We start from the raw sequence: 115,343 nt of genomic DNA, 5'->3' as shown, positions 1-115,343 counted from the left end.
GGAGGTGCTGACCAAGGCGTCCGACGACGCCCGGGCCACCACCAGGTCCGCGAGCGAGGAGGCGGAGCGGATCCGCGGCGAGGCCGAGGCCGAGGCCGACCGGCTGCGCGGCGAGGCCGCCGAGCAGGCCGACCAGCTCAAGGGCGCGGCGAAGGACGACACCAAGGAGTACCGCGCCAAGACCGTCGAGCTTCAGGAAGAGGCCCGCAGGCTGCGCGGCGAGGCCGAGACGCTGCGTTCCGAGGCGGTCGCCGAGGGCGAGCGGATCCGGGGCGAGGCGCGGCGCGAGGCCGTCCAGAAGATCGAGGAGGCGGCGAGCTCCGCCGAGGAGCTGCTCGGCAAGGCCAGGGCGGACGCCGACGAGCTGCGCTCGGGCGCCACCGCCGAGAGCGAGCGCGTACGTACGGAGGCCATCGAGCGCGCCACGACGCTGCGCCGGCAGGCCGAGGACGCGCTGGAGCGCGCCCGCGGCGAGGCCGAGACGCTGCGGGTCGAGGGCGAGGACCTGGCCCAGACGATGCGGGAGGCCTCCGAGCAGGCCGCCGCCGAGATGCGCGAGGAGACCGAGCGCGGGGTCGAGGCCCGCAAGGCCGAGGCGGCCGACGAGCTGGTCCGGCTGCACACGGAGGCGGAGCAGCGGCTGGCCGCCGCCGAGGAGGCGCTCGGCGAGGCCCGTACGGAGAGCGAGCGGCTGCGCCGGGAGGCCGCCGAGGAGGCCGAGCGGGTACGTACGGAGGCCGCCGAGCGGGCCCGTACGCTCCAGGCGGGGGCCGAGGAGGAGGCGCAGCGGCTGCGTGACGAGGCGGCTGCCGATGCCTCGCAGTCGCGCGCGGAGGCGGAGAACTCCGCGGTCCGGATGCGGTCGGAGGCCGCCGCTGAGGCGGAGCGGCTCAAGACGGAGGCGCAGGAGAGCGCCGACCGCACCAGGTCCGAGGCTGCTGCCGCCGCCGAGCGGGTCGGTACGGAGGCCGCGGAGGCGCTGGCCGCCGCGCAGGAGGAGGCCGTACGCCGGCGCCGCGAGGCCGAGGAGACGCTGACCGGCGCCCGCGCCGAGGCGGACCAGGAGCGCGAGCGGGCCCGCGAGCAGAGCGAGGAGCTGCTGGCGTCGGCCCGTAAACGGGTCGAGGACGCGGGGACCGAGGCTCAGCGGCTGGTCTCCGAGGCGGACTACCGGGCCACGGAGCTGGTGGCGGCTGCCGAGCAGACCGCCCAGCAGGTACGGGAGTCGGTCGCCGGGCTGCACGACCAGGCCGAGCAGGAGATCACCGCGCAGCGCGCCGCCGCCGAGATGTCGGCGGACCGGGTGCGGGGCGAGGCGCAGGAGGAGTCCGACCGGGTACGGGCGGACGCGTTCGCCGAGCGGGAGCGTGCCGCCGAGGACGCGAACCGGCTGCTGGTGCGCGCCCAGGAGGAGTCGGACGCGGCGCAGGCGCTGGCCGAACGGACCGTCAACGACGCGATCCAGGAGGCGGAGCGGCTGCGCTCCGACACCGCGGAGTACGCGCAGCGGGTACGGACGGAGGCGTCGGACTCGCTGGCCGCGGCCGAGCAGGACGCGTCCAGGGCCCGTGCGGAGGCCCGTACGGACGCGAACCGGATCCGGGGCGAGGCGGCGGCCCAGGCCGACCGGCTCATCTCGGAGGCCACGGGCGAGGCCGAGCGGATGCGTGCGGAGGCCGCCGAGACGGTGGGCGCCGCGCAGCAGGCCGCGGAGCGGCTGCGGTCCGAGGCCGCGCGGTTCAAGGCGGAGACCGAGGCGGCGGCGGAACGGCAGCGCAACGAGGCCCAGGAGGAGACGGACTGGCTGCTCGACGAGGCGCGCAAGGACGCGGCCAAGCGCCGTTCCGACGCGGCCGAGCAGGCCGACCAGCTCATCAACAAGGCCCAGGAGGAGGCGCTCAACGTCGCCACCGAGGCCGAGACGCAGTCCGACCGGATGGTGGCGGCGGCCCGCAAGGAGGCCGGCCGGATCACCGCGGACGCGACGGTGGAGGGCAACTCCCTGGTGGAGAAGGCCCGTACGGACGCGGACGAGCTGCTGCTGGGCGCCCGCAGGGACGCGACGGCCATACGGGAGCGGACCGAGGAACTGCGGGTCCGCACCGAGAACGAGATCGAGCAGCTCCACGACCGCGCGCGGCGCGAGACGTCCGAGCAGATCAGGACCACCGGCGACCGCGTCGACAATCTGCTCAAGGCGGCCATGGAGCAGCGTGCCGATGCCGAGACGAAGTCCAAGGAGCTGATCGCCGACGCCAATTCGGAGGCGAGCAAGGTCCGTATCGCGGCGGTGCGCAAGGCCGAGGGGCTGCTCAAGGAAGCCGAACTGAAGAAGGCCGATCTCACTCGGCAGGGCGAGAAGTTGCGCGCCGATGCCGATCTTGAGGCGAAACGGATGGTCGAGGACGGCAAGCGCGAACTCGACATCCTGGTGCGCAGACGGGAGGACATCCAGGCCGAGATTTCCCGTGTCCAGGACGTACTGGAGGCGTTGGAGTCGTTCGAATCGCCGTCAGCAGCCGGGAAGGACAACCCAGTCAAGGCGGGCGCCACGGCTGGAATCACCCGTTCGAGTGGCAAGTCTTCCGACAACTAGCCACTCAAAAGGCTGGACATTCTCCAGATCAAACCGACATCCGCTCGATGACACGCCGCTTAGGCCCCTAGGATTCCCCCTATCACCTCACCGGTCTCATTCGACAGGAACCCCATGAGCGACACTTCCTCCCCATTCGGCTTCGAGCTCGTGCGGCGTGGTTACGACCGCGGTCAGGTGGACGACCGCATTACCAAACTCGTCGCCGACCGTGACAGCGCACTGGCACGCATCACCGCTCTCGAAAAGCGCATCGAGGAACTCCACCTCGAAACGCAGAACGCTCAGGCCCAGGTCAGCGACGCGGAGCCGTCGTACGCCGGGCTCGGCGCCCGCGTCGAGAAGATCCTCCGCCTCGCCGAGGAGGAGGCGAAGGACCTGCGCGAGGAGGCCCGTCGCGCCGCCGAACAGCACCGCGAACTGGCCGAGTCGGCGGCTCAGCAGGTGCGCAACGACGCCGAGGCGTTCGCCACCGACCGCAAGGCGAAGGCCGAGGACGAGGGCGTCCGTATCGTCGACAAGGCGAAGGGCGACGCCGCTACGCTCCGCTCGGAGGCGCAGAAGGACGCGCAGTCGAAGCGCGAGGAGGCGGACGCGCTCTTCGAGGAGACCCGTGCCAAGGCCGCCCAGGCCGCCGCGGACTTCGAGACGAACCTCGCCAAGCGGCGTGAGCAGTCGGAGCGGGACCTGGCGTCGCGTCAGGCCAAGGCCGAGAAGCGCCTCGCCGAGATCGAGCACCGCGCCGAGCAGCTCCGCCTGGAGGCGGAGAAGCTGCGTACGGACGCGGAGCGCAGGGCCCGGCAGACCGTCGAGACGGCGCAGCGTCAGTCCGAGGACATCGTCGCCGACGCGAACGCCAAGGCCGACCGTATCCGCAGCGAATCGGAGCGCGAGCTGGCGGCGCTCACGAACCGCCGCGACTCGATCAACGCGCAGCTCACCAATGTCCGCGAGATGCTGGCGACGCTGACGGGGGCCGCCGTGGCCGCCGCCGGCAGCCCGGTCGACGACGAGCCGATCTCCCGCGGTGTCCCGGCTCAGCAGTCCCGCTGAAGCTGAACCGAAGGCTCCGCTCGTTACCGGCGCCCGCGGTCCGGACCACCCGGAATACTACGCTCCGGCATCGGATCGTACGATTGGGTAACGATCACAAAAGCCCCTCGCCACTCCAGTGGCGGGGGGCTTTGCGCGCCTTTAGGTTGGGCCGCATGATCGAGGTTGAGGGGCTCACCAAACGCTTCGGCCAGAAGGTCGCCGTCGACCACCTCACCTTTCAGGTGAGACCGGGAGTGGTGACGGGTTTTCTGGGACCCAACGGCGCGGGCAAGTCGACCACGATGCGGATGATGCTCGATCTGGACCATCCGACCAGCGGCACGGTCAGGATCGACGGGAAGCACTACCGCGAGCTTCCCGAGCCGCTCACGCACATGGGCGCGCTGCTGGAGGCCAAGGCCATGCACGGCGGGCGCAGCGCCTACAACAATCTCCTCTGTCTGGCGCAGAGCAACCGTATTCCGGCGAGCCGGGTGTCCGAGGTGCTCGATGTGGTCGGGCTCTCCTCCGTGGCGAAACGGAAGCCGAAGGGCTTCTCGATGGGGATGGGGCAGCGGCTCGGTATCGCGACGGCGCTGCTCGGTGATCCACGGATCCTGATGTTCGACGAGCCGGTGAACGGTCTGGATCCCGAGGGAATCCACTGGATCCGCAATCTGATGAAATCGCTTGCCCGGGAAGGCCGGACGATCTTCGTCTCCAGCCATCTGATGAGTGAAATGGCCCTGACCGCCGATCACTTGATCGTCATTGGGCGCGGCAGACTGCTGGCGAACACTTCGATGGCGGACTTCATCCACGAGAATTCCCGCAGTTTCACCCGGCTCCGTTCGCCCGACCGCGAGCGGCTCAAGGACGCGCTGTCCGAGGCCGGTTTCACCTCGGCCGAGGCGGCGGACGGCTCGCTGGAGATCGACGGGGTGGAGACCGCCGAGCTGGGCGAACTGGCGGCCCGGCACGGCATCGTGCTGCACGAGCTGAGCGCCCAGCGCGCCTCGCTCGAAGAGGCGTTCATGCAGATGACGGCGGAGACGGTCGAGTACCACGCGCAGTCGGCGCCCGGCTGGGAGTCGTCGCCGGCCTGGGGCGCGAACCGCCCGGGCGGCCGGGACGACCAGGGCAAGGGGGCCTGACCATGGCATCGGTACCCGCGGTCCTGCGGTCCGAGTGGACCAAGATCCGTACGGTCTCCTCCACGACCTGGACGCTGATCAGCGCCCTCGTCGTGACCGTGGCCCTCGGCGCGGCGCTCTCCGCGGTGGTGAACGCGCAGTTCGGCGATCTGGGGCCGGCGGAACGGGAGACCTTCGACCCCACGTACACCAGCTTCTCCGGGATGGTCCTCGGCCAGCTGGCCATGGTGGTCTTCGGGGTGCTGGTGGTCGGCTCCGAGTACAGCTCGGGCATGATCCGCACCTCGCTCGCCGCCGTACCGCAGCGCGGCACGTTCTTCTTCGGCAAGGTCCTGGTGGCCGGGGTGCTGGCGCTGGTGACCGGGCTCGTGACCGGGTTCCTGGCGTTCTTCCTCGGCCAGGCGCTGCTGGGCGGCCACCGTACGGGCATCGGCGAGCCGAACGTGCTGCGCGCGGTGATCGGCAGCGGGCTCTACATGGCGCTGATCGCGCTCTTCTCGATGGGGGTGGCGGCGATGCTGCGCAGCTCGATGCTGTCGCTTGGCATCCTGATGCCGTTCTTCTTCCTCGTCTCGCAGATCCTGGCGGCCGTCCCCGGCGCCAGATCCGTGGCCCGCTACTTCCCCGACCAGGCCGGCCGGCAGATCATGCAGGTGGTCCCGAACGCCCTGAACTCCACGCCGGCCCCGTACGGGCCGTGGCAGGGCCTGGGCATCATGGTGCTCTGGGTCGCGGCTGCGCTGCTGGGCGGCTACGCGGTGCTGCGCAAGCGGGACGCCTGAGCGCGCGCGCCCGTAACTCTTCGCCGGAACCGTCAACGCCCGGATATCCTCCTTACTCTTACGGGGGCTTTCGGCCGCGGCGGCCACTGCCCCGACGACTGATCTGTCGATGGGGCTTGGCGAATGATCGAGGCGATCGGCCTGACGAAGCGCTACGGCGCCAAGACGGCCGTGCACAACCTTTCCTTCCAGGTACGGCCCGGCCATGTCACCGGGTTCCTCGGCCCCAACGGCTCCGGCAAGTCGACCACCATGCGCATGATCGTCGGGCTCGACCGGCCCACGTCGGGACAGGTGCACGTCGGCGGGCACCCCTTCCGGCAGCTGCCGAACGCGCCGCGCCAGGTCGGCGCGCTCCTCGACGCCAAGGCCGTGCACGGCGGCCGGAGCGCGCGCAACCACCTCCTGTCGCTGGCCCAGCTCTCCGGCATCCCGGCCACCCGCGTCGACGAGGTGCTCGGGGTCGTCGGTCTCCAGGACGTCGCCAGGAAGCGGTCGAGCGGCTTCTCCCTCGGGATGGGACAGCGGCTCGGCATCGCGGCAGCACTGCTCGGCGACCCGCAGGTGCTGCTCTTCGACGAGCCCGTCAACGGTCTCGACCCCGAGGGCATCCTCTGGGTGCGCAATCTGATGCGGCAGCTGGCGAGCGAGGGCAGGACGGTCTTCGTCTCCTCCCATCTGATGAGCGAGATGGCGCTGACCGCCGACCATCTGATCGTGATCGGCCGCGGCCGGCTCCTGGCCGACATGAGCGTCAAGGACTTCATCTCCGCGAACTCGGCGGACTTCGCCCGGGTCCGTACCCCGGGGAGCGAGCCCGAGCAGCGCGAGAAGCTGACATCGGCGCTGGTCGAGGCCGGTGGTCAGGTGCTGTCGGAGCCGGACGGCGCGCTGCGGGTCACGGGGCTGCCGCTGCCCAGGATCAGTGATCTGGCGCACGCCGCGGACGTACGGCTCTGGGAGCTGTCCCCCCACCAGGCGTCGCTGGAGGAGGCCTACATGCGGATGACACAGAGCGCTGTGGACTACCGTTCCACCGCCGATGAACTGTCCGGATTTCAGCCCCCGCACCAGGGTTACGGGCCCGGACCGTACGGGTACGTCTCGCCCGTCGTCCCCGAGGTGCCGACGCAGGGCTGGTACGCGCCGCCGCCGCCCGGCCAGAACCCGCCCGCGGCACCCGCCGTGCCGCCCGCCGCACCGCCCGCCGCACCGACGAAGAGCGACACCGACGAGGACGCCCGATGACGACCCCGTACCAGCAGATTCCCGCACAGCATCCGCAGCAGCCGCACCCTCAGCCGGCCCCGCAGGCTCCGCACGGCGGATACGTCTCGCCGATCCCGGCCCGGCGGGCCCATCTCGGCGACGCCCTGACCTCCGAGTGGACCAAGATCCGTTCCCTGCGCTCCACGATGTGGACGCTCGGCGTCATGGTCGCGCTGATGCTCGGCATCGGGCTGCTGGCCGCCTGGCTGGTCTCCCTCACCTCGTACGACAGCAGTGCCGAGAACACGCTGATGCACGGCTTCTACGGGATGCTGCTCGGCTCGATGTGCGTGATCACGCTCGGGGCCCTGACCATCACCTCCGAGTTCGGCACGGGCATGATCCGCTCCACCCTGACCGCGTGCCCGAGCCGGGGCCGGGTGCTGGCGGCGAAGTCGCTGGTCTTCTTCGGGCTGGTCTTCTCGGTGTCGACGGTGACCACCCTGGTCGTGGGCGCGCTCCAGGTCGCCATCCTGGACGGCCGCGCCCCGAGCTACGAGGAGTGGTTCCGGGCGACCGTGGGCGTGAGCTTCTATCTGGCGACGCTGGGGCTGCTCTCCCTGGCCGTCGGCGCGCTGGTGCGGCACTCGGCGGGCGCGGTCACCACGATGCTCGGTGTGGTGCTGCTGCCGCTGATCCTGGCGATCTTCATGTTCTCGGAGTCGCTGATGTCCATCCGCGAGTTCCTGCTCGACTACAACATCCCGGTCCAGATGGCCGTGTTCTACGGGATGGCCGGATCCGAGATCGGCACCTCCGCGCCGGACGCCTGGCAGCCGCTGTGGATCCTGCTGGGCGTGACGGCGGTCGCGATGGCGGGCGCGTACGCCTCGCTCCACCGGAGGGACGTCTAGGGCGGCTCAGTACTTCGGCGCGTTACGGGACCGCTGCACCCGCGAGGTGCGGCGGTCCTTCGCGTTCCAGCACGCCTGGTGCCAGTGGCGCCGGTCGTCCACGCCCCCGTACTCGGGCCACGCCACCACATGCGGGAGCGCCGACGGGATCTCCTGATCGCACCCCGGGCAGCGGTACCGCTTGCCCGCGGCACTTGCCCCGGCCACGTGGCGGACTGACCAATTCTCGCCCTGCCATGTTTCGGACCGCTGGAACCCGCCGTACCGCTCCCCCGCCTCACCGGCGCGCTCGGTCGGATTCTCGCCGCCTCGGGGGCGGTTACGACGCGGGGACACAGGACACCTCACGGGGCCGACAGCACAGGTTCTCCCCCAGCCTACGGCCCGCGCAACGGGGTACACGTCCCGCGCGGCCCGGGCCCACCCCGCCCGCGGACCGTACTTAGCGGACAATCGCAAGATTTTTCCACCGGGCCGTGCCTTTGGCACGTGTCAGCCGTTGTTGCCGGTAGGGGGAGTCGCGTCGGCCGCGAGGAGGCAGAAGGCGATGCGTGTTGGAGCTTTTGTACTGTCCGCCCAGTTCCCGGGCCAGGGACCGGGAGAAGCGCTGCACAGGGCGGTGCGCACCACCGAACTGGCCGAGGAATCCGGGCTCGACGCGGTCTGGCTCGCCGAGCACCACTTCGTGCCGTACGGCGTCTGCCCGTCGGCCGTGACCATGGCCGGAGTGCTGCTCGGGCGGACCCGGCACATCCGGGTGGGTACGGCGGTCAGCGTGTTGCCGAACGTACATCCGGTGGCGCTCGGCGAGCAGGCCGCGCTGCTGCACATCCTGTCCGGCGGCCGGTTCACACTCGGCGTGGGCCGGGGCGGCCCCTGGGTCGACCTGGAGGTGTTCGGGACCGGCCTGAGCGCCTACGAGCGGGACTTTCCCGAGTCCCTCGGCCTCCTGCTGCGCTGGCTGCGCGAGCCGCGCGTCTCGGCCGACGGGGACCGGTTCGCCTTCCGCGAGGTCCCGGTCGTACCGTGCCCGGACGAACTGCCCGGCGCCGGCGGCCCCGAGACGATCATGGCGTGCACCTCGCCGCGCAGCGTGAAGCTCGCCGCCGAGAGCGGCCTGCCCATGCTGCTCGGCATGCACTGCGGCGACGAGGAGAAGGCGGAGATGGTCGCCCTGTGGCGTACCCACGCACGCGAAGCGGGCCGCCCGGCCGCGGAGATCGCGCACGCCGCGCATGTCTCCGCCGGGGTGGCACAGATCGCCGACCACCGGGCCGAGGCCGTCGAGACCCTCGTCAAGGCGATGCCGGGCTGGCTGCGGCAGGGCCTCGGCGCGCATGTGACGGTCGACGGCAGGCAACGGCCCATGCGGGACCCCGTCGCCTACACCGAACTGCTCTGCGGCCTGCACCCGGTGGGCCCGGCCCGGCTCGCCGCTGACCGCCTCGCGGCCACCGCCGAACGTACCGGCATCACACGGTTCGCCCTGCTCGTCGAAGGATCGGGCGATCTCGCCGCGACCGAGGAGAACGTACGGCGCCTGGGCACCGACGTCCTGCCGCTCCTCACCTGACCTGTTCCCGACGGCTGCCGCTCCAGCACCATGACACCGTCACAGCGCGGAGCGGCAGCAAGAGGCGTCAGCAGTCCCGGAGTTCGGGTGACTGATTGAGCAGCTGGGCCCTCACCGAGGTGAAGCGGGCCAGCCGCTCGTCCACCGCGGGGTCCAGCGGAAACACCGCGACACGGTGGCAGTTCTGGAATGCGAGCCGCACTCCGAAATGTCGCTGAAGAGCGCCACGAATGGCATCACTGGCGAGCGCGCGCAGCAGCTGACCGCGAGCCTGCTCGTCCGGCGGGGGCGTCTGGTTGTCGGCGAACGGGGTGCCGTCCACCTTCTGCTGTACCACCAGAGAACTGATCATCTCCCATGCGTAGGGCAGGGAGGTCCGGACGCAGTCGACGAATTCCGCTTCGTCGACCTCGCCTCGCTCGGCCTGTTCCAACAGCGCCGGTGAGACGTCGAGCGACATGGGTTCTCCTCTCGCGACCCCGGGACCCGGGGCCTTACGGGCAGGGAAGGAGGCGACGACGACGCAGCGTGCACGACCGGCGACCTCCTGCTTCCACGTTAGGCGCGCCGCCCGGACCGCACCAGGAGAATGGGACCACAACCGGCCAATAACGAACGGGGCTTCCGGGGCGAATCGCGCGGGGCACGGGCGGTCGGATAGCGTTGCCGACCATGCGTCTCGTCATCGCCCGCTGCTCCGTCGACTACGCGGGCCGGCTCACCGCCCACCTGCCCTCTTCGCCCCGTCTCATCCTGGTCAAAGCCGACGGCAGTGTGTCCATCCACGCCGACGACCGGGCGTACAAACCGCTCAACTGGATGTCGCCACCCTGCACGCTCAAGGAAGGTGTGGACGACGACGCCGGTGTATGGACCGTCGTCAACAAAGCGGGCGAGAAATTGATCATCACCATGGAGGAGGTCCTCCACGACTCCTCCCACGAACTGGGCGTCGACCCCGGCCTCATCAAGGACGGCGTGGAAGCGCACCTCCAGGAGCTGCTCGCCGACCGCATCGAGACACTCGGCGAGGGCTACACCCTGATCCGCCGCGAGTACCCCACGGCGATCGGCCCCGTCGACATCCTCTGCCGCGACGCGGACGGGGCGACCGTGGCGGTCGAGATCAAGCGCCGCGGCGAGATCGACGGCGTCGAGCAGCTGACCCGCTACCTCGAACTCCTCAACCGCGACCCGCACCTGGCCCCGGTCCGGGGCGTCTTCGCGGCCCAGGAGATCAAGCCGCAGGCACGGGTGCTGGCTACGGACCGGGGCATTGGGTGCGTGGTGCTGGACTACAACGGCCTGAGGGGCATCGAGGACGACAAGCTCCGCCTCTTTTAGTTGTCTTGGGCTGGGCCCGGTGTCTACCTGCGGTTGCTGGCCAGGGGCGGTGGTCTGTCTTGGGCGGGGCCCGGTACGCGCCTGCGGGTGACGGCCGGGGGCCGGGGGCCGTCTTGGGCTCGGCCCGGTTCGTACGTGCGGGTTGTCGCCGGGGTCCCCTCCGGGGGCACGCGCCCGGACTGCACGATTTACGCCGCGTGGCGGGCCGGGCCGTATGCGCGGGTCTCGCTCAGCGGCACAAATCGCGCTTTACGTCCGGACACATACCCCCTGCGGTGCCCCCTTCACCGCCCGCACAGACCCACCCGCCCCGGCCGGTCCGGGTCGTTTGTGCGCGGGCTGTCCACCGGCGGGAGGGGGCCGGGGTCGCAGGAGGTGACGTCCCCGGATGTAGAGCGTGATTTGTGCCGCTGAACGGTCCGCAGTCGACCGACGAAGCCGCACGCGGCGTAAATCATGCATCCGGGGATGCGCCTCCGGAGTGCCCCGGCCCCCGGCACAGGGCGAACCGGCCGCACCCGCAACCGCCCAGACCCACGACCCCTCGCCGGGAGGCGACCCCGCAAGCCATGGCTACGCCACCCCCTCCGGCTCCGGCTCCGAGGACATCGGCGCGCTCAGCGTGTTCTCCGGGGTCGACGGCGGAGGTTCCGTGTCCGTGTCGGTGGGGCTGCTGGTCGGCTCCTCCGACGGCGGGGTCGACGCGGGCGGCTCCGGGGTCGTGGGGGTGCTCGGCGACGTCGCCGAGTGGGTGGGGGTGGGCGTCGTCGAGGGCTCGGGGGGCTGTTCCGGCTCGGACGAGCCGTCGGACGGGTCCGTACCGTCGTCGGAGGGGCTGTCCGAGGGCGTCGCGGACTCGGACGGGCCCTCGCTGCTCGTCGACGCCGTGACGTCCGGGACGTTCTGATCGATCAGCGGAGTGCCGGGGTCGTCGTCCGTGGTGCCGACGGGCTGGTCGTCGGTGCCGGGGTCGTCGGTGCTGTCCGGGTCGGCGGACTGTTCCGTACGGAGCTTGTCCACGGGGGCCTTCTCGTTGCCCGAGGTCGCGCCGATCGTGACGACCGTACCGAGTACGGCCGCGAGCACCGCGCCCGCGCCCGCCGCGACCAGGTTGCGCCGCGCGCCGCCGAAGACCGGGCGGCGGCCGGACTGCTGGGGGCCCTGCCGGCTCACAAGCGTCACGTTCTCGCCGGAGCCGGGACCGCCGGGACCGCCGGGACCGCCGAGGCCACCCGGACCACCGAGTCCGCCGGGACCGCCCGGACCACCGGCCCCACCCGCCGGAAGCGCCCGCATCGGCGCGCGTACCGCCGTCGGCGTGGCATCGCCCGGAGGCAGGGACAGCGGCAGGGACGGCGGCACGGACAAGGGCGCGGGCGCCGCCGAGCGGGCCGGCCCCTCGTGCCGTACGAGCGACGCCGAGACGCCCCGCGGACCGCCCTCGCGGTCCGTGACCAGGGCGAGCGCCCGGCGGCCCGCGACCGTACCGACCTTGTCGGCGACCGCGCCGCGCAGGGCGACGGACGCCTCCAGCTCAGCGCGGGCGAGGGGAAGGTTGCCCACGCAGAGCGCGAGGACGCCCAACTCGTGGTGGAAATAGGCTTCTTCGGCGACCTCGCCGGCGAGCCGCGCGGCCTCGGAGCCGGTCCGCAGGACGCGTTCCAGCGCGCCCCAGTGCAGCCCGGCGAGGAACGCGGGCGCGGCACTGCGGGCGAGCAGGACGGCGGCGCTGGGGTGGCCGATCTCGCCGTCGGACGAGCCGGACAGGCCGGACGTACGGGAGGAGCCGGCCGCGCCGGACACGCCGGACGCGCCCGCGGACCCCGCCGCGTCGCCCGTGACCAGCGGCCCCATCGCCGCGAGGATCGCGTCGGCCTCGGCGACGGCCCGCTCGGGGGTGACCGAGGGGTGCCCCGCCCACCAGGCGTAGTGCTGGGCGGCCGTGTGCGCGTGGCCGACCGCGTCGTCCGCGTACCCGCGCGCCGCGAGCTGCGCGACGACGCCGGGGGCGAGCCGGTAGCGGGGGCCGACGGGGGTGAGCAGTCCGCAGTTCATGAGTTCGCCGAGGGCCGCGTCGGCGTGGGTGTCGCCGACGAGGGCCGGCAGATGGGCCTGGTGCGGCACCTCGCCGCCGAGCGCGACGGCGAAGCGCAGGGTGGCGCGGGCGGCGTCGCTGAGCCGGGAGGCGAGGAGCGCGGCGGGCGCGGCGCCCTCGCCGAGGGTGGGCAGCGGGGTGTCGTATCCGTCGGCGGCGTCGCCGGCGCCGGCCACGACCGGCAGCGCGTCGCGCGCCGCGTCGCCGGACGCGCGTGCGAAGGGCTCGAACTCGTCGGAGAGATCGGCGCCGCCGCGCAGCAGATCGCGCTGGCGCAGCAGCGCGCCCGCCTGGACGAAGCGGAGCGGCAGGCCCTCGGACTCGAACCAGAGGTCGCCCGCCCAGTTCGCCTCCTCGTCGGTGAGGGCGCGTTCCACGATGCGTTCGAGGAGTTCCAGCGAGGAGCCGCGGCCGAGTCCGCCGAGCGGGACCTCGTCGAGGCGGGCACCCGCCGAGGGCTGCTCGGTCTCCGGGGCGGCGGCGAGCAGGTAGGCGCATTCGGGGGTGGCCGCGAGAAGTTCGTCCAGCGCCTCGCCGCCGAGTTCGAGGTCGTCGAGGACGACGACGGCGCCGATGGTGCGGACGGCTTCGCGCAGTTCCGTACGGTCGGGCCGGTGGAGCGGGGCCCGGTGGACGGCGGCGTACAGCTCGTACAGCAGCTCGGTGGTGGTGCGGCGGTGGCCGGAGAGGCGGACGACGCCGTCGGGCGCGAGGTCCGCGCAGTCGGCGGCGACGGCTTCGAGCAGCGCGGTACGGCCGGAGCCCGGCTGGCCGGTCAGGCGTACGGACCGGCCGCGGCCCAGCAGTTCCGCCAGCCGCTCGCGCTCCTCCCGCCGCTCCAACAGCGGGAGCGGCGGTGCGGCGGGCCCCGGCGGTACGGGCGGGCGGCCCGCGCGCTGGAGGTCGGCGCGTTCCTCGGCGGTGTAACGCCCGGGCGCGGCGGGCCGGCTGCCTGGCGGGCAGCGCTCGATCTCGCTGCCGTCAACGGGGTTGACGGTCAGCAGGAGGTCTCCGGAGATCAGCTGAACGGTGCGGACGGGGGGCGGGGTGACGCCGCCGCCCTTGATGTGCGCCACGGCTGACGCGTGTTCACCGCCGGATGCGGAGTGATCGGCGCGGCCGGAGCCGTCGGTGGGACCGGGGCGGCCCGCGTCGTCGACGCCCGTGCCGCGCACGTCGTCGCGTGCGTACTCGTCCGGTCCCCGGTGTATCGGGTCCATGGTGAAAGCCCCCCAGATCGTGGCGTGCGGTGCCCCCGGCCTCACACGCCCATCTGTCGCTTCTGGTCCGGTGCCTGCTCTACGGGTCGGTCAATTCGCAGACGGGCGAACCCTAGACCTCGGGTCAGTATCCACGAACAGCCGGGGTGGTCAGCAGTCCAAGACATCACGGTCTTATGAGGATTGTGTGGTGTGCCCGGCTCGGCCCCTTGGGTCCCGGACCGGTTCCTTCGCTCCAGGTCAGACCCGAGGAAGCGATTCAGCGGCGATGCCGCCCTCGATGGCGAGAATGCGATGGAGCCGGGTGGCCACCAGCAGACGCTGCATCTGCGGGGGGACACCCCTCAGCACAAGCCTGCGTCCGCACCGCCCCGCGCGCCGGTGGGCTCCCATGATGACACCGAGTCCGGTGGCGTCCCAGGAGTCCAGCTCGGTCAGGTCGAGCACCAGATCGCCGGCGCCGTCGTCGACGGCCGAGTGCAGGACCGTACGGGCGTCCGCCGCGCTGCGGACGTCGAGGCGGCCCCCGACGACCAGCTCGGCGTGGTCGCCCCTGATGTGCATATGCGCTCCCCGAGAGTGCTTTTCCGTGCTCGGTGCCTGAATCTGTGTTTTCCGTACCTTCAACAACTGACGGCCTGGCGGCCGGAGAAGTTGCCGTTCGTGAGCGAACCGATACCGAATTCACCCCACGGGGTGATGGGATTCGGCCGATCCGGCGCACAGGCGGCCGGTTCAGTGCGTGTAGAAGCCCTGCCCGCTCTTGCGCCCGATGTCACCCGCGTCCACCATCCGGCGCATCAGCTCGGGCGGGGCGAACTTCTCGTCCTGGGACTCGGTGTAGATGTTGTCGCTCGCGTGCAGCAGGATGTCGACCCCGGTCAGGTCGGCGGTGGCGAGCGGGCCCATGGCGTGGCCGAAGCCCAGCTTGCAGGCGATGTCGATGTCCTCGGCGGACGCCACGCCCGACTCGTAGAGCTTGGCTGCCTCGACGACGAGCGCGGAGATCAGCCGGGTGGTGACGAAGCCCGCGACATCGCGGTTGACGACGATGCAGGTCTTGCCGATGGACTCGGCGAACTCCCGTGCGGTGGCGAGCGTTTCGTCGCTGGTCTTGTAGCCGCGCACCAGCTCGCAGAGCCGCATCATCGGCACGGGCGAGAAGAAGTGCGTACCGACGACGCGCTCCGGGCGGCCGGTCACCGCCGCGATCTTGGTGATCGGGATGGCGGAGGTGTTGGAGGCGAGGACTGCGTCGTCCCGTACGAGCTTGTCGAGCGCGCGGAAGATCTCGTGCTTGACGTCGAGCTTCTCGAAGACCGCCTCGACCACGACATCGGCGTCGGCGACGGCGTCGAGATCCGTGGTCGTGGTGATCCGGGAGAGCGCCGTGTCGGCGTCGGCCTCCTCCAGCTTCCCCTTGGCGACGAACCTGCCGTACGAGGCCCGGATGCCGTCCACTCCCCTGGCCAGCGCCGCGTCGGTGACATCCCGCAGCACGACGTCCCAGCCCGCCTGGGCCGCGACCTGCGCGATTCCGGATCCCATGAGTCCGGCTCCGACAACGGCGAGCTTCCTGGCCACGGCGTACCCCACGATTCTCGAATGGCTTCTGTTCAGCCTTGACGTCACTTTTACAACTTCCCGCTCTGCCGGAGGTTAGCGGTCACGGACGGCCGTGTAACGGCGAAGAGATGCGCGTCACGTCTCACATGACGGACATCACACCGGCGGGACCGGCCGGCCGCCGCGCCCTCCTCCGGCCGGGCCCATCCGGCGCCGCGCGCCGCGTACTTGAGCGCGGGGCCACCGGCGGCTCATTAGGCTGGCCGCATGGTCAATCTGACGCGTATCTACACCCGCACCGGCGACAAGGGCACCACCGCGCTCGGCGACATGAGCCGTACCGCCAAGACCGACCTCCGGATCTCCGCGTACGCCGACGCCAACGAGGCCAACGCCGTCATCGGTACGGCGATCGCCCTCGGGCAGCTCGCGCCCGAGGTCGTCAAGGTCCTGGTCCGGGTGCAGAACGACCTCTTCGATGTGGGCGCGGACCTGTCCAACCCGGTCGTGGAGGACCCGAAGTATCCGCCGCTGCGGGTCGAGCAGTCGTACATCGACAAGCTGGAGGCGGACTGCGACCACTTCCTGGAGTCCCTGGAGAAGCTCCGCAGCTTCATCCTCCCCGGCGGTACGCCGGGCGCGGCCCTGCTGCACCAGGCGTGCACGGTGGTGCGACGGGCCGAGCGCTCGACCTGGGCGGCGTTCGATGTGCACGGGGAGTCGATGAACGCCCTGACGGCGACGTATCTGAACCGTCTCTCCGACCTGCTGTTCATCCTGGCCCGGGTGGCGAACAAGGAGGTCGGGGACGTGCTGTGGGTGCCGGGCGGGGACCGCTGAGGGCGCACCCCCGGACGTGTGACAACGTGCTCCGGGAGGAACTTCAGCACCTTTATCCGGACGGGGCCGCCGTATGCCGACCATCGAGGAGACCGCCGACGCCCGGCGCGTGACGCGCTGGCGCGGCGGGCTGTTCGCCCTGTTCGGGGTCGTCGGGGTGTCGATGGCGTCCTGGGTGACCCGTACGCCCGCCATCCGCGACGAGATCGGCGCGTCCACCGCAGGGATGGGCGTCGTCATCTTCGGGCTGTCCGTGGGCGCGATGGCCGGTGTCCTCGCCTCCGGCTATCTCGTCGCCCGTCACGGCGGCCGTCCCGTCGCCGCCGTGGGCGTCTCCCTGGTCGTCCTGAGTACGGTGGTCCTGGGCGCCGGCGCGGCGGCCGGCAGCGCGGCCGGGGTCTTCTGCGCCCTGATGCTCTTCGGCTCCGGCAGCGGGCTGATGGAGATCGCCGTCAATGTCGAGGGCGCGGCGGTGGAACAGGCCCTGGGCCGCCCGGTACTGCCCGCCCTGCACGGCTGTTTCAGCGCGGGTACGGTCGTCGGCGCGGGGCTCGGCATCCTGCTGACGGCCGTCGACTTCCCCGTCGTATGGCATCTGTGGGCCGTGGGGGCGCTCTGCGCGCCCGTCGCGCTGTGGGCGGTGCTCCAGATGCCCGCGCACACCGGCCGGGAGACCGCCGGATCCGCCGACGCGCCGCGGCTGACACCGGCCGAGCGGCTGGCGGTCTGGCGCGAGCCGCGGGTGCGGATGCTGGGCGTGATCGTGCTGGGCATGGCCCTGGTCGAGGGCGCGGCCAACGACTGGCTGCCGCTGATCATGGTGGACGGTTACGGGCTGGGCTCCGCCTACGGCTCGCTGGTCTACACGCTCTTCGCGGTGGCCATGACGGCCGGCCGGTTCTGCGGCGAGTACGTCCTCGACCGCTTCGGCCGCACCACCGTGGTCCGTACGAGCGCGGTCTTCGCCGCCGCCGGGATCCTCGTCGTCGTCCTCTCCCCGCATCCGGCGCCGGCCGCAGTCGCCGTCGTGCTGTGGGGGCTCGGTGCCTCGCTGGGCTTCCCCGTCACCCTCTCGGCGGCCGGGGACACCCCGCACGGGGCCGCCGCCCGGGTCAGCGCCGTGGCCACCACCGGCTATCTCGCCTTCCTCGCGGGCCCGCCCGCGCTCGGTCTCCTGGGCGAGCATGTGGGCCTGCGCAACGCGATGCTCGCGGTCGCGGTCGCGGCGGTCGTCGCGGGCACACTGTCCCGGGCGGCGGCCCGGCCGGCCGTCGAGAGCTGAACGCCTGACGCTCAGCGCTTCGTCATCAGCGGCGGGGCGGACTCCGGCTCCCCCGCCGGGTCCTTCGGCGGCTTGTGCGGCCACAGCAGAAACGTCAGCGCGATCACCCCGTGGATCCCGGCCGCCCGTACCGCGAGGGCCTGCCAGTCCGCCAGCGGCCCGGTCCGGCTCGCGTCGCCCACGTACGCGATCGCCAGCTGGAGCAGGACCAGCGCGACGGAGGCGGCCACGACGGTACGGAGCCACAGCCCGCCCTCGTAACGCGCCCGCGCCATGCCGTAGCGCGGCGGCCGGACCGGGGGCGGGCCGCCCGCGAAGCGGTGGGCGGCCCAGCCGTCGATCCGCTTGACCGTGTAGTGGCCGTAGCCGACGGTGAAGCCGATGTAGAGCGCGGCCAGCCCGTGCTTCCAGTCCGGCTCCGCGCCGTTCCTCAGGTCGATGACCGTGACGGTCAGCAGGACGACCTCCAGCAGCGGTTCCAGCAGCAGGACCGCCCCGCCCAGGCGCGGCAGCCGCGCCAGGTAGCGCAGCGCCAGTCCGCCGGCCAGCAGCACCCAGAATCCGACCTCACAGATGATGATCAGTGTGACGATCACGGCTCCACTCCCTCTCTCTCCGCTCCAGCCTCCCGTCCCCGGGGCCGCACCACGTCGTCGGCGGTGACGAGACGCGACTGCATCCTTCGATGCAGTCCCGCGGTCCGGCTCCCCCGCTGTGGTGAGGCCCGGCCGCGACCGGCGGTGTTGGATGGCGGGGTGTACCTCTCCTCTCTCCGGCCGCACCGCGACGATGTGCTGATCGCCGCCGCCGGGCTGGTCGGCGGGCTCGCCCTGTGGGCCGTCGGACTGCACTTCCAGGGCGTACGGCTGCTGCCGGGACCCTGGGTGCTGCTGCCGCTGACCGTCATGGCCGGTCTCGAACTGCTGCGCAGGACCGCGCCCCGGACCGCTCTGGCGATCGGCACGGCCGCGCTGGTCTGCGATCAGCTCACGACGGGCAGCGTCGCGACCGTCCTGATGTACACCGACCTGGTCTACGCGGCGGTGCTGTACGGGCCCCCGGCCGCCGCCCGCCGTATCCCCCGGGCCGCGGCGGCGGTCACGGTGGTGGCCGCGCTCGGCTTCACCGCCTGGTTCCAGCGGGCCGACGCGCTGCTGATCGGCCTGGCCATCGGTCTGGTCGCCTATACGCCCGCCGCCACGGGGGCGCTGGTCCGCAACCACCGCGACGCCGCCGAGGCCGCCCGGCTGCGGGCCGGGCAGATCGCACTCCTCGCGGAGATGGACCGTACGCAGGCGGTCACCGCCGAGCGCGCGCGGATGGCCCGCGAGCTGCACGACATGGTCGCCAACCACCTCTCGGCGATCGCGATCCACTCCACCGCCGCGCTCTCCCTCGACGACGAGCGCACCAGCCGGGAGGCGCTCGGCGTCATCCGGGAGAACAGCGTCGACGGGCTGGCGGAGATGCGCCGGCTGATCGGCATCCTGCGCAGCCGCGACGGCGAAGGCGGTGACGGCGGCGAGGCGCGGGTCCCGGCCGCCGCCCCGGCCCTGAGCGCGCTGGACACCCTGCTGGAGCAGGCCCGTACGAACGGCGCGTCCAGCGGGCTCGTCTTCACCCTGGACGACGGGCGCGACCCCGGGACCGTACTCCCCGCGCCGGTGGAGCCGGCCGCGTACCGCATCGTCCAGGAGTCGCTGACCAACGCGCTCAAGCATGCGGCGCCCGGTACCGTCGCCGTCGAACTGGCTTCGGTGGAGGGCGCGCTGACGGTACGGATCAGCAGCCCGTACGAGAAGCGCCCAGGCCCGCGCGCCCCCGGCTCGGCCGCCGGGCTGATCGGGATGCGCGAGCGGGTGGCGCTGCTGGACGGAGTGTTCGAGGCCGGGCCCGACGCGGCGGGCCGGAGCTGGGTGGTGCGGGCGGAGCTGCCCGTCACGGAAGGAGGCGGTACGGCATGACGATCCGGGTGCTGGTCGCGGAGGACCAGTCGGCGGTACGGGCGGGGCTGGTGCTGATCCTGCGCAGCGCCCCGGACATCGAGGTCGCCGGGGAGGCGTCCGACGGGGTGGAGGCGGTGGCGCTGGCCCGCGAACTCCGCCCCGATCTGGTGCTGATGGATGTGCAGATGCCCCGGCTCGACGGGGTGTCGGCGACCCGGCAGGTGGTCGCCGAGGGGCTGGCGGACGTGCTGGTGCTGACGACGTTCGATCTGGACGAGTACGTCTTCGGGGCGCTGCGCGCGGGCGCCGCCGGGTTCCTCCTCAAGAACGCGGAGGCCGCCGAACTGCTGGCGGCCGTACGGACGGTGGCGCGCGGCGAGGGGCTGATCGCCCCGGCCGTGACCCGCCGGCTGATCGCCGAGTTCGCCGCGCACCCGCCCATGGGCGCGGCGGCGGGGACGGCCGGCCCCGGGGCCCTGGCCACGCTGACGCGGCGGGAGCGCGAGGTGCTGTCCTGCCTGGGCGAGGGGCTGTCGAACGCGCGGATCGCGGTCCGTCTCGACATGGCGGAGGCGACCGTGAAGACCCATGTGAGCAGGCTGTTGGGGAAGTTGGAGCTGCACAACCGCGTACAGGCGGCGGTCCTCGCGCGCGAGTGGGGCATCTGAGCCCCACCCGGCTCGTCTGGTCTGGACCTATTGACGGGTGGTCCAGACCTTTCTACTCTCACCGCACAGTCTGCGGTAGGAGCCACCGCACGATGAGCCCACCCAACTCATCCGAGGAGCACACGTGAACACCCAGCCGACCCCCCACATACGACGCCTCCGGCGCAGAACCGTCGCGGGACTGACCGCGCTTCTGCTGCCGCTCGGCGCGCTTGTCGGTCTCGCCACCCCCACCCAAGCCGCCCCCACCCAAGCCACCACCCAATCCACCGCCGGCCGAACCACCTCCGCCCTGGCCGCCGCCCCGACCGCCACCTACACCAAGGTCTCCGACTGGGGCACGGGCTTCGAGGGCAAGTGGACGGTGACCAACTCCGGTTCCACCAGCCTCTCCTCCTGGACCGTGGAGTGGGACTTCCCCTCCGGTACGGCCGTCACCTCCGGCTGGGACGCCGACATCACCGGCGCGGCCAACCACTGGACCGCCAGGAACAAGTCCTGGAACGGCACCCTCGCCCCCGGCGCCTCGATCAGCTTCGGCTTCAACGGCACCGGCGCCGGCGCCCCCTCCGGCTGCAAGCTCAACGGCGCCGCGTGCGACGGCTCGGGCACCCCGGACCCCGGCACCCCCGACCCGGGCACTCCCGACCCCGGCACCCCGGACCCGGGCGACCCCGGTACGTCCGGCAAGGTCAAGCTCGGCTACTTCACCGAGTGGGGCGTCTACGGCCGTAACTACCACGTCAACAACCTGGTGACCTCGGGCTCCGCCGCCAAGATCACCCACATCAACTACTCGTTCGGCAATGTCGTCGGCGGCAAGTGCGTCATGGGCGACAGCTACGCGGCGATCGACAAGGCCTACACCGCCGACCAGTCCGTGGACGGCGTCGCCGACAACTGGGAGCAGCCGCTGCGCGGCAACTTCAACCAGCTGCGCAAGCTCAAGGCGAAGTACCCGCACCTGAAGATCCTCTGGTCGTTCGGCGGCTGGACCTGGTCCGGCGGCTTCACCGAGGCCATGCAGAACCCGACGGCCTTCGCCCAGTCCTGTTACGACCTGGTGAAGGACCCCCGGTGGGCCGATGTCTTCGACGGCATCGACCTGGACTGGGAGTACCCGAACGACTGCGGGCTGTCCTGCGACTCCAGCGGACCCGCCGTCTTCAAGACGATGAGCCAGGCCATGCGCGCCAAGTTCGGTACGGGCAGCCTCGTCACGGCGGCGGTCACGGCCGACGCCTCGACCGGCGGCAAGATCGACAAGGTCGACTACGCGGGCGCCGCCCCGTATCTCGACTGGCTCAACGTCATGACGTACGACTTCTTCGGCGCCTTCAGCGCCCAGGGCCCCACCGCCCCGCACTCCCCGCTCACCTCGTACACCGGCATCCCCAAGGCAGGCTTCAACTCCGCCGACGCGATCGCCCGGTTCAAGGCGCAGGGTGTGCCGGCCTCGAAGCTGCTCCTCGGGATCGGCTTCTACGGGCGCGGCTGGACGGGCGTGACCCAGGCGACGCCCGGCGGCACCGCCACCGGCGCGGCTCCGGGTACGTACGAGGCGGGCATCGAGGACTACAAGGTGCTGAAGAACACCTGCCCGGCGACCGGCACGATCGCGGGCACCGCGTACGCCAAGTGCGGCTCCAACTGGTGGAGTTACGACACCCCGGCCACGATCACCTCGAAGATGGCGTGGGCCAACCAGCAGAGCCTGGGCGGCGCGTTCTTCTGGGAGTTCTCCGGTGACACCACCAACGGCGAGCTGGTGACGGCGCTCAGCAGCGGACTCGGATAACCGTCCGGGAGTACGAGCGAGGGGGCGGCGCCCATGGGCACCGCCCCCTCGGCCACGTCACCGCAGCCGCGTCACACCGTCCGCGTCACGCGACGTTGACGCGCTGTCCGGGCGGCGCCGCCTCCAGCCAGGCCAGGAAGCCGGTGAGCGCGTCGTCGCTCATCGCCAGCTCCAGCCGGACGCCCCGGTGGGTACAGCCGAGGATCACGGCGTCGGAGAGGAGCGCCAGCTCCTCCTCGCCCTCGGGGGCCCGCCTGGCCAGCACCTCGATCGCGGAGCGCTCCAGGGTACGGCGCGGACGCGGGGCGTACGAGAAGACCCGGAACCAGTTGATCCGGTCGCTGTTGTAGCGGGCGACCCCGTACACCCAGCCCTTGCCCGACAGATCGGGCTCCTCGGACACCTCCCACCGCAGACTGCAGTCGAACGTGCCGCCGGAGCGCTGGATCAGCCGCCGGCGCAGCCCGAAGACGAAGAGCCCCAACGCAACCAGGACGACGACCAGTCCGCAGACAAGCAGAGCGAGGATCATCAACACCGACCTCCTCGCTCATCCAGTACCGGAACCACAGAAACCGCACCCGCATCGCCTCAGCCGCGACCCGGTCCGGAGGGGTCCGGAGCGAGCCGCGGCTGAGGGTAAATCCGTGGTGACCGCCCCTATCGGGCCGCCACCGCACGCAGACGGACGTCGGCACGACGCTCGGCGGCGGCGTCCTGACCCGACTTCGCGCGCTCCAGCGCCCGCTCCGCACGCTGGGGGTCGATCTCGTCAGCCAGCTCGGCGAACTCCGCCAGCAGCGAGAGCTTGTTGTCGGCGAACGAGAGGAAACCGCCGTGCACAGCGGCGACGACCGTTCCCCCGTCACTCGTCCGGATGGTCACCGGGCCCGACTCCAGCACACCGAGCAGCGGCTGGTGACCGGGCATGACGCCGATGTCACCGGACGTGATGCGCGCGACGACCAGGGTGGCCTCGCCGGACCAGACGCTGCGGTCCGCGGCGACCAGCTCGACATGCAGCTCAGCAGCCATGGGTGGGGCTCCTCGGGTCACCACCCGGTCGTATCGCCGGGTGTTGGCTTCAATTCTATGGGGTGGTCGGTGGTGCGTGCGCCGGAGGGGGGCGGGAGCGGTCCCGCCCCCCTCTTGGCGGCACTCAGGAGACGCCCAGCTCCTTGGCGCTGGCCTTGAGGTCGTCAAGGCCACCGCACATGAAGAACGCCTGCTCGGGGAAGTGGTCGTAGTCCCCGTCGATGATCGCGTTGAACGCGGCGATCGACTCGTCGAGCGGTACGTCCGAACCGTCCAGGCCGGTGAACTGCTTGGCGGCGTGGGTGTTCTGCGAGAGGAAACGCTCGACGCGACGGGCACGGTGGACAACGAGCTTGTCCTCCTCGCCCAGCTCGTCGATACCGAGGATCGCGATGATGTCCTGGAGGTCCTTGTACTTCTGCAGGGTCCCCTTGACGCGGCTGGCCGCGTTGTAGTGGTCCTGCGAGATGTAGCGCGGGTCCAGGATGCGGGACGTCGAGTCCAGCGGGTCCACCGCGGGGTAGATGCCCTTCTCCGAGATCGGACGCGACAGCACGGTCGTCGCGTCGAGGTGCGCGAAGGTCGTGGCCGGGGCCGGGTCGGTCAGGTCGTCCGCGGGGACGTAGATCGCCTGCATCGAGGTGATCGAGTGACCGCGGGTCGAGGTGATGCGCTCCTGGAGCACACCCATCTCGTCCGCCAGGGTCGGCTGGTAACCCACCGCGGACGGCATACGGCCGAGCAGCGTGGAGACCTCGGAGCCGGCCTGGGTGAAGCGGAAGATGTTGTCGATGAAGAGCAGCACGTCCTGCTTCTGCACATCGCGGAAGTACTCCGCCATGGTCAGGGCGGACAGGGCGACCCGCAGACGGGTGCCCGGCGGCTCGTCCATCTGGCCGAAGACCAGCGCGGTCTTGTCCAGAACGCCCGAGTCGGTCATCTCGTCGATGAGGTCGTTGCCCTCACGGGTGCGCTCACCGACACCGGCGAACACGGAAACACCGTCGTGCAGCTTGGCCACACGCATGATCATTTCCTGGATGAGGACCGTCTTGCCGACGCCCGCACCACCGAACAGACCGATCTTGCCGCCCTTGACGTACGGGGTCAGCAGGTCGACGACCTTCAGGCCGGTCTCGAACATCTCGGTCTTCGACTCGAGCTGGTCGAAGGCCGGGGCCTTGCGGTGGATCGGCCAGCGCTCGGTGATCTGCGCCTCGGCCTCCGGCTCGTTCAGGATCTGACCGAGGGTGTTGAACACCTTGCCCTTGGTCACATCGCCGACCGGTACGGTGATGCCCGCGCCCGTGTTGGTCACCGGGGACTGGCGGACCAGACCGTCGGTGGGCTGCATCGAGATCGCGCGCACGACACCCTCGCCCAGGTGCTGGGCGACTTCGAGGGTCAGCGTCTTGCGCTTGCCGTTCTCGGCCGGGTCGGCCACCTCGACGTGCAGTGCGTTGTAGATCTCCGGCATCGCGTCGACGGGGAATTCCACGTCGACGACCGGGCCGATGACACGGGACACGCGCCCCGTGGCTGCGGCCACAGCGTTCTCGGTAGTCGTCGTCATTTACCTGTCACTCCCCGCGGTCGCGTCGGCCAGAGCGCTCGCGCCACCGACGATCTCGCTGATTTCCTGGGTGATTTCGGCCTGGCGGGCCGCGTTGGCAAGCCGGGAGAGGGTCTTGATGAGCTCCCCGGCGTTGTCGGTCGCCGACTTCATCGCGCGGCGGGTGGCGGCGTGCTTGGAAGCGGCGGCCTGGAGCAGCGCGTTGTAGATACGGCTCTCGATGTAGCGCGGCAGCAGGGCGTCGAGGACGTCCTCCGCCGATGGCTCGAAGTCGAACAGCGGACGGACCTCGCCGCCGCGCTTGAAGACCTCGGCCGACTCCTCCGCGCTGCTCGGTGCGAGCGTGAGCGGCAGCAGCCGCCGCTCGACCGGAGTCTGCGTCATCATCGAAACGAATTCCGTGAAGACGATGTGGACCTCGTCCACCCCGCCCTCCGCCGTGTCCGTGGTGATCGCCTCGATGAGCGGGGCGGCCACCACCTTCGCGTCGGCGTAGGTCGGGTTGTCCGTGAAGCCGGTCCAGGAGTCCGCGACCGGGCGGTCGCGGAAGCCGTAGTAGGCCAGGCCCTTGCGACCCACGATGTAGGTCACGACGTCCTTGCGCTCACGGCTGAGCTGACTGGTGAGGTGCTCGGCCGCCTTGATGGCGTTCGAGGAGTAGCCCCCGGCCAGACCGCGGTCGCTCGTGATGAGCAGGACCGCGGCCCGGGTCGGGTTCTCGACCTCGGTGGTCAGGGCGTGCTTGGTGGTGGAACCGACCGCCACCGAGGTCACCGCGTGGGTGAGCTCGGTCGCGTACGGCTCGGACGCCGCCACCTGGCGCTGCGCCTTGACGATGCGCGAGGCGGCGATCATCTCCATCGCCTTGGTGATCTTCTTGGTCGCGGTGACGGATTTGATGCGACGCTTGTAGACCCGGAGCTGGGCTCCCATGAGTCAGGTCCCTTCCGTCGTCACTTGGAGACGTTAACGGCCGGCGCGTCGTCTCCGAGGAGCTTGCCGTCCGAGGTCTCGAACTGCCGCTTGAAGCCGGCGACGGCGTCCGCGATCGACTGGAGCGTGTCGTCGGACATCTTGGCGCCCTCGGCGATGCTGGTCAGCAGCTCCTTGCGCTCGCGGCGCAGGTGCTCCAGCAGCTCGCTCTCGAAGCGGCGGATGTCCTCGACCGGTACGTCGTCCATCTTGCCGGTGGTGCCGGCCCAGACGGAGACGACCTGCTCCTCCACCGGGTACGGGGCGTACTGCGGCTGCTTCAGCAGCTCGACGATGCGCTTGCCGCGCTCCAGGGAGGCCTTGGAGGTGGCGTCCAGGTCGGAACCGAAGGACGCGAACGCCTCCAGCTCGCGGTACTGGGCGAGGTCCACGCGCAGTCGGCCGGAGACCTGGCGCATCGCCTTGTGCTGGGCGGAGCCGCCGACTCGGGAGACCGAGATACCGACGTTCAGCGCGGGCCGCTGGCCGGCGTTGAACAGGTCGGACTCCAGGAAGCACTGGCCGTCGGTGATGGAGATGACGTTGGTCGGGATGAACGCCGACACGTCGTTGGCCTTCGTCTCGACGATCGGCAGACCCGTCATCGAACCGGCGCCCATCTCGTCGGAGAGCTTGGCGCAGCGCTCCAGCAGACGCGAGTGCAGGTAGAAGACGTCGCCCGGGTAGGCCTCACGGCCCGGCGGACGGCGCAGCAGCAGGGACACGGCGCGGTAGGCGTCGGCCTGCTTCGAGAGGTCGTCGAAGATGATCAGGACGTGCTTGCCCTGGTACATCCAGTGCTGGCCGATGGCCGAACCGGTGTACGGCGCCAGGTACTTGAAGCCGGCCGGGTCGGACGCGGGGGCCGCGACGATCGTCGTGTACTCCAGCGCGCCGGCGTCCTCCAGCGCACCGCGTACGGACGCGATGGTGGAGCCCTTCTGGCCGATGGCGACGTAGATGCAGCGGACCTGCTTGTTCACGTCGCCCGAGCGCCAGTTGTCGCGCTGGTTGATGATCGTGTCGACGGCCAGCGCGGTCTTGCCGGTCTGCCGGTCGCCGATGATCAGCTGACGCTGACCGCGGCCGATCGGCACCATCGCGTCGACGGCCTTGTAGCCGGTCTGCATCGGCTCGTGGACCGACTTGCGGACCATGACGCCGGGGGCCTGCAGCTCAAGGGCGCGGCGGTCCTCGGTCGCGATCTCGCCGAGACCGTCGATCGGGTTGCCGAGCGGGTCGACGACGCGACCCAGGTAGCCCTCGCCGACAGCCACGGAGAGGACCTCGCCGGTACGGGTGACCGGCTGCCCCTCCTCGATACCGCTGAACTCGCCGAGGACGATCGCACCGATCTCGCGCTCCTCGAGGTTGAGGGCGAGACCAAGGGTGCCGTCCTCGAACTTCAGCAGCTCGTTCGCCATGGCCGAGGGCAGGCCCTCGATCTTGGCGATACCGTCTCCGGCCACGCTGACCGTACCGACCTCCTCGCGCGAGGCCGCGTCCGGCTTGTACGACTGGACAAAGTTCTCCAGCGCATCCCGGATCTCCTCCGGCCGGATCGTGAGCTCCGCCATCTGGGTTCCCTGCTCTCCTTGTTGGGCCCGAAGTTTCTTTGGGGGTCTGCGTTTCCGCTCTGGGGGCGACCCCCAGGAAATCTTCTGCAGTCTCTGCACGGCCCAACCGGGCCGCTGGTCTTGCTGTCTTCGTTTGTGCCGGTGATCAAGCGGTAAGCCGGTGATCGCTGTGCCGGTGATCAGCCGGCGAGCCGCCGCTCGGCCTCTTCGAGCCGGTCCGAGACCGTCCCGTTGATGACCTCGTCGCCGACCCGCACCGTCACTCCGCCGAGGACCGCGGGGTCCACGTCCAGGTTCAGATGCATCGGGTGGCCGTACAGCTTGGCCAGGGCCGCGCCGAGGCGCTGCTTCTGTCCGTCCGTGAGCGGCACCGCCGAGGTGACGACGGCGACCAGGCGTTCCCGGCGGGCCGCGGCGAGCCGGGAGAGGGTCTGGAGACCCGCTTCCAGGCTACGTCCCCGGGGCCGGGTCACCAGACGTACCACCAGTCGCTCGGTGACCGGGTTGGCCCGGCCGCCCAGCAGGCTGTGCAGCAGCGTGGTCTTGGCGGCGACGGTCGCCGACCGGTCGGTCAGCGCGGCGCGCAGCGCCTGGTCGGACTCGACGATCCGGCCGAACCGGAACAGCTCGTCCTCCACATCGTCCAGTCCACCGGCCCGCTGCGCGGCGGTCAGCTCGGCGGAGGAGGCCAGCTCCTCCACCGCGTCGACCAGGTCACGCGGACCCGACCAGCGGCTGCGGACCATGCCGGCGATCAGATCGGCGGTCACGCCGCCCACCTGCCCGCCGAGCAGCTGACCGGCCAGCTCGGCCTTGGCCTCGCCGGACCGCGCCGGGTCGGTCAGGACCCGGCGCAGCGAGACCTCGCGGTCGAGCAGCACGGTGACCGCGCTCAGCTCTTCCGAGAGCTCCGCCACGTCGACCGAGGTGGAGTCGGTGAGCGCGTCGAGGCGCTCGCGCGCTGCGGTCAGCGCCGTACGGCTCGCTCCCTGCGTCATCACCGGGCGGCCTCGGCCTTCGCGGCACCGTTCTCGAGCTCGTCGAGGAAGCGGTCGATGGTGCGGCTCTGCCGGGCGCTGTCCTCAAGGGACTCGCCGACCAGCTTGCCGGCCAGGTCGGTGGCGAGCTTGCCCACGTCCTGACGGAGCGCGCTGGACGCGGCCTTGCGGTCGGCCTCGATCTGGGCGTGGCCGGCAGCGATGATCTCTTCGCGCTGCCGCTGGCCTTCCGCCTTCATCTCCTGGATGATCGCGGTGCCCTGCTCGGTCGCCTCCTGGCGGAGACGGGCGGCCTCGTGCCGGGCCTCGGCGAGCTGGGCCTTGTACTGCTCAAGGACGCTCTGCGCCTCGATCTGAGCCGCTTCGGCCTTCTCGATACCGCCTTCGATCGCCTCGTGACGCTCTTCCAGGGCCTTGTTGATGGCCGGGAGGAGCTTCTTGGCGAAGACGAAGTAGATAATGCCGAAACAGATCAGACCGATGACGACCTCGGGCCAGACCGGGAGCAGCGGGTTCTGCGGCTCCGAGGATGCCAGGTTCATCATGGTGGACCTTTCGTCGAAAACGGCTGTCGGGACCGTCAGAGGATGAACGGAACGACGAAGCCGATCAGGGCGAGGGCCTCGACGACCGCGAAGCCGAGGAGCATGTTCTGACGGATCAGGCCGGCCGCCTCGGGCTGACGGGCGATCGCCTGGACACCGTTACCGAAGATGATGCCGACGCCGATGCCGGGGCCGATCGCGGCGAGGCCGTAACCGATGGTGCCGATGTTGCCGTCAACGGCCGCGATGGTCTCGAGAGCAGACATTGCGTGGTTCCTTCTCTTGGTGGGCCGGTGGGTGGTTGGTCCACCGGACGTATGGGGGTTCCGCTGGGTGGCGTCCCGAGGGGCTCAGTGAGCCTCTTCGAGCGCCTGGGAGAGGTAGGTGGCGGCCAGCACGGTGAACACGTACGCCTGGAGCGCCTGGATGAACATCTCGAACACGGTGATGACCAGGGCCATCACGAAGGAGACGGAGGCGTAGGCGGTACCGAGCCAGGTGCCGAGCATGTACCAGGTGGCGATCGTGAAGATCAGGATCAGCGCGTGACCGGCGAACATGTTCGCGAACAGTCGCACGGCCAGCGTGAACGGCCGCAGGAAGATGTTCGAGATGAACTCGATCGGGGTCAGGATGAGGTAGATCGGCTTGGGCAGCCCGGAGGGGACGCAGAGGTTCTTAATGCCGCCGACGAAGCCGTTGACCTTGAAGGTCACCGTCATGTACGTGACCCAGACGACCAGCGCGAGCGCCGCCGGGAAGGCGATCACCGAGCTGACGGGGAACTGGGCGAGCGGGATCAGGGCCCAGAGGTTCAGCATCCAGACGAAGAAGAACAGCGAGACCAGCAGCGGGATGAAGGGCTCGGCCTTCTTGCCGATGACCTCACGGCCGATGCCGCGCCGGACGAAGTCGTACAGCACCTCGGCGACCATCTGCGTCTTGCCGGGCACGACCTTCGGCTTGGCGAACGCCAGCCAGAAGAAACCCATGATCAGGATCGAACCGATGACGGCCAGCAGCATCGGCTTGTTGATTTCCACCGGGCCGACTTTGGCGATCGGTTCGAAGATGAACGACCACACGCTCGGTCCCTCGAAACCACACCCCTTGAAGAGGTGGCAGTCGGTCTCGAAGGCGAGCACCTGCGTCGGGTCAGCACTCACCGGGGGCTCCTTCAGCATGGCGCATAGGTACGGCAACCTCGTTGTGTCGGCGCGACGAGCAGCCGCGATTCGGCACTGGACTGGTGAAACGGATGTGGGGACGGCGGTCGGGCGTGGAGCCTCGCGTGAGAACAGGCGTCAGCTCGGATGCCCGCGTCCGCAATGCCGCAGTTGGCACCGGACGATAGCAGGATCCCGAACAAGCCCTTATCCCGGCCCTACCACTCACGTCGACGAGCCTGTCTTCTCGGCAGGGCCGGCGGTCGAGGATTCGGGTTCGACATACAGGGTCTTGGCTGTCATCTGCGCGCGGGCCTGTGCCGCGATCCATACCAAGGCCGCCGCGACCAGCGTGAACGCGAAAGCCTTGGGGTTGAACAGCGTGGTGTCCTTGATGGCGGCCATGAAGACGAAGAGCAGCAGGAGCTGCGTCGTGTAGAGCAGCAGCCCCATCGACTGGAACAGGTGTGGCATTGACTTGGCCACCCGTTCGAGCACCACGAGACCGATCCCCATGAACACGATCACCACCACGGCGCCGACCACGGCTCCCAGGGCTCCCTTGCCGCCCACGGCCACAGCACTCACCACCGCGGCGACAGCACCGACGGTGGCGGTGGGCACGACGGTGTGAAGGAGGGTCCGGGCGTCATTGGACGGCATGGCGGCAGCTCCGCTGAACTGGGTCGGGGACGGTGTCGTCATGGACGAGCGTAGGCCCGGTCCGGGAGAAGGTTTCCCGTACCAACGAACCGTCGCGCTGCGGCCCTTCGGCTCTGTTGCCGGGTCTCGTGAACAGTATCACAAACTATTTGATGAGTTCTTTACCATGACGTGTGCCACCCGTCACACGTGAGAGTTAACGCGCGCGTGTGTGCGGGCGGCGGGGCGCCTTGTCTGTTATTGGGTGCCGAAGAGAAGAATAGCCGCTCGGTCAGTGCCGCGAACCAGCCTTGGGACGATCTTGGGAACGCGAATGGGCGCTCAGAGCGGTCGCCCCGTTGACGCCGGCCGGTACGGGCTCGGGCTCCGGCGCCCCGGCGGCGTCCGCCCCGCCCTCCGGGACCTCGTCCCGCGCGGTGTCCGTCCCGGCCGTACGTTCCCCCTGCCGCCAACTCTTGCGGCGGTAGCGCGGCGGTACGAAGGCCTGCGCCCAGAGCGGCGCCCGCGGCGTGAAGCGCGGCAGCAGCAGCAACACCAGGCCCACCGCGCTCAGTCCGACGACCAGCAGCAGGATCCACATCGACGCTGAGTGCACCGAGTAGGCGACCACGCCGAACGCGATCAGCGCCGACCAGAAGTACATGATCAGTACTGACCGGCTGTGCGAGTGCCCGATGTCCAGCAGCCGGTGGTGCAGATGCCCCCGGTCGGCGGCGAACGGCGACTTCCCGTTCCAGGTACGGCGCACGACCGCGAGCACCAGGTCCGCGAACGGGATCGCGATGATCGTCAGCGGCAGCAGCAACGGGATGAAGACCGGCAGCGCCGCGTGCGTGGCCTGACGGGTGGTGACCTCGAAGATCTTCAGGGCGTCCGGGTCGACCTGTCCGGTGACCGAGATCGCGCCCGCCGCCAGGACGAGCCCGATCAGCATCGATCCCGAGTCGCCCATGAAGATCCGCGCCGGGTGCATGTTGTGCGGCAGGAAACCGACGCACATGCCGATCAGAATGGCGGAGAAGAGCGTGGCGGGGGCGGCGGCCTCGATCCCGTAGCCGTACCAGATCCGGTACGCGTACAGGAAGAACGCGGCGGAGGCGATGCAGACCATGCCGGCCGCCAGGCCGTCCAGACCGTCCACGAAGTTCACCGCGTTGATCGTGATCACGACCAGCGCCACCGTGAGCAGGGTGCCCTGCCAGGACGTCAGCGAGACCATGCCGACGCCCGGCACCGGGATCCACAGGATCGTCAGACCCTGCATCACCATCACGCCCGCGGCGATCATCTGCGCGCCGAGCTTGATCAGCGCGTCCAGTTCGAACTTGTCGTCCAGGACGCCGATCAGCCAGATCACCGCCGCCCCGGAGAGCAGCGCCCGGGGTTCGTTCGACCGCTCGAAGACCCCGTTGAGGTTCTGGAGGTTGTCCGCCACGAGCAGTCCGGCGCACAGGCCGAAGAACATGGCGATGCCGCCGAGCCTCGGCGTCGGTTCGCGGTGTACGTCGCGGGCGCGGATCTCCGGCATCGCTCCGGTCGCGATGGCGAACTTCCGCACCGGGCCGGTCAGCAGATAGGTCACCGCGGCCGTCACGCAGAGCGTCAGCAGGTAATCACGCACGGGCTGCCCCAGAGGAATCGCTGGCCATCTCAGCCCCACACACTAGCCCGCGCGGAGACGTCTGACGGAAACGGAGTCGGCATATGAGCAAGGACACCGGGGTAGACCGGATGGTTGCGCTCCACCCCGCTCACCGGCCTTTCCTCAGGAAAGCGTCGCATACGGCGGAAACCGCCCCACCAGTTCCCGTACCTCTTCCCGTACGCCTTCCCGTACGTCGGCGCGGGCCGTACGCGCCCCGTCAGCGCCGTCCCGTACCACCGAGGCCACCAGATGCCCGATCCACTCCATCTCCGCCTCACGCATGCCCTGCGTGGTCACGGCGGCGGTGCCCAGCCGGATGCCGCGCTCCTCGCCGTACGGCAGCACGCAGGTGTCCAGCACCACGCCCGCGGCGGCCAGCCGGCCGCGGGCGGTCGCGCCGTCCGCGCCCAGCGCCGCCGTATCGGCCGTGATCAGATGCGTGTCCGTACCCTCCGTGGTGACATGGACACCCTCCGAGGCCAACGCCCGCGCCAGCGCACGGGCGTTGGAGACGACCTGGTGGGCGTAGACCGCGAAGCCGGGCGCCGCCGCCTCACCGAAGGCGACGCCCTTCGCGGCGATGGTGTGCATCTGGGCGCCGCCCTGCGTGAACGGGAACACCGCCCGGTCGATCCGCTCCGCGTACCGCTCACCGCACAGGATCATCCCGCCGCGCGGCCCCCGCAGCACCTTGTGCGTCGTCGCGCACACGACATCGGCGTACGGCACCGGCGTGGGCGCCGCTCCCCCGGCGACCAGCCCGATCGGATGGGCCGCGTCGGCGATCAGATAGGCACCCGCGTCGTCGGCGATGTCCCGGAACGCCGCGTAGTCGATATGGCGCGGATACGAGATCGACCCGCAGACGATCGCCTTGGGCCGGTACGTCGCCGCCAGCTCCTCGACCCGCGCGTAGTCGATCAGCCCGGTCTCCGGATCGACCCCGTACCCGACGAAGTCGAACCACCGCCCGGAGAAGTTGACGGGCGCGCCGTGCGTGAGATGCCCGCCGTACCTCAGCCCCATCGCCAGCACCGTGTCCCCGGGCCGCAGCAGCGCCGCGTACGCCGCGAGGACGGCGGACGACCCGGAGTGCGGCTGCACGTTCGCGTGCTCGGCGCCGAACAGCCCCTCGGCCCGCCCGATCGCGATCCGCTCGGCGGTGTCGACCAGCTCGCAGCCGCCGTGGTGACGGGCGCCGGGATAGCCCTCGGCGTACTTGTTGGCGAGCGGGGAGCCCAGCGCGGCGAGAACGGCGGGCGAGGTGAAGTTCTCCGCGGCGATGAGCTGAAGACTGTCCGCCTGCCGGCGCAGCTCCGCGAGGATCACCTCGGCCATCTCCGGATCCTGCCGGCGCAGGGCGCCGAGCTGGGGCGGATACGCGGTGGCTGCGGCGGCTACGGACATGGCGGGCTCCTCGGAGGCGACGTCCCTCCTCCAATGTAGGCGGGGCGGCCCGGTCCGGCGCGTGGGCCGGTCAGCGCGAGGGACAGCCGTGGTGGGGGCGTAAGGGGTGGGGCGCGCAGGCGATGAGATTGAGCGAGAGAAAACGCCCCCCGGTGAGCCACCAGCCCCCGACGATGTCGTGACGGTCTTCGAGCCGACGGATGAGCTGGGCCGGGTCGGCGGCCCGGGCGTAGCTGCCGGTGAGCGCGGAGGCGTGCTGAGTGAACTCTTCGACGTACCAGTCGGCGGCGTCCCGGGGCCGGGCAAAGGTGCCCCGTACGTGAGCGGGCGCCTTGAGAAGCCAGTCGGCGCTTTCGAGGGGCATGACGGGGGCGGAGGGGAATTCGGGGTGCCCGGGCCGGCGGTGGGCGTCGCCAGGTTTGACGAGAATGTCGCCGTGGCCGAGCCAGAGGTATGCGTGGTGGTGCGGCGTTGCCACGTGTCTCCTTGCGCGTGTTGGGGGTGGGCGGCCCCGCCCGCAATGGAGCGAGGCCGCTTGGTACTGCGGTACTGCTGGACGGGCGATGAGTGGAGTGGCTACTTCCGCCCGCAGCCCTGGCCGTCTCCGCAGCCGCCGGAGGGGTTGGAGCCCTGACCGTCGTCGTCCCCGTCGCCGTCGCTGTCTCCGCCGTACTTGACCGGGTCGATGCGGTATCGCATGGTGACCTCCTGTGCCGTGCCCGGCCTCCGGTCCGTCCGGGGCCGGGTTGGTGCGGTGGGGCCCTTGGTGGCCCCGGCCCGTTCCGGCCGGCGAATCCTTCGCCGGGAGTCCGGCCGGAGCGGGAGTTCATGGCTGGGCTCAGACGCCGAGCTGATCGCTGACGAGCGTCACGACGAGGACGACAAGCGCGGCAGCCGCGACGGCCCTGATCAGCAGCGGTACGGGGCGGGCCGGCAGAACCAATCGGCCCGGCAGATCCGGTCGGCCCGGCAGGCCCGGCCGGTCAACGGGCCAGCTCCGCCCAGATCCTCTTGCCGAACGGCCGCTCCTCGACGCCCCACCGCTCGGCCAGCGCCGCCACGATGAACAGCCCCCGCCCGCGGGCCCGTTGACGCGAGACAGCCCGGACCCGGGGCCGCCGCCGCACCGGATCGTGAACCTCCACCCGTACGAACGCGGGCAGGACGGCGAGGACCACGAGCACACTGTCCCCGGGCTCGCTCCCGTACCGAATGGCGTTGGTGACCAGCTCGGAAACGACCAACTCGATGTCACCCGCCCGCTCGCCACTCGCCGCCGGCAGCCGACTCCCGACAAACTCCCGCACCCACCCCCGCGCCGCGCCCACCGACTGCGGCTCACTCACCAACACGAGCTGCGGCGGCGGCCCCGCCGGTGGATGGGAATGGGCAACTTCGTACTGCTTCGGGAGCATGGTCACCACGCGCGTCCCCTCATAGGCATGTACCGGCCAGCACACGAAGGCCCCTGAACAGGGAGCTGGTCAGCGCTGATTCGGCTCGATCGCACCGCCCCAAGAACACCAGCGGCTACGTTCCGCGCCGGATTGGTCACTTGAAGTGGTGATGGGTTCGATCGTGGCGAGCCCGGAAGCGCAAATCCACCGACAGAGTCATGTCATTCCGGAGCGACGGAAGGCATGCTCGTCAAAGCTTCGCCATAGTTCCGACAGAGTTGCCAGAAACCCATTCAACGAGGCTCAGTTGGAACACTGCGGTCGTACGGTCGTGGTGACACGCTGAACAACAGAGGGGATCCGATGACTACGCTCCTCCGGGTGTTAATCGATGAAATGCGCTGGAAGGACTATCGGACTTTCATCGATCAATACCAACGGGCAGCCCGGAGTCTGGCGGAGAAGGTTCGCGATCCCTCCCTCGCCACACACACGGTTTCGGACAGGACCTTCGAACGTTGGTACGCAGGACAGGTGACACCCCAGAACGAGGCACGCCGGATCCTGGCTCACCTCTTCACACAGCCGATCAACGAGCTCCTCGCCGAAGCCCCCTCGAAGGCGCCCATCGCCCTGGAAGCCAGGATGACTGGCGAGTTCAGCGCATCGCACACCATGCTCCGTGCCGCTCCTGGCGCGGACCAGTACAAGATGGGACGGAATGCAGCTATGGCCGCACGGCGCGCAATGGAATTCGCCATGGGAGCGGAACGAAATGAGGTGGGACCGGAGACGATGGCCCACCTTCAGGAGGAAACCCGGCGGCTCGCCGGCATCTACACGCGCGTTCCCCTGGGAACCATCCTGGACGACTTGACTTATCTCCAGGACAGCGCCTTCCGGCTGCTGGAGAGCGGCCGAGCCAGACCTTCACAGACCAGAGATCTCTACTTCCTGACCTCGCTCTTGTCGGGAATGCTCGCCAAAGCCAGCCACGATCTCGCCGACCCCACATCAGCCATGATGCAGGCCCGGACCGCGTCCGTGTGCGCCGACAAGGCGGAGCACGTCGGCATGAGCGCTTGGGTACGCGGCCTCCAGTCCCTTATTTCGTACTGGGCCGAACGACCCGAAGACGCTCTCCACTTCGCCCGCCAGGGCTCATCTGCCGCAAGCGGTGTGACCGGCAGCGTCACTGTCTGGCTAGCAGGGCTGGAAGCCCGCGCAGCGGCAGTCCTCGGAGATACCAGCAGCGTCACCGCGGCCAATCTCCGTGGACGCGAAGCCAGAGACCGGACCGTAGAGGACGACCTCGACGAGATGGGCGGCAACTTCATCTTCCCCACATGCCGACAGGACTATTACGAAGTTGAGGCAACAGTCCTTCTCGGTCACTCCAGCACGGACCCGGGCCTCGTATCCCGTGCCGAGCAGGCGGTTCAGGGACTGAGCAACCCGAACGATCCGTACTGGGCCTTCGGCGACGAGGCCGGTGCACAGTCGAATCTTGCCCTAGCCAGGCTCTACTCGGGCGACTTGGAAGGAGCTACGACAGCAGTTCAACCTGTTCTGGACCTTCCCCCAGCGCAGCGCAATGCGGGCATCATCGGTTCCGTGGACCGTGTACGGGTATCACTTACTCGCGGACCGGTCCGAGACTCCATGGCCGCACGGAACCTGCGCGAGGAGATCTCAATGTTCGGCCGGCAGTCCCCACTTGCTTTGCGCCGCTGAACGACGCTCTCCGACGGCCCGTCGCCGCATTGCCCTTCACGCCAACGCGACACCGCCGCTCCCGACGTGTCGGGTGCGGGTCAGTATCAAGAGGTAGACAGGGGTGGGCCGGTGGCGGAGGTCGTGGACGTGGGGCCGCCCCTCCAGCTGTGAGTGTCGCGCCTCCAGGACAGGAGTAAAGGGCGCTCCTATGTCGCGTCGGCTGCGCCGATTACGCTGCGCTACACCCTTGACACCTGCCCTTCCGGCGCAAGTGCAGATGCGGGAGGGGCGGCCGGGGGAGGGGTTGCCCGAGGGGCAGGCTGTTCTGCCGCTCGGTTCAGGGTCCGGCGGGCCGGTAGGCCCTGCGGGGCCACGCGGCAGAGGAGAGGGGCGGCCCGACACCGGCTCAGCGACCAACGGTCCGCTGCTGGCTGAGACACATGCCCCGCTGGTCACCGTGGAGTGGTAACAGAGGCCGCTGGGACTCATGTGGCGACAAGTGAGCTCCCGAAGGCGGACTTTGTGTCGAGGAGTGCGTCTAACGCACCTCAGGACACATGTACCGCCCGGAGAAACCCCCAACCATCCGCCAAACCATCCCATATGAGACATGTCGGTGTAGGTGGGGTGCTTGATCCCGACGACTGCGACGCTGCGACCGTCTGACAGGCCCAAAGTGGCGCTAACGTCACACTCCCTGCTTCCGGGCACCGTCTAGAGACCCCCGGACCGGCCCAAGGACCCGGCCGGTCAGCAACTCCCGCCTGCCTTCCGGGCACCACAACGCAACGGAGACCAGCGGGGCATGAGTCTCAGCAAACGGGCGGCCGTCAGCCGCTGAGCCGGTGTCGGACTGCCCCATTGCACTGCCGCGCAGCCCCGCAGGGCCCACCCGCCCGAGGCCCCTGAGCCGAGTGGCAGAACAGCAGACCCCCTGGGCAACCCCCTCCCCCGGCCGCCCCTCCCGAAAAGCCGCACTTGCGCCGGAAGGGCAGGAGTCAAGGGCGGAGCGCAGCGGAGTCGGCGTAGCCGACGCGACGCCAGGAGCGCCCTTTACTCCTGTCCTGGAGGCGCGACACTCACAGCAGGAGGGGCGGCCCCCTTCCCAACAACCCGCGCCACCCACCCACCCCACTCGGCGTTCGTACGCACGCTCAGCACGTACGAACGAAGCGCGCGCGAGAGGGTCTTGACCAAGAACGGCCTTGTCGCAAAGACCGGGCCAAGGCGAACTTCCCGCCTGGACCCGGGTGTCCTTCCCAGCCTGGACTAGCATCTCGTGGCATGCATCCGGTCAATCGCCACAGCGCGCGTCTCTCGCTCCGCGAACTCACCACCGATGACGTGGACGCGGTCCTGTCCGTCTACGGCAACCCGGCAGTAACCGAGCATATGAGCTTCACTCCCCGCACACGCGAGGAGGTTGCCGGGATCGTGACACGCTCCATTGCCTCGGCGACCGGACTGCCCAGGAGTGAATACGCTCTCGGAGTCATAGACAGCGGAAACGACAAGCTCATCGGATTGGCCCGGCTCGCCTTGGATCCCCACCAACAACGCGCCGCAACAATCGGATTCGCACTGCGCCCGGAAGCATGGGGAGTCGGCTACGGGCGCGAGACGGTAAAACTCCTCCTCGCCCTGGCCTTCATGGACCTGGACCTCCACCGCGTATGGGCGGCCCGTTCCCCGAGCAATCACGCCTCTGCGAAAACACTCCTGGCCGCCGGAATGACCGAAGAGGGGCGCATCCGCGGGCACGTCCACGTGCGCGGTGCCTGGCGCGACTCCATTACCTACGGGATCCTCCGGGAGGAATGGCCGGCCGACGGATCCCCGTAGCCTGACTCGGCCCACCCGGCCGGTGGCCCGAACGCGGAACGGGGTGGGGCGCCCGCCCTCACCCCGCCCCTGCACCCGGCCCCTGCACCCGGCCGCCCGTCAAGACTCGGCCGGGACCCCCGTAAGCGCCGTCACCACCGGGTCCAGCGCCTGGTGGATCTCCTCGCCGATCGACCGGAAGAACGTGATGGGCGCGCCGTACGGGTCGTAGACCTCGTCGGCCTCGGCCGTGGGGGCGAGGAGCCAGCCGCGTAGCGCGGCTGCGGCTCGTACGAGGGCTCGGGCGCGTTCGACCACGCCCTCGTCCAGGGGGTCGGGCAGCGTGGCCGGGTCTATGGCGCGGACCAGCCTCGTGAACTCCTTCAGCGTGAAGGTGCGCAGCCCCGCCGAGTGGCCCATGGAGATCACCTGGGCGCGGTGGTCGCGGGTCGCGGTGAGGACGAGATCGGCGCGTATGACGTGCTCGTCGAGGAGTTCCCGGCCGACGAACCCGGTGGCGTCCGCGCCGAAGTCGGCGAGGACGGCCTCGGCGTTGGCCTCCATGGGGGCGCCCTCGTGCCCCCAGGTGCCCGCGCTCTCCACGATCAGCCCGCCGGGGAGCCGTTCGCCGAGGCGGACGCTGAGGGCGTGCCGGTTCAGCCGCTCGGTGATGGGCGAGCGGCAGACGTTGCCGGTACTGACGTGGAGGATGCGGAAGGGAGTGCCGGTGTGTGCGGTCTCCGCTATGCCACGCCCCTCAGGGGCGGTCAATTGGCCACCTCAAGGTCGGGTACCACCTTGCGCAGCTCCTCCGCGTCGAGGGCGCCGGCCCGCAGCAGCACCGGGACCCGGCCGGTGACATCGACGATGGAGGAGGGGATGTTGGCGGGTGTGGGGCCGCCGTCGAGGTAGACGGAGACGGAGTCCCCCAGCATCTCCTGGGCGGCGTCGCAGTCCTCGGGAGCGGGGTGTCCCGTGAGGTTGGCGCTGGAGACGGCCATCGGGCCGACCTCGGTGAGCAGTTCGATCGCGACGGGGTGCAGCGGCATCCGGATGGCGACGGTGCCGCGGGTGTCCCCGAGGTCCCACTGGAGGGACGGCTGGTGCTTGGCGACCAGCGTCAGGGCGCCCGGCCAGAACGCGTCGACCAGCTCCCACGCCTGCTCGGAGAAGTCCGTGACGAGGCCGTGCAGGGTGTTCGGGGAGCCGATCAGTACGGGGGTGGGCATGGTGCGCCCGCGGCCCTTGGCGGCCAGCAGATCGGCGACCGCCTCCGAGCTGAAGGCGTCGGCGCCGATGCCGTAGACCGTGTCGGTGGGGAGCACGACCAGCTCGCCGCGGCGGACGGCGGACGCGGCCTCGCGCAGACCCGTGGTGCGGTCAGTCGCGTCGTTGCAGTCGTATCGCCGAGCCATTTAACGGGCCTCCTCGTGCACATACACGGACGGGGTGTTCGAAGCGGAGAACGTCGAGAACATCGCGAACATCGAGAACATCGCGAAAGCGGAGATCCGGGACACGGCGGGACCGGTCCCGGAGGGAGAGGACGTACGAAAAAAGAGAACCGGCGTGCTCACGGCAGGGCCTTGCGCGCGGTCGCGAAGCGGGGGCGCTTGTTCAGGTCGGGGTGGTCGGCCGCGTCGGCCCAGCCGGCCTCCTCGCTGAAGATCCACGGCACCTGGCCGCCCTGCGTGTCCGCGTGCTCGATGACGACGAGCCCGCCGGGCCGCAGCAGCCGGTGCGCGGTGCGCTCGATGCCGCGGATGGTGTCGAGGCCGTCCTCGCCGGAGAAGAGCGCCATCTCGGGGTCGTGGTCACGGGCCTCGGGGGCGACGTACTCCCACTCGGTGAGCGGGATGTACGGCGGGTTCGAGATGACGAGGTCGACCTGGCCGTCCAGCTCGGGCAGCGCGCTCAGCGCGTCGCCCTGGTGCACGGCGACCCGCGACCCCGCCGCGTTCTTCCGGGTCCAGGCGAGGGCGTCCTCGGACAGCTCGACGGCGTGCACGCGCGAGCGCGGCACCTCCTGGGCCATGGCGAGGGCGATCGCACCCGAGCCGGAGCACAGGTCGACGACGATCGGTTCGACGACGTCCATCGCGCGTACGGCGTCTATGGCCCAGCCGACGACCGACTCGGTCTCCGGGCGGGGTACGAACACCCCTGGCCCGACCTGGAGTTCCAGATAGCGGAAGAAGGCGCGGCCGGTGATGTGCTGGAGCGGCTCGCGGGCCTCGCGGCGGGCGATGGCTTCCCAGTACCGGGCGTCGAAGTCCGCGTCCTTGACGCGGTGCAGCTCTCCCCGCTTGACGCCGTGCACGTACGCGGCGAGTTCCTCCGCGTCGAAGCGCGGCGAGGGCACGCCCGCGTCGGCCAGCCGCTGGGTGGCCTGGGCCACCTCCGCGAGCAGCAGGCTGCGCCGCTGGGAGTCGCTGGTCCCCCCAGAATGTGGCTGCACGCTGGTTCCTCCGGAGTGCGAGAGTCGGTCGCCGGTGGGTTGCCGGTGAGTTGCCGGTGGTGGTTACTGGGCGGCGGCGAGCTTCGCCGCCGAGTCGGCGTCCACACAGGCCTGGATGACGGCGTCCAGCTCTCCGTCGAGCACCTGGTCCAAGTTGTACGCCTTGAAGCCGACGCGGTGGTCCGAGATCCGGTTTTCCGGGAAGTTGTACGTACGGATCTTCTCGGACCGGTCGACGGTACGGACCTGGCTGCGCCGGGCGTCCGCCGCGTTCTTCTCGGCCTCCTCCTGTGCGGCGGCGAGCAGCCGCGAGCGCAGGATACGCATGGCCTGCTCCTTGTTCTGGAGCTGGCTCTTCTCGTTCTGGCAGGAGGCAACGACGCCGGTCGGCAGGTGGGTGATGCGGACGGCGGAGTCGGTGGTGTTGACGGACTGGCCGCCGGGTCCCGAGGAGCGGTAGACGTCGATACGGAGATCGTTGGCGTGGATCTCGACGTCGACCTCCTCGGCCTCGGGCGTGACGAGCACGCCGGCGGCGGAGGTGTGGATCCGGCCCTGGGACTCGGTGGAGGGCACGCGCTGCACGCGGTGCACGCCGCCCTCGTACTTCAGCCGCGCCCAGACGCCCTGGCCGGGCTCGGTGGCGCCGTTGCCGCCCTTGGTCTTCACCGCGACCTGGACGTCCTTGTAGCCGCCCAGCTCGGACTCGGTGGCGTCGATGATCTCGGTCTTCCAGCCGACGCGCTCGGCGTACCGCAGATACATGCGCAGCAGGTCGCCGGCGAAGAGCGCGGACTCGTCGCCGCCCGCGCCCGCCTTGACCTCAAGGATCACGTCCTTGTCGTCGCTGGGGTCGCGCGGGACGAGCAGCAGGCGCAGCTTCTCGGTGACCTCTTCGCGCCGCTTCTCCAGTTCCTTGGCCTCGGCGAGGAAGTCCGGATCGTCGGCGGCGAACTCGCGGGCGGTCGCGATGTCCTCCCCGAGCTGCTTCCAGGAGCGGTACGTGGAGACGATCGGGGTCAGCTCGGCGTAACGCTTGTTGAGCTTGCGCGCGTTGCCCTGGTCCGCGTGGACCGACGGGTCGGCGAGCTTCTTCTCCAGATCGGCGTGCTCGCCGATCAGTTCCTCGACCGCCTCGAACATTCGGGGGCTCCTGGTTTCTTACGTGCGGGGGGTGCGGCGGGGTGCGACCGGCCGCGGCTGCGGCGAAGGTGCTGCGGGACGCCAAAGCGCCGGTCCCGACGCCCCGGTCGATCGGGGCGCCGGGAACCGGCGCGGAAGGCTCGCTACTTCTTGGCGGCGGCAGCGGCCTTGCCGAAGCGGGCCTCGAAGCGGGCCACACGGCCACCGGTGTCGAGGATCTTCTGCTTGCCCGTGTAGAACGGGTGGCACTCGGAGCACAGGTCGGCGCGGATGGAGCCGCTCTCGATGGTGCTGCGGGTGACGAACGACGCGCCACAGGTGCAGCTGACCTGGGTCTCGACGTACGTGGGGTGGATGTCGCGCTTCAAGGGGTTCTCCTAGTTTCGGGAGGGCGCCGGGTCGCACGCGCGGAGTTGCTCGTACGTGAACCGGGGCCGACGTACCAGTCTGCCAGGACTGGCCGCATCTGCCCAAACCGGGGTGCGGCGGAAAGTATTCCCACAGGCCGGGCGGACAGTTCAGTCACCAGTTCAGTCACCAGTTCAGTGACCAGTTCAGTCACCACTGACCACGCTGTGTGCCGCGCCCTTGTCGCCCGCCGAGTCCCTGGTCACGGAGGCGGGGATCGGCTTGTCCTGCTTGAGGGCCGTCCAGACCTGCTGGGAGGCGGCCGGGAGGGCGAGGACGCGGTTCGGGTCGGCCGGGTCGTACCGTACCGGCAGGGTGATCATGTGGACGTCCTTGGCGCCGAGGTGCTGGAGGCCGTCCGCGAAGCCGATCAGCGCGTTCACCGAGGCGAGCTGCGAGTCCGGGGTGATCGCCTTGGTGGCGGTGTCGGCGAGGTCGTACAGCTTCTTGGGGCTGCTGAACACGCCGATGCTCTTGACCTGCTCGATGAGCGCCTTGATGAACGCCTGCTGGAGCTGGATACGGCCGAGGTCGCTGCCGTCGCCGACGCCGTGCCGGGTGCGTACGAGCGCGAGGGACTGTTCGCCGTCGAGCGTGTGGGTGCCGGCGGCGAGCTTGAGATGGCTCTTGGGGTCGTCGATCGACTGCGCGGTGGTGATCTTCACGCCGCCCAGCTCGTTGATGAGCTTCTTGAAGCCGGTGAAGTCGACCTCGATGTAGTGGTCCATGCGGATGCCGGACATCTGCTCGACGGTCTTGACCGCGCAGGCGGGGCCGCCGACCTCGTACGCCGCGTTGAACATCGACAGCTGCTGCCCCGGGATCGTGTTGCCCTTGCTGTCGGTGCAGTCGGGGCGGTCGACCAGGGTGTCGCGCGGTATGGAGACGACGCTGGCGGTCTTGTGGCCCTTGTAGACGTGGACGACCATCGCCGTGTCCGAGCGTCCGTTGGTGCCGTCGCTCTTGCCGTACGAGGCGTTCGCGCCGGCCCGGGAGTCCGAGCCGAGGACGAGGATGTCCTCCGAGCCGTTGTCGACGTTCGCGGGGCGGTCCCGGCCGAGCATGGCGTTGATGTCGACGCCCCTGATGTTGCCGTCGAGCTTGAAATAGACGTATCCGAGTCCGGACCCGCCGACGAGCACCAGCCCGGCCGCCGACCAGGCCACCACGGTCGCCGCACGGCGCCGTGCGGACGCCTTCCTGCGCCGTTGGCCGCTGCCGCGTATTCGGCCGCTGTTGCGGTCGCTCATGAGCTGTCCCTCTGCGTCTGTTGTCGTCCTGTGTTCCCCGGCTACCTCCTGCCGTGGTGGTGACGAGGCGCACTATGTCGCCACTTGTACAGACAGTGAAGCATCTAGAAGGGTTCCACAGCACTCGCTGGAGGACACCCCCGTGTGGGAAAGGTCTCCGGGCCGCAGACGGGTCCCAGACGGGTCCCAGACCGCCCCCGGACGGCCCCCGGACGCGCCCCGAACGCGGAAAATCCGCCCCGCGCCGGAGCGGCGGGACGGATTTTCCGTGCGGTACGGGGCGACGGAGCAGGTCAGTCGTTTCCGTTGCCGCCAGGGGTCGTCTTCTGGATCTGGAGCAGGAACTCGGCGTTCGACTTCGTCTTCTTCATCTTGTCGACGAGAAGCTCGATCGCCTGCTGCTGGTCGAGCGCGTGCAGCACCCGGCGCAGCTTCCAGACCACGGCCAGCTCGTCGCTGCCGAGGAGGATCTCTTCCTTGCGGGTGCTGGACGCGTCCACGTCCACCGCCGGGAAGATGCGCTTGTCCGAGAGCTTCCGGTCGAGCCGCAGCTCCATGTTGCCGGTGCCCTTGAACTCCTCGAAAATGACCTCGTCCATGCGGGAGCCGGTCTCGACGAGCGCGGTCGCCAGGATGGTCAGCGAGCCGCCGTCCTCGATGTTGCGCGCGGCACCGAAGAAGCGCTTCGGCGGGTAGAGCGCGGTCGAGTCGACACCACCGGACAGGATGCGGCCCGAGGCGGGCGCCGCGAGGTTGTACGCGCGGCCCAGACGGGTGATCGAGTCCAGCAGGACGACCACGTCGTGACCCAGCTCCACGAGACGCTTGGCGCGCTCGATGGCCAGCTCGGCGACGGTGGTGTGGTCCTCGGCGGGCCGGTCGAAGGTCGAGGAGATGACCTCGCCCTTGACCGACCGCTGCATGTCGGTGACTTCTTCGGGGCGCTCGTCGACGAGGACGACCATCAGATGGCACTCGGGGCTGTTGACCGTGATCGCGTTGGCGATGGCCTGGAGGATCATGGTCTTGCCGGTCTTCGGCGGGGCCACGATCAGACCGCGCTGGCCCTTGCCGATGGGGGCGACCAGGTCGATGATCCGGGTGGTCGTGACGCCCGGGTCGGTCTCCAGGCGGAGCCGGTCCTGCGGGTAGAGCGGCGTCAGCTTCTGGAACTCGGGACGGCCCCGGCCGGAGTCGGCGGCCATGCCGTTGGCGGAGTCGAGCCGGACCAGCGCGTTGAACTTCTCGCGGCGCTCGCCGTCCTTGGGCTGGCGCACGGCGCCGGTGACGTGGTCACCCTTGCGCAGGCCGTTCTTACGGACCTGGGCGAGCGACACGTACACGTCGTTCGGGCCCGGCAGGTAGCCGGAGGTCCGGATGAACGCGTAATTGTCGAGGATGTCGAGGATGCCCGCGACGGGGATCAGCACATCGTCGTCGGCGACCTGCGGCTCACCGGGACCGAACTCGTCGCGCCCGCGGCGGCCACGGCGGTCGCGGTAGCGCCCGCGCCGGCCGCGCCGGCCGCCCGCCTCGTCGTCGAAGTCGTCCTGCGGGCCGTTGTTCGGGACGCTCTGGCCGGTGTTCTGGCCGCCGCGGTCGCCACGGTCGCTGCGGTTGTCGCTGCGGTTGTCGCCGCGGCTCTCGCCCCGGCCCTCGCCGCGGTTGTCGCGCTGCTGACGGCCGGCGGAGCCCTGCTGCTGGCCGCCCTGCTGGTCGTCGCCCTTGCCCCGGCGGTCGCGCTGGCGGTCCCTGCGGTCGCCGCGCTCACGGTCACCACGCTCGCCGCGCTGGCCGCGGTCCTGGCGGTCGCCGCGGCGGCCGTCGGACTCGCCCTGGGCCGCCGCACCGGCGGAGACCGCGACAGCGGCCTCGGCCTTGGCGTCGGGCGCCGCGTCGGTCTTGGCGTCGGCGGGCGCCTCTGTCTTGGCCTCCGCCTTGGTCTCGGGGCTGCCGGCCTGCGCCGTGGCCCGGCGGCGGCGGCGCTCGCCCGCGGGCTGGTCGTCGCTGGCGGGCTGGCCCGGGATGTCGATCTGCTGCTGCGCCGTGGCCTGCTCGGCCTGGTCGGCCTTCGCCTCGGTGGCGGCAGCGGCGTCGCCCGTACGGGCCTTGGAGGTGGCGCGGCGCTTCGGCTTGGTCTCGGCGTCGGCGCCGTTGCTGTCGGCGGTCCGGGCGGCGGACGGCGAGCCGGCCTGCGCTTCCTTGATGACCTCGATCAGCTGGCTCTTGCGCATCCGCGCGGTGCCCCTGATGCCGAGGCCCGACGCGACCTGCTGCAACTCGGCCAGAACCATGCCGTCGAGGCCGGTGCCGGAGCGGCGGCGCCGTGCGGTGGTGCCAGTGGCAGCACCTTCGGCGGGCGCGGTGGTGTCGACACTGCTGTCGGCAGTCACGCCCATCAGATCGGTGGTGTCGCTCACGAAGGGTCCTTCCCTGGAGCGGACGTCGGCCTTCTGGCTCGGCGACCGGTTGTGCTGTCCGGCTGCGGTCCCATCTTGTGGACCGGTCCGGGGCGGTGGTCCCGCCGGGTACGGCGGAGAAATCTGCGAACGTGCAAAACGTGCGTACGTGCCATGGGTCCGGCCCTGGATCCCCTGCTCCGGCCCATCCATAGGGAGAACGAGGGGGGTCGCGCCGGTTCCGGTGCGTGCTCAAAACTGCTCAGGCAGGCTGCTCAGGCAGTTGGGGAGGCTCCCGGAAGAAGGGTGGTCCCGAATCGGGACACGAAGCACCGCGCCTGAAAGACGTCGGTTGCAGACTTGAGGTTAACACTACCGGCTCCAACAAACATTCCCCCTCTCACTCACCGGCAATCACATGGCTCTACGAGCCGAGCGGCAGAACGCTCGCTCCCGCGGCGTCGAGAGAGAGCCGGTGAGCGGCCCATCCCTCCCCCGCCAGCCGTACGACCTTGTCGGCCGCACCGTCCTCGACCAGCGCCAGGACCGTGGGGCCCGCGCCGGACACAACAGCAGGGACGCCGTCCGCGCGCAGCCGGTTGACCAGCGCAAGGCTCCGCGGCATCGCCGGCGTCCGGTAGTCCTGGTGCAGCCGGTCCTCGGTGGCGGGCAGCAGCAGTTCGGGCCGCCTGGTCATGGCCTCGACGAGCAGCGCCGCGCGGCCGGCGTTGGCCGCGGCGTCCACATGGGGGACGGTGCGGGGCAGCAGTCCGCGGGCGGTCTCCGTCAGTACGGCCTTGCCGGGCACGAAAACCACCGGAACGATGGAATCGACGGGATCCATCCTGATCGCGCGCGCGGCGCCACCGTCCATCCAGGCGAGCGTGAAGCCGCCGAGCAGACAGGCGGCGACATTGTCGGGGTGGCCCTCGATCTCGGTCGCCAGCTCCAGCAGCGCCGCGTCGTCGAGCCGGGCGTCGCCGCCTATGGTGACGGCGCGCGCGGCGACGATCCCGGCGCAGATCGCCGCCGAGGAGGAGCCGAGCCCGCGGCCGTGCGGAATACGGTTCGCGCAGACGACCTCCAGGCCGCGCGGCTGTCCGCCGAGCAGGTCGAAGGCGGTGCGCAGGGAGCGTACGAGCAGATGGTCCTCGTCGCGGGGAAGCGTCTCGGCGCCCTCACCCGCGATGTCGACGTGCAGTCCGGAGTCGGCGACGCGGACGACCACATCGTCGTAGAGCCCCAGCGACAGGCCCAGGGCGTCGAAGCCCGGGCCGAGGTTGGCGCTGGTGGCGGGGGTGCGCACCCGTACGGCGGCGGCGCGGAACGCGGGACCGGCCATCGCTTCGACGACTCTCCTTGTGCTGCGGATGGGTTCCCGCGCGAGGTGCGGGACATAGAAACGCCCGAGGGCGAACAGCGGTATCAACACCACGCGGCATATGCGGCGGGCGGGATTGAGTACAGCCTATCTAAGGTTGGTTCCGCCGCGACATAGGGCGCACAGGAGGCGCACGATGCGTGTCGCGGGGCTCCTGTGCGCCTTTGTCGGGTCTTGCCGTACTTCGGGCGGCACCGTATGTCAGCCGGTGCCGCCGTACGCCGTCGAGGTCAGGACGTGAGCCCGAGGCGCTCCGCCGCGACGGCCGCGTCGATCGGCACGGTGACCGGCTGGGGCGCTCCCGCGACCGCCCAGTCGGGGTCCTTGAGGCCGTTCCCGGTGACGGTGCAGACGATGCGCTGGCCCGGGTCGACCAGGCCCGCGTCGGCCGCCTTGAGCAGACCGGCCACCGAGGCGGCCGAGGCGGGCTCCACGAAGACACCCTCCTGCGCGGCCAACAGCCGGTAGGCGGCCAGGATCTGGCGGTCCGTCACCTCGTCGATGAGGCCGCCCGACTCGTCGCGGGCCGCCAGCGCGTACTGCCAGGACGCCGGGTTGCCGATCCGGATCGCGGTGGCGACGGTGTGCGGGTCCTTGACGATCTCGCCGCGCACGATGGGCGCGGAACCCGACGCCTGGAAGCCCCACATGCGCGGGGTGCGCGACGCGGGCCCGTCACCCGCGTACTCGGTGTAGCCCTTCCAGTAGGCCGTGATGTTGCCGGCGTTCCCGACGGGCAGGACATGGATGTCGGGGGCGTCACCGAGGGCGTCCACGATCTCGAAGGCGGCGGTCTTCTGGCCCTCGATCCTTACCGGGTTGACCGAATTGACCAGCGCCACCGGGAAGTTGTCCGAAAGTGAGCGTGCCAGGGTCAGGCAGTCGTCGAAGTTCCCCTCGACCTGGAGGATCTTCGCGCCGTGGACCAGCGCCTGGCCCATCTTGCCGAGCGCGATCTTGCCCTGGGGTACGAGGACGGCGCAGACCATCCCGGCCCGTACGGCGTAGGCGGCGGCCGAGGCGGAGGTGTTGCCGGTGGAGGCGCAGATGACCGCCTTGGCGCCCTCCTCCTTGGCCCGGGTGATGGCCATGGTCATGCCACGGTCCTTGAAGGAGCCGGTCGGGTTGGCGCCCTCGACCTTGAGATGCACCTCACAGCCGGTCCGCTCGGAGAGCACCTGCGCGGGCACGAGCGGCGTACCGCCCTCGCGGAGGGTGACCACGGGCGTCGTGTCCGTGACCGGCAGGCGGTGCCGGTACTCCTCGATGATGCCGCGCCACTGGTGGGTGCCCTCACGGGTGCCATTGCTGGTCATGGGTCCCTTACTCCCCTTCAACACGCATGATGCTGGCGACACCGCGTACGGTGTCGAGCTTGCGCAGCGCTTCGACGGTCCCCGAGAGGGCCGCGTCAGGTGCGCGGTGGGTGACGACGACGAGGGATGCCTCGCCGCCTCCGTCCGGCCGGCCCTTCTGCCGGACGGTGTCGATCGATACGCCGTGCTCGGCGAAGACCGTCGCGACCTGGGCGAGCACGCCCGGCTTGTCGGCCACGTCGAGGCTGATGTGGTACCGCGTCACCACGTCGCCCATGGGGCTCACCGGCAGCCGTGTGTACGCGGACTCGCCGGGGCCCGTCGCCCCGGCCAGCTTGTTGCGGCAGACCGCGACGAGGTCGCCGAGGACCGCGGAGGCCGTCGGCGAGCCGCCGGCGCCGGGCCCGTAGAACATCAGCTGCCCGGCCGCCTCCGCCTCGACGAAGACCGCGTTGTACGCCTCGCGCACGGACGCCAGCGGGTGGCTGAGCGGGATCATCGCCGGGTGGACGCGGGCGGTGACGGACTTGCCGTCGGCGGCGCGCTCGCAGATGGCGAGCAGTTTGACCGTGCAGCCCATCTGCTTCGCGGAGGCGAGGTCGGCGGAGGTGACCTCCGTGATGCCCTCGCGGTGTACGTCGTCGAGCCGGACCCGGGTGTGGAAGGCGATCCCGGCGAGGATGGCGGCCTTGGCGGCGGCGTCGAAGCCCTCGACGTCGGCGGTCGGGTCGGCCTCCGCGTAGCCGAGGGCGGTGGCCTCGTCGAGCGCCTCGGAGTAGCCGGCGCCCGCGGTGTCCATCCGGTCGAGGATGAAGTTCGTCGTGCCGTTGACGATGCCGAGGACCCGGTTGACGGTGTCCCCCGCGAGGGACTCGCGCAGCGGCCTGATCAGCGGGATGGCACCCGCGACGGCCGCCTCGAAGTACAGGTCCCGGCCGTGCCGCTCGGCGGCCTCGTACAGCGTCGTGCCGTCCTCGGCGAGCAGCGCCTTGTTGGCGGAGACGACGGAGGCGCCGTGCTCGAAGGCGGTGGTGATCAGCGCGCGGGCGGGCTCGATGCCGCCGATGACCTCGATGACCACGTCGATGTCACCGCGCTTGACCAGCGCGGTCGCGTCGGTGGTGATCAGCGCCGGGTCGATGCCCGCGCGCACCTTGGCGGGCCGGCGGACGGCGACCCCGGCCAGTTCGACCGGGGCGCCGATCCGTGCCGTGAGGTCGTCGGCGTGCGTCGTCATGATGCGAGCCACCTCTGAGCCGACCACACCACAGCCCAGCAGCGCCACCTTCAACGGACGCGTACGCATCATCCGACCTACGCCTTTCATCCAGCACAGCGGTTTCGAGCAGGAAGCAGTGCCAACCAGTCTCACTCACCGGACGGGACTTTCTGCCATTCGTCCAGATTGCGAGACATGAATTTCATTCTCCGACGTCAAGACGCAGCAGATCTTCCTCCGTCTCACGCCGGACGATCACCCGCGCACCGCCGTCCTTGACGGCGACGACGGGCGGCCGGAGCGCGTGGTTGTAGTTGCTCGCCATCGAGCGGCAGTACGCGCCGGTGGCGGGCACGGCGACCAGGTCACCGGGCGCCAGGTCGGCGGGCAGGAACGCGTCCCGTACGACGATGTCACCGCTCTCGCAGTGCTTGCCGACGACGCGGGCCAGCATCGGCTCGGCGTCGGAGCGGCGGGAGACGAGCGCGACGCTGTACTCGGCGTCGTACAGCGCCGTACGGATGTTGTCGGACATGCCACCGTCCACACTGACATACGTGCGGAGCCCTTCGAGCGGCTTGATGGTGCCGACCTCGTACAGCGTGAAGGCCGTGGGGCCGACGATGGCGCGGCCCGGCTCGACGGAGATCCGGGGGGTGGCCAGCCCGGCGGACTCGCACTCGCGGGTGACGATGTCGCTGAGCGCCTTGGCGATGTCGTACGGCTCGCGCGGGTCGTCCTCCGAGGTGTACGCGATGCCGAGGCCGCCGCCGAGGTCGATCTCGGGCAGTTCGACGCCGTGCTCGTCGCGTACCTCGGCGAGCAGCTGCACGACGCGGCGGGCGGAGACCTCGAAGCCCGCCATGTCGAAGATCTGCGAGCCGATGTGCGAGTGGATTCCGGTCAGTTCGAGGTCTTCGAGCGCGAGCGTCCGGCGCACGGCCTCGGCGGCCCGGCCGCCGGCCAGCGCGATGCCGAACTTCTGGTCCTCGTGCGCGGTCGCGATGAACTCGTGGGTGTGCGCCTCGACACCGACGGTCACGCGGATCTGCACGCGCTGGCGCCGGCCGAGGCGGCGCGCGGTGTGCGCGACCCGGACGATCTCCTGGAAGGAGTCGAGGACGATCCGGCCGACGCCGGTGGAGACGGCGCGCTCGATCTCCTCGTCGGACTTGTTGTTGCCGTGGAAGGCGATGCGCTCGGCGGGCATCCCGGCGGCCAGCGCGGTCGCCAGCTCGCCCCCGGAACACACGTCCAGGTTGAGGCCCTCCTCGTGCAGCCAGCGCACGACGGCGCGGGAGAGGAACGCCTTGCCCGCGTAGTACACATCGGCGTCGGCACCGAAGGCGTCCGCCCAGGCGCGGCAGCGTGCGCGGAAGTCGGCCTCGTCCAGGAAGTACGCCGGGGTGCCGAACTCCTCGGCCAGCCGGGTCACTTGGATGCCACCGACGGTGGCCACCCCGTCGTCGTCGCGGGCGACCGTACGCGACCAGACCTTCGCGTCCAGAGCGTTGAGGTCGGCGGCGGGCGCCGTGTAGTGGCCCTCGGGGAGTACGTCACCGTGGCGGGGGCCTGCGGGGTGTGCGGAACGGCTCATGTTTCGTGGCTCTCTCGGTCGTTCAGAGGTGTTCGGGTGCGTCGATGCCGAGCAGGGACAGGCCGCCGGCCAGCACGGCCCCGGCGGCGGCGGCGAGCGCCAGCCGGGAGCGGTGGGCGGCCGAGGGTTTCTCGTCGCCGAGCGGCAGCGGGGAGAGCGTCTCCTGGCAGCGCAGGAACGCCTCCGCGGTGTGTTCGAGATGGCGGGCGAGCCGGTCGGGCGCGCGGAGCCTGGCGGCGGCCTCCAGGGTGGCCGGATGGTCGCCGAGGGCGGTCAGCAGGTCGCTGTGGGCGTCCTCGCGCTCCTCGTAGCCGGGGGTGATGCCGAGGTGCGCGGCGTTCCGCGCGAGGGCGCGTGCGCGGGCGTGCGCGTAGCGCGTACGGAAGAGGGGGTTGGCGTCGCGCTGGACGAGCAGCGCGGACACGGCCGCTCCTCGGGCCGGCGGCACCGGCCCGAGGAGCGGCCGGTCGTGGGCGGCGGGCCGCAGCAGCGCCCAGTGCAGGGCGTCGGGGCCGAGGCGGGCGAGGTGGTCGCCGGGGGGCGCGGGGACGGGGCGGAGGGTCTCGGCGGTCTCGGCGGTGGGGGTGGGCGTCTCCACGACGGTGGCCGTCGCGCCCTGGGTACGGAGCAGGTCGACGACGGTACGGGTCCAGAGCGCGGCCCGCAGCTCGGAGGCGGGCGCGAAGGCCACGACCGTACCGGCGAGGGCGGCGCCGTGCCCGTACCGCGGCCCCTCCCGCAGGACGGTGCGGACGAGGTCGGCGGCGTCGTCGCGGGCGGTCGAGCGGGCGAGGGTGAAGTTGAGGAACCCTGGCCCGGTGATCTCGATCCGGTCGACGGCCCGCCCGACACCGGGATCGGCCGCGAGCCGGTCACGCAGCAACCCGGCGACCTCGCGCGGCGACCGCCCGGCCGGGCGCGCGAGCCGCAGGGCGACGCCGGTCGCGTAGTCCCCCGTACCGCCGGGCCGCGACCGCTCGACGACGACCCGCTCGGGCACGGGCCCGGGCAGGGCAGCATCCGCGACCGCACGGCACACGGCGTGCCGCACGGTTCGGGAGAGCTCTGCGGGGGTCACGGGACCAGCGTACGGGCGGAGGGGGGTGACCGCGCCAGCGAGTTCCGCGATGCGGTCGCCCCTGGCGAGGGGCCGTGGGCCTGGGCGGTTGCGGGGTGCGGCCGGTTCGCCCCGTGCCGGGGGCCGGGGCACTCCGGAGGCGCATCCCCGGATGCATGATTTACGCCGCGTGCGGCTTCGTCGGTCGACTGCGGGCGCGTTCAGCGGCACAAATCACGCTCTACATCCGGGGACGTCACCTCCTGCGACCCCGGCCCCCTCCGGTCGGTGGACGGCCGGTGCGCAAACGTCCGGGGTCCGGCCCGGTGGGTCTGTGCGGGCGGGTGAAGGGGGCACCGCAGGGGGTATGTGTCCGGACGTAAAGCGCGATTTGTGCCGCTGAGCGAGACCCGCGCTGTGTGTTCCGGCCCGCACGCGGCGTAAATCGTGCAGTCCGGGCATGTGCCCCCGGAGGGGACCCCGGCAACAACCCGCAGGTACCCACCGGGCCCAGCCCAAGACGGACCACGCCCCCCCCGCCGGGGCCACCCGCACGTACCCACCGGGCCCCGCCCAAGACGGACCACGCCCCCCCGCCGGGGCCACCCGCACGTACCCACCGGGCCCCGCCCAAGACAAACCACGGCCCCTCGCCGGGAGGCAACCCGCAGGCCCGCACCGGGCTCAGCCCAAAACGAACCACGGCCCCTCGCCGGGAGGCAACCCGCAGGCCCGCACCGGGCTCAGCCCAAAACGAACCACGGCCCCCCGCCGGGAGGCGTTCTGGGTGGCGGCCCCTGCGGGTTCTCGCGGCGTGAGAGGCGTCCGACGAGGCTGACCAGCTCCGCCGGTTCGAACGGCTTGGCCAGGAAGGCGTCGACCCCGGCGGTCAGGCCCGCTTCCACCTCGTGCTGCGTACAGGCGCTGATGATCGCGATGGGCAGCGGGCGCGTACGCGGGTCGGCGCGGAGCCTGGCGGCGGTGCGCATCCCGTCGAGCCGGGGCATGACCACGTCGAGGGTGATGACATCGGGGCGGACGTCGTGCACGACCTCCAGGCATTCGGCACCATCGGCCGCGGTCACGACCTCGAACCCCTCAAGCTCAAGGTTGACCCTGATCAGTTGCCGGATCACTCGGTTGTCATCGACAACGAGCACTCGGCCGGACGCCCCGGACACCACTTGAGAGTAGGTCCGATCCCACCGCCGCGTCCGGGTTTTGACCACTTCCACCCGGCGCGGACCGCGGACGCGCGCCCCTCCCGCCCCCGCACCTGCCTGGATACTCTCTCGGACATGGAGCAGAACGAAGTCGTCCTCAGGGCCATCGGAATTCTCACCCAGTCCGCCGAGTGGGTCAGGAGCGCCGGCCCGGAGGCGGAGCCAGGCGCCGGGGACCGGTCCGGCGCCGGGGACCGGCCCGCCGTGCCGGGGGCGGGCCAGATCGGCTCGCTGCTCGCGGAGGTCTTCCCGTCGTTCACGGTCTCCCCCGAGGCCACCCCGCTGGAGGCGGCCCACGCGGTGACGGAGGCGGCGCTGCCCGCCGTGATGCGGCTGATCGGCGCGTTCTCGTACGTATACGCCGAGCTGGCCCGGGTGCACGACAGCGGCCGTACGGACATCACGTCGGAGGAGCTGCTGCGGGAGCTGGCGCTGCGGATGCAGCGTCCGGCCGACGGGGCGTGAGCCGGCCCGCCGGCAGCATGCCCGCCGTTACGATCACCGCGCAGAGCAGCGGCGCGAAGCCCGTTGCCGGCATTCCGTCGCGCCTGATGAAGCAGTGAGCCGAGCACCCAGGTGATCGCGCCGGCCGAGAGGCCGAGCCCGGCGGCCTACGCGCCCGCGTCCACCTTTCCGTCCGCGTTTACCTTCCGTCCGCGCCCTTCGGCTGTACGGCGTCGAGGTAGGCGTAGATGGCGTCGCGGTTGCGGGCGAGGCACTCGACGCGCTGATGGATCCGTTCCGCCTCCTCGCGCAGCAGCGCGGCGGTCTCCGGGGTCAGGCACTCCGGGTGGAGATGGATCTGGTCCGGCCGGTTCAGGAAGGGGAGGATCCGGCGGATGATCTCGGTGGTGAGCCCGGAGTCGAGCAGCCCCCGGAGCTGCTGGACGCGGGGTACGGCGGCCTCGTCGTAGACGCGGTAGCCGTTCTCGGCGCGCTCGGGGTGGAGGAGGTCCTGCTCCTCGTAGTAGCGCAGCATGCGGGTGGGGACGCCGGTGCGCCGGGAGAGTTCGCCGATGCGCATAGCACTCCGCTCGTGGGATCCGTCCGGCGTTCGGCTCGTGGGGGTCCGGCGTTCGGCCGGGCTTGCCTTCACACTGATGTGAAGGTCTCACGATGGTCGCATGCCCACCGTATCGACCGGCAACGGCACCTCCATGCCCACGGCCGGACCGTCGCCCGCCGCCGTAGCGCCCGGCCTGCCCCTGTGGGGGCTGCTGGCCCTCTTCACGGCCGCGTTCACCGCCGTCATGACCGAACTGCTCCCCGCCGGGCTGCTGCCCGGGATGAGCCGGAGTCTGGGGGTGTCAGAGGGGCGGGTGGGGTTCCTGGTGACCGGCTACGCCGCCGCGTCCTTTCTGGCGGCGATCCCGCTGACGGCGGCGCTGCGCGGGCTGCGACGGCGCCCGGTGCTCATCGGGGCGCTGGCCGGTTTCGCGGTGTGCAACGCCGTGACCGCCGTCTCGTCCGAGTACTGGCTGACGTTCGGGGCGCGGCTGCTGGCCGGCGTGATGGGCGGCACGATGTGGGCGATGCTCGCGGGGTACGCGGCGCGGATGGTCCCGGCGGAGCGGCGGGGGCGGGCCATCGCGATCGTGCTGGCCGGGATCACCGTGGCGCTCTCCCTCGGCATCCCGGCGGGCACGGCGCTGGCGTCGCTGTTCGGCTGGCGGGCGGCGTTCGGGACGGTGGCGGCGCTGGCGGGGCTGCTGGTGGGGTGGGTACGGCTGCGCGTCCCGGACTTCCCGGGCGAACCGGCCGCCGACCGGGCGCCGTTGCGGCGGATCGCCGCCGTACCGGGGATGCTCGCGGTGCTGTCGACGACGCTGCTGCTGCTCCTGGGCCACCAGACCATGTACACGTACCTCGCGCCGTTCTCCGAACACGCCGGCTTCGGCCGTACGGGAGTGGTGCTGCTGGTCTTCGGCGCCGCGACGGTCGCCGGGATCTGGCTCACCGGCGCCCTCATCGACCGCCACCCGCGTGCCACGCTGCTGGGCGCGCTGGCCGTCATCGCGGCGGCGCAGCTCGCACTGGCCCTGTCCGGCGGCCACCCGGCGGCCCTGCTGCCCGCCGTCGCCGCCTGGGGCGCGGCCTTCGGCGGCGCACCGACGCTGATCCAGACGGCCCTGGTCCGGATCTCGGGCCCGTCACGCGCGGACGTGGCGACGGCTATGCAGACGACGGTCTACAACGCGGGCATAGCGGCGGGCTCCCTGACGGGCGGGGTGGTCCTGGAAAGCACCGGCCCGGGAGCCCTCCCCTGGACGGCACTGCCCCTGATCGCGGCGGCACTGGCGGTGGTCTGGTCAGCACGACGGCACGCGTACCCGGTGGGGTGAGGGGAGGGGAGGGCGTCGGCCCTGTGGGGCTGCGCGGCAGTGGAGTGGGGTGGCGCGGCACCGGCTGGGCGGCTGATGGTCCGGTGCTGGTTGCGGCTCATGTCCCGCTGGTCACTGGGGTGTTGTCGGGTGCGGGTCAGAGCGGTGTTGAGTGGGGTGGGTGGGTGGCGGAGGTTGTTGGGAAGGGGGCCGCCCCTCCAGCGTTTGAGTGTCGCGTCTCCGTGACAGGTGTAAAGGGCGCTCCTGCGTCGCGTCGCTGCGCGATGACCTTCGGTCCCCCTTGACACCTGCCCCGGAGACGCAAGTGCGGCTTTTCGGGAGGGGCGGCCGGGGGGTGAGGGGGGCCCAGGAGACCGGCCGTTCTGCTACTCGGTTCAGGGTCCGGCGGGCCGGTGGACCCTGCGGGGCCACGCGGCAGAGGAGAGGGGCGGCCCGACACCGGCTCGGCGGCCAACGGTCCGCTGCCGGTTGCGACTCATGCCCCGCTGGTCACCGTTGCGCTGCGGTGCCCGGAAGGCGGGCGGGGTCTGCTGCCCGGCTCGGGTCCCCGGGCCGGTCCGGGGATCTCCGGGCGGTGCCCGGGGGCGGGGAGTGCGACGGTAGAGCCACTTCCGGCCCGTCAGACGGCTACAGCGTCGCAGTCGTCGGGATCAAGCACCCCACCCCCATCGACATGTCCCATATGGGGTACTTTGGCGGGCAGTTGGGGGCCTCTCCGGACGGCACATGTGTCCTGAGGTGCATAAGACGCACTCCTGGACGCGAAGACGGCCTTCGGGAGCCCACTTGTCGCCACACACGTCCCACCAGCCCCTCCCCCACCCGGAGTGACCAGCGGGGCACGAGTGCCAGCAAACAGACGGCCGTCGGCCGCCGAGACGAGCCCCACTGCCCCTCTCCTCTGCCGCGTGGCCCCGCAGGGTCCACCGGGCCGCCGGACCCTGAGCCGAGTAGCAGGACATCCGGTCCCCCGGGCAACCCCCTCCCACCCGGCCGCCCCTCCCGAAAAGCCGCACTTGCGACTCCGGGACAGGAGTCAAGGGTGACCGAAGGTCATCGCGCAGCGACGCGACGCAGGAGCGCCCTTTACACCTGTCACGGAGACGCGACACTCACAGCCGGAGGGGCGGCCCCACACCCACCACCCGCGCCACCGACCCACCCCTGTCTACCTCTTGGTACTGACCCGCACCCGAAAACCCCACGGTGACCAGTCTCAGCAAACAACCGGCCGTCGGCCGCCGAGACGGGGCCGCGCACCCCCACTCCACTGCCGCGCAGCCCCGCAGGGTCCGCCCACCCGCCGGACCCCGAACCAAGCAGCAGTCCGGTCGGCCCCCTGGGCAGGCACCCCTTGCCCACAGCGACCAGCAGGACATGACCTACCCAGGCGGCTCCGCGCCCCGGTCCCGCCCCCGTCCCCGTCCCCGTCCCGGCAGTGCCCCGATCGCCGCGACCGGTAGTGCCGCCAGGACCAGCCAGACCGCTGCCGTCGGGAGGCCCGCGTCCAGTAGGGAGCCCGTGGCCGCGCTGCCCGCCAGGACGATCAGGCCGGATACGGAGGACAGCGCGCCCGTGTAGAGACCCAGTCGGCCCGGGGTGGCCAGGTCGGGGAGCCAGGCGCGGGCGGCCGGGGCTATGAGCATCTGGCCCAGGGTGAGCAGCGCCACGAAGCCTGCCGCCGGGAGGAGGCCCACCGTGCCCGTACGCCCCGCAGGCAGTGCGGCGGCCACGAGCGCGAAGCCCGCCGCCAGGAGCAGCAGCCCGGCGGCCATCGAGCGGCGCAGGTCTAGCCGGTCCGCCGCCCAGCGGGTGACCGGTAGCTGGGCCGTCACGACCAGCAGCGACGAGAGCGCGAACAGCCAGGCCAGCGGCGCCTGGGAGCCCGCCGCGCGCTCCACCTCCGCTGGGAGGGCCAGGTAGAGCTGGTTGTACGCCAGCAGATATGTCCCGTACACCGCGCACAGCGCGAGGAACGGCCGGTTGCCGAGCAACGCCCGTGCCGCGCCCCGGTGCTCGCCGTCGGCGCCTCCGCTATCGCCGCCTCCGCCACCGGTACCTCCACCATCGCCGCGCGAGCGGCCCGGCACACGGCGCGGCAGCAGCCACGCGTGCCCGGCCAGCACGAGGACGAAGATCCCCGCCCCGGCGAGGCAGACCGTGCGGAAGTCCACCGCCAGCAGCAGCGCCCCCAGCAGCGGGCCGACGAACGCGCCCGCCTGGCCGGCCACGGTGAAGAGCGCCAGCACATCGGTGCGCGGCCCGCCGCCCGCCTCCTCGCGGGCCACCGCCTGCCGGGCCACCTCCGACTCCACCGCCGGTGAGAACAGCGCCGCCGCGAAGCCGGTCAGCAGGACGGCGCCGATGACCGACGCCGTACCGTCCGCGTACCCGAGCCAGGCGAACCCGCCGATGCGCAGGACACAGCCCGCCAGCACCACGGGCCTGACGCCGTACCGGTCGGTCAGCGCGCCGCCCACCACGAACATGCCCTGCTGGCTGAACGTCCGCAGCCCGAGCACCAGCCCGACCGTCCAGCCCGCCATGCCGAGGGCCGCGCCGAGGTGTTCGGAGAGGAAGGGCAGTACGGCGAAGAACCCGACGTTGAAGGCGAGTTGGGTCAGGATCAGCAGGCGCAGCAACGGCGACAGATCCCGCCAGACCCCGAAGCGCCGCACCCCGGGCCCGGAGGCACGCGACCGCCCCGTCCTGGCCACCTCCAGTGCAGCCTCCGGTGCAGCCGCCAGTGCCGCTTCCGGTGCTGCCTTCGCTACCGCCTTCGATACCGGCTCCGGCGCCGTCTCCCGTACTGGCTGCTCGGCGGTCACACTTCCCCCTTCGGCCCGGAGGCCGCGTATACGGTCGTACGAGGCACCTCATCCACCTCGTACGGCAGCGCCCGGCCGGTCTCGGGCCCCGGCCCGGAACCCGAGTCCGAACCCGGGTCCGAACCCGGGGCGGCCGATCCCCGTCCCCGCCACCCCGGCACCCGCACCCCGCCCGCCGCCGACACCGCCAGCGCGCCCAGCAGCGCCAGTACCGCGGCCGGGGCCAGGACCGCCCAGGGGGCGCGTTCCGCGTACGGGAGGTTCTCGGCGAGCAGCAGGCCCCACTCCGGGTCCGGCGGCTGCGCGCCCAGACCGAGGAAGCCCAGCGACGCCAGCGCCAGCGCCACCGCGGGCAGCCGCAGCAGCGCGTGCCGGGTGACGGGCGGGAGCACGGCGGGCAGCAGGTCGTAGCGGAGCAGATGCAGGGGTCCCGCGCCCAGCGCGCGCGTCGCGGCCAGGTGCGTGGTGGCCCGTTCCTGCGTGAGCAGCGCGCCGGCGTGCGCCGCCAGCGGCGCCCATGCGACGGCGGCCACCGCCAGCGCCGGGGTGTACGGGCCGCTGCCCGCGACCCCGACGACCAGCAGCCCGGCGAGGACGGGCGGTATGGCGTTGACCGTGTCGACCGCCGGGCCCGACGCCTTCGGCAGCAGCCCCAGCACCACCCCGATCAGCAGCGCGGCGGCGCTCACCGCCAGCGCCAGGGCGAGCGTGGTGAGCGCGCCGTGCCCGACGCGGGCCAGTACGTCGCGGCCCAGCGCGTCCGTACCGAACGGGTGCGCCCAGGACGGCGCCCGCAGCCGCGCGCCGGTGTCCAGCGCCAGCGGATCGCGGGCCAGGCCCGCGCCGATGACGGCGAGCAGCGGCACCCCGTACACCAGGGGCAGTACGGAGCGGCCGGGCCGCGGCCGGTGCGGGGACTGGAGCGCGCCGTCGCGCAGGACCGGGCCGAGGAGCAGATGGGCGAAGCCGCGCGCCGCGCCGCCCGCCACCGCCGCGAGGAGCAGGAGCGCGAGCGTACCGGCCTGGAGTACGGGCAGATCCTGCGCGATCGCGGCCTGGAGGGTGAGCCGGCCGAGGCCGGGTATGTCGAAGATCTGCTCGACGGCGACCGCGCCGCCGGTGAGGCCGACGACGAACAGCCCGAGGTTCGGCAGCAGTCCGGGGAAGCAGCGCCGTACCGCCTGGCGGGCGATGCGGCGCTCCGGTATGCCGCGCGCGGTCGCGGCCAGCGCCCACGGTTCGGCGAAGGCGCCGGGCAGCGCGTCGTCGAGCAGCCGGCCGAGCAGCGCGCCGGCGGGCACGCCGAGTGCGAGCGCGGGCAGGACCAGCCACTTCGGCCCGTACCAGCCGAGCGCGGGCAGCCAGCCGAGCTGGACGCCGACCACGGTGGCCAGCACGGACGCGGTGAGGAACTCGGGGAGCGAGGCGAGCATCGCCGCCGCGCCGCCGGACCGCGCCGGGCGGCTCCGCCCGGCGGCCCCGCGCCGCAGCGTACGGGCGCACACCGCGCCCGCCGTGACCAGCGCGACCGCCATCGCCGCGCCCATGAGCAGCAGCGACGCGCCCAGGGACTGGACGACGGCGGGCAGTACGGCGGCGCCGGAGATCCACGAGTGGCCCGCGTCGCCGTGCGCGAGGCCGCCGAGCCACTGCCCGAGGAGATGGACGGGCCCGGCGCCGAGGCCGAGTTGGTCCCGTATCGCGTCGAGCACTTCGGGGGTGGGGTCGCGCTCGGCGGACCGCGCCTTGAGGACGGTCAGCGCGGGGTCGGTGCGCGAGAGCCAGGGCAGCAGCCCGATCGCGCACAGCAGACCGCCCGCGAGGGCGGCCCGCCACAGCAGGGCCAGCCCCGGAAGTGCGTTCAGCCCCGTGAGACGCGGAAGGGAAAGCGGCACGGAACGCGGTGTGAAACGCGGCACCGAACGCGGTGTGGAACGCCGCATGCTCGGATCAGCGCCGCGTGCCGGTGGCGACGAGCGTGCGCTCGTACGGGTCGAGGACCACGCCCTGCACGGCGTCGGCGACACCGAGGATGTTCCGCTGGTGTACGAGCGGAACGACCGCGTCCGTGCCCAGGATCCGCGCCTCGGCCGCCATCGCCGCGTCCTGCCGCTTCGCGGGGTCGGCGGTGGCGTCGGCGGTGGCGACGGCCTTGTCCACGGCCTTGTCGCAGAGGAGTGCCAGGTTGTAGGTGCCGTCGCAGGTGTAGTCGGAGGCGAGGATGGAGACCGGGTCGCCGGTGTCGAGCATGGTGTTGCGCGCGGCGACGACGGCGTCGAACTTCCCGGCGAGCGCGTCGCTTTCGAGCCGCGAGTACTCCCGTACGGTCAGCTTGACCGTGAACCCGGCCTTCTCCAGCTGCTGTTGGAGCACCTGGGCGACCTCGGGCAGCTCGGGCCGGTTGTCGTACGTGGCGAGGGTGATCGCCGTCCCCTTCACCGCGCCCGCGCCCGCCGGCTTCGCCCGTCCGACCGGGGCGACGCGCTTGCCCGCGGCCCAGCTCAGCGCGGGCCCGAAGATGCCCTGGCCGGGGTCGGCGTGGCCTTCGAAGACGTTCTTGGCGAGTACGGAGGTGTCCAGCGCCGCACGGGCGGCGGCCCGGAGCGCCGGGTCGGCGAACGGCCCCGAACGGGTGTTGAGGAGGAGGCTGGTGGTGCGGGAGGTGGGTACTTCGCGGGCGGTGCCCTTGGCGAGGGACGCGGCCTGCGAGACGGGTACGGCCTCGGCGATGTCCTCCTCGCCGCTGCGCAGCGCGTTGGCGCGGGCCGTGCCGTCGGCGATGAACTTGGCGTCGATGCCGGACGCCTGGGCCCGGCCGCCCCAGTAGTCGTCGAAGCGGTCGAGGGTGGCGGAGGTGGAGCCGTTGACCTTGGTCAGCTCGAAGGGGCCGGTGGCGGTGGCGATCGGGGTGGCCTTGCCGTCCTTGCCGTACGCCTTCGGGGAGAGCACGGCGAGGCTGGGTCCGGCCAGCCGCAGCGGCAGTACGGGGTCGGGCTTCGCGGTCGTGACCCGTACGCGCCCCTCGCCGGCCGCCTCGGCGGTCAGTGTGACGCCGGAGAGCGCGGCGGGTATGGGGGTGGCCGCGGCGGCGTGGGTGAGGGAGGCGGCGGCTGCGGCGGCCGTGACGACGGTCCCGTCCTGGAAGTGCGCGTCGCGCAGTGTGAAGAGCCAGCTGCGGCCGTTCTCCCTGGTCCAGGACTCGGCGAGGGAGGGGGCGGCGGCTCCGTTGCCGTCCAGCTTCGTCAGCCCCTCGGTGACGCCGAGCCGGCTGAGGAGGGTGGCGTCGGCGCCGTACGGGGAGAGGTTCTCGGCGGGCGGGAAGGCGAGCGCGACGCGCAGCCGCCTGCCCTCGGCGGAACCGTTGGCCCCGCCCTTGGCGGACGAGGTGTCCGAGGAGTCCGCGCCGGAGGCGAAGCAGCCGGAGAGCAGGGGCGCGAGCAGGGGGGTGAGCAGCAGGCCGGCGGCCAACCGGCGGCGTCGGACGGAGCGCATGGTCCTCGTTCTCTGTTCTGCGGAGCTGTTCGGGGCGAACGAACGAGAGATTACATGACAATCATTTTCATAAGCACTCCGGGTTCGCCCGCTCGCTCGCTCAGCCCATCGGTATCTCGAAATGAACTGTCTCCCCGCCGTCCTCGCGCTCGTCGCACACCGCTTTGCCCATCGACCGCCAGAACGCCTCGGCCCCCGGAACGGCCGGGTCGGTGTGCAGATACACGGAGCGATACCCACCGTCCGCCGCGGCGAAGCCCACCAGCTCCCGCACCAGCTCGCGCGCGAGACCCCGGCGCCGATGGCCGGGCCGTACGTACACACGGCGCAGCTGGGCGGTCTCGCCGGAGGGGTAACGCTCCGCGAGCCAGGCGGGGTTGGGGGGATGGGCGGGCCCCCGGGAGTCGAGCGCGGCGACCCCGGCGACGGCACCGCCCGCCTCGCGACCACCCTCACCGTCGCCCCCTTCCTCGACAGCGACGAGGAGGGTGTGACGCGGCGACGCGAGGTAGAAGGCGGCCGGATCGATGATGTCGGCGTGCCAGCGCGGCACATAGCCCGTACCGAAGTCCCGGTAGACGGTGTCGAGCATCACGGCGCGCGCGGCGTCGAGATCACTGGGGGTCGCGGTACGGATGCGATAACTAGGCACTTGCGCATCATACGCATTAAGGCTGGAGCGACTCCGCGTGAGGTGAATCACCCGGCACCGACGCCGGCACCGGCGCCGACACGGTGGAGTCGCCGGCCACCGTCCCCAGGAACCGCACATGCGGCCGGCCGTCGGGGCCCTCGCGGGTGACGGTGGCGCGCACGCCGTAGACGTCCGCGATCAGCTCCTCGGTGAGGGTGTCGCCCGGCGGCCCCGCGGCGACGACGCGGCCCGCCCGGAGGACCACGATCTGATCGCAGTACATCGCCGCGAGGTTCAGGTCGTGCAGCGCGATGACGGTGGTGACGGGGAGCGCGGCGACGAGGTTCAGCAGGTCGAGTTGGTGCTGGATGTCGAGGTGGTTGGTCGGCTCGTCGAGGAGGAGTTCGCGCGGGTCCTGGGCGAGCGCGCGGGCGATCTGGACGCGCTGGCGCTCACCGCCGGAGAGGGTGTGCCAGGACTGGTCCGCCCGGCCCGTCAGACCGGTGCGCTCCAGCGCCGTGGCAACGGCTGCCTCGTCGCCCGCCGACGCGGCGGCCCAGGCGCGGCGGTGCGGGATCCGGCCGAGGCGCACCACGTCCCGTACGGTCAACTCGACCTGGGTGTCGGTCTGTTGCTCGACGACGGCGATCCGGCGGGCGACGGCGCGGCGGCCGACATCGGCGAGCGGACGGCCGTCGAGGGTGACCACACCGGAGGCGGGCGCGAGGACCCCGGCGAGGATCCGCAGGAGAGTCGACTTGCCGGAGCCGTTGGGCCCGAGCAGCCCGAGGGTGGAGCCGGGCGCGGGCGCGAGGCCGACGCCGTCGAGGATGAGCCGGCCGCCGGCGAGGGTACGGGAGACGCGCTCGGCGCGCAGCCCAAGCCCAGTGCCCGAATCCGTACCCGAATCACCGTTCATGACGCCACCCGCCGCCCCCGGTAGAGGACGAGCACGAACGCCGGCACGCCGATCAGCGACGTCACCACACCCACCGGTACCTCCTGCGGATCGAGAACGGTACGGGCCAGCGTGTCGACCCACACCAGGAACACCGCCCCGGCCAGCGCCGTGACCGGCAGCAGCCTGCTGTGCCCGGGGCCGACCAGCGCGCGGGCGGCGTGCGGCAGGACGAGCCCGACGAAGCCGATCGCCCCCGCGCTGCTGACCAGCGCGGCGGTCAGCAGCGCCGTGACGCAGAGCAGCACCAGCCGCGTACGGCCGACGGAGACGCCGAGCGTGGCCGCCGCGTCCTGGCCGAACGCGAAGGCGTCGAGGGTACGGGCGTATCCGCCGCAGACCACCAGCGCGACCGCGAGCACGGCGGCGCAGACCCAGACGTCCGTCCAGCCGGCGCCGCTGAGCGAGCCGAGCAGCCAGAAGAGCACCCCGCGGGTGGTCTCGGCGTCGGCCGACGTCATGACGACGAAGGAGGTGAGCGCGGAGAAGAGCTGCATCGCAGCGACCCCGGAGAGCACCACCCGGTCCGTCGTCCCGCCGAGCGTATGACTCAGCACCAGCACCATCGCGAACGACAGCAGCGCCCCGAGGAACGCCCCGGCGGAGAGCGAGACCACGCCCCCGCCGACCCCGAGGACGACGACCACCACGGCGCCGGTCGACGCCCCGGACGAGACCCCGAGCACAAAGGGGTCGGCGAGCGGATTGCGCAGCAGCGACTGCATGACCGCCCCGCACACCGCGAGCCCGGCCCCGCACACGGCGGCGAGGAGGGTGCGCGGCAGCCGCAGATTCCATACGATGCCGTCCCGGATCGGGGTGACGTGCGATTCGCCGACACCGAGATGGGCGGCGACGACCGACCAGACGTCACCCACGCGGATGTCCGCGGGGCCGATGGTGAGGGCGAGCGCGACGGAGAGCAGCAGCAGCCCGAAGCCGCCGAGCGCCATGAGGCCCAGCCGCGCACGCGTCACGCGTGCGGCAGCCACTCGTTCGGCAGTCATTCGTACGCCGGTCCCTCGTACGCCGGTCACTTGGCGGGCGCGTACGCGCGCAGCGCGGCGGCGACCTTCTCGACCCCTTCGACGGTGCGGATGGTCGGATTCATCGCCTGGCCGCTGAGCAGCACGTACCGCTTGTGCTTGACCGCGTCCATCTTCTTCGTGACGGGGTTGGACTCCAGGAACTCGATCTTCTTCGCGGCGGTCTCGGCGGTCTGCGACTTGCGCGTGAGGTCACCGATGACGAGGAAGTCGGGGTTGCGGTCGGCGACGGTCTCCCAGTTGATCTGGGGCCATTCGTCCTGGGTGTCGTCGAAGATGTTCTTCGCGCCGACCGCGTTGGTGATGATCCCGGGGGCGCCGCAGCAGCCGGCCATGTAGGGGGAGTCGGAGTTCGCGAACCAGTAGAGGACGGTGGTCTTCTTGGCCTTGACGGGATCGATCCCCTCCACGGCGGCGGCCATCCGCGCCTTCAGCGAGGCGACGACCTCCGCACCGCGCTTCTCCTCACCGAAGACCTTGGCCAGGTCCTCCACCTCTTGGTAGATGACGTCCATGGTCAGCGGGGTGGACCGGGCGCCGTCCGTACCCACGACCTTGTCGTTCTTGGTGCAGTCGGCCGGCGAGACGTACGTCGGCACACCGAGCTTCTCGAACTGCGCCCGCGTGGCGACGCCGCCCTTGCCCAGGGTCGAGATGAAGGACGACGCGACGAAGTCGGGCTCGGCGTCGAGCACCTTCTCGAAGGAGGGGTTGTTGTCGGCCAGCCGCGGCACCTCGGCATTGGCCTTGACCAGCGCCTTGGGCAGCGGATCGGTCCAGGTCGCGGTCCCGGCCATCCGGTCGGCGAGCCCGAGCGTGAGCATGATCTCGGTGGTGCCCTGGTTGAGCGACACGGCCCGCCGGGGCTCGGCCTTGACGGTGACGGTCTGCCCGCAGTTCTTGAGGCTGAGGGGATACCCGCCCCCCGAGACGGCCTGACCGCCACCGGCCTTGCCCGACACCTCTGACTTCTCCCCGTCACCCCCACAGGCGGTGAGCGTCAACGCCCCCGCGACGAGCAGAGCGACAGGCACAACGGACTTACGCACAAGAGACATACGGAAGGGGCGCGCGTTCAGCACGGAAGATCCTCTGCGTTCGAGGGCCCATGCGCGGAGCCCGTTCGTACGGTGCTCCCCCGTCCCCGAACAGGAACGGAGGGGCCAGCAGGTCTTCGGACTCAGGATCACTCGAACGAGGCGCCTTCCCGGACGGCAGTCCAGTGGCCGATGCCCCGCCCGTCCCCCTCACCGCTGCGCGTCAGCTCCGGATTCACACCGGATTCCCTGACCCACGTACATGGGTTCGACTGGCTCCCGCAAGCTACCACAGGGCCGAAAACAGCCCTTCCAACAGCCCTTCCAGTCACCCGCGGACCACCGCGTACTGGAACGGCTCCCGGAGAGCGGCAGCAGCACCGTCGAGGTCGGCCAGCCTGGCGGCCATGGTCGCCTCGGCCAATCGCTGTGGCAGTGCCGCGCCGAACTTCAGCCCGGCCACAGCGCGCGGGTCCACGGAGGGCAGGGACAACCGCTGGACGCCCTCGGCGACGGCGTTCTTCCACTCCCCCGGCGTGATGTCCTCGCGCAACCGGACATACGCGTCGGCGGGACGCTGCACGGGGTCGGAGACCGAACCGAGTGTGGCGGCGAGCGTGGCGTTGGCCCGGTGCCCGGCCCAGGTCCACCAGCGCACGCTCGTACCCTGCCCGCCCCGCACGATCACCGTGCCGTGCGCGTGCACCAGCTCGGCGCCGTCGTCACGCGCCCGCGCCAGCGCGCCCTCGGCCCGCCGGGTAAGGCCGACCGGAGGCGTCGCGCCGAGCAGGACCTCGCGCGCCGCCCGCGTCAGCTCGTACGAAGCGGTACGGGCGAAGCCCACCGCACCCCAGCGGGCCCGGCCGCCACCCTCCACCGGCTCGACGAAGCAGCGCCGCCGCGACCAGTCGATGTAGGTGACCTGCCAGCTGCGTCCCGCGAGCAACAGCCTTCTCGGACCGACGACTTCGTCCGTGAGCAGGGCGGGATCCGTCGTGCCGATCTCCGTACGGCCCGACAGGACCGTGAACTCGGGGGCGGCGGTGAACACCGCCGTGAGGTCCATGAAGTGCCGGAAGCCGAAGCGCCGTTCGGCCTCGGGGCCGATGAACATCATCCCGCCGTCCCGGTCCACATAGCCCTCGTCGAGGAGATGACGCACGATCGGCTCGGCGGCGGGTCCGAAGGGGCCTAGGCCGCCCCACCAGTCCTGCCACAGCCGGTCGCCGACGCGGTGTTCCTGGAGGCAGAGCGCGAGAACCTGCTGGGCCACGATATGGCGGGGTTCGGGCGGTGCGACGACCGGTTCCACCCAGCCCCGGGACCAGAGCAGGAGAAGGGCCGCCGCGGAGAGCAGACCGGGCTCGTCGAGGGCCAGGAACAGACAGTTGCGCGGCGAACCGCTCCGCCGGCCCGTGCGGCCGAGACGCTGCAGGAACGAGGCCACGGTCGCGGGCGCGTCGATCTGGATGACCCGGTCCAGGTCGCCCACGTCGATGCCGAGTTCCAGTGTGCTGGTGGAGACGATGACGCAGTCCCTCGCCTCAGCGAACGCTTCCTCCGCCCGCCTCCGCTCGTCCACGGACAGCGACGCGTGCGACAGGAAGGTGGTGACCCCCTTCGCCCGCAGCGCCTCACCGAGCTTCTCGACCTGCCGGCGGGACTCGCAGAACACCAGGCGCTTCTCGCCCCGGTGCAGGGCGGCGATCACCGTCGCCGCGTTGGCGAGCGACCCCACGTAGTCGAGCTGGACGTCCCCGGGCGGCGGCAACTCCGGCGCGGCTTCGCGCAGATGGGGCGCAACCACCCGCGCCTCTCGCTTCCCCGCGCCCGCCCCCTGCAGCCAGCTCAGCAGCTCCGCCGGGTTGCCGACCGTCGCGGAGAGCCCGACGCGCTGCACCGGCCGGCCGACCACCCGCTCCAGCCGCTCCAGTACGGCCAGCAGATGCCAGCCCCGGTCGTCCCCGGCGAAGGCGTGCACCTCGTCGACGACGATCGCCCGCAGCCCCGAGAAGAAAGCGCGATGGTCGACATTGGCGCTGACCAGCATCGCCTCCAGCGACTCCGGAGTGGTGAGCAGTACATCCGGGCGCTCGCGCAGGACGCGCTTGCGGCGGGACTGCGGAACGTCCCCGTGCCAGAGCGCGGCCGACCGCCCCAGCCAGGAGGTGTACGTCTCCAGCCTCGGCAGCAGGTTGTTGAGCAGCGCCTTCAGCGGACACACGTAGAGCACCGACGTTCCGGTCCACCGCTCCGCGTCCATCCGTGACAGCAGCGGAAAGGACGCCGCCTCGGTCTTCCCGCCGGCAGTGGGGGCGAGCAGCAGGGCGTCCGAGCCGTCCATGAGGGGCGCGACGGCCTCCTCCTGGAGCGGCCGGAGTCCGGGCCAGCCAAGGGTGTTGACGATGTGATGGACCAGCCCGGGATGCAGCCGGTCCAGCGGATCGAGACCCCCAGGCCCCTCAGGTGTACCGGGCTGTGCCGTCACGGAAGCTCCAGCTCGACGTCGTCGGCGTTCGCCGGCTCCGCCGCGGCGTTCCGTTCCACCTCGCTCAACTCCGCCGTGTGCACGGTGAGGGCGTAGTGCTGACGCGGGTCGAAGTCCTCGAACTGGTCGATACGGTCCAGCACATCGCTGACGAGTTTCTTGAGGAAGAGCCGGGGCGCGACACCGGCCTTTCCGCCGAGTGCTCCGCCGACCGCGCCGGCCAGCTCGGCGACATAGGCGTCGTCCGCGAGCTTCCTGACCCGTTCGGGGTCGGGCGATCCCGACGCGTAGAGGTCCCGGATGGTGAGTCCGAGGCCCACCAGCGAGTCCAGGGTGAAGCCGGGAAGCCGTAGTTGCACGGCGCGCGGATTGTCGAAGCGCGGCTCGGTGGTGAAGTCGGTGGCGAGCCGCTGGGCCAGGGGCGCCAGCCGCTGGACGCCCTGTCTGCCGTCGTAGAACGCGGGTGTCCCGGTGATCAGCAGATACAGACCGGGGAACCGCCCGGAGTGCACTTCGTCAATGAGCTGCCGCAACGCGTTCAACGCCTTGTCGCGCGCGTCGGACCGGACCCGCTGGAGCGTCTCCACCTCGTCGAGTACGACGAAGAGCCCCGAGTGTCCCGAGTCCCGCAGCACCGTGAGCAGCCCCTGCAGAAACCCGAGGGCGCCGAAGTGGTCGAGATCCCCCCGGACACCGGCGGCCCGGCGGGCCGAGGCGGCCACATGGGGCTGTCCGCCGAGCCAGGCCATGACGGCCGAGGCAGTGGCCTCGTCCCCGGCGGCGAGGGCCGTACGGTATCCGCGCAGCGCGGTGGCGAACGACGGGGCGTGCCGGGAGACCTCCGTGAGCCGCGCCGTCATCAGGGCTTCGACCGCGCCGGCCAGGTCTTCCTCGGAGGCTCCCGCCGTGAGCGCGTCCTCCTCCAGGGCGTAGAACCAGGCGTCCGCGACCGGGCGCAGTGCGCTCGGCGGGAACCCGGGCGTGGCCAGCCGCTCGGTGAGCCGGCGGTAGACGGTCTCCAGTTTGTGCAGCGGCGTCTCGGTCTCCGAGATCTGGATCTCGGCGACGGCGAAGTTACGCCGCTTGGCGCGCTCGCCGAGCCACCGGGTGAAGAACGTCTTGCCGGATCCGTACTCGCCGCGTACGGCTTTGAAGACGGAGGCGCCCGAGGCGACCGCCTCGAGTTCCGCGTCGAGCGCGGCCTCGAACCGGTCCAGGCCGGTCGCGAGGAGGCCGAGCCCGCTCTCGGGGACGGCGCCTCGCCGAAGGGCGTCGATCACGTCACGCCGCCGGGCGGCGCTGACCGGGCCGGTGCGGTCGGGGCTGTCGGTACTCACCGCGTCAGTCTCGCATTACGTACGGGGGGCCGGTCACTCTGCCGGAAGGTTGACGTACGGACGGTCACTTTGATGCAATCGTCCGTTACACCGTCCGGCCTCTCGGCAGTTCACCTTCTCAGCGGTTCAAAGCGGGGGAATCTCAGCGTGGCGCTCGACAGTCTCAAACTCAGCGATGTCCTCAAGGATGTCGCGTCCGGCGTACTGCAGCTTCCGGACTTCCAGCGCAACTGGAAGTGGGACGACGAACGGATCAGGGCGCTCGTCGCCACGGTCACGCTGGACTATCCGCTGGGCGTTGTGATGGCGCTTCAGACCGGCGGCACCTCCCCCTTCAAGGCCCGGACGCTCAAGGGCGCGGAGGACGCGGACGGCACCGTGCCCGATCTGCTGCTCCTGGACGGACAGCAGCGGCTGACCTCACTGTTCCAGGCGCTGCACCGGGACCTGCCGGTCGAGACGGTCGACGCCCGCGGCAAGGATCTGCGTCGCTGGTACTACATCGATATCGCCAAGGCGATCGGGGAGCCGGCCGATCGCGACGACGCCGTGGTGTCCGTGCCCGAGGACCGTATCCTCAAATCGGACTTCGCCCGGAAGGTTGTCTTCGACCTGAGCACGACCGACGGGGAGTGCGCGGCCGGTTACTTCCCCCTGCATCTTGTGTTCGATACGCAGCGGGTCAACGCGTGGCAGCAGAAGTTCGTGTCCGCCGACCCCACGAACTGGGGCGTGTGGGGCCAGTTCGTCGAGCGCGTGCTCAATCACATGAACGCGTTCCAAGTTCCGATGATCAAGCTCGCGGCGTCCACCACCCTCGATGCCGTCTGCGCCGTGTTCGAGCGGGTCAACACGGGCGGCGTGCCGCTGAACGTCTTCGAGCTGCTCACGGCCACCTACGCGGGCAATCAGCCTCATTTCGCCGAACACGGCGACTACTACCGGCTCCCCATCCAGTGGGAGGGGATCAAGAAGGGCCTGACCCAGAACCATCCTGTCTTCGGCCGGCCCGAGGCGGATCTCGAGGACGGCCTGAGCAGCAGCGACTTCCTGCAGGCGGTCGCTCTGGTCCACACCTGGGAGCGCAAGCAGGCCAACCCCCGCGCCTCGGTCTCCTGCAAGCGCCGGGATCTGCTGAATCTGCCGCTCTCCGAGTTCCGCCGGCTGGCACCGCGGCTGGCGGAGGCGTTCCAGTGGGTGGGCGCCTTCCTGGAGCGTCAGTGCATCATCCGCTCCGCCGATCTGCCGTACCGCACCCAGCTGGTACCGCTGGCCGCGGTACGCGCCGTCCTCGGCGAGGAGACCGACCGTCCGGGCAGCGACGAGCGGATCACCCAGTGGTATTGGTGCGGTGTGCTGGGCGAGATGTACGGCGGCTCGACGGAGAGCCGGTTCACCCGTGATGTGGAACAGCTGATCGGCTGGATCCGGGGCGTGGAGGGGGTCGTTCCCGACACGGTCAGCGAGGCGGCGTTCCTCGATGACCGGCTGAACAGTCTGACGACCCGCAACAGCGCCGCGTACAAGGGGATTTACGCGCTTCTGGTGAAACAGGGCGCGGTCGACTGGTACTACTCCGACGCGCCGCTCAACGCGGGCCGGCTCGTCGAGCACAATGTGGAGGTCCGGCAGGTCTTCTCCAAGGCGTGGGTCGCCAAGAACTACTACGCCTACTCCGCCCGCGCGAATTCGATCGTCAACAAGACGCCGCTGTCGTTCCGGGCCGGCCGGGGCATGACGGGATCCCCCGCGGTGTATCTCAAGTCGCTCGTCCTGGAGTCGGGCATGCGCGCCGAGTGGTTCGACGATGTCGTTGCCACTCATCTCATCGATCCGGCCACACTCCACACCGCCGATTTTGAGCAGTTCTACGAGAACCGTGCGAAACAGCTCTTGGAACTGGTGATGTCCGCCATGGGCAAGCGCACTGTTTTCCGTGACACGGCGGGCTGGTGAGTACGGTCATGACGACGCTGCCGCCCGACGAGGAAATTCTCGCGCTCAAGGGCCGGAAGATCCCGGTCACCGAATTCCTGACGTTCTTCAACACCCGCGTGCGCGACGACCCGTCCAGTCTGCTGATCGCCCAGGCGCTGGAGAATGTCGGGCTCTCGACCGTGCCGCACTTCGCCAACTGCGGCAGAACCGCCGATGTGCACATCGTGGCCCAGGAATCCGTCCCAGCGGCGGAGTCAGGGAGCGGAGACGAGGAGGAGGCCGACGACGGACTGTCCGTGGTCGCCCTGCCGCAGCACGCCGTCAGAATCGGCGACATACCGGCTGCCACGCAGGGCATCGCGTCCGTCACGTCGCGTCATCTGCTGGCGGACGCCATCCATCTCATGCAGGCCATGAACTACTCGCAGCTTCCGGTACTGGACGACCACTACACGCTGCGTGGCGTCGTCACCTGGCAGTCCGCGACACAGATGTACGGCACGTCCGTCGACAAGGTGCTTCTGAACGCGATGGTGGACGATCCACCGGTCGCCGAGGCCCACCAGGACTTCTTCTCCCTTCTGCCACTGATCAGCGAATACGGCTATCTACTGATCCGGGGGAACGACGGACGCTTCACCGGAATCGTGACAACCGCCGATATCACCGAGCGGTTCGCCGCGACGGCGTGGCCCTTCTTCGTTGTGGGAGAGATCGAGTTCCGGCTCCGCAAATGCCTGGGCGCGAAGATCGGTTCGGATGCCATCCTCGCCGTGCAGCGGACCGGCCCGGGAAAGAAATCCGGGCTGATCACGGACCTGATGTTCGGGGGCTACGTCAAGCTGCTCAACGGCGACCAGCACCATCCGGCGCTCCGCACCCAGGCTGATGAGAACTGGCGGTGCCTGGGCTGGTCGTGGGTGAGCCGCAGCCAGTTCGTGCAGCAGCTCGGCAGGGTGCAGCAGATTCGCAACAAGATCGCGCATTTCGACCCCGAGCCGCTGTCACCGAGCCTGAGCGACGATCTGCGGCAGTTCGTCGGGCTGCTCCGGCAGCTCACCTGACGCGCCCGGTGGTGGCGAGACCCGCCGGTGGGCCCGCACTCGCCACCACCGCGTGCCGTCACCACCGCACTCGCCACCACCGCGACCGTCACCACCGCGACCGTCACCACCGCAGCCGTCACCACCGCAGCCGTCACCTCAGCTCGAACTGATCCCGCAGCAGTCCCGTGTTCAGCCGCAGAGTCCTGCCGTCCGGCAGCGTCTCCAGCACCTGCACACTGTCGTGGTTCAGTAGTTGCCGCAGCACGGCCGCGAAGCCGTCCGCCCGGCCTGCCTGCAGACCGATGCGCTGGGCCAGCGCCGTGACCGGCAGGGTGCCACCGGCGTCCAGCAGGGCCCGGACCGCTTTCTCCACCCGGCCCAAGTCCGGTTTACGGGCGAGCAGTTGCACCTGCGCGGTGAAGACCTCGGACGCCAGCAGGCCGTTGACCAGCGTGTCGTCCGGCGAGACCGGCTCGACGGAGAGCAGCGCGCCCTCCCTCTCCGAAGGAACGAGCGCCACGTCGAAGAGCGAATCGTGGTGCTGCCGGGCCAGTGCCGCGGCCTCGTCCTTCGCCCGCTTGGAGGCTTTCTTCGGCGCGGGTACGGGCACGGCCGCGGCGGCCGGGGTCCGCGCGTACGGCTGCTGAGCGGGCCGCGGTGTGAGCGCCCACCAGGAGGGCTGCTGGCCACCCAGTTCGCGCCAACCGCTCGGCGGTTTCTCCACACCGAACGGGAGGAACGCGAGTACGGGGATGGTGAACTCGGCCGGGGACGCACCGCCGTGGTGGCCCGCCCTCTGGGAGGCGTAGCGCGAGTCGGCGTCCCAGAGCGCGACGATCCGGCCCCCCGGCTCCGGAGACACGACCCGCGGGCCGGAGAGCACGATCTCCGTCTCGGCGAGCGGTCCCTCCGAGGGCCCTCCCGACTGTCCCCCCGGCCTCCGGTGCCGCGCCGACAGCACCCCCGCCGTATCGGCCTCGACCCGTACCCCGTACCGGTCGACGACATGGCCGTGGTCACTGGTGAGAATCACGGCACGGCCCTGCGTCGCCGCGTACCGCAGCAGCTCCCGCAACTGCCCTATGTGGGACAGCCGCCAGGTACCGTCCCCGAGCTTCTGTTCCTTGGCGAGCCGGTCGTCGATGGTGTTGAGCACCACCGCGACATGCGTACGGTCCCCGTTCAGCGCTTCGAGCAGTCCGGGGCCGAAGGGCGCGCCGGCGCTCTCGCCGCGCAGGTCGTCCTTGTGGAAGACGGCGACGTCCTGCCCGCCCCAGAAGCGGTGCGCGGGAAACACCTTCTTCTCGTCGGCCTGTGTACCCGTCCGCAGCTTCGCGGCGAACAGCGAGGTGCGCGAGACAGCCGTCACCGTCGGGAGCGCCGCCGCCATCGCCCGGCGCCGGGGCGCGTCCTTCGCCCGGGGCAGCGGGTCGTACTCGACCCAGTGCTCGCGCAGTTCCTCGCCGAGTTCCGCGGCGATCGCGGCGCTCATCCCGTCGAGGACGAGGAGCAGCACGCGCCGTTCTCCGGCTTTCACCACCGGAGCGACGATGTCGGGGAGGAAGCTCTCCACGGTCAGCATCGCCCCGGGGCCACCGCCGCCCGCCGTCCAGGTGGCGAGCGTCCGGGCGAAGTGCCGGTCGATCTCGCGGCGGGAGACGCGTACGGCGGCGCACACCGTGTCGTAGGCCGACCGCAGTACGGTGCCGGGGTCGCCCCCCGCCTCGATGTGCTCCAGAGCCAGGTCCACCCAGCCGGTGTCGGCCACCTGCCGGTGGATACCGTCCGCGACGTGCGCGCACTCGGCGGCGGGACCGGTCGCCAGCCACTGGCTGAGCCGCTGCGCCATCCTGGCCCGTTCGATCCGGGGACGGGCGTCGGGCTCCTGGGCGAGCCAGTGCTTGCCCAGGGCCTTCACCGCGCGCGCGGTCTCCTCCGGGTCGCCGGCCAGCAGCGCGTGACCGGCGGCCTCGAACCGGGCCTCCAGCCCCTCCGTCAGCACCGGACTCTCCCGGACGGCGCGCTCCGCGCCGAACTGCCGCGCCAGGGAGGCCGCACGGTCGAGGGCCGCACCACTCAGCCGCCGGGCGGTCGCCGATGCCTCGTCCAGCTCGGCCCGGCCCGTGTTCAGCAGCCCGGAGACGAACTCCTCGCAGGCCCGCCCGAAGGCCGCCACGAGGCTGTCCAGCTCATCGCCCCGTGCGGGCGGTTCGTCCCCGAACCAGCGCTCGGCCCGGCCTCTGGCCCGGTGGTCCTCCGCGTTCGTCACGTCGGTGTGCTGCCACAGCGCCGCGCAGACCAGTCCGAAGGCGACGGCGTCGGAGCCGTGCTCGGCACCCACCAGAGCGAGCAGCGCCTTCCCGGCAGGACCGGCCTGCTCGGTCTCGCCGAGGAACCGGTCGAGACCGTCGCGCTCGGGCTCGCGCAGCGCCAGGTAGCGGGCGGGTCCGCCGGGCGCCATGGACCAGCGGAGCAGGGCATGCACATCGAGCGGCGCGTCCTCCCCCACCGCCGTGGCGGACACCGCGGCGCCCTCCGGGGTTTCCAGGTCGCGGTCCGGGTCGTACCGGCCGATGCCCAGTCTGCGCAGGGTCAGCGCGCTCAGGGCGTGACGCCGGGTCAGTATGCCGCCGGCGAGCCGGGGCCAGCGGCCCGGTGCGGCGTCCAGCAGCGCCTCGGCGGCCCAGTTCTCGCTGTTCAGCCGACGGTCGGTACCGATCGCCCCGAACGCGTCCCGGACCACGTCCCAGGTGTTCACCGCGTTGACCCGCTGCTTGTACACCTTGGTCAGCAGGTCGGGGCCCAGCTCGGCCTCCTCGCGGTCGGTGAGCACCACGAGGACCTCGGGTCCCCCGGTCCCGCCCGGCGCCCCGGCCGCCTGGTGCGCCAGCGTCAGCTCGTACACCGCCAGCGTCGAGGGCGCCACGGCGACCGCCGCCCGGCGCTGCTCACCCCAGGTCAGCTCGGCCGGACCGTCCCAGGCGGGCGCGGCGCGCAGCAGGACGACCCGGCGCCTGCCCGGGACGAGGCCGGGCTGCGAGGCCAGGTACTGGGTGACGGTCGCGGCCTTGAGCCGCACGGCACTGGTGGCGGTCGCCGGTCCCGCGCTCCCGGTCGTCCCCGTCGTGGTCGCCGTACTCACCGCGTATGCCTCGTTCCGCTCATTCCACGACCCGCCAGCTGATCTCGATCGTCGCGTCGGGCTCGGCCGCCGTCAGCGCGTCCAGCTCCGCGCGGAGCTGTGCGACCGCCTGGGACACCTTGGCCCGGCCGCCCCCGGATCTGCGCGCGGCACGGCCGGGCACCGGGTGGGTGGTTGGTACGGGCGGCTCGGCACTGTCGTCGTTCAGGCTGACCTCACCGGGTGTGGTGAGGGGCGCGGGCTCGGGCGCCGGTACGGGAGGCTGCTGCCGCCGGGCGGCGGCCTGGCTGCGCTCGATGACGGCGACGATCGACCGCCGCGCCTCCTTCAGCGCGTCCTCCAGCCGGGAGGTCCGCTGGTCGACCCGCGCGGCACCGCGCAACGCCTCCAGCACCGCCTCGCCCTGGGGACCGTAGTTGGGCGCGAGTTTCAGCATGTCCCAGGTCGCGGTGGCCAGCGCTCCCGACACCAGTTCCGCCTGCTTGACCGACGCCCCGAAGCGGCCCGCGGACGCCTCGCCCAGGTCGAAGGCGGCGAAGGCCGTGATGACCTGCTTGGCCGCCGCCGAGCCGCCCGCCGCGCCCCGGTCGAGGGCGACCAGCTCGTCGAGCAGGTCGCGGGAGCGCCGGGCGAGCGCCAGCCTGCCCGATTCGTCGGCTCCGTCGAGTCCCAGGAGGCCGGCGTGCTTCTCCAGCTCCTGTACGAGGCTGTCCGTGTGCGGTTTGTACGTCTTGGCCCGGCCCGTGATCAGCCGGGCGAACTGGCCGACCATCCGGCCCCGGCGCAGCCTCGGCGGCTGCTCGCCGAAGATCTCCCAGCAGCGCTTGCCCGCCTCTTCCCAGGCGGACTCCTCCGGCAGCGGCTGGGAACGCAGCGCGTCCTGCGGCTTGATCGCCGACGGTTCGGGAGCCGGGTCGAGCAGCGATCCCGCGCGCACCCACACCCGGTCGTCCATCTCGGCGTACGAGGCGATGACCAGGTTGGCGAGGAACGTCTCCAGCCCCATCGGCTCCGGCTGGTCGATCCACTCGGTGAGCTGGACGACGCTCAGGTCACCGGGGCCGGCGCCGGTGCGGGCCTTGAGGTTGAAGTGGTCCACCCAGCGGCCCGAGAGCCGGAAGTACGCCTCCTTCTGCTGGCCGAGCCCGAGCGGCGCCGCGACGCGCCGCATCGCCGTCCGGTCCTTGGCCGGAATCTCGGCCTGCCGGTCGCCGGACTCCGCCGCCGCCCTGATGTGCGCGAACACGGTCCGCGCGTCGCTCGCTCTGACGGCCGTGTTCGTACCGTCGGGGTCGAGGTCCGGGTGGGCGGGGAACTGGTGGGCGAGCAGCTTCTTCGCGATGTGCCGGGCACCGTCGTGCAGGCTCTGTCCGATGGACACCCGCAGCTCGGCCACCTCGGGCAGCGCGTCGACGTGGTCGTTGAAGGACACGTCCACTTCACCGGGCGTCTTGTCCGCGCAGCCGTACGCCTGCCGGAACGCCCCCTTCACCGTCTTGATCAGGGATTCCCGCTGGCCTTCGAGCAGCACCCGGGCGCGGGCCCGGTTGTCGGCGTTGAGGTGCTGGGCGTACACGGTGTCGAAGCGCCGCTGGTCGGACAGCGCGTAGTCGATGACGACCAGCCGGCGGAAGTCCGCGAACCGGGCGGCCGACAGCCGGGTGGGGATCCAGGCCACGGTCCTGGGCGGTACGCCGGGCAGGTCCCGCAGGTCCCGCATCCGGTTGGACGCCTCGACGGCCCCCCGCGTGCCCTCCTGGTAGGGGAAGTCGACGATGAGCCGCCAGAGTCCTTCCTGGCTCGGCGAGAACTCGTGGTCGGGGAGTTCGTCCGGGTCCCCGACATTGCCGAAGAGGATCTCGACCGTACGGTTCGAGCCGCGCCAGACGAGGTTCAGCTCGTCGGCGACCAGCCGGTCGTGAAGGTCCAGGCCCAGTTGGTCGGCGAGCAGCCGCTTGGCGAGGGTCCGGCGGTTGGAGTGGTTGTCGTTGACGTTGGCGTTGGCGAGGACGGAGTCGACGTCCACCCCGGCCAGTTCGAGCCGTACCCCCGGGTTGGCGTCCGTGCCGGTCACCTTGATCTCGGCAAAGCGCGAGGCCCAGTCGTCGACCTTCGCCTTGATGACACCGACCTCGGCGCCCGGGATCGGCGAGACGACCGAACCGTGGTTGAGCGCGCCGAGCCGCCGGATGGTCAGATCCCGCAGCGCGGGCACGCTCGGTGCGAGGGCGGAGAGCAGCAAAGTGCACATCAGCCGGTTGTCGCCGGTGAAGCCCTTGCACCGGCCGAGGAGCTTCGGGTCGGTGAGGGTGTCGCGGCGGTGCCGGTAGCGCTCGATGTCCTCCTCGGTGACCTCGTACGCCGCGAGGAGGTGGGGCCGCAGCTTCTGGCGGTACAGCTTGTCCGCGACGAGGAACTCCACCTTCAGGCTGTCCACGAAGGGCTTGTCGCCACCGTCCGCGATCACCGGATAGAGATCGCCGAGCGGGATCAGATTCTCCAGCGTCGCGTCGTCCCGGTGGTCGGCGAGCAGCTGGCCCATCAGCTTCAGACCGGTACGGGAGCGCTGGAGCGCGGAGGAGATATGGACCAGGGTGTCCATGAAGGACGGCGAGAAGGGGTACGTGAGCCGGAACGACGCCTCGTCCGCCCCGGTCGTCGTCTCGTCCGACCCCAGCAGTACGTCCCACACCTGCGGCCCGACCCGCTTGACCCGGGCGAAGGCCGCGTCCAGCTTGGCCTCCGCCTCCGCGTCCTTCGGCCTGAGCAGCCGCGCGTGGGCGATCTGCGGCAGGTTGCGGTCCTCCAGCGTGATCGTGTCGAAGCGGCCGGAGGCGAGCCGCAGGCTGTCCTGGATCGCCGCCTCGGCCGCCCCCGATGTCTCCTCGCCGACGAGTTCGCGCAGGTCACGCTGGCGCGCGATGAACGAGACGACCGGGATGGCCCGGCGGGAGTCCGCGCCCTCGACGAAGTTGGTGATCTTGTCGGCCTCGCGGGAGACGAATTTCTGGTCGTGCACGCGGTTGGCGAGCCACAGGATCAGCTCGTCCATGAAGAGGATCAGCCCGTCGTACCCGAGCGACTTCGCGTGCTCGGCGATCACCCGCAGCCCGGCGTCCAGCGAGATGAAGCCGTGCTCGTCCTCGGCCGCGTTCTTCGCGAACCCGGGGAACCACGTCACGCTCGCGTCGTGCACCAGCCTGGCCCGCAGCTCGGCGGGGGTCGACGGGTCGACGGTGTTCAGCCTGACCTCGCCGCCGTCCAGCTCCTCGGCGGCGAGCGCGGTGGCCAGCAGCTCGGAGGTCCAGGCGAACGGCTCGCCCCAGTCAAGATCGTCCTCGGCGTCCGGAGCGTCCACCGTGTCCGCCGTGTCCGTACCGTCGTCACCGGCGCCCGAAACCACCGCGGGGGCGGCCTCCGCGAGCCCCGCGATGAACGCCTCGTCCCCCATCCGCTGCCGGTGCGAGCGGATGTCCTCGAACAGCGCGTCGGTCCGGTACACCTGCGGAGTCGTCGCGTTCTCGTGCAGCGCCTTGACATGGCTGACGTACCCGCCGAGGACCCGCTGCTCCAGCGACTTCGCGCCGAGCATGTGGTACGGCACGAGCAGGAACCTCTTCCGCTCCGCCTCGAGCCACTCGTGCTTGCCGAGCACCGGGTCGAAGTCGCCGCGGGACCTGGCCGTCGTGTCGCCGCGCAGCAGCGCGTGCAGCACCGCCATGAAGTGGGACTTACCGGAACCGAACGATCCGTGCAGATACGCGGCCTTCGACGTATGCCCGTCCAGCGCCGCCTTGATCAGGCCGAGCGCCTCGTCGAAGTTCTCCAGCAGCCGGTCGGTGACCACATAGTCCCGCAACGCGCGGGCCGCGCCCTCCTCGGTGACCGCCTCCGCCAGTTTCAGAACGAAGTCGGAGGTCGAGATGGACGTCTTGATGTCGATGACGTCGCGGAGGAGGGGGGCCGTGGCGGCGGCGGTCGAGGCCATGTGTGTCTCGCGTCTCCTGGTGTCCGGTGTCCTCGTGAGCGGTACGGCGGCCCCGGGCGCCTTGTCGCCCCCCCGCGCCCCCGCGCCCCGTGCTTGGGGAGCCTCGTCCGCTCCCGTGTTCCCCCGCTCGCACGGAGCGGAGTCAACGCCGATCGTATCCGGTGGGCACACCCCTGAGCAGGCCCGTCCGCCGTGCGCGGAGATGCGGGGCTGCGGGGCCCGGATACGCCGAAGAAGGTCCCGGAGGGCGGGTCCCGCCTCACGCGTTAGCCTCTGTGAAGTCTGCCTACGGGGGCCGTCCGCAGGGATGAGAGGGAAACACACCGCATGAGTACGGAACCGAGCGCAGGGAACGGCGACACCCAGCTGCCCTTCCTGCCACTGCCGCCCGGCGCGCCCGGCCCTCTGGACCCGCTGCCGCTGGGTGTCCTCCCACCCGGAATGGGCACTCCGCTGGTCGTCGCGGAGGGCGTCCTGACCAAGGCCGCGGGAGCGGCAGACGAGGTGTTCGACGCGTTCCACGGCCCTGCCGGATCGGTGCGCGAACCGGCCGGGCCGGCAGCCCATGAGCTGGCGGGATGGGAGAGCGCAGCCGCCCTGCGGACGTCGCTGAAGAACTGGGAGGACCAGACCAAGGCCGTCGAGGGCTGGCTCGCCCGGATCTCCGGGAGCCTGCGCGCCTCGTCCCACACGTATACGGGTACGGACCAGGCGATCGAGCAGCGGTTCAGCGCTCTGCGGGAGCTGAAGTAGATGCCCGATTTCTACCGTGAGCTGCTCGACACGGACCTCTCCGTCCTGGACGACCTCGCCGTCACATGGCGTGAGGCACACACCGCGACGGTGAAACTGCCCCAGCGCATGATGGACGATGTCCTCAAGCCCCTGCGGGACAACGGGTACTGGGAAGGGGCCGCGGCTCCGTTCGCCTGGACGTTGATCGACGACATCGCACGCCAGCTGACGGCCGCGAACAAGGTCGCCGAGGCGCTGGCCGGTGTCTTCGACGACGCGGTGAGCGACCTCAAGGTCATTCGCCGTGACCTCAAGGACGCCGTTCGGCGCGCGGAGGAGAAGGGGCTCACCGTCAACGGCTCGGGTACGGTCTCGGGCTTCCTGACCGCGGACCTCTTCGTCGCCGCCGACCAGCGGCAGAACTCCGTCCTCGCGGTCCACACCGCGCAGGAGGAGATCATCGAGATCTGCCGCCGGGGCATCATCGCGGACCAGAACCTTTCGATGACGCTGATGTCCGACGTCGGCATCGGCTCCTGGTTCAACACCAAGCCCCAGCACACCTCGATCGATACCACCGACCGGATCACCGCCGACGAATACAACGCGTACGGGCGGGCCCTGGAGGGCAAGGACCCCTGGCCGGAACGGAAGGACGACACCCCGTACGGCCTCGGCCTGGACTATGTGACCGGACTCGGCCCCCGTCACAAGGACTTCACCAACGGCGACACGATGGCCGACCGGGTGCAGTCCATGGAGAGCATGAAGGACATCCGCCGACAGACGGTCGCCGACAGACGGTCGAGCAGTGGGAGGCGACAGGTGAGACGGAGGGCAGCGCGGCCTTCTCCATCTCCAAGTCGGGCAAGATCGGTGCGGCGAAGAAGCTTCTCGGCGAGGACCTGCCCGCCATCGTGACCAATGACCCGGACCATCTGGGCGAGGCGTTCATGGGGTCGTACAACGTCAAGTACGACATCCGGGGCACAGACCCGGACGGGTCGCTGGTGGTGCAGTACACCCTGGACAACACCACCAGCACCGAGTCCGCGCTGCACTTCATCGGCTACTACGACTGGCTGAAGTACGCGGAGATCGCCGACGGCCCCATAACGAGCGCCGTGAGCCAGACCGTCACATGGACCGAACGCATCCCGGGGAAGAGCCAGTGAGCGCCGCACGACCGGCACGCCGGAGCAAGCCACCGTACGCCTCCCTCGCGCTGAGCGCGGTCGTGGTCGTGGTCGCGGTGATGTCGCTGACCGCCGGGTGCTCGGGGGACCAAGGGCTGTGCGGCCCCGCGCCGGTCGAGGACGTCTTCCGAAGCGATCTGTACGGGACGTACGCGGGCCCTCACGAAGCCCGTCTCACGCTGCGCGACAACGGCGACAACACCATGGGCTTCACGGTGAGCGCCTGGCCCGAGAGCAGCGACCCGGACATCCTGACGAAGAAGCCCCCCGCCTTCGACGGCAAGGGCACGTGGCGGATCGAGGGGGGTACGGGCCAGGGCGACCGCGTCAGCCTCCAGTTCGAGGACGACGGGCAGAAGCGCGCGGGGCTGCCCGTCAAGCAGCTCGAGGTCGGCAAGAAGGACGGACACATCGTGCTGTTCGACCAACTCGGCGACCCGGATGTGTGCCGGGTGTTCGAGCTGCCCCGTTCGTCGTGACCGCAGAGGGCAACCGCCGACGTTCAACGCACTACAGGTTGTCGAAGTCCCCCGCCGCCATGCCCGACTTGAACGCCTGCCACTCACCGGGGGTGAAGCAGAGGTGGGGGCCGGCGGGGTTCTTCGAGTCGCGGAGGGCGACGCCTCCGGCGGGGAGGGGTGCGAGTTCGAAGCACTGGGTGTCGCCCGCGGTGAAGCTGCTCTTCTGCCAGGAGAGCGTCGCAGGGTCTATCGAGTAGAGATCGGCCTTCTCCATCAGTCAGTCTTCCTTGTTCTTGATACCGGTGATCAGGTCACGGCTCTTGTCAGGGTCGAGCGCCGCCCCGGAGAGATTGTTGAAGATGCGGTGCAGGCGCCGGAGGTCCCTCGGGTCATCCAGCGTCAAGTTACCAGCGACAGATTCACCGAAGGCGATGTCGGGCACGTCACCATCAGCGAACTGGAAGACCTGGAACGCAGCGATCTGTGCACCTTCTTCCCCCTTCTCGTAGGGAATTACCTTCAGTTCGACGGTCTCGCGCTCCGACTGCTCCAAGAGATGCCGAAGCTGCTCTCGATGCCCCTGCACTCCACCCACCTGAAACTCCAGGGCCGCCTGAGTCACCACGTAGTGGCATACCAGCGGCCGGTCCGCCTCCAGCAGTCGATGCCGCTGACGCAAGTCACGGACCTCAACGAGTGCGTCGATCTGGTCGGGCCCCAGCGAGGCGAAGCCGGCCCCGATCACAGCACGCGCGTAACGCTCGGTCTGCAACAGCCCCGGAATCATGCCCACTTGATATTCGCGCACGACCGATGCCGCAGCCTCGAAGCCGAGGAATCGCTCGTACTCGGCCGTAATGACCTCGCCGTACCGGGCCCACCAGGTCTGACGCCGCTCCCGGGTGGCGGTGTGCAACTCGGCGAGACCGACGCGCTCAGGTTCCGAAACGTTGTACAGATCCATGAGCTTGGCGAAGTGCTCGTGTGAACAGTTGCGCTTGCCCAGCTCTATGCGGCTGAGCAGCGAGATGTCACAGCCGATGGCCGCAGCGACCTCTGCGAGTGTCAGGTGATTGACCTCGTCACGAAGGCGGCGCAGCGCCCGGCCGAGAGTGACGCGAGACATCAACGGCGTACTGCTGGCTGCGGACATGAAGCTCCTCTGCTCACGAATCGGTCACGAGATTAGCCGGGCCGACCACATCGCGTTACCGAGACCCTATGCGAACTGTCGATCGATCTGTCAATTGGACAGTCCAGTGGCTTGACCTTTCTCAAGGGCAAATGCCACATTGGCATCGCTACAGAACGCACTCGGTCGAACGCCGAGTGTGTCTGCTCCCGGTGCGGTCAGATACGACGCCGGGTGGCTGATCGACGAGCAGATGCCCGTGCTCATCCGGGAGTTCGGACCGCTCGCGAATCGGTAGGAGCTGTCATGGGTGAACCCAACGAAGTGACCTTCAGGCTGACCCGTCGCCACCGCAGCGTCCCCAGAGCGCGGGCGATGCTGCACGCGGTGCTCGGGGACTGGGCGCTGAGCCAGAACACGCGGGACGAAGCCGAGTTGGTGCTCTCCGAGCTGGTCACCAACGCACTGCGCGTCCGCGTGCCGGGCGACCGGCAGGTCGGCGTACGCATCGTGCGGGTGCTGGACGAGCCCCTCATCCGCTTGGAGGTGAGCGACGCGGGCGCCGGCAGGCCGGAGATTCAGCACCCCGGCGAGGACGAGACGGGCGGGCGCGGCCTGATGCTCGTGGAGGCGCTGGCTCACCGGTGGGGCGTGAAGGAACGCGAGTGCGGCATCGGAAAGACCGTCTGGGCGGAGCTGAAAGCCCAGGCCGTCGTACCAGAACCCACGCCACCGACCGAGGTACCGGCCGCGATGGTTCTGCCGGGACACTCCGTACGTGTATGGGGCAGGTGGTTCACGGCGCTCGGCGTACGCGGCGCTCTGGACGCGGACGGCGTGCTCCATGTCGTCATCGACCTGGACGACGGCCCTGCCCTACGGGTCCACTCGCGCGAGCCCCTGATCGTACGGAAGGCCGGCGCACCTGCCCTCCCCAGGGCCACGGAAACCGCGCCGGGGTGACCGGCACCGACGGCCTGCCCCGGTTCCAGCCGCTGGCCATGGCCGGAACCGGGCACTGGCCCCACCCCCCACACTCCTGGCGACTCCGAGGACGGGAAAATAGATACGGTGACGCAGTGCACATGAGAGAGCGCGGAGAAGAGGTCCCGAGGTGATCACCCGGATCGATATCGACGGGTACAAGTCCTTCGACGACTTCACCCTTGATCTAGCGCCATTCACCGTTCTGATGGGTGCCAACGCCTCCGGCAAGTCAAACCTGCTGGAGGCCGTGGACCTGCTGGCGCACCTGATCCGGGAGCCGACGGGACAGACGCTGGTCGATCACGCACGCAGAGGCGGCCCGAAGGAACTGTTCCGGCGTGGGCCGGAGGGCGATCCGTCGGGGACTATGCGGATCGCGGCCGATGTCCTCATGAACGGGGACGGCCTGGTCGGCGAATGCCTCAGGGTCGCGGCCACCGTACGGTACGCGGATCCACCCGACCCGTTGCGGGTGGATGTCAAGGTCAGCAACGTCTACGACGATTCGCCCCTCACTGAACGCGAGGAGCGCATGGTGTCCCGGCTGTCTATTCCCCGACCGGTAAAGGGCAGAAAGCTGCCCCACAGCCCTGAAGTGCCCGTGCAGTCCAGTGCTGACGGCGAGGAATTGGCCGAAGCCACCAGAAACTGGCGGATCATCGAGCCCTCCCCAAAGGCGATGCGTATCGTCTCCTCCACGTACGACACCGCGCCTCTCGCAGAGGACGGCAAGAATCTGGGAGCCGTTCTGGGGCGGATTTCACGGGTTCCCCAGCGCTGGTACGACTTCACAGCAGATGCGGTGGCGCTGCTTCCCGATCTCGCCGGCATCACAGTGGAGGCCAACACTTCATGGGATCAGTGGGACGTCTGGCTCCAGCACCAACACGAGTACCGTGTGAGCCCCAGCACGGCATCGGCGGGTACCTTGCGCGTGCTGGCACTGCTGGCGGCAGCCCACGACCCCGCCCACGAGGGGATCCTCATGTTCGAGGAGCCGGAGAACGGTCTTCATCCGGGCAGGGTCCCGCAGTTGCTGTCCAGGCTGAGGGGAAGGACCAGCGACCCTGAAACCTTTGTCAGTGGTTGCGGCCGACAGACCTTGGTCACCTCGCACTCACCTGTCGCCCTCGCCGCCGCGTTGGAGGAAGTCCCGGAGTCGGTCGTCTTTCTGGACTCGGTCACCCGATTCGAGAACGGGCTGCCACCCCGTCGGCTGACCCGGGCCAGGAAAGTCGCCACGAGTGGCGACCGGGGGACCTTCGTGACCCCCCTTGAGGTGCGCAAATACCTTGATCCAGTAGGACGGTTCTCGCGTGGGGCGTAGATACTTCAGCCTGGCCCTGCTCACCGAGGGAGCCAGCGACCAATGGTTTCTCGGGCCGCTCATCGACCGGCAGATCGCCGATCTGGCGCAGCGCCCCACAGTCGGTTTCGACTACTCGGGAATCGTCACCGGTGAATGCTTCACCGTGGCGCCACGGGCCGCAGTGGTGCGCGAAGTATCCGAACTGCTTCAGTACTTCGATGTGGTGATGATCCATCACGATCACAACGAGCGTGCCAAGGTCGACGCGATCAGGGAGCACTTCGCGTCCGACGCCTTCCGTATCGTGGGTCTGGTGCCGGTACGCGAGACCGAGGCATGGATGCTGGCGGACACCGACGCGCTGCGAGAGGCGTCACCCAGCAGTGACTCCGCGTGGGAGGTGCCCCACGATGTGGAAAAGATCGCCGACCCGAAGGCAGTGCTCAAAGCTGCACTGGGAGGACGGCGAGAAGTCGAGAGGTCCTTCGACCGGTTGGGCCGGACGATAGCTCTGGAAAAACTGCTGAAGCTCCCCGCTTACCGGCGCTGGTTAGACGAACTGCGCACAGCAATGCAGGAGTTGCGGTTTCTGTGAGGTGGCTTGGCCTGACCGACCTCCCGCACCGAAGTGCGGGAGGAGGGTCGGACGGGGGCGCCGACGGGCCATCAGCCCTTGGCTGAACCTCGGCCACGGCGGGCGGCCGGGGCCGGGCGCCAAGAACGGAGGTCGTCGTCGGTGAGACCGTGCTCGCCCTGCATGGTCGCGCGGTAACCGGCGAAGAAGGCGGCGGGGGAACCGCTGTAGGTGGGGTCGTACTCGTCGTGCCACTGGGTGAGCCACGGCTGAAGCTCCAGCAGACCGGCGAGAAGGGGCGTCATCTCCTCGGAGGACAGCTCGCCGTGGTTGGTGAAGTACGTGGCGAGTGCCTGCGCCTGCTCCCGGTGATCCCAGCCGGCCCACCCCAAGAGGTTGGGCGCACCGGAGATCGCGCCGGTCGCATACGAGATGAACCGCTCCTTCGGCACATCCAGCTTCCCCCGGGCCTTCCAGTAGGACGGCTTGAGGAAGTCGGCCGGTGCGTACTTCGGCGGCACGGAGATCGAGTCCCGAATTTTCCGCTTCGCCGGCTCGTCCGGAGCGGCGTCCTCCTGGCGCTGGAGATCCCAGACGTGCTCCCAGTCCGCGCGCTTCTTTAGCGCGGCGGGCTTGTAGCGCAGGGCGGAGAGGAACGGTACGTGCTCGTCGGCGAGCAGGTCCGCGACGACGGTCGCCAACTCCTTGCGGGGCGCGTACAACTCCGCGACGGATACGAAGTCCTCGTCAAGGGAGAGCACGGCAGCGAGCTGATCGCGAGTGAGGAGTGTTGGCTGCCCTTCTTGGAACCATAGGTCGTCGTGGTTCTCAATCCGGTCCAACAACCAAGACTGGAGAGCGCGCTCCTGAAGCTCATCCCAACCGTCAGTCAGCCAGCGTCGCTTGTACTCGGGACGTTCAATCATGCCGATGGCTCGGGATGATTCGATCACCTCAATGCGTTTCTCAACAATCTCCTTGTAGACATCCGGCCAGTGTCCCGGCAGTTGAGTCACCGGTTCAGAGCCGTGGCGCCGAAACCACTCTGAGCTGACCTGACCGCTCTCGATGCGACGCGCCAGCACAATCTCGAACGCACGTTCTCCCAGTGCGAGTTCGGGTACATAGATTTCGGATGGAACGCAAATCTCTTCCGCATGCAGGCCATACAGAGAATAGACCTGCCAGTCAAGCTCTTCCTGGAGCCCGATCATCTTCCTACGGATGCGATCCCAATCGACCTGAGCTGCACGCAGGAAAGCAGCAGTGGGGGCTGATCTTTCGAGAGAGATCAAGGAAGAGGGCATGGCCGCGTCGATTTTTTGCGCGCAAAAATCAAGAGCGGCGGAAAGTTCAACAGGAAGGGTTGCAGGCAGCGGATATTGTTCAATATTGCCGCCGTTAAATTGATAGTGGACAGTCCACCTCTCGGACTCAAGACCACGACCAACACCATTACTAGGCTTATCATGACACGCCATCTTAAGCCAAAACGCCGCCGTCGAACTATTCAGCACCCCAAGCAGTTGCAGATATTCTGTTTCAGTTGCCCCGTCGCGCAACTTAATCACTGGAGCGGTCTGCTTGAAAACTCTCCCGCCCCGATCAAGCACAAAATGATTGTGCGTTGCAACTTCCCCGAACGAGAGCGATAGCAGCGTCTGATAGGCGGAAGCCGTGTACTGCATGTAATCCCACCACTGGAGACCGGCATCCGCCATATCGCCTTGAAATGTGCGTCGCGCTTGAAGCGTCCGGCGCATAGGCCAGAGTTCTTTCTCAAGTGCGTCGGAATTTACTTCGTCAGCGTATGGGAACCAGATCGATTCTTCCGGTCTGGCACTCCAGTCCCGAACTACTTCTCCCACCATAAGGGGACGAAGCCCCCGCCTATCCGCAACCGTCCGGTAGCTTTTACGCAAAGGGCGAATGTACGCCTCGTCCGCCCCCGCCCTAATTGCACGTCCGATTGGCGGCGCGATCGCATCCCTGAGCCTCCGAACACTCGCCTCATTAATTTGCGTGAACATCTCAAGCCCGCCATCGGTGAGAATCCACGGCTGCTTACTAAAGTATCGGACTCTCTCTAGCGAATCCACAGATACCCATTGACTTACCGACCCAGGCTTGTCGATTTGATCAACGATCGCTTTCCAGACCAAACCTTCAGCAGGATCATTCGGAACTGCCGGTTCAATTTGGACACCACGTACAGTGCGAATCATCTCACTACGACCGCTGCCCGCCCTTCGCCGCCCAACAATAATCACAGTCGGCGTCCCGTGTCCTGGAATATACGCACCCGAGGTGTCGATCACTTCTGTCAACTCAACCTTATGCGCGAAAAATTCCTCAACCAGCAAGCGGCCAAATTCCCTCTTTGAAAATGACCTCGCTGTAATCTGACCGACCATGCCATAACCACGCCCGTCAGGCTCACCCACCTTCGCCAGCTGAAAGAACCTTTCAGCGAACGGCACCGACAAGGCATAAGTACCCGCACAAGACGCGTACAGGTCCCGATAAAGCGCATTCAGCTTCTTGTCCTTGACCGTGATGTAGGGCGGGTTCCCCACCACCACGTCATATCGCCCCTGCTGCAGAATCCCCGGATACTCGTGCACGTCCTCCGTCGCGTAAGCGAACTCCGCCAGCGGGTCCCCCGACTCCTCCCCCACCAGCGTCAGTTCGAGCTGCCGCGCCTTGATGAGTGAGTCGCCCACCGCCAGGCTGATCGGCCAGTCATAACGACTCGCCTCCGCCAGCGTCCGTACCCGCGCCGCCGCCATCGCCGCCACCAGCAACCGGAACCGCGCGATAGCCACCGCGAACGGGTTAATGTCCACCCCGTGCACCGACTCCAGCGCCGCCTTCACCCGCTCGTGCGGGCCCACGTCCGGTCGGCGCTCGCCCCACAGCCGTACCAGCCGCCGGAACGCGCCCAGCACGAAGTGGCCCGAGCCGCACGTCGGGTCGATCATCTTCAGCTCGCCGAACCGGCCGCCCAGCTCCCGTACCACCGGGTCCATCGTCCGGTCGAGGATGAACTCCTCCACGAACTCCGGTGTCTGGAGCAGCGCGTATGTCTTCCTCGCCGCCTCCGACAGGTCCTGGTACAGGTCGCCCAGGAACCGCGTGTCCCAGCCCTCCGTACCGTCCGCGTTCAGCGGGTCGGTGAAGTCGTGGACCAGCGCGTCACCACCACCGTCACCACCGTCACCCCCACCCGCGCCCTCCGCCCGCTCCCGCCAGAACTCCACCAGCGACCGCGCCCCGTCGTGCGACAGCGGGATCTGGTAGAGCGGGTTCCGCTCCTTGTCGAAGAGGAGCTTGCCCGCCTGGCCCGCCCCCAGCTCCGCGAACGCCCGTTCCAGCCAGCCCCGGTACGTCGGGTCCGGGTCCTCGTCCACGTACTGCGCGTACCGCGCCTCCGCCAGGTCGCGGCGCTCGGCTTCGCCGCCCGTGAGGTACGGCTCCGGGATCAGCCGGTTGTCCTCGCAGAACCGTACGAAGACCGTGCCCAGTACCCAGGCCACCGCGACCTGCGTCACTCGCTCGTCCAGCCACGCGCTCCACGTCGCCGCCGTGCGGCCGAGCTTGAACGCCTCGTCGTACTCCGCGCGCAGCTTCCCCGCGACCGACTCCCCCGCCCGGATCTGCTCCACCCGGTCCGCCGACAGGCTGCCCGACACCCCGTCCAGCAGGCGCGTCTCCAGCCACTCGGCCCACTTCGGGGGCTCCGGGAGCGCCTCCGCCGGATTCCCCGAAGCCTTCGCGGCCTTCTGTGCCGCGCCGGCCGCCTTCCGCGCCTTCTCGTACTCGGTGCGCAGCGGTTTGAGTACTGCCTCGCCGTCCCGTACCTGCTTGCCGAGGTCCACCTCGACCGCCTTGACCTGCTTGATCAGGTCCTTCAGCAGTGCCGTGCGGTCGATCACTGTGTCACGTCTCCCGTTGTCCGTAATCCGTAATCCGGTAATCCGAGCCGTGTGATGACCGGCTTCCGCAGCCGTCACATGCCATCACACGCAATCTCGTGCCCTACTGAACCGCTGTCCCTATCGGCCCCGAGACCTCGCCCGAGACCCCGCCCGAACCCGCCGCCTCCGCCCGGTGGCTGTTCCCGACCCATGAGTCCGGCAGCGGGACCCACTCGCCCAGGCCCGCCTGGTACGGCACCGCCGTCGCCCCCAGCCTCGGCGGCCTCGCCGGGTCGCTCTGCGGGCAGAGCAGCCACAGGCCCCGGCCGCCGTCGCGCGACAGCCCGGCCAGCCGTTCCAGGAGGCCCATCGCGTCGTACCGGCCGAAGACACCCGCGTCCATCAGCAGCACCGGCCGCGTGCCCGTGCCCGTGCCCGTGCCCGTGCCCGCAGCCTCAGCGAAGGCCCCCGCGCCAGGCGCCCCCGTCACCACCGCGCTCAGCCTCGGCTCCACCACACCCCAGGCCGTCCGCGCGTACTCCGCGAACCGCATCGCCGACTTCGTCCCCGGCGCCGCCGCGTCCGCGCGCAGGATGGTCTCCCAGGTGGGCTTGGGCTTGGCGGCGACGAGTTCGTGGAGCGCCTGGAGGAAGAGGTCGGTCACCGAGACCGCCTCGGCGGCGAAACGGTCACCCTCCAGTTCGCCGGCCGCTTCGCGGGCCAGGGCCGTCCGTACCGTCAGGACGCGGAAGCCGTCCCGCCTCGCGGAGGCCGTGAGCTGTTCCTCCGCCGCGACCGCGCCCGCGAGCTGGGGGTCGTCGGAGTAGCGGTGGGCGGCGATGGTGCCGGTGGCGCGGCGGCCGGCGCCGGAGGAGAGGGAGGACAGATAGGTGTAGTAGGTGGACTGTCCGTCCGTCTGGCGCGGGAGGTAGCGGAGGGTCCCGGTGTCCTCGCGGGTGGACAGCTCCAGGTCGAAGCCTGCGTCCCGCAGTGCCCGCGTCAGCCGGGCGCCCGTGGGCAGGGTGTGGGCGCCGCGTTCGTTGAGGAGTTCGGGGAAGCGGGCCCGTACGCGTTCGTGGACGTGCTCGCCGGTCAGGCCGGGCTGCCGCGCCTCCGCCACTCCGGGGATGAGCGGGACGAGTCCGGCCTGGGTGAGGCGCAGGGCCCGTACGAGGGGCAGGTTGCGCGGGTAGATCTCCAGCCGGGGGGTGGCGGCGGCGTGCCGGGAGGCGGCGGCGGCCACCTCGACCATCCGGCGGTCGTCCCACTCGACGCTCTCGCTGGGCGGGTTGATGGCGCCCAGCTCGCTGAGGACCGTCGCGGCGGTGGGCAGGGTGTCGAGCTTCGACAGCCGGTCGGCGACCTTGCCCAGCTTCTGGGCGTAGTTGAGCAGTCCGGGGCCCGAGGGGGTGTCGGGGGCGTCCTCGGGGCCGACCTCCAGGGCCAGCAGGCCCGCGCCCATGCCCTCGTCGGCGGCGTCCCGGTTCGGCATGTGCTGGAACTCGGCTTCGTCCGGGACGAGTTGCTCGACCTCGACCACGGCGCGTACGGCGGCCAGGGCCAGTGCCCGGCGCTGTTCGCGTTCCAGGAGCTGGGTGCCGTGGCGTACGGCGAGGGCGTCGGCGATCTCGGCGGCCGAGGCGATCCGGCCGAGGTCGCCCAGGAGTTCCAGGATCTCGGCGCGCAGGGCGCGGACCGCCGGGTGCTTCTTCCAGCGGGCGCGCTGGGGCTTGAGCATCTGGGGGATACGGCCGGCGGAGAGGCCGAGTTCGTCGGCGACGTCCTTCTGCTTGGGCCAGACGCCGATGCCCGGCAGCGCGCCGGCCGCGTTGGGCAGGCGCAGCAGAAGGCGGACCATCTCGCACTCGTTGCGGTTCGCGCCGTCCTTCTTCAGCTCCGGGACGAAGACCGTGGCCAGGGTGTCGAGGCTGAGGCGGCGCAGGGCGCGTTCGGGCAGGTTTCCGGGGTCGCCGTGGGTGCCGACGGCGTCGGCGACGGCGGCTTCGACGGCCGACAGTTCTTCCTTTGCCGCCTTGCGGCCCTCGGGGGTGAGGGGGGTGGCGGGCTGTTCGGCGAACCGCTGGCGCCACTCCTTGATCCGGCTGAGGACTTCTTTGCGGGTCTTGGCGCCGAGGCCGGGGGCGTTGACGAGCTGATGGCGGCTGTAGTCGAGGAGTTCACCGACGGTGTTGACGTCGCGGAGCCCGTAGACGAACGATTCGGCGGCCGGGCTGAGTCCGGAGGAGGAGAGGGGGGTGGTGCGGTCGGCGGCGGCAGCCAGCCGGGCACGCTGCTGTTCGGCGCTCTCCTCCTCGGCGGCGAGGATCGGGGCGTTCTGCGGGGCCCCCGGATCGGCTCCCGGCGTCGGGTGGGCCGTCGCGGGGGCGGCGTGCCGGGAGCGGCGGGAGGACGGCTTCGCCTCGTCCATGGCCAGGAAGATCTTCTTCCAGGCGTCGCGCATGGGCTTGAGGTCGGTGAAGCGCCGGTCGGCGTCGCGGTGCAGGGCCTTCTGGAAGAAGGCGACGAGGCCGTCCCGTACGGCGGGGTCGAAGCCGTCGGCGGCGATCTTCGGGTAGGGCTCCCGCTTCGGGTGGGTCTGGCGTGGGGAGACCTTGCCCTGTCCCCAGACCGGGAGTTCACGGGAGGCCATCTCGTGCAGGGTGGCGGCCAGGGCGTAGCGCTCGGCGTGTGCGTCGTACACCGAGCGTTCGGTGAGGGTGCCGATGAACGGGTCGAGGTAGCCGTCGGTGCCGGCTCCGGTCTCCCGTACCGGGTAGGCGGCGAGCGAGAAGTCGATGAGGACCAGCTCGCGGGTGCGGTTGGGGCGGATACGGATGGCGATGTTGTCGGGCTTGATGTCCCGGTGCCAGACACCCTCGCCTTCCAGGAAGTCCACCGCGCCGAACAAGTAGTCTCCGTACGCCTCCAGTTGGTCGACGGAGAGGCGGCCCAGCTCGCGGAGCTGGCGGGCGACGGTCTCCTCGCGGCGGCGGCTCTTCTTCTCGCCGGGTGCGGAGGGCTCGGCGTCGGCCTCGCGTTCGTCGCCGACGTACTCCATGATCAGGACGGTGCGTCCGCCGATGCGCTGCGGTTCGGGCTCGATGAGCCGGATGATCCGTGAGTCGGGGCGCAGCCGTCCCATGACCTCGGCCTCGCGGGCGAGGACGTCGCCGCGGCTGTCGGTCAGGGCGACCTTCAGTACGGCGAGGGACTTGGCGAAGCGCACGTCGGGACCGGCCGTGAGGTCCCGGACGAGGAAGGCGCGGCTGGTCGAGCCCGTACCGAGACGGCGTCTGACCTCCCAGCGCCCCGCCAGGACATCGCCCGCGACCGCTTCGAGGGGGTCCTTCTCCGGTTCGGCCGGGCGCGGGGCGTCGGCGGCGGCCGGCGGCTCGGTGAGGGTGTCCTCGACGACCTCCAGCATCTCCAGGAAGTCGTCGACGGAGGAGAGCCGGTCGTTGACGCTGTAGGCGGTGGCCGCCTGCACCAGCTCGTCGATGTAGGGCGACAGGCCGTCGACGACGGCGCTGGGGCGCAGGCCCTCGCCCGCGTCGTAACGTGCCAGCAGTTCGGCCTGGCTGGCGGCGGGGGCCTTGCCGGTGGCCAGGAGATAGGTGAGTACGCCGAGGCCGTAGACGTCCAGGGCGACGGGGTCGGCCTTCAGGGCGGTCAGTTCCGGGGCGAGGTACGGGTCCGTGCCTTCCGCGAGGTGGGCGCCCGCGCGCGAGAACGTGGTCGGCGCGAACCGTTCGCCGCCGGTCCGGTCGCCGGCGCTCTGCTCGGAGCCGCGCTGGACCGCGACCTGCCAGTCGGAGATCTGGAGGTGCGGGGTGTACCAGCCCGTCTCCTCGCCGTCCGGACCGTTGCCCGAGCTGCCGGCCGGACCGCTGCCGGGCCCCTTGCCCGGCCCCGCCACCCGGCCGCGCGGCATGACGTGGATGGCTCGCGCTGCGAGGGTGCGGTGGTAGATCCGACGGCCGTGGGCCGACCGCAGGGTCTCGGCGAGCTGGCGTACGAGCGCCATCCGGCTGAGGATGTCCAGTCTCTGACCGTACTGGGCCAGATACTCGTCGAGGCGCAGGGTGCGCGGATCGAAGTCGAAGATCAGCGCGGGTCCCGCCGAGTGCCCCGACGGGTCGTACTGCTTCAGCTGTACGACGCCCGGGTGCCGGAAGCGCCGCAGCACCGCCGCCTCGCGCCGCGCCGCCCGCTCCACCGAGGCCCGCAGTTCGGCGTCCGAGCCGCGCTCCCTGAGGTAGACGCGGACGCGGGCGGCCTCGGGCAGCTCGCTGTGCCGGGCGAGATAGTCGGCCCAGGTCTGCCCGGAGTCGAACGACTTGCGGTGCAGGTGGTACGGGCCGACCTTGAACTCGGCGTCGCTGCGCGCGATTCCGATGCGCTCCAGGGCTGTCTTGATACGTCGTGACCGCGGTCCGTCGATCCGGCTGCGCTCGTCGCGCGGGGACTCGGCGAGCATGGCGACCAGCTGGTGGACGGTGTGGAGGCCGTGCTGGTCGTGAGCCGGCAGCCGGTTCTTCAGCGAGGAGTCGGTGAAGCAGACCGCCTCCGACACCCACGCTTTCTCGCCGTTGCGGGCCAGCAGCCCGGCCAGCTCCTTCGCCTTCTTGTTCGCCAGGTGAAGGGGGTTGCCGTGCGAGATCTGCCGCCCGCCGGGCTGGGTCTGCAGCCAGGTGCCGTTCCGGGACTCGACCGAGCCGTGCCAGTCCTTCAGCTCGATCAGATACACCCCGCCGGGCGCGACGACCAGCAGGTCGACCTCTCGGACGTGACCCGTGTTCGCCGTGAAGGTGAAGTTCGACCAGGCGCGCCATGGGTCGTTGTCCGAGAGCTTCTCCCGGATGGCCTCCAGCCCCCGCCGCTCATGCTGGAACTCGGATTCGGTGACCGTCGTCCACCGGCCGTCCCGCATGCGCCATCCCCGCTTCACATCTGTGGCAATTTGTAACGATTTGCGACTGCTGAGCAGCCAAATCCCCAGCTCAGATCGTAACGGCTCGGGCATCTTTCAGTACCACGGGAACACATATCCCCCTATCGATAATCCGCTCTTATGATTACCCGTGTGAAGCGTGAGCCTTTCGTTATGGTGCATGTCGGTCAGCGTCCGAAGTCCCGGATCAACCTGGAGTACGGGCTCAGGACCCGTTCCTGGGGGTTTCCGAAATCGAAGCCCGAGTACAGCTCGGCCCGTCCGCGTTTCGCCGTGCTGGCCACCGGAGCGGGCCCGCGGGTGCCCCTCGGTGAGTGGCTCGAGCAGCGGATCGATCTGTGGCTGTGCGAAGTCCGTACGGACTTCTACGAAGGGCGCGCGCCCCACTGGCCCGACGAGGAAGCCCAGAACACCGTCAAGTACCCGGTGCGCTTCGGGATCGAGCCGCTGGACGTGGCTCGCGGCGTATCGCTTGACGAACACGGCCCCTTGGGACTGGTCGGCAGCGACGCCGTACGCCGTTCCGGGATCGAGCGAGGCATCGGCAAGCTCTGCGAGTTGGATCCCCAGCCGCTGCTCGACGCTGTGGGCGTCCAGGCCGACTGGGCACAGCGGCAGTACGTTCCCCTGAACCGCGCGCCGAGGTTCACGGCGGAACAGGTCGAGGCGCCCAAGCGCCCGGGAGGCGGTGCCGGATTCATCTCCGATCCCAAGAAGCGGAAGGCCGTCGAACTTCACGCGGAGAACATGGCCGTCGCTCACTACGAACGGCAGGGATGGACCGTCGAACGCCTGGGCAAGCCTTATGACTTGCACTGCACGCGCGCGCGGGAGGAGCGGCGCGTCGAGGTCAAGGGGACGACGGGCGCGGCAACGAGCGTGGAACTGACGGTCAACGAGGTCGAACACGCGCGCAACCCGCGACACACCGTGGATCTGTATGTGGTCAGCGATATCAGCGTCGACGTGCACAGTTCCGAGTACGCCATGAGCGGTGGCCGGGTGACGCACTTCGAGGACTGGTACCCGGAAGAGGAGGACCTGCGGCCCAGAAAGTTCGAGTACCGACTGCCGTTCGCCAACTGATCCGCCCCGCCCCCTGCTTGGCATTCGCCGGAGCAGCTTTCGCCCCGTCGTGGGCGGTGACCGTACGGAGATCTTTCCTGTGGCCCTCTTACGTATGTCCGCCCGCGCTCTGGAACGGACCGATCCCCGGTCGCTGGCCGAGTCCTTGGCGGAGCAGTCCCTCTCGGAGCTTCTCCGCGGGGCGGCGAGCAGCGAGGTCCGGGCATGGCGCAACAGCCTTCCCGCGCTGGCGCAGGTGCTGTGCGACGCCGGCCTGGAAGAGGTGGAGGTGCTGCTCGAGTACAAGATGCCGCTGAGCAGCCTGCGCGCGGACGCCGTGCTGGTCGGCACACACCCGGAGACCGGCAGGCCCTCGTATGTCCTGGTCGAGCTGAAACAGTGGAGCGAGGCCCGGCTCGTGCCCGGGGCGACGGATCTCTGCTGGCTTCCGAAATTCGGCTACAAGGCCCACCTCCACCCCGTCGCACAGGTACGCCGATACTGCGAGTACCTGCGGGACTTCACTCCCCTGCTGGACGGCGCGGACCACCATGTCACCGGCGTCGCCTACCTCCACAACGCCCAGGACCGGGACGTGGCCGAACTGCTCGGAACGGGCAATCAGCAAGCGCGCCTGTTCACCAGCACCTCCCGCGGTGAGTTCATCCGGCATCTGCAGAGCCAGATTTCACCGCTCGACGGCGCCCTCGACGCGGACGCCCTCCTGGAGAGCCCCGCCGTCCCGGGCCGGGAACTCATGCGAACGGCCGCCGAAGAGATCCTGAACGGCGGCAAGTTCCGTCTCATGGACGAGCAACAGGTCGCGGTTTCCCTGGTCAAGCGGGCTGTCACCCTCTCGCGGCAGTCGGACCGCAAAGAAGTCATCGTGGTCACCGGAGGTCCCGGATCGGGCAAGAGTCTGATCGCCCTGCATCTGATGGGGCATCTCGGCCGGAACAGCCGCAGCGTCGTCCACGCGACGGGTTCCAAGTCGTTCACCACCACCTTGCAGCATGTCGTCGAGCAGAAGGAGCGGCGCGCGGCCAAGCTCTTCCGCTACTTCCTCGACTTCAGCAGCGCGGAGAAGAACGCGCTGGACGTCATCATCTGCGACGAGGCCCATCGGATCCGCCACCACACGGGCACCTCCAGCTCCCCCGATGTCCGCCGGAGCCGGCGGAGCCAGGTCGCCCAACTCATCGATGCCGCAAGGGTTCCGGTCTTCCTGCTCGACGAACACCAGGTCGTCCTGCCCGGCGAGATGGGCAGCGTGCGAGAGATCGACGAGGCCGCCAAGGCGCGGGGATGCGACGTTCGGCATGTCGACCTCAACGAGCAGTTCCGCTGTGGCGGCAGCCGCGCCTACGAGGAGTGGGTCCTGCGGCTGCTGGGGCTGAGACCCGGAGGACCGGTGGTCTGGAGACCCGAGCCCCACTTCGAACTGCTGCTGGCCGATACCCCTCTGCAGATGGAGACATACCTCCACGCACGGCAGGAGAGCGGATCCACGGCCCGGATGACCGCGGGATTCTGCTGGCCGTGGAGCGACCCGCGGCCGAACGGCACGCTGGTCGACGACATCGTCATAGGGGACTGGCGTCGGGCCTGGAACGTCAAGGGCGACCGCGAGGTGCCCGGTGGGCCGCGGTCCGCCCTGTGGGCCACCGAGACGGGCGGCATCGGTCAGGTCGGCTGCATCTACACGGCCCAGGGATTCGAGTACGCCTGGAACGGCACCATCCTCGGTCCCGACCTGGTGTGGCGCGACAACGGGTGGCGCGCGGACAAGAACGCGTGCGAGGACCGTGGCCTGCGGAAGGCAGCGCCCGAGCATTTCTCGCATCTTGTACGCAACCGGTACAAGGTACTCCTGACGCGGGGACTGACCGGAACCGTGCTGTTCTCCACCGATCCAGAAACACAAGCCAAGCTGCGCACGCTCATCCCGGGCAACGTCGCTCCCCGGCGATGACGAGTGCCCGGTCAGCGCCGACCCGTTGCTTCGAACCCTCCGGCACGGCCGGGCAAGCACCTGCCGCCCACGGCATACGTCTGCGTATACGCCAAGACCCCGTCCTCAGCGAAACCGCTGATGGCGGGGTCTTTGGGCACCTTATGAGAGGTGCCCCCGGCAGGATTCGAACCTGCGCACCCGGCTCCGGAGGCCGATGCTCTATCCCCTGAGCTACGGGGGCGTGTTGCCTGTGTTGCTTGGCGACGGAGGAAACACTACCAGCTCCGGTGGGGTGGCCGTGAACGGTATTCCGGGGCGGTAGGGGAGGGCGGCCGGAGGCGTGCGGGTCAGGCTGAGGTGCGTTTCGGGCGGGGGGTGGCGGGCTTCTTCGCGGTGGTCTTCTTGGCCGCCGCCTTCTTCGCGGTGCGCTTGGCGGGGGTGGTCTTCTTCACCGGGAGGCGGGTGACCTCGGCGGTTTCACCGGCGGTCTCGTCGGCGGCCCCAGCGGTGTCGGTGCCACCGGTTCCGCCGTCCGATTCGCCTCTTGCCTCCTTCGCCGCGCGGACGCTGTTCTCCAGCGCCGCCATCAGGTCGATGACCCTGCCTCCGCCGGACGCCGGTGCGGTCGGGCGGGGGGCTGGGGCGCCCTCGGCCTTGGCGGCGATGAGTTCCTCCACCGCTTCGCGGTAGTCGTCGTGGAGGGTGTCGAGTTCGACCGAGCCCAGGGTGTCCATCAGGGCGTCGGCCAGGTCGAGTTCGGCGTCCCGTACCTTCACCTCGGTCTCGGGTGCGACGCCCTCGGGGGCGCGGATCTCGTCCGGCCAGAGCAGGCCGTGCATGACGATGACGTCGTCCACCACCCGGAGCATGCCCAGCCGCTCCCGCCCCCGCAGGGCGAACTTGGCGATCGCGACCTTCCGGCTGCGCTTCAGGGCCTCGCGCAGCAGGGTGTACGGCTTGGCCGCCGGGACGCCGCTCGCGGAGAGGTAGTACGCCGTGTCCATCTGGAGCGGGTCGATCGACGCCGCCGGGACGAACGCGACGATCTCGATCGTCTTCGCCGTGGGCAGCGGCAGCGCGGCCAGGTCGTCGTCGGTGATCGGGATCATCACGCCGCCCGCGTCCTCGTACGCCTTGCCGATGTCCGGCGCGCGTACCTCCTGGTCGTCCAGCTCACAGACCTTGCGGTAGCGGATCCGGCCGCCGTCCTCCTTGTGGATCTGGCGGAAGGAGATCGAGTGGTTCTCGGTGGCGTTGACCAGCTTGATCGGGATGCTGACCAGCCCGAAGGAGATCGCGCCGTTCCATATGGATCGCACGTTCCATCCCTTTCGTCACACAATCATGGGATTCTCATCGTATGACGCCTATCACAGAGGTGGAGGGGCGGAGCCTGGCGCTCAGCAATCTGGACAAGGTGCTGTACGCCGCCACCGGCACCACCAAGGGCGAGGTCCTGCACTATTACGCCCGTACGGCCGCCCCCCTGCTGGCCCATCTCGCCGGCCGGCCCGTCTCCTTCCTGCGCTACCCCGACGGCCCCGGCGGCCAGCTCTTCTTCACCAAGAATCCGCCGCCCGGAACCCCCGACTGGGTGGAGGTGGTGGAGGTGCCCAGGAAGTCCGCCGACAGCGGCCGGCAGGTGGTCGTGGCCGGTCTCCCCACGCTGATGTGGGCAGCGAACCTGGTCGTCGAGTTCCACACGCATCAGTGGCGTACGGACGCGCCCGGCCTCGCCGACCGGCTCCTCCTCGACCTCGACCCCGGGGCGCCCGCCACCGTCGTCGAGTGCTGCGCGGTCGCGCGCTGGCTGCGCGGACGGCTCGGCGCGGACGGCCTGGAGGCGTACGTGAAGACCTCCGGCGCGAAGGGGCTGCATGTGCTCGTACCGCTGGTCCGTACGCCCTCCGAGACGGTCTCGGCGTACGCGCGGACGCTGGCCGTCGAGGCGGAGCAGGCGATGCCGGAGCTGGTCGTCCACCGGATGGGGCGTGCGCTGCGGCCCGGCAAGGTCTTCGTCGACTTCAGCCAGAACGCCGCCGCCAAGACGACCGCCGCGCCCTACACCCTGCGCGCCCGGCAGGAACCGACCGTCTCCACGCCCGTGACCTGGGACGAGGTCGCCGACTGCGCGGAGGCGGGGGACGCCGGGCGGCTCGTCTTCCGGCTCGGCGACATCCCCGACCGGCTGGAGCGGTACGGCGACCTCCTGAGCCCGCTCCTCGACCCGGCGTCCGGGCGGCCCCTGCCCGCCGCCGCCACGTCATGAGACGCGCGGCCATGAGACGCCCGGCCATGAGACGCGCCCCGGGTCACACCCGCGCCCACGTCCTGCGGTCCCGCGCCAGCGCGTACAACGCCTCGATGTCCGCCGGTTTCAGTACGCCACCGAGCTCCGCCAGCGACGGGATCTCCGTCTCCCGCAGCACCCGCACATCCGCCGGGGCCGGATCGAGCGCCTCCGGCGCGTACACCGCCAGTACGGGCAGGACGGGCCCCGCCAGTGCGAGCGACGCGCGTTCGGCGGCCTGGCGGGCCCAGCGGAGCCGGGGCAGCGGCGCGGCTCGGCCCGTACGGACCATGGGGTCGTCGATCCGGACCGCGTGCTTCCGGGCGGCCACGGTCCGTATCGCCAGCACCCCGGCCGGGCCGATCGCCAGGTGGTCTATCCGGGCGGCGACCGCCCCCGGCACGGCGGAACCCGCTGTCGGTCCCGTCGCCGCCGCGCCCGGCAGCGGGATCGAGTGCAGCACCCGCCAGCCCGCGCCCTCCAGCTGGTCGAGCCGCTCGCCCACGGCGCGCTGGGCGGCCAGTTCCGTACGGCGCGCGTCCTGGCGCAGCCGGGCCGTCAGCCGGGCCCTCCCGGCGTCCGGCGCCGCCTCCAGCGCGCCGTACAGCGCCTCGCCCGGCCGGTTGGGGGCCAGGTCGTCGTCGGGGTGGAGGGCGAGCCTGTCGAGATCGGCGGGCGTCGGGACCGTGGGCGGGCCCACGGTCACCTCACCGGTGACGTACGGCGCGAGCGCGGCCAGCACCTCGTCGCGCCCCGCCCCGGGGAACAGGCTCACCCGGCCGGCGTCCTGGTCGTACCAGGCGACGGTCGCGCCGCCGTCCCGCCGGCTGACGTACAGCCGCCCGGGATCCGGCCGGCCGCCCGGCGTGACGCGCAATCCGGTCATTTTTCCTCATCCCCACGTCCCCCGTGTCCCTTACGTCCTCATCCCCATAGGAACAGTCCGCCCGCCCCCGCGACAAGACGGCCGTGCGGCACACTCTCCACACCACACACCATCGACACACCGTCGACCGACACGGAAGGCGAACCGGTCATGATCCTCCTGTTCGGCACCAAGGGTTACCTCCACCAACTGGCCATACTCACCCTCATCTGCGGGCAGTGCGGCAATCCGTCGGCCCACACGCTCACCAAGCGCGTCACGAAGTTCACGCTGTTCTTCGTGCCGCTCTTCGCCTTCTCCACGAAGTACGCGACGCAGTGCACGTTCTGCGGCGCGGAGCAGCAGCTGTCGCAGGAGCAGGCGGACCAGCTGCTGGCCGGGGGCGCGGAGCAGGGCGGCGGCCGGGGCACCGGCCACCCGGCGCAGTCCGATCCCCACCGACAGTAAAAAGCGACTTAAGCGACTTAAAGCACCTTTCTGGCCATAAAGTGACGGAACGATCGGTTCCGTTCCACTGTCCAGGAGCGTCTTGTCCTCTCGCCGCGTCGCCGCCGGACCAGCGCTGGCCACCACCGCCGCCGCGCTGACGCTGGCCCTGTCCGGGACCCTGTCCGCGTGCGCCGGGCAGAGCGGGCTCAGGAGCGCGGGCCCGACGCCGACCGCCATCGGCCCGGTGCGGCTGTGGCCCGGCCTGCCGCCCATCTCGGCGCCTCCCCTCGACTTCGGGGAGAGCACCCGTGACCGCGTGCCCGGCGTCAAGGTCCCCCACAACGACCTCACCTCGCTGAGTCCGGTCGCCGTCGTACGGGCGGAGGCCGCCGCCCACCCGAACGACCTCACGGGCGTCGACGGGCTCCCCGAGCAGACGACCACCCGGCTCGCGGCCTGCGGCGCGGGGACGACGACGAGCGCGGGGGCGGGGGCTGGGGCTCCTGCCGCTACCGCCGCTCCCACCGGCTGCCCGGTGCTCACCGCGTACCACCACGACCTGACGGGCGACGGCCGCGCCGATCTGATCGTCGGTGTCGAGCTGCCGTACCAGCAGCTCGCCGTCCGCTGCTACACCGCCGAGGGCGGCACGCTGACCCGGATCATGTCCACCGCCGACCAGGTCGTCGGCGCGGAACTGGCGGGCCAGGACCTGATCCTGCGGGTGGTGTCCGCCGGCATCCCGGGGTACGAGTACCGGACGGCCTGGTCGTGGGACAGCCGCCGGGGCACGATGCTCCCCACCCGCGACGAGATCGTCCCGGCCGCGACCCGCACCCCGGCCGCGTCGGCACCGGAACCGGAACCGGACGACACCGTTCCGGAGCTGCCCGTACGTCCCCGGGACGCCCCTCCCGCTCCCCCGGCCCCGGGCCCGACCGGGCCGACCGGTCCCACCGCGCTCTCCGAACTCCCCGAACTCCCCGGACTCCCCTGGCCCATGCGTCACTTCGGTCACCACGCCCTCCTCGCCACGGGGCGCCGATGAGGCTCCGTCCGCCCGCCTGGACCGCCACCCTCACCTGGAAGGCCGCCGTCTTCATCACGGTGATGTGCTGCGCGCTCGCCGCGCTCCTCGGCGCGCTCGTCCATGTCTCCGTCACCCGCCAGACCGTCAATTCCGCGCGCGGCAAAGCACTCTCCCGGCTGATGACCGTCACCCAGACGTACGAAGCCGGAGAGCCGCTCCCCCGGTTCGCCGCGCTCGACGCGCCCGGGCTGCCCGAGCCGCTGCGCGTCCTCGCGGAGAGCGGCCGGCGCGGCACGATGGTCGCGGACTTCGAGGGGCGCCCCACCATGTGGGCGGCCGGTCCCGCGGACGGCCGGGCGCTCGCGGCGCGCGTCGACTACTCGCTCAGTCAGAACACCATCACCAACCTCGACCAGGCGATCCTGGGCTCCTCCGCCCTCGCCATCGGGGCCACGCTCCTCGTCGGCGCGTTCGCCGTCACGCGCGTCACCCGGCGGCTGCACCTGACGGCCCAGGTGGCCCGGCGAATCAGCGCGGGCGATCTCGACGCGCGCGTCGACGACCCGCGGACGAAGGGCCGTTCGCGGCCTCAGGACGAGGTGGCCACCGTCTCGGCCGCGCTGGACACCATGGCCTCGACGCTCCAGGCCAAGCTGCTGAGCGAGCAGCGCTTCACCGCCGACGTCGCCCACGAGCTGCGCACCCCGCTGACCGGCCTCTCCGCCGCCGCCGAGCTGCTGCCCGAGAGCCGGCCGACCGAGATGGTGCGGGAGCGGGTGCGGACGATGCGCACACTGACGGAGGATCTGCTGGAGATCTCGCGCCTCGACGCCCGTACGGAGCAGGTGGATCTGGCCGTCCACAGCCTGGGGCCGCTGGTCGAGCGGGTGGTACGGGCCGCCGCCGGCGACCCCGGCGCCACGGAGGTACGGATCGTGCGCGACGCCGCCGTCGAGACCGACCGGCGCCGGCTGGAGCGGGTACTCGGCAACCTCGTCGCCAACGCGCACCGGCACGGCCGGCCGCCGGTGGTCCTGACCGTGGACGCGCCGGCCGTGGACGCGCCGGCCGTGAGCGGACCGGCCGCAGGCGGGCCGACCATGAGCGGGCCGACGGTGACCGTACGCGATCACGGTCCGGGGTATCCGCCATACCTGCTGGAGCACGGGCCGCAGCGCTTCCGCACCGAGGCCGGAACCGCACGCGGCGGCAGGGGCCACGGGCTCGGGCTCACCATCGCCGTCGGCCAGGCCGCCGTGATCGGCGCCCGGCTGGTGTTCGGTAACGCCCCGGACGGCGGCGCGCTGGCCCGCCTCACGCTGCCCGCGTACGTACCGCCCGTGCCGCCGCCGGTGTCGGCCTCACCGCCGCTGCCGCCACTCGGCGATCGGGGCGACGAGCGGGACGGCACAGCGGACCATCCGCCGTAAAAAATGCGGACCTTACGCGGCCGACCTAGCGTGACACCACGCGAGCCCCACAGGCACCTTGCCCCACAGGCACCTCGCCCCCCACAGAGTCACAGGAGTCACCATGCGCGTGCGTTCCCTCGGCCGTACCGTCACCACCCTCGCCGTCACCACCCTCGCCACCGCGGCCCTCGCCGTCACCGCTGTCGCGCCCGCGGTCGCCGCACCCCCCGTCGCCGCTTCGGCAGACGCCGCGTCGGCAGACGGCGCCGCCGACGTGCAGGCGGCCCCCGGCGACTTCCGGGGCGAGGTCATCGCCAGGTCGGGGCTGCTGCTGCACGACAAGCCGTACCGCGGCGCGCGGACCGTCGGCTCGGTCGCGTACGGCGAGATCGTGCACATCTTCTGCCGCGTCCAGACGGAGTACGTGGACGGGAACCCCAACTGGTACCTCCTCGCGGACGGCCGATGGGCATGGGCGTCGGCCCACTACATCCGCAACATCGGTCCCGTACCGCACACCTGCTGAGTGACCTCGTGGCGGCATGCCCCGCGTGCGCGTCCCCGCATACGCGTCCCCACATAAGCGGACATAGGGCATGCCGCCTTGCTACGTTTCCGGGATGACCGCCACGACGGCCGGCCCCCCGCCCGCGCTCCGCGTCCCCAAGCGCCGGGGCGTCGAACTCTCGCTCCTCGTCGGTGCCGTCCTCATCCCCGTCCTCGGCTACATCGCCGTCGGTCTCGGCAAGCACCACGCCCTGCCGCCCGACGCCGCCGGTTACGGGGCCGGTCTCGGCGCGCTCGCCCTCCTCGCGCATCTCGCGGTCCGGCTGCGCGCGCCGTACGCCGACCCGCTCTTCCTGCCCATCGCGGTGCTGCTCAACGGCCTGGGGCTGGTGCTGATCTACCGGCTCGACCTGGAGACACCGGGCAACAGCGCAGCGCCCACCCAGCTCGTCTGGTCGACGCTGGGCGCCGCGCTCTTCATCGCGGTCGTCGCGTTCCTGCCGGACCACCGCGTGCTCCAGCGGTACGCGTATCTCTCGGTCGCCACGGCACTGGTGCTGCTGATCGTGCCGATCTTCTTCCCCGCCGTGAACGGGGCGAAGATCTGGATCAGGTTCGGCGGATTTTCCTTCCAGCCCGGCGAGTTCGCCAAAGTCCTGCTGGCGGTCTTCTTCGCCGCGTACCTCGCCGCCAACCGCAACGCCCTCGCCTACACCGGCCGCCGGCTCTGGCGGCGGCTCCCGTGGCTCCAGCTGCCCACCGGGCGGGTGCTCGGCCCGCTCGTGGCGATCTGGCTGCTCAGCGTCGTCGTGCTCGTCCTCGAACGGGATCTGGGCACCTCGCTGCTCTTCTTCGGACTCTTCGTCATCATGCTGTACGTGGCGACCGGCCGGACGGGGTGGATCGCCGTCGGGCTGGTGCTCGCGGCGGTCGGCGCGTTCGCCGTCGGCTCGCTCGAACCGCACGTCAACAGCCGCGTGCAGGACTGGCTCGACCCGTACGCCTCCATCAACGCGGGCCAGGGCCCCGGACAGCTCGCACAGTCCCTCTTCGCGTTCGCCGCCGGCGGCATGACCGGCACCGGGCTGGGGCTCGGCCACTCGATCCTGATCGGCTTCGCCGCGAAGTCGGACTTCATCCTGGCGACGGCGGGCGAGGAGCTGGGCCTGGTCGGACTCACCGCGATCTTCCTGCTGTACGCGCTGCTCGTGGCCCGCGGCCTGCGGACCGGGCTCTCGCTGCGCGACCCGTTCGGCCGACTCCTCGCCGTCGGGCTCTCCGCGATCCTCGGCCTCCAGGCGTTCGTGATCGCGGGCGGGGTGATGGGGCTGATCCCGCTCACCGGCATGGCGATGCCGTTCCTCGCGCAGGGCGGCTCGTCGGTCGTCACCAACTGGGCGATCGTGGCGCTGCTGATCCGGCTCAGCGACTCGGCGCGCAGACCGCGGCCGGAGGCGGATTCGGATCCCGGGGGCGGGTCCGGGCCAGGCGTCGACGGACCCGGCGTCGACGGACCCGGCGTCCACGGACCCGGCGACCGTACGGAGGCCGGCTCGTGACCCGTTACATCCGGCGGACCGCCGCCTTCTTCCTCGTCCTGCTCGCCGCCCTGCTCGTCAACTCCGCCAGGATCCAGCTCATCGAGGCCGACTCCCTCGACCACAACCCCGCCAACCGCCGCGCCACCATCGCCCGTTACGCCGAACCGCGCGGCGCCATCCTTGTGGACGGCAAGCCCGTCACCGGCTCCCGGGACACCGAACAGCCGCTGCGCTACGAGCGCACGTACACCCAGGGCCCGCTCTACGCGCCCGTCACCGGCTACGCCTCCCAGACGTACGGCACGACCCTGCTGGAGTACGCCGAGGACGCCGTCCTCTCCGGTACGGCCCCGATGCTCGCCCCGTTCCCCTTCTGGCACGAGATCACCCGGAGCCGGCAGCCCGGCGGCAAGGTCGCCACCACCATCAACGGCGCCATGCAGCGCGCCGCGTACGACGGACTCGCCGGGCGGCGCGGCGCGGTCGCGGCGATCGAACCGTTCAGCGGCCGGATCCTGGCGCTGGTCAGCAGCCCGTCGTACGATCCGGGGCTGCTCTCCGGCACGGGTACGGCGGTCACCGACGCCTGGACCCGGCTGACCGGCGACAGCGCGCAGCCGATGCTGGACCGGGCCATCCGGCAGACGTATCCGCCGGGCTCGGCCTTCAAGATCGTCACTGCGGCGGCGGCGCTGGACACCGGGACCGTCACGGATGTGGCGGCCCCGACGGACATCGAGGAGCCGTACGTCCTGCCGGGGACGGTCAGGATCCTGCCCAACGAGGCGGAGGGCTGCGACCGGGCATCGCTGGAGTACGCGATCAAATGGTCCTGCAACTCGGTCATGGCCGGGCTCGGGGTGCGCACCGGGCTCTCCGGCATGCTGGACACCGCCCGGAAGTTCGGCTTCAACGACAGCGGGATCAGGATCCCGTCGGGGGTCGCCGCGTCGAACTTCGACACGAAGATGAGCGACGACCAGCTGGCACTCTCCTCGATCGGCCAGTTCGACACCCGGGCCACCCCGCTCCAGATGGCGATGGTCGCGGCGGCCGTAGCGAACGGCGGCGCGCTGAAATACCCCTATCTGGTGGACCGCACGCTCGCCTCGGACGGCCGCCTCGTCTCCCGTACCGGCCAGCGCACCTACGGCCGCACGATGAACCCGCTGACCGCGGACCGGCTGCGGCGGATGATGATCGACACGGTCGAGGACGGTACGGGCACGAACGCCGCGATCGACGGAGCGACGGTCGGCGGCAAGACGGGCACGGCGCAGCACGGGGTGGGCAACTCCGGTATGCCGTACGCCTGGTTCATCGCCTGGGCCCAGGCGGGCAACTCGGGCCGGCCCGCGGTGGCGGTGGCGGTGGTCGTGGAGGACGCGGCGGCGGACCGGGCTGACATCAGCGGCGGCGGCGACGCGGCGCCGATCGCGCGGGCGGTGATGGAGAAGGCGCTGGAGGGGTGACGGTGGGGAGGTGACATACACGCGGGGTCCGAGAGCCCCCTCCGTATGGATATACAGTGAAGCACATGAACATACATACGCCTGCGGTGCTGCCTGGCCTCGCCTGGACCCTCCGCCCCGCCGAGGAGGCCGACATCGAGGCGATCGCCGAACTGCGGGCGACGGTGATGCGGCCGGATCTGGTGCGGCTGGGCCGGTACGACGAGCACCGCGTGCGGCAACGGCTGCGGGACTCGTATGCGCCGGGTCACACCTCGGTGGTGCTCGCGGAGGGCGCCTTCGCGGGATCCGTCACCCTCCGGCCCCAGGACGGGGCTGGTGGCTGGTGGCTGGAGCACTTCTATCTCTCCCCCGCCGTCCAGGGCCGGGGGCTCGGCACGGCCGTCCTGCGGTCGCTGCTGGCGGCGACGGACGCCGAGGGCGCGCCCGTACGGCTGGACGTCGTCCAGGGCAGCCGGGCCCGGCGGCTGTACGAGCGCCACGGGTTCACGGTGGAGCGCGAGGACCCGATCGACGTGTACATGGTCCGGGCGCCGGGCGGGGGCGCGAGCGGGGATGCGGACGCGGGCGGGGGCGCGAGCGGGCCCACCCCGCGATAGCCCCCGGCGCCTCCTAGCCCAGCGGCTCACGGCGGGCGCGCCATACCGCCGGAACCGCGCCCATACCCGTGCGCGCCGCGACGATGCCTCCCGTGATGGCGCAGGTGGTGTCCGTGTCGCCGGAGCCCTCCACCGTCGACCAGAGCGCGGCCACCAGGTCGTCACGGTGGCGGGCCGCCGTCCAGACCGCGAAGGGGACGGTGTCGTCGGCGCGGATTCCGTGGCCGCTGCCGAGGAGTTCGGCGGCGGCCACGGGCTCGGTGGCGAAGGGGAGTTCGGCGGCGCGGGCCAGCCCGTCCCGTACCGGGCCCGGCGGGGTGGCCCCGGCGACCGCCGCGACGGTCAGCTCGGACCGTACGGACAGGGCCGCCGCCACGGCGACCGCCACCGCGCCCGCGATGCCCTGCGGGTGCGCGTGGGTCACCTCCGCCGAGAGCGCGGCCTGTTCGGCGACGAGGCCGAGGTCGGCGGCGAACCGGGCACCCAGGGGCGCCACCCGCATGGCCGCGCCGTTGCCGAGGCTGCCGCCGCCGTCGAACAGCTCGCCCGCGAGCGTGCGCCAGCGCCCCGGTTCCGCGAGGAGCGCGGGCAGCAGCAGGTGCATGCCGTATCCGTAGCCACGGCCCGGGTCGGCGTCGTACGAGCGGGCGAAAGCGAGTGCCAGCCCGTCCTGGTCGATGGCGCCGCGTTCGTCGAGGACGCGGTGGACGGCGAGCGCCATCGCGGTGTCGTCCGTCCAGGGCCACTCGGGCTCCGGCGGGGTATGTCTGGCGCGGATCTCGGCGTACGCGCGCTGGGGCTCGCGGAAGAGCGGTAACCAGCGTTCGCCGAAGGCGTCGCCCAGGGCGAGCCCTTCGAGACTCCGCCGGGCGGCGGCCTGGTCGGGGCCGTGGCCGGAGGCGTTGCGGGCGTTGGGGGTACGGGCGTCGGGGTTACGGGCTTCGGCGTTGCGGGCGTTGGGGCTTCCGGCGGTCATACCGGCCATCGTGCCGCGTACCGACGTCCCCGCGCCGCGCTATTCCGCCGTATATCCATTATGGATGCGCGGAAGGGCTGATTCCCTCCGTCTGCCGGACGATTTCCTTTCCCTCAGGGCCAGTTACGGTTCGGATCATGCCTTCCCACCCCTCCTCTCCCGCGCTTCTCCATGCCCACGACCACGGCGGCGACGGCCCGCCCCTCGTCCTGCTGCACGGCGCCGGCCGCTCGCTCGCGGACTGGGCCGCGACGGCGCCGCTACTCACCCGGCGGCACCGGGTGCTCGCCGTAGATCTGCCGGGGCACGGCGGCTCCGAACACGCCACGGACACCTGGACGTTCGACGGCGTCGTCGCCTCGATCGAGCAGACGCTCGCCACGTACGGCATCCCGGAGGCCATCCCCGTGGGCCACTCGCTCGGCGGCATCGTCGCGCTGCGGTACGCGGCCCGGCACGGCGGCACCACCCCGCACAGCACCCCGCGCACCACCCCGAACCCCACTCCGCGCACCACCCCGGCCGCCGTCAATCTCGACGGCTTCTGGTGGGGACGGGGAAACCCCGCCGACTACCCGGGGCTCACCCCGGCGACGGTGACCGAGAGCGTCGCCCGGATCGGCGAGCTGATGCGGGCCGCCGCCGGGCAGCTCGCGGGCGCCGACCACGTACACCAACAGGCCACGTACGCCGAGCAGTTCGGCATCCCGTACGCCCGGTCCGAGGCCGCCGCGCGCGGCGCGGTCCGGGAGCTTCCCGACGGCCGCTTCCAGACCCTGCCCGTACGCGAAAGGGCGCTGGAGATGTACGCGGCGCTGGACGCGCTCGACCTGATGGCGCTGGTACGGAGCGTGCCGTGCCCCGTCCTGTGCGTACGCGGACGCCGGCCGCAGCCGCCGATGCCGGGCATGGAGTGGTTCGAGGAGCTGACCGCCGCGTACGCGAGGGGGCTGGACCGGGACCTCGCGGAGGCGGCAGGGGCCGTGGCGGCGGCCGGGCGGGGCCCTCTCGTCGTCGAGGACGTCGACGCCACCCACGCCATGCTCCTGGAGGAGCCGGAGGAGATCGCCGAGCGGGTGCTCGCCTTTACGTCACACGCCTGTCGCCCGGAGGGGGATTGACGCGGTTACTGACGCGGAGTCTTATAAGGAGTGACCGCCGGTAACCCCTCAGGTAACCCTTTATAAGAGGTGCACTCCACCATGACGAACCCGATATCGGCGCCCCTCCCCCTCCACGACGCGCTCGGCCCGCTCCGCGACCGCGAGCAGGTCGCGGCGCGTCTGCTCGAATCCTCCGCCAAGCACTCGTTCGACCCCGACCGGGAACTCGACTGGGAGGCGCCACTCGTAGCCGGAAAGTGGTTCTGGCCACCGGAGTTGGTCTCGCTCTACGACACCCCCCTGTGGCGCACGATGTCCGAGGAACAGCGCATGGACCTGGCACGGCACGAGTCCGCGTCACTGGCCTCGCTCGGCATCTGGTTCGAGATCATCCTCATGCAACTGCTGGTACGGCACATCTACGACAAGCCCGTGACCAGCAACCACGTCCGCTACGCGCTCACAGAGATCGCGGACGAGTGCCGGCACTCGATGATGTTCGCGCGGCTGATCCAGAAGGGCGGCACGCCCGCGTATCCGGTACCGAGGCGGTACCACAACCTCGCGCGCGTCCTGAAGACCGTCTCCACCACCCCGGGCTCCTTCGCCGCGACGCTCCTCGGCGAGGAGATACTCGACTGGATGCAGCGCCTGACCTTCCCCGACGAGCGCGTCCAGCCGCTGGTGCGCGGCGTGACGCGGATCCACGCCATCGAGGAGGCCCGCCATGTCCGTTACGCGCGCGAGGAGTTGCGCCGTCAGATGGTCACCGCGCCGCGCTGGGAACGGGAGTTCACCCGGCTCAACTGCGGCCAGGCCGCCAAGGTCTTCTCCGTCTGCTTCGTCAACCCGCAGGTGTACGAGGCCATCGGCCTGGACCGCCGGGAGGCCGTAGCCCAGGTACGGGCCAGCGGCCACCGGCGGGAGGTGATGCAGTCGGGCGCGAAGCGGCTGACGGACTTCCTGGACGACATCGGGGTACTGCGGGGCCCGGGGCGCCGGATGTGGCAGGCGTCGGGGCTGCTGGCGTGAGCGGGGGCGCGCGTTCTACGCGGCGAGCGTCTGGGCTTGGACTTGGGCTGGGTTCTGGGCTGCGGCCGGGGCTTGGCGCTGGGCTGCGACTTGGGCTTGGTCCTGTCCCTGTCCCTGTCCCTGCCCCTGAGCCTGCCCCTGCCCCTGAGCCTGGTGGCGGTAGTCGGTGGGCGGCAGCCCGTAGGCGGCGCGGAAGGCGCGGCTGAAGGCGGCGGGGTGGGTGAAGCCCCAGCGGGCGGCGATGTCACGGACCGATACGGCCAGCAGTACCGGGTCGGCCAGGTCGTGGCGCGCGCGTTCCAGCCGCTGGTGCCGGATCGTGGCGGCGACGGTGACGCCTTCGGCCTGGAAGAGACGGTGCAGGTAGCTGACGGAGATGTGATGCGCGGCGGCGACGAGAGGCGGGGTCAGCTCTGGATCGTGCAGGTTCTGCCGGATGAACGCCCGTATGCCTTCGGTCAGCACCCGGTGACGGGTCTCCGGCGACAAGTCCGCCTCGGCATCGAGAATTTGGGCGAACCAGGCCGCCACCAGGTCGACCACGATGTCACCCAGGCGCGGCGCGGCGGACGGCTGAAGGGCGTCGGCCTGTCGGCTCAGTCCGGTGAGGAACTCCGTCAGCAGGGCACCCGCTCCCTCTTCTCCCGACAGACGCCTTCCCAGCAGGGGCCGGAGCCTCTCCGGTGACGTGGGCAGCAGCACCTTGGGAAACTCCAAGCCCACGCCGGTGAGCACACGACGCTCCTGACTGTCCGGCGGGAGCACTTCGTACGGCTGCGAGGTGTCGGAGAACCACAGGTCGCGTGGGCGGTAGATGTCGGTGCGCCCAACGTGTTCGAACCCCAGCCCGCTGCCGCCGAGCACCAGCGACAGGTGATATTCCTCGGGGTCGGACTGCCGAATCATCCTCGCGGTCCGCCGGAACCGCGCCGGCAGGAACGACGTGGGCCACACCGTCACCGGCCCGAGCCGCATCAGCCGCTGCTCCGCCCAGAAATCGGCGGCGTGGTAACTGCTCAGATCGCTGGGGGCGGTTGTCCGGTTGGTCAGCTCCCGCCAGTAGTCGAAACGGTCCTCCGCCGACACATCCGAGCTTCGGAACACCGTCCCTATCATGCGCGCCCCATCCCCTCCGCGACCCGGCCCAGCCGTTCAGGCGGCAGCCTAGCTGGCAGGCACCTACCAGAAACGGGGGTCCGGCCAGGCCGGACGTGGGGGCCGGCCCGGACAGGTCCGGCTCGGCCCGGCTCGACCCCCCGACCCGGCCCCCAAGCGCCTACGTATGCCCGTACCTACGAACTCACGCCGCCGGGGCCACCGGGGCGCCCGCCTCCGGCGCGAGCCACACCACCCGGGGCGACTCCCCGTCCGCCCGCCCGAAGTACCGGGCCACGTTCTCCGCCGCCGCGAGCCGCAACCGGCTCCCGCCGTCCACCCGCGTCACGTCAGCAACACCGTCGTCGTGCGCCAGCCCCCAGGCAACGACGGCGGCGTCCTTGCCGAACTCGCCCGGGCCGTCGTGGTACTCGACGACGACGGCGAAGAGCCGGGGAGCGGTTTCGTGCACGAGTTCGTACAACTCCCGCTCGAAATCGAACGAGTTCAGGGCAGAGTCCTGCGGCGATACGGTCATCACGATCCCCTTCGGTAGACACGCCCGTCCGCACGACAGAGAGGCGGCAGGGCACGGCGGAGCGAAGACGCCTTACGGCGGGGCCACTTGGTGTGGCTTGGTTCACACCGTAACGACGTCACTATGATTCATCTACCTACCCGAGGAGAGAGCATCCAAATGAGTGAGGGAGAAATATGCGCCCGAAGCACCTTCCCGCGACCGTACGACAGCGGCGACTCGGCGCTGAACTGCGCAGACTCCGCCAGCAGGCCGAGCTGACCACAGCCCAGGCGGGCGCACTCGACGGCTCCTCGCAGCCGCGCATCAGCAGCATCGAGTCGGGCCGCTACGCGGTGGGTGCGGACCGAGTCCGGTCCTTGGCCCGGAGCTACAGCTGCACGGATGAGGCGTACATCGAGGCACTCACGGAAATGACCGGAGGTCGGACACGGGGTTGGTGGGACGAGTACCACTCCCTGATGCCGCCGGGCGCCCTCGACCTCGCTGAACTCGAACACCACACAACGGCGATGCGGACCTCAGCCATGGGCCACCTGCCGGGATTGCTTCAGACCAGGGACTACGCACGTGCCGTCATCAGTGATGTCGTGCCATCTTTCGCACCGCACGAGGTGGAACACCGGGTCTCGTTCCGGCTCAAGCGACAGGTGGCGGTGTACGGACAGAATCCGAAGCCGATGACGACGGTCCTCCACGAAGTCGCCCTGCACATGGGGTTCGGCGGCCCCGAGGTGACCCGCTCGCAGCTCAATCACCTGCTCGAAGTGAGCGAGCTGGAGCACATCACACTCTTGGTCGTCCCCTTCGGCGCGGGTACCTATCCCAGCGCCGGCACCGGCATCTACTACATGGCGGGAACGGTCCCAGCCCTGGACACGGTTCAGCTGGACACTGACCACGGCCTTACGTTCCTCGATGCCCAACCGCAGTTGGCGAGATACCGAATCATCCTGGACCACATTGAGCGTTGTAGCCTCAAACCAACGGAGTCCCGAGATCTGATCCGCCGCGTGGCAGCAGCTTTGTAAGAAAGGAAAGGCACATGTCCGACCTCCACTGGCAGAAGTCCTCATACAGCGGCGACGGAAACGGCTGTGTCCACGTCGCCGCAGCCGACGACGGCAGCATCAAACTCGTCGAGAGCGACGACCCCCACGTCATCGTCACCACCACCCCCGCCAAACTCCACGCCTTCATCCTCGGCGTCAAAGCCGGAGAATTCGACCACTTCGTCACATGAGGCCAGCAAGGAGGAACTGAACATGCCTGACTACGGCTGGCAGAAGTCCTCACATAGCGGCGAGGGGAACGGCTGCGTTCACATCGCCGCAGCCGACGACGGCAGCATCAAACTCGTCGAGAGCGACGACCCCGACATCATCGTCACCACCACCCCCGCCAAACTCCACGCCTTCATCCTCGGCGTCAAAGCCGGAGAATTCGACCACTTCGTCACATGAGGCCAGCAAGGAGGAACTGAACATGCCCGACTACGGCTGGCAGAAGTCCTCATACAGCGGCGGCGGGAACGGCTGCGTCCACGTCGCCGCAGCCGACGACGGCAGCATCAAACTCGTCGAGAGCGACGACCCCGACATCATCGTCACCACCACCCCCGCCAAACTCCACGCCTTCATCCTCGGCGTCAAAGCCGGAGAATTCGACCACTTCGTCGCGTAAGCACGCCCGCTGGTCACCGTGGGGTTTTCGGGTGCGGGTCAGTACCAAGAGGTAAACAGGGGTGGGTCGGTGGCGGAGGTTGTGGGCGTGGGGCCGCCCCTCCTGCTGTGAGTTTCGCGCTTCCGGGCCGGGTATCAAGGGCGCTCCTCCGTCGCGTCGGCTGCGCCGATTCCGCTGCGCTCCACCCCTGACACCCAACCCTCCA

The 115,343-nt window shown here is 70.5% G+C and carries 97 protein-coding genes, 1 tRNA gene and 1 riboswitch (1 of these 99 running past the window's edge); of the genes, 42 read left to right on the top strand and 56 right to left on the bottom strand.

The annotated features are described in order from the left end of the window. The 6 genes from scy to AB0389_RS20675 all read left to right on the top strand — a co-directional run. A protein-coding gene (gene scy, locus AB0389_RS20700; RefSeq protein WP_366396884.1) for a polarized growth protein Scy crosses the window boundary here: on the top strand, positions 1-2,596 show its 3' portion. The gene continues 1,121 nt to the left of window position 1, outside the view; the window shows 2,596 of its 3,717 coding nt (coding positions 1,122-3,717); its start codon lies beyond the left edge, outside the window; the stop codon is at positions 2,594-2,596. 114 nt (positions 2,597-2,710) lie between these two features. Further along, on the top strand, positions 2,711-3,649 hold the full coding sequence (locus AB0389_RS20695) for a cellulose-binding protein (RefSeq protein ID WP_114661891.1): 939 nt from the start codon (positions 2,711-2,713) through the stop codon (positions 3,647-3,649). A gap of 155 nt (positions 3,650-3,804) precedes the next feature. Beyond that, on the top strand, positions 3,805-4,785 hold the full coding sequence (locus AB0389_RS20690; RefSeq protein WP_366396883.1) for an ATP-binding cassette domain-containing protein: 981 nt from the start codon (positions 3,805-3,807) through the stop codon (positions 4,783-4,785). Positions 4,786-4,787: 2 nt separating this feature from the next. Next, complete coding sequence (locus tag AB0389_RS20685) at positions 4,788-5,567, top strand: ABC transporter permease subunit (protein ID WP_366396882.1); 780 nt, start codon at positions 4,788-4,790, stop codon at positions 5,565-5,567. Positions 5,568-5,690: 123 nt separating this feature from the next. Continuing rightward, entirely contained in the window at positions 5,691-6,815 is a 1,125-nt protein-coding gene (locus tag AB0389_RS20680) for an ABC transporter ATP-binding protein (RefSeq protein ID WP_366396881.1), read from the top strand. Beyond that, entirely contained in the window at positions 6,812-7,690 is an 879-nt protein-coding gene (locus AB0389_RS20675) for an ABC transporter permease subunit (RefSeq protein WP_366396880.1), read from the top strand. The genes AB0389_RS20680 and AB0389_RS20675 overlap by 4 nt, the downstream gene beginning before the upstream one ends. A 6-nt stretch (positions 7,691-7,696) precedes the next feature. On the opposite strand, the gene AB0389_RS20670 is transcribed toward AB0389_RS20675, so the two are convergent. Continuing rightward, positions 7,697-8,026 carry an ATP/GTP-binding protein gene (locus AB0389_RS20670; RefSeq protein ID WP_366396879.1) on the bottom strand — a complete coding sequence of 110 codons (330 nt, stop codon included), beginning with the start codon at positions 8,024-8,026 and terminating at the stop codon, positions 7,697-7,699. 211 nt (positions 8,027-8,237) lie between these two features. On the opposite strand from AB0389_RS20670, the gene AB0389_RS20665 reads away from it, so the two are divergent. Beyond that, on the top strand, positions 8,238-9,263 hold the full coding sequence (locus tag AB0389_RS20665; RefSeq protein ID WP_366396878.1) for an LLM class flavin-dependent oxidoreductase: 1,026 nt from the start codon (positions 8,238-8,240) through the stop codon (positions 9,261-9,263). Between the two features lie 67 nt (positions 9,264-9,330). On the opposite strand, the gene AB0389_RS20660 is transcribed toward AB0389_RS20665, so the two are convergent. After that, positions 9,331-9,723, bottom strand: a complete 393-nt coding sequence (locus tag AB0389_RS20660; protein WP_366396877.1) for an SCO5389 family protein — start codon at positions 9,721-9,723, stop codon at positions 9,331-9,333. Positions 9,724-9,935: 212 nt separating this feature from the next. Here AB0389_RS20660 and nucS point away from each other — a divergent pair, with 212 nt between their 5' ends. After that, on the top strand, positions 9,936-10,607 hold the full coding sequence (gene nucS, locus AB0389_RS20655) for an endonuclease NucS (protein ID WP_181957516.1): 672 nt from the start codon (positions 9,936-9,938) through the stop codon (positions 10,605-10,607). Between the two features lie 573 nt (positions 10,608-11,180). On the opposite strand, the gene AB0389_RS20650 is transcribed toward nucS, so the two are convergent. The 3 genes from AB0389_RS20650 to AB0389_RS20640 form a co-directional block, all read right to left on the bottom strand. Then, positions 11,181-13,922: an ATP-binding protein gene (locus AB0389_RS20650; protein ID WP_366396876.1), complete on the bottom strand. Its 2,742-nt coding sequence runs from the start codon at positions 13,920-13,922 to the stop codon at positions 11,181-11,183. 240 nt (positions 13,923-14,162) lie between these two features. Further along, positions 14,163-14,486 carry an STAS domain-containing protein gene (locus AB0389_RS20645; RefSeq protein WP_066956508.1) on the bottom strand — a complete coding sequence of 108 codons (324 nt, stop codon included), beginning with the start codon at positions 14,484-14,486 and terminating at the stop codon, positions 14,163-14,165. A 171-nt stretch (positions 14,487-14,657) separates the two neighbouring features. Next, a complete protein-coding gene (locus AB0389_RS20640; protein ID WP_114661869.1) occupies positions 14,658-15,506 on the bottom strand; it encodes a 3-hydroxyacyl-CoA dehydrogenase family protein in 849 nt (282 codons plus the stop codon). A 249-nt stretch (positions 15,507-15,755) separates the two neighbouring features. Between AB0389_RS20640 and AB0389_RS20635 the strand changes: the two genes are divergently transcribed. Then, the gene (locus tag AB0389_RS20635) at positions 15,756-16,328 is read left to right on the top strand and encodes a cob(I)yrinic acid a,c-diamide adenosyltransferase (RefSeq protein ID WP_366396875.1); all 573 of its coding nucleotides are present in this window, start codon (positions 15,756-15,758) and stop codon (positions 16,326-16,328) included. A gap of 73 nt (positions 16,329-16,401) precedes the next feature. Further along, positions 16,402-17,610: an MFS transporter gene (locus AB0389_RS20630; RefSeq protein WP_366396874.1), complete on the top strand. Its 1,209-nt coding sequence runs from the start codon at positions 16,402-16,404 to the stop codon at positions 17,608-17,610. 11 nt (positions 17,611-17,621) lie between these two features. On the opposite strand, the gene AB0389_RS20625 is transcribed toward AB0389_RS20630, so the two are convergent. Next, positions 17,622-18,206, bottom strand: a complete 585-nt coding sequence (locus AB0389_RS20625) for a hypothetical protein (RefSeq protein WP_366396873.1) — start codon at positions 18,204-18,206, stop codon at positions 17,622-17,624. Between the two features lie 159 nt (positions 18,207-18,365). Here AB0389_RS20625 and AB0389_RS20620 point away from each other — a divergent pair, with 159 nt between their 5' ends. From AB0389_RS20620 to AB0389_RS20610, 3 genes are all read left to right on the top strand, one after another. Next, a complete protein-coding gene (locus AB0389_RS20620; protein ID WP_366396872.1) occupies positions 18,366-19,574 on the top strand; it encodes a histidine kinase in 1,209 nt (402 codons plus the stop codon). Beyond that, positions 19,571-20,224 carry a response regulator transcription factor gene (locus AB0389_RS20615; RefSeq protein ID WP_366396871.1) on the top strand — a complete coding sequence of 218 codons (654 nt, stop codon included), beginning with the start codon at positions 19,571-19,573 and terminating at the stop codon, positions 20,222-20,224. Before AB0389_RS20620 ends, AB0389_RS20615 begins: the two co-directional genes overlap by 4 nt. Before the next feature lie 124 nt (positions 20,225-20,348). Further along, positions 20,349-22,022, top strand: a complete 1,674-nt coding sequence (locus AB0389_RS20610) for a glycosyl hydrolase family 18 protein (protein ID WP_366396870.1) — start codon at positions 20,349-20,351, stop codon at positions 22,020-22,022. Positions 22,023-22,107: 85 nt separating this feature from the next. On the opposite strand, the gene AB0389_RS20605 is transcribed toward AB0389_RS20610, so the two are convergent. From AB0389_RS20605 to AB0389_RS20535, 15 genes are all read right to left on the bottom strand, one after another. Continuing rightward, positions 22,108-22,554 carry a DUF2550 domain-containing protein gene (locus AB0389_RS20605; RefSeq protein WP_366396869.1) on the bottom strand — a complete coding sequence of 149 codons (447 nt, stop codon included), beginning with the start codon at positions 22,552-22,554 and terminating at the stop codon, positions 22,108-22,110. Positions 22,555-22,682: 128 nt separating this feature from the next. Then, positions 22,683-23,057, bottom strand: coding sequence for a F0F1 ATP synthase subunit epsilon (locus tag AB0389_RS20600; protein WP_114661853.1), 375 nt, complete (start codon positions 23,055-23,057; stop codon positions 22,683-22,685). 124 nt (positions 23,058-23,181) lie between these two features. Then, positions 23,182-24,630, bottom strand: coding sequence for a F0F1 ATP synthase subunit beta (gene atpD / locus AB0389_RS20595; protein WP_366396868.1), 1,449 nt, complete (start codon positions 24,628-24,630; stop codon positions 23,182-23,184). Then, a complete protein-coding gene (locus AB0389_RS20590) occupies positions 24,631-25,563 on the bottom strand; it encodes a F0F1 ATP synthase subunit gamma (protein ID WP_366396867.1) in 933 nt (310 codons plus the stop codon). 20 nt (positions 25,564-25,583) lie between these two features. Continuing rightward, the gene (gene atpA, locus AB0389_RS20585) at positions 25,584-27,179 is read right to left on the bottom strand and encodes a F0F1 ATP synthase subunit alpha (RefSeq protein WP_366396866.1); all 1,596 of its coding nucleotides are present in this window, start codon (positions 27,177-27,179) and stop codon (positions 25,584-25,586) included. Positions 27,180-27,358: 179 nt separating this feature from the next. Next, positions 27,359-28,177, bottom strand: coding sequence for a F0F1 ATP synthase subunit delta (locus AB0389_RS20580; protein WP_366396865.1), 819 nt, complete (start codon positions 28,175-28,177; stop codon positions 27,359-27,361). Continuing rightward, the gene (locus AB0389_RS20575) at positions 28,177-28,722 is read right to left on the bottom strand and encodes a F0F1 ATP synthase subunit B (RefSeq protein ID WP_366396864.1); all 546 of its coding nucleotides are present in this window, start codon (positions 28,720-28,722) and stop codon (positions 28,177-28,179) included. Before AB0389_RS20575 ends, AB0389_RS20580 begins: the two co-directional genes overlap by 1 nt. 35 nt (positions 28,723-28,757) lie before the next feature. Further along, a complete protein-coding gene (atpE, locus tag AB0389_RS20570) occupies positions 28,758-28,988 on the bottom strand; it encodes an ATP synthase F0 subunit C (protein ID WP_114661841.1) in 231 nt (76 codons plus the stop codon). Between the two features lie 84 nt (positions 28,989-29,072). Beyond that, positions 29,073-29,906 (bottom strand): F0F1 ATP synthase subunit A, encoded by an 834-nt coding sequence (gene atpB, locus AB0389_RS20565; RefSeq protein WP_366396863.1) that lies wholly within the window; start codon positions 29,904-29,906, stop codon positions 29,073-29,075. Positions 29,907-30,113: 207 nt separating this feature from the next. Further along, positions 30,114-30,551, bottom strand: a complete 438-nt coding sequence (locus AB0389_RS20560; RefSeq protein WP_366396862.1) for a hypothetical protein — start codon at positions 30,549-30,551, stop codon at positions 30,114-30,116. A 271-nt stretch (positions 30,552-30,822) separates the two neighbouring features. Next, complete coding sequence (locus AB0389_RS20555; RefSeq protein ID WP_366396861.1) at positions 30,823-32,172, bottom strand: MraY family glycosyltransferase; 1,350 nt, start codon at positions 32,170-32,172, stop codon at positions 30,823-30,825. A gap of 144 nt (positions 32,173-32,316) precedes the next feature. Beyond that, positions 32,317-33,603: a serine hydroxymethyltransferase gene (gene glyA, locus AB0389_RS20550; protein ID WP_366396860.1), complete on the bottom strand. Its 1,287-nt coding sequence runs from the start codon at positions 33,601-33,603 to the stop codon at positions 32,317-32,319. 70 nt (positions 33,604-33,673) lie between these two features. Next, positions 33,674-34,081, bottom strand: coding sequence for a hypothetical protein (locus AB0389_RS20545; protein WP_366396859.1), 408 nt, complete (start codon positions 34,079-34,081; stop codon positions 33,674-33,676). Between the two features lie 98 nt (positions 34,082-34,179). Beyond that, positions 34,180-34,302, bottom strand: coding sequence for a hypothetical protein (locus tag AB0389_RS20540; RefSeq protein WP_366396858.1), 123 nt, complete (start codon positions 34,300-34,302; stop codon positions 34,180-34,182). Between the two features lie 284 nt (positions 34,303-34,586). Next, a complete protein-coding gene (locus AB0389_RS20535) occupies positions 34,587-35,018 on the bottom strand; it encodes an ATP-binding protein (RefSeq protein WP_366396924.1) in 432 nt (143 codons plus the stop codon). A 345-nt stretch (positions 35,019-35,363) separates the two neighbouring features. Here AB0389_RS20535 and AB0389_RS20530 point away from each other — a divergent pair, with 345 nt between their 5' ends. Together AB0389_RS20530 and AB0389_RS20525 are read left to right on the top strand one after the other, a co-directional pair. Then, positions 35,364-36,734, top strand: a complete 1,371-nt coding sequence (locus tag AB0389_RS20530; RefSeq protein ID WP_366396857.1) for a hypothetical protein — start codon at positions 35,364-35,366, stop codon at positions 36,732-36,734. A 1,266-nt stretch (positions 36,735-38,000) separates the two neighbouring features. Next, entirely contained in the window at positions 38,001-38,558 is a 558-nt protein-coding gene (locus AB0389_RS20525; protein ID WP_366396856.1) for a GNAT family protein, read from the top strand. A gap of 99 nt (positions 38,559-38,657) precedes the next feature. Here the strand turns inward: AB0389_RS20525 and AB0389_RS20520 are convergent, their stop codons facing one another. The 13 genes from AB0389_RS20520 to AB0389_RS20460 form a co-directional block, all read right to left on the bottom strand. Further along, on the bottom strand, positions 38,658-39,308 hold the full coding sequence (locus AB0389_RS20520) for a protein-tyrosine-phosphatase (RefSeq protein WP_366396855.1): 651 nt from the start codon (positions 39,306-39,308) through the stop codon (positions 38,658-38,660). Continuing rightward, complete coding sequence (locus AB0389_RS20515) at positions 39,305-39,952, bottom strand: L-threonylcarbamoyladenylate synthase (RefSeq protein ID WP_366396854.1); 648 nt, start codon at positions 39,950-39,952, stop codon at positions 39,305-39,307. The genes AB0389_RS20520 and AB0389_RS20515 overlap by 4 nt, the downstream gene beginning before the upstream one ends. 158 nt (positions 39,953-40,110) lie before the next feature. Continuing rightward, positions 40,111-40,995 carry a peptide chain release factor N(5)-glutamine methyltransferase gene (gene prmC / locus AB0389_RS20510; RefSeq protein ID WP_181957515.1) on the bottom strand — a complete coding sequence of 295 codons (885 nt, stop codon included), beginning with the start codon at positions 40,993-40,995 and terminating at the stop codon, positions 40,111-40,113. Between the two features lie 63 nt (positions 40,996-41,058). After that, positions 41,059-42,138: a peptide chain release factor 1 gene (gene prfA, locus AB0389_RS20505; protein WP_366396853.1), complete on the bottom strand. Its 1,080-nt coding sequence runs from the start codon at positions 42,136-42,138 to the stop codon at positions 41,059-41,061. Positions 42,139-42,281: 143 nt separating this feature from the next. Continuing rightward, complete coding sequence (rpmE, locus tag AB0389_RS20500) at positions 42,282-42,506, bottom strand: 50S ribosomal protein L31 (RefSeq protein WP_114661809.1); 225 nt, start codon at positions 42,504-42,506, stop codon at positions 42,282-42,284. A 186-nt stretch (positions 42,507-42,692) separates the two neighbouring features. Continuing rightward, positions 42,693-43,796, bottom strand: coding sequence for an LCP family protein (locus tag AB0389_RS20495; RefSeq protein ID WP_366396852.1), 1,104 nt, complete (start codon positions 43,794-43,796; stop codon positions 42,693-42,695). Between the two features lie 293 nt (positions 43,797-44,089). Beyond that, positions 44,090-46,216 carry a transcription termination factor Rho gene (gene rho / locus AB0389_RS20490; RefSeq protein WP_366396851.1) on the bottom strand — a complete coding sequence of 709 codons (2,127 nt, stop codon included), beginning with the start codon at positions 46,214-46,216 and terminating at the stop codon, positions 44,090-44,092. Positions 46,217-46,619: 403 nt separating this feature from the next. Continuing rightward, positions 46,620-47,537 carry a homoserine kinase gene (gene thrB, locus AB0389_RS20485; RefSeq protein ID WP_114661803.1) on the bottom strand — a complete coding sequence of 306 codons (918 nt, stop codon included), beginning with the start codon at positions 47,535-47,537 and terminating at the stop codon, positions 46,620-46,622. Positions 47,538-47,806: 269 nt separating this feature from the next. Then, positions 47,807-48,892 (bottom strand): threonine synthase, encoded by a 1,086-nt coding sequence (gene thrC, locus AB0389_RS20480; RefSeq protein ID WP_366396850.1) that lies wholly within the window; start codon positions 48,890-48,892, stop codon positions 47,807-47,809. A gap of 7 nt (positions 48,893-48,899) precedes the next feature. Further along, positions 48,900-50,201 carry a homoserine dehydrogenase gene (locus tag AB0389_RS20475; RefSeq protein ID WP_366396849.1) on the bottom strand — a complete coding sequence of 434 codons (1,302 nt, stop codon included), beginning with the start codon at positions 50,199-50,201 and terminating at the stop codon, positions 48,900-48,902. A gap of 112 nt (positions 50,202-50,313) precedes the next feature. Beyond that, on the bottom strand, positions 50,314-51,708 hold the full coding sequence (gene lysA, locus AB0389_RS20470; RefSeq protein ID WP_366396848.1) for a diaminopimelate decarboxylase: 1,395 nt from the start codon (positions 51,706-51,708) through the stop codon (positions 50,314-50,316). 22 nt (positions 51,709-51,730) lie between these two features. Beyond that, positions 51,731-52,786 (bottom strand): ArgS-related anticodon-binding protein NrtL, encoded by a 1,056-nt coding sequence (gene nrtL / locus AB0389_RS20465; protein ID WP_366396847.1) that lies wholly within the window; start codon positions 52,784-52,786, stop codon positions 51,731-51,733. 722 nt (positions 52,787-53,508) lie between these two features. Continuing rightward, on the bottom strand, positions 53,509-54,000 hold the full coding sequence (locus AB0389_RS20460; RefSeq protein ID WP_366396846.1) for a response regulator: 492 nt from the start codon (positions 53,998-54,000) through the stop codon (positions 53,509-53,511). A gap of 63 nt (positions 54,001-54,063) precedes the next feature. Here AB0389_RS20460 and AB0389_RS20455 point away from each other — a divergent pair, with 63 nt between their 5' ends. Next, positions 54,064-54,453: a hypothetical protein gene (locus AB0389_RS20455; protein WP_366396845.1), complete on the top strand. Its 390-nt coding sequence runs from the start codon at positions 54,064-54,066 to the stop codon at positions 54,451-54,453. A 178-nt stretch (positions 54,454-54,631) separates the two neighbouring features. On the opposite strand, the gene AB0389_RS20450 is transcribed toward AB0389_RS20455, so the two are convergent. Continuing rightward, the gene (locus AB0389_RS20450; protein ID WP_366396844.1) at positions 54,632-55,012 is read right to left on the bottom strand and encodes a MerR family transcriptional regulator; all 381 of its coding nucleotides are present in this window, start codon (positions 55,010-55,012) and stop codon (positions 54,632-54,634) included. Between the two features lie 100 nt (positions 55,013-55,112). Here AB0389_RS20450 and AB0389_RS20445 point away from each other — a divergent pair, with 100 nt between their 5' ends. Continuing rightward, on the top strand, positions 55,113-56,330 hold the full coding sequence (locus tag AB0389_RS20445; protein WP_366396843.1) for an MFS transporter: 1,218 nt from the start codon (positions 55,113-55,115) through the stop codon (positions 56,328-56,330). 1,382 nt (positions 56,331-57,712) lie between these two features. On the opposite strand, the gene AB0389_RS20440 is transcribed toward AB0389_RS20445, so the two are convergent. The 9 genes from AB0389_RS20440 to brxD all read right to left on the bottom strand — a co-directional run bounded on the left by AB0389_RS20440 (position 57,713) and on the right by brxD (position 70,150). Continuing rightward, positions 57,713-59,008 carry an MFS transporter gene (locus AB0389_RS20440; RefSeq protein WP_366396923.1) on the bottom strand — a complete coding sequence of 432 codons (1,296 nt, stop codon included), beginning with the start codon at positions 59,006-59,008 and terminating at the stop codon, positions 57,713-57,715. A 146-nt stretch (positions 59,009-59,154) separates the two neighbouring features. After that, complete coding sequence (locus AB0389_RS20435; RefSeq protein ID WP_366396842.1) at positions 59,155-61,053, bottom strand: ABC transporter permease subunit; 1,899 nt, start codon at positions 61,051-61,053, stop codon at positions 59,155-59,157. Positions 61,054-61,108: 55 nt separating this feature from the next. Further along, entirely contained in the window at positions 61,109-62,650 is a 1,542-nt protein-coding gene (locus AB0389_RS20430; RefSeq protein ID WP_366396841.1) for an ABC transporter substrate-binding protein, read from the bottom strand. 100 nt (positions 62,651-62,750) lie between these two features. Continuing rightward, entirely contained in the window at positions 62,751-63,302 is a 552-nt protein-coding gene (locus AB0389_RS20425; RefSeq protein WP_366396840.1) for a GNAT family N-acetyltransferase, read from the bottom strand. 16 nt (positions 63,303-63,318) lie between these two features. Continuing rightward, on the bottom strand, positions 63,319-64,203 hold the full coding sequence (locus tag AB0389_RS20420) for an ABC transporter ATP-binding protein (protein ID WP_366396839.1): 885 nt from the start codon (positions 64,201-64,203) through the stop codon (positions 63,319-63,321). Next, entirely contained in the window at positions 64,200-65,195 is a 996-nt protein-coding gene (locus AB0389_RS20415; protein WP_366396922.1) for an iron chelate uptake ABC transporter family permease subunit, read from the bottom strand. The genes AB0389_RS20420 and AB0389_RS20415 overlap by 4 nt, the downstream gene beginning before the upstream one ends. 80 nt (positions 65,196-65,275) lie before the next feature. Next, positions 65,276-66,346: an ABC transporter substrate-binding protein gene (locus AB0389_RS20410; RefSeq protein WP_366396921.1), complete on the bottom strand. Its 1,071-nt coding sequence runs from the start codon at positions 66,344-66,346 to the stop codon at positions 65,276-65,278. 89 nt (positions 66,347-66,435) lie between these two features. Next, positions 66,436-66,617, bottom strand: a riboswitch (cobalamin riboswitch). Positions 66,618-66,653: 36 nt separating this feature from the next. After that, a complete protein-coding gene (locus tag AB0389_RS20405; RefSeq protein WP_366396837.1) occupies positions 66,654-68,813 on the bottom strand; it encodes a DEAD/DEAH box helicase in 2,160 nt (719 codons plus the stop codon). Beyond that, the gene (gene brxD / locus AB0389_RS20400; protein ID WP_366396836.1) at positions 68,810-70,150 is read right to left on the bottom strand and encodes a BREX system ATP-binding protein BrxD; all 1,341 of its coding nucleotides are present in this window, start codon (positions 70,148-70,150) and stop codon (positions 68,810-68,812) included. Before brxD ends, AB0389_RS20405 begins: the two co-directional genes overlap by 4 nt. Positions 70,151-70,297: 147 nt before the next feature. On the opposite strand from brxD, the gene AB0389_RS20395 reads away from it, so the two are divergent. Continuing rightward, positions 70,298-72,106 (top strand): DUF262 domain-containing protein, encoded by a 1,809-nt coding sequence (locus AB0389_RS20395; RefSeq protein ID WP_366396835.1) that lies wholly within the window; start codon positions 70,298-70,300, stop codon positions 72,104-72,106. An 8-nt stretch (positions 72,107-72,114) separates the two neighbouring features. Continuing rightward, positions 72,115-73,152 carry a CBS domain-containing protein gene (locus AB0389_RS20390; RefSeq protein ID WP_366396834.1) on the top strand — a complete coding sequence of 346 codons (1,038 nt, stop codon included), beginning with the start codon at positions 72,115-72,117 and terminating at the stop codon, positions 73,150-73,152. Positions 73,153-73,285: 133 nt separating this feature from the next. On the opposite strand, the gene pglZ is transcribed toward AB0389_RS20390, so the two are convergent. Then, positions 73,286-76,276 (bottom strand): BREX-2 system phosphatase PglZ, encoded by a 2,991-nt coding sequence (pglZ, locus tag AB0389_RS20385; protein WP_366396833.1) that lies wholly within the window; start codon positions 76,274-76,276, stop codon positions 73,286-73,288. Between the two features lie 19 nt (positions 76,277-76,295). After that, a complete protein-coding gene (locus AB0389_RS20380; protein ID WP_366396832.1) occupies positions 76,296-80,264 on the bottom strand; it encodes a phage resistance protein in 3,969 nt (1,322 codons plus the stop codon). Between the two features lie 327 nt (positions 80,265-80,591). Here AB0389_RS20380 and AB0389_RS20375 point away from each other — a divergent pair, with 327 nt between their 5' ends. Genes AB0389_RS20375 through AB0389_RS20360 form a run of 4 tightly spaced genes read left to right on the top strand, consistent with a single transcriptional unit; the run spans position 80,592 to position 82,674 of the window. Next, positions 80,592-81,017 carry a hypothetical protein gene (locus AB0389_RS20375; protein WP_366396831.1) on the top strand — a complete coding sequence of 142 codons (426 nt, stop codon included), beginning with the start codon at positions 80,592-80,594 and terminating at the stop codon, positions 81,015-81,017. After that, on the top strand, positions 81,018-81,920 hold the full coding sequence (locus AB0389_RS20370; protein WP_366396830.1) for a hypothetical protein: 903 nt from the start codon (positions 81,018-81,020) through the stop codon (positions 81,918-81,920). Further along, positions 81,917-82,174, top strand: coding sequence for a hypothetical protein (locus AB0389_RS20365; RefSeq protein ID WP_366396829.1), 258 nt, complete (start codon positions 81,917-81,919; stop codon positions 82,172-82,174). Before AB0389_RS20370 ends, AB0389_RS20365 begins: the two co-directional genes overlap by 4 nt. Then, complete coding sequence (locus AB0389_RS20360) at positions 82,171-82,674, top strand: hypothetical protein (RefSeq protein ID WP_366396828.1); 504 nt, start codon at positions 82,171-82,173, stop codon at positions 82,672-82,674. The genes AB0389_RS20365 and AB0389_RS20360 overlap by 4 nt, the downstream gene beginning before the upstream one ends. 31 nt (positions 82,675-82,705) lie before the next feature. Here AB0389_RS20360 and AB0389_RS20355 read toward each other — a convergent pair whose 3' ends face one another. Both AB0389_RS20355 and AB0389_RS20350 read right to left on the bottom strand, forming a co-directional pair. After that, entirely contained in the window at positions 82,706-82,930 is a 225-nt protein-coding gene (locus tag AB0389_RS20355; RefSeq protein WP_366396827.1) for a DUF397 domain-containing protein, read from the bottom strand. Positions 82,931-82,933: 3 nt separating this feature from the next. After that, positions 82,934-83,809, bottom strand: a complete 876-nt coding sequence (locus AB0389_RS20350; protein ID WP_366396826.1) for a helix-turn-helix transcriptional regulator — start codon at positions 83,807-83,809, stop codon at positions 82,934-82,936. Between the two features lie 285 nt (positions 83,810-84,094). Between AB0389_RS20350 and AB0389_RS20345 the strand changes: the two genes are divergently transcribed. The 3 genes from AB0389_RS20345 (at position 84,095) to AB0389_RS20335 (ending at position 86,679) form a co-directional block, all read left to right on the top strand. Then, a complete protein-coding gene (locus tag AB0389_RS20345) occupies positions 84,095-84,751 on the top strand; it encodes an ATP-binding protein (RefSeq protein WP_366396825.1) in 657 nt (218 codons plus the stop codon). A gap of 151 nt (positions 84,752-84,902) precedes the next feature. Then, positions 84,903-86,102 (top strand): ATP-binding protein, encoded by a 1,200-nt coding sequence (locus AB0389_RS20340; protein ID WP_366396824.1) that lies wholly within the window; start codon positions 84,903-84,905, stop codon positions 86,100-86,102. After that, complete coding sequence (locus AB0389_RS20335) at positions 86,092-86,679, top strand: DUF4276 family protein (protein WP_366396823.1); 588 nt, start codon at positions 86,092-86,094, stop codon at positions 86,677-86,679. The genes AB0389_RS20340 and AB0389_RS20335 overlap by 11 nt, the downstream gene beginning before the upstream one ends. 71 nt (positions 86,680-86,750) lie before the next feature. Here AB0389_RS20335 and pglX read toward each other — a convergent pair whose 3' ends face one another. Both pglX and pglW read right to left on the bottom strand, forming a co-directional pair. Then, entirely contained in the window at positions 86,751-90,338 is a 3,588-nt protein-coding gene (gene pglX, locus AB0389_RS20330) for a BREX-2 system adenine-specific DNA-methyltransferase PglX (protein ID WP_366396920.1), read from the bottom strand. 358 nt (positions 90,339-90,696) lie between these two features. Beyond that, the gene (pglW, locus tag AB0389_RS20325) at positions 90,697-95,505 is read right to left on the bottom strand and encodes a BREX system serine/threonine kinase PglW (protein WP_366396822.1); all 4,809 of its coding nucleotides are present in this window, start codon (positions 95,503-95,505) and stop codon (positions 90,697-90,699) included. A 153-nt stretch (positions 95,506-95,658) separates the two neighbouring features. Between pglW and AB0389_RS20320 the strand changes: the two genes are divergently transcribed. Together AB0389_RS20320 and AB0389_RS20315 are read left to right on the top strand one after the other, a co-directional pair. Then, positions 95,659-96,612 (top strand): DUF3883 domain-containing protein, encoded by a 954-nt coding sequence (locus tag AB0389_RS20320; RefSeq protein ID WP_366396821.1) that lies wholly within the window; start codon positions 95,659-95,661, stop codon positions 96,610-96,612. Positions 96,613-96,706: 94 nt separating this feature from the next. After that, entirely contained in the window at positions 96,707-98,563 is a 1,857-nt protein-coding gene (locus AB0389_RS20315; RefSeq protein WP_366396820.1) for a DUF2075 domain-containing protein, read from the top strand. Between the two features lie 151 nt (positions 98,564-98,714). On the opposite strand, the gene AB0389_RS20310 is transcribed toward AB0389_RS20315, so the two are convergent. Together AB0389_RS20310 and AB0389_RS20305 are read right to left on the bottom strand one after the other, a co-directional pair. Continuing rightward, positions 98,715-98,786, bottom strand: a tRNA-Arg gene (locus AB0389_RS20310). A 106-nt stretch (positions 98,787-98,892) separates the two neighbouring features. After that, positions 98,893-99,864: a Ku protein gene (locus AB0389_RS20305; protein WP_366396819.1), complete on the bottom strand. Its 972-nt coding sequence runs from the start codon at positions 99,862-99,864 to the stop codon at positions 98,893-98,895. Between the two features lie 41 nt (positions 99,865-99,905). On the opposite strand from AB0389_RS20305, the gene ligD reads away from it, so the two are divergent. Beyond that, a complete protein-coding gene (gene ligD, locus AB0389_RS20300; protein WP_366396818.1) occupies positions 99,906-100,814 on the top strand; it encodes a non-homologous end-joining DNA ligase in 909 nt (302 codons plus the stop codon). 43 nt (positions 100,815-100,857) lie between these two features. On the opposite strand, the gene AB0389_RS20295 is transcribed toward ligD, so the two are convergent. Next, positions 100,858-101,721, bottom strand: a complete 864-nt coding sequence (locus AB0389_RS20295) for a nuclease-related domain-containing protein (RefSeq protein WP_366396817.1) — start codon at positions 101,719-101,721, stop codon at positions 100,858-100,860. 153 nt (positions 101,722-101,874) lie between these two features. Here AB0389_RS20295 and AB0389_RS20290 point away from each other — a divergent pair, with 153 nt between their 5' ends. The 7 genes from AB0389_RS20290 to AB0389_RS20260 all read left to right on the top strand — a co-directional run bounded on the left by AB0389_RS20290 (position 101,875) and on the right by AB0389_RS20260 (position 108,711). After that, positions 101,875-102,168: a zinc-ribbon domain-containing protein gene (locus tag AB0389_RS20290; RefSeq protein ID WP_366396919.1), complete on the top strand. Its 294-nt coding sequence runs from the start codon at positions 101,875-101,877 to the stop codon at positions 102,166-102,168. Between the two features lie 82 nt (positions 102,169-102,250). After that, positions 102,251-103,198 carry a hypothetical protein gene (locus tag AB0389_RS20285; protein WP_366396816.1) on the top strand — a complete coding sequence of 316 codons (948 nt, stop codon included), beginning with the start codon at positions 102,251-102,253 and terminating at the stop codon, positions 103,196-103,198. Next, positions 103,195-104,610, top strand: coding sequence for a HAMP domain-containing sensor histidine kinase (locus AB0389_RS20280; protein ID WP_366396815.1), 1,416 nt, complete (start codon positions 103,195-103,197; stop codon positions 104,608-104,610). Before AB0389_RS20285 ends, AB0389_RS20280 begins: the two co-directional genes overlap by 4 nt. Positions 104,611-104,713: 103 nt before the next feature. Beyond that, complete coding sequence (locus tag AB0389_RS20275; protein WP_366396814.1) at positions 104,714-105,118, top strand: SH3 domain-containing protein; 405 nt, start codon at positions 104,714-104,716, stop codon at positions 105,116-105,118. A gap of 94 nt (positions 105,119-105,212) precedes the next feature. After that, entirely contained in the window at positions 105,213-106,658 is a 1,446-nt protein-coding gene (locus tag AB0389_RS20270) for an FtsW/RodA/SpoVE family cell cycle protein (RefSeq protein ID WP_366396813.1), read from the top strand. Next, positions 106,655-108,112 (top strand): penicillin-binding transpeptidase domain-containing protein, encoded by a 1,458-nt coding sequence (locus tag AB0389_RS20265; protein ID WP_366396812.1) that lies wholly within the window; start codon positions 106,655-106,657, stop codon positions 108,110-108,112. The genes AB0389_RS20270 and AB0389_RS20265 overlap by 4 nt, the downstream gene beginning before the upstream one ends. Before the next feature lie 65 nt (positions 108,113-108,177). Further along, a complete protein-coding gene (locus AB0389_RS20260) occupies positions 108,178-108,711 on the top strand; it encodes a GNAT family N-acetyltransferase (RefSeq protein WP_366396811.1) in 534 nt (177 codons plus the stop codon). Positions 108,712-108,724: 13 nt separating this feature from the next. Here the strand turns inward: AB0389_RS20260 and AB0389_RS20255 are convergent, their stop codons facing one another. Next, positions 108,725-109,687, bottom strand: a complete 963-nt coding sequence (locus AB0389_RS20255) for an ADP-ribosylglycohydrolase family protein (RefSeq protein ID WP_366396810.1) — start codon at positions 109,685-109,687, stop codon at positions 108,725-108,727. A 137-nt stretch (positions 109,688-109,824) separates the two neighbouring features. Here AB0389_RS20255 and AB0389_RS20250 point away from each other — a divergent pair, with 137 nt between their 5' ends. Both AB0389_RS20250 and AB0389_RS20245 read left to right on the top strand, forming a co-directional pair. Continuing rightward, positions 109,825-110,808 carry an alpha/beta fold hydrolase gene (locus tag AB0389_RS20250; RefSeq protein WP_366396809.1) on the top strand — a complete coding sequence of 328 codons (984 nt, stop codon included), beginning with the start codon at positions 109,825-109,827 and terminating at the stop codon, positions 110,806-110,808. An 81-nt stretch (positions 110,809-110,889) separates the two neighbouring features. After that, on the top strand, positions 110,890-111,822 hold the full coding sequence (locus AB0389_RS20245; RefSeq protein ID WP_366396808.1) for a diiron oxygenase: 933 nt from the start codon (positions 110,890-110,892) through the stop codon (positions 111,820-111,822). Positions 111,823-111,837: 15 nt separating this feature from the next. On the opposite strand, the gene AB0389_RS20240 is transcribed toward AB0389_RS20245, so the two are convergent. Beyond that, positions 111,838-112,938, bottom strand: coding sequence for an AraC family transcriptional regulator (locus AB0389_RS20240; protein ID WP_366396807.1), 1,101 nt, complete (start codon positions 112,936-112,938; stop codon positions 111,838-111,840). A gap of 184 nt (positions 112,939-113,122) precedes the next feature. Then, positions 113,123-113,455, bottom strand: a complete 333-nt coding sequence (locus AB0389_RS20235; RefSeq protein WP_366396806.1) for a hypothetical protein — start codon at positions 113,453-113,455, stop codon at positions 113,123-113,125. Between the two features lie 176 nt (positions 113,456-113,631). Here AB0389_RS20235 and AB0389_RS20230 point away from each other — a divergent pair, with 176 nt between their 5' ends. From AB0389_RS20230 to AB0389_RS20215, 4 genes are read left to right on the top strand one after another with little or no spacing between them, the layout of a single operon-like run. Next, entirely contained in the window at positions 113,632-114,486 is an 855-nt protein-coding gene (locus AB0389_RS20230; RefSeq protein ID WP_366396805.1) for a helix-turn-helix transcriptional regulator, read from the top strand. A gap of 14 nt (positions 114,487-114,500) precedes the next feature. Beyond that, positions 114,501-114,698, top strand: coding sequence for a DUF397 domain-containing protein (locus AB0389_RS20225; RefSeq protein ID WP_366396804.1), 198 nt, complete (start codon positions 114,501-114,503; stop codon positions 114,696-114,698). Between the two features lie 22 nt (positions 114,699-114,720). After that, the gene (locus AB0389_RS20220) at positions 114,721-114,918 is read left to right on the top strand and encodes a DUF397 domain-containing protein (protein WP_366396803.1); all 198 of its coding nucleotides are present in this window, start codon (positions 114,721-114,723) and stop codon (positions 114,916-114,918) included. Between the two features lie 22 nt (positions 114,919-114,940). After that, on the top strand, positions 114,941-115,138 hold the full coding sequence (locus tag AB0389_RS20215; RefSeq protein WP_366396802.1) for a DUF397 domain-containing protein: 198 nt from the start codon (positions 114,941-114,943) through the stop codon (positions 115,136-115,138). Positions 115,139-115,343 lie beyond the last annotated feature (205 nt).

The organism is Streptomyces sp. NPDC093109 (genome assembly GCF_040701725.1).
GTDB lineage: Bacteria > Actinomycetota > Actinomycetes > Streptomycetales > Streptomycetaceae > Streptomyces.
The sequence above is the reverse complement of the archived record's forward strand: the minus strand, read 5'-3'. Positions and strand labels throughout refer to the sequence as shown.

Coding starts and splice junctions, on each gene's coding strand:
- AB0389_RS20695 (WP_114661891.1), top strand. CDS start 2,711: ATGAGCGACACTTCCTCCCCATTCGGCTTCGAGCTCGTGCGGCGTGGT.
- AB0389_RS20690 (WP_366396883.1), top strand. CDS start 3,805: ATGATCGAGGTTGAGGGGCTCACCAAACGCTTCGGCCAGAAGGTCGCC.
- AB0389_RS20685 (WP_366396882.1), top strand. CDS start 4,788: ATGGCATCGGTACCCGCGGTCCTGCGGTCCGAGTGGACCAAGATCCGT.
- AB0389_RS20680 (WP_366396881.1), top strand. CDS start 5,691: ATGATCGAGGCGATCGGCCTGACGAAGCGCTACGGCGCCAAGACGGCC.
- AB0389_RS20675 (WP_366396880.1), top strand. CDS start 6,812: ATGACGACCCCGTACCAGCAGATTCCCGCACAGCATCCGCAGCAGCCG.
- AB0389_RS20665 (WP_366396878.1), top strand. CDS start 8,238: ATGCGTGTTGGAGCTTTTGTACTGTCCGCCCAGTTCCCGGGCCAGGGA.
- AB0389_RS20660 (WP_366396877.1), bottom strand. CDS start 9,723: ATGTCGCTCGACGTCTCACCGGCGCTGTTGGAACAGGCCGAGCGAGGC.
- nucS (WP_181957516.1), top strand. CDS start 9,936: ATGCGTCTCGTCATCGCCCGCTGCTCCGTCGACTACGCGGGCCGGCTC.
- AB0389_RS20650 (WP_366396876.1), bottom strand. CDS start 13,922: ATGGACCCGATACACCGGGGACCGGACGAGTACGCACGCGACGACGTG.
- AB0389_RS20645 (WP_066956508.1), bottom strand. CDS start 14,486: ATGCACATCAGGGGCGACCACGCCGAGCTGGTCGTCGGGGGCCGCCTC.
- AB0389_RS20635 (WP_366396875.1), top strand. CDS start 15,756: ATGGTCAATCTGACGCGTATCTACACCCGCACCGGCGACAAGGGCACC.
- AB0389_RS20630 (WP_366396874.1), top strand. CDS start 16,402: ATGCCGACCATCGAGGAGACCGCCGACGCCCGGCGCGTGACGCGCTGG.
- AB0389_RS20615 (WP_366396871.1), top strand. CDS start 19,571: ATGACGATCCGGGTGCTGGTCGCGGAGGACCAGTCGGCGGTACGGGCG.
- AB0389_RS20605 (WP_366396869.1), bottom strand. CDS start 22,554: ATGATCCTCGCTCTGCTTGTCTGCGGACTGGTCGTCGTCCTGGTTGCG.
- AB0389_RS20600 (WP_114661853.1), bottom strand. CDS start 23,057: ATGGCTGCTGAGCTGCATGTCGAGCTGGTCGCCGCGGACCGCAGCGTC.
- atpD (WP_366396868.1), bottom strand. CDS start 24,630: ATGACGACGACTACCGAGAACGCTGTGGCCGCAGCCACGGGGCGCGTG.
- AB0389_RS20590 (WP_366396867.1), bottom strand. CDS start 25,563: ATGGGAGCCCAGCTCCGGGTCTACAAGCGTCGCATCAAATCCGTCACC.
- atpA (WP_366396866.1), bottom strand. CDS start 27,179: ATGGCGGAGCTCACGATCCGGCCGGAGGAGATCCGGGATGCGCTGGAG.
- AB0389_RS20580 (WP_366396865.1), bottom strand. CDS start 28,177: ATGACGCAGGGAGCGAGCCGTACGGCGCTGACCGCAGCGCGCGAGCGC.
- AB0389_RS20575 (WP_366396864.1), bottom strand. CDS start 28,722: ATGATGAACCTGGCATCCTCGGAGCCGCAGAACCCGCTGCTCCCGGTC.
- atpE (WP_114661841.1), bottom strand. CDS start 28,988: ATGTCTGCTCTCGAGACCATCGCGGCCGTTGACGGCAACATCGGCACC.
- atpB (WP_366396863.1), bottom strand. CDS start 29,906: ATGCTGAAGGAGCCCCCGGTGAGTGCTGACCCGACGCAGGTGCTCGCC.
- AB0389_RS20560 (WP_366396862.1), bottom strand. CDS start 30,551: ATGCCGTCCAATGACGCCCGGACCCTCCTTCACACCGTCGTGCCCACC.
- glyA (WP_366396860.1), bottom strand. CDS start 33,603: ATGTCCGTAGCCGCCGCAGCCACCGCGTATCCGCCCCAGCTCGGCGCC.
- AB0389_RS20540 (WP_366396858.1), bottom strand. CDS start 34,302: ATGCGATACCGCATCGACCCGGTCAAGTACGGCGGAGACAGCGACGGC.
- AB0389_RS20535 (WP_366396924.1), bottom strand. CDS start 35,018: ATGCTCCCGAAGCAGTACGAAGTTGCCCATTCCCATCCACCGGCGGGG.
- AB0389_RS20530 (WP_366396857.1), top strand. CDS start 35,364: ATGACTACGCTCCTCCGGGTGTTAATCGATGAAATGCGCTGGAAGGAC.
- AB0389_RS20525 (WP_366396856.1), top strand. CDS start 38,001: ATGCATCCGGTCAATCGCCACAGCGCGCGTCTCTCGCTCCGCGAACTC.
- AB0389_RS20515 (WP_366396854.1), bottom strand. CDS start 39,952: ATGGCTCGGCGATACGACTGCAACGACGCGACTGACCGCACCACGGGT.
- prfA (WP_366396853.1), bottom strand. CDS start 42,138: ATGTTCGAGGCGGTCGAGGAACTGATCGGCGAGCACGCCGATCTGGAG.
- AB0389_RS20495 (WP_366396852.1), bottom strand. CDS start 43,796: ATGAGCGACCGCAACAGCGGCCGAATACGCGGCAGCGGCCAACGGCGC.
- thrB (WP_114661803.1), bottom strand. CDS start 47,537: ATGGCCGGTCCCGCGTTCCGCGCCGCCGCCGTACGGGTGCGCACCCCC.
- thrC (WP_366396850.1), bottom strand. CDS start 48,892: ATGACCAGCAATGGCACCCGTGAGGGCACCCACCAGTGGCGCGGCATC.
- AB0389_RS20475 (WP_366396849.1), bottom strand. CDS start 50,201: ATGATGCGTACGCGTCCGTTGAAGGTGGCGCTGCTGGGCTGTGGTGTG.
- lysA (WP_366396848.1), bottom strand. CDS start 51,708: ATGAGCCGTTCCGCACACCCCGCAGGCCCCCGCCACGGTGACGTACTC.
- AB0389_RS20455 (WP_366396845.1), top strand. CDS start 54,064: ATGGAGCAGAACGAAGTCGTCCTCAGGGCCATCGGAATTCTCACCCAG.
- AB0389_RS20450 (WP_366396844.1), bottom strand. CDS start 55,012: ATGCGCATCGGCGAACTCTCCCGGCGCACCGGCGTCCCCACCCGCATG.
- AB0389_RS20445 (WP_366396843.1), top strand. CDS start 55,113: ATGCCCACCGTATCGACCGGCAACGGCACCTCCATGCCCACGGCCGGA.
- AB0389_RS20430 (WP_366396841.1), bottom strand. CDS start 62,650: ATGCGCTCCGTCCGACGCCGCCGGTTGGCCGCCGGCCTGCTGCTCACC.
- AB0389_RS20420 (WP_366396839.1), bottom strand. CDS start 64,203: ATGAACGGTGATTCGGGTACGGATTCGGGCACTGGGCTTGGGCTGCGC.
- AB0389_RS20415 (WP_366396922.1), bottom strand. CDS start 65,195: ATGGCGCTCGGCGGCTTCGGGCTGCTGCTGCTCTCCGTCGCGCTCGCC.
- AB0389_RS20410 (WP_366396921.1), bottom strand. CDS start 66,346: ATGTCTCTTGTGCGTAAGTCCGTTGTGCCTGTCGCTCTGCTCGTCGCG.
- AB0389_RS20390 (WP_366396834.1), top strand. CDS start 72,115: ATGACGACGCTGCCGCCCGACGAGGAAATTCTCGCGCTCAAGGGCCGG.
- AB0389_RS20380 (WP_366396832.1), bottom strand. CDS start 80,264: ATGGCCTCGACCGCCGCCGCCACGGCCCCCCTCCTCCGCGACGTCATC.
- AB0389_RS20375 (WP_366396831.1), top strand. CDS start 80,592: ATGAGTACGGAACCGAGCGCAGGGAACGGCGACACCCAGCTGCCCTTC.
- AB0389_RS20370 (WP_366396830.1), top strand. CDS start 81,018: ATGCCCGATTTCTACCGTGAGCTGCTCGACACGGACCTCTCCGTCCTG.
- AB0389_RS20355 (WP_366396827.1), bottom strand. CDS start 82,930: ATGGAGAAGGCCGATCTCTACTCGATAGACCCTGCGACGCTCTCCTGG.
- AB0389_RS20350 (WP_366396826.1), bottom strand. CDS start 83,809: ATGTCCGCAGCCAGCAGTACGCCGTTGATGTCTCGCGTCACTCTCGGC.
- AB0389_RS20345 (WP_366396825.1), top strand. CDS start 84,095: ATGGGTGAACCCAACGAAGTGACCTTCAGGCTGACCCGTCGCCACCGC.
- pglW (WP_366396822.1), bottom strand. CDS start 95,505: ATGCGGGACGGCCGGTGGACGACGGTCACCGAATCCGAGTTCCAGCAT.
- AB0389_RS20315 (WP_366396820.1), top strand. CDS start 96,707: ATGTCCGCCCGCGCTCTGGAACGGACCGATCCCCGGTCGCTGGCCGAG.
- ligD (WP_366396818.1), top strand. CDS start 99,906: ATGACGCCTATCACAGAGGTGGAGGGGCGGAGCCTGGCGCTCAGCAAT.
- AB0389_RS20295 (WP_366396817.1), bottom strand. CDS start 101,721: ATGACCGGATTGCGCGTCACGCCGGGCGGCCGGCCGGATCCCGGGCGG.
- AB0389_RS20280 (WP_366396815.1), top strand. CDS start 103,195: ATGAGGCTCCGTCCGCCCGCCTGGACCGCCACCCTCACCTGGAAGGCC.
- AB0389_RS20275 (WP_366396814.1), top strand. CDS start 104,714: ATGCGCGTGCGTTCCCTCGGCCGTACCGTCACCACCCTCGCCGTCACC.
- AB0389_RS20270 (WP_366396813.1), top strand. CDS start 105,213: ATGACCGCCACGACGGCCGGCCCCCCGCCCGCGCTCCGCGTCCCCAAG.
- AB0389_RS20260 (WP_366396811.1), top strand. CDS start 108,178: ATGAACATACATACGCCTGCGGTGCTGCCTGGCCTCGCCTGGACCCTC.
- AB0389_RS20255 (WP_366396810.1), bottom strand. CDS start 109,687: ATGACCGCCGGAAGCCCCAACGCCCGCAACGCCGAAGCCCGTAACCCC.
- AB0389_RS20250 (WP_366396809.1), top strand. CDS start 109,825: ATGCCTTCCCACCCCTCCTCTCCCGCGCTTCTCCATGCCCACGACCAC.
- AB0389_RS20245 (WP_366396808.1), top strand. CDS start 110,890: ATGACGAACCCGATATCGGCGCCCCTCCCCCTCCACGACGCGCTCGGC.
- AB0389_RS20240 (WP_366396807.1), bottom strand. CDS start 112,938: ATGATAGGGACGGTGTTCCGAAGCTCGGATGTGTCGGCGGAGGACCGT.
- AB0389_RS20235 (WP_366396806.1), bottom strand. CDS start 113,455: ATGACCGTATCGCCGCAGGACTCTGCCCTGAACTCGTTCGATTTCGAG.
- AB0389_RS20230 (WP_366396805.1), top strand. CDS start 113,632: ATGCGCCCGAAGCACCTTCCCGCGACCGTACGACAGCGGCGACTCGGC.
- AB0389_RS20225 (WP_366396804.1), top strand. CDS start 114,501: ATGTCCGACCTCCACTGGCAGAAGTCCTCATACAGCGGCGACGGAAAC.
- AB0389_RS20220 (WP_366396803.1), top strand. CDS start 114,721: ATGCCTGACTACGGCTGGCAGAAGTCCTCACATAGCGGCGAGGGGAAC.
- AB0389_RS20215 (WP_366396802.1), top strand. CDS start 114,941: ATGCCCGACTACGGCTGGCAGAAGTCCTCATACAGCGGCGGCGGGAAC.